This window comes from Prochlorococcus marinus str. MIT 9401, from assembly GCF_000760095.1.
GTDB lineage: Bacteria > Cyanobacteriota > Cyanobacteriia > PCC-6307 > Cyanobiaceae > Prochlorococcus_A > Prochlorococcus_A marinus_I.
This window is the reverse complement of the sequence record NZ_JNAR01000013.1, coordinates 1-106,188: the sequence shown is the minus strand read 5'-3', so window position 1 is coordinate 106,188 and position 106,188 is coordinate 1. Positions and strand designations below refer to the sequence as shown.

Sequence of the window (106,188 nt, the reverse complement as noted above, 5' to 3'; positions counted from 1 at the left end):
AGTCGATCTAAACTGAGAGGGATAATACCCTCTTTTTTATGTCACCTAATAAAGGACCAAAGGTCATCAAATACTGTGTAATAACATCTACAACTGCGATAGTTCTCATTTTTATCTCCTTGATACCTATCTCAAAAAAGGCATTTTACTGGAATCAATGTTTTAAAAAAACTTTTAAATGGATTGATAAATATGAGATGGAACTAAAAAATTGGGATAAAGCATCAAAAGAAAGTATTGCAGTAGCAGTTTGCAATGGTGCTGTGTACGAACCTGAACTTAAAACAAAGTAATTTGATTGACAGTCGATCTAACATAGAGGGATAAAACCCTCTTTTTTTAATTTTTTGATGGAAGAAGAAGCTCATCAGATAAAAGATTACTTTCATGATGAGGCAGTAGCTTTTGCTGGAGCGATGAATCCCAAAGGTAGCCTGGCTCACAATTCAGATGAGATGTATTCATCTGACCGATATAAGTTAGAGAGTTGGAACCCTAAAGATACAATTCCAGTGGCAACTTTTTTTATGAAAAGGTCTCCCCAAAAAAAGCATATTTTTATGTCGCATCTTTTACAGAAAAACAATGGAAAGAGTCTCATATGGAAGTTTATTCACTCTTTTCTATCTGGCGGAATAAAGAATGGAGTCACTGGAAAAAAAATACCTGAGTACTGTTGTTCCGTAATATCTGAAAAACCTCAACCAGCTTTATATAAAGAAGCAGCAAATTGGATGTTGAAAAGAATTACTACCAAAGGCTCTGGTTTCGCAGAGGTAGATTATTTTATAAAAGGAAAACTAGAGATATTAATTTGAATTAAAAGTCATGATAGATCTTAAAAGAAATAGTAAAAAAGAACCCGTAAAAGCAACTGGATTAAGGACAAGAGCATCTTCGTCTTATTCTCCTAATCAGATAGAGGATTTCAAAATAAGTAGAGGAAGGTTTTCCAATTTTTTAACCTGCAAGAGATGTTTTTACTTGGATAGGGTAAAAGGACTTGACCCGCCAGGAACACCTGGATGGACTTTAAACGAGACAACTGATTTGCTCTTAAAAAAAGAATTTGATTATTGCCGAGAAAGGCAAATTCCTCATAGATTATTCATCGATAATGATTTGAGTCATCTAGTTCCTTTTGATCATCCCGATATGGATGATTGGCGTGATTCTCTGCATAAAGGATTGATACTTCGTCATAAGGATACAAACATCATTTTGACTGGAGGAGTTGATGATATTTGGCAGCACAAGATTACAAAGGAATTAATAGTTGTTGATTACAAGTCACAGGCAAAACTTGGAAGAGTAGATAAACAGGATTATCTTGATGACCCATATCATGAGGGTTATAAAATCCAAATGGATTTCTACGCCTATCTTCTGAAGGGGATGGGATTTGATGTTCATAAAACATCCTATTTTTTAGTTTGTAATGCGAAAAGAGATGACGAGGAATTTAATAAAAGAATGAATTTCGACGAATATTTAGTTCCATATGATTGGAATATTGATTGGATTGAAAAAGAAATAGATGCAATGGTTTCTCTGATGAATAATGACCAGATTCCTGAACCAAATTTATCCTGTAAAAACTGCGCTTATTCCGAGCAATATGCCAAGTTGGTCTGTAATCCTGTGAAAGATGATAGTGAAGAAATTCAGGGAAATCTCTTTTAGAAAAATAAAGAAGTAAAAGTTAGAAAAACTCTTGAAAATGACATTTTATATTGGCTTTAAATAAATCTAAAAGTTTAAAAACTACATCATGTCATTTAACATTTTATTCCAATCAACAACGCCACCATCTTTTTTAGTTTCTTGATCAAGTTTGCGTAATTCTTTTCTTATTTGTTGCATTTCTTTGGAGTATTTATGATCATTTCTTGCGTACGGATCACTCGTGTAGTTACCGATAGTTTCTCTTGTAAATAATTCCATAGTCTTTCTTGTAGAGATTTTTTATTTTTAATTTTATGATTAGTTCTAAATAACTTTTCTCATAATACAAATATACTTCTTGCGGATAATTATTTCATTTGGCAAAATTAGTAACCGACTCCAAAATTGGCACATCAACATAAGATGTTTCCTTTAATGGCCAGATAGAACTGAAGGAATAAAAGTCAGGGATTTTTAATATTTTTCTTTCGGTTCAGCTGTTAAAAAGCTCCTACACACATACTGATAGACAATGAAAATTATTAAGAGACTCAGGTCGCTGCCAGGCGATTCTCTGGGCATTATACGCCGCACCCCGCCACTTGTTTTCGCAATGGCTGTCCTATCTCTCGGAGGGTTTATGGGCGCCTCCACGGTGCTTGTGAGAGGGTTCAAAACGGTTGAGAATACTATCACTGTTACAGGTGCAAGTACTGAAAGTTTTGAGAGTGATATTGCAAAATGGTCAGTCCAGGTAAAGACCTCAGGTAAAACTCAGATTGACTCATTTATCAAGCACAAGGAGTCTATTAATAAGACAATGGAATTCCTTAAAGCCAATGGAATTGAGGACAGCATAAAGCAGGATGTTTATCTTGGCCCTGCGAGTATCAGTGAATATAAAACCAGGAATCCCAAGACTAATGAAATTATTAGAACTGAATGGATTACTTATCAGAATATTGAGATTGAAAGTAGGGATGTTTATAAGATCCAGAAGACTCATAGTCAGATAACAGAATTGCTTGGGAAAGGAGTAAGGGTGAAACCAAGCCGTCCTGAATTCACCTATTCAAAGCTGGCTGATAAGCGCGTTGACATGCTTGCTAAGGCAGCAAAGGATGCTCGAATCAGAGCTGAAGCTATCGCTCTAGAGGCAGGCTCTGAAGTAGGTGGTTTAAAGAGAGTTAACACCGGTGTTTTTCAAATAACTGTTCCAAATTCCACCAAGGTAAGTAGTTGGGGTTCTTATGACACTACCACCATCAAGAAAGACATCACTGCGGTTATGGGAGTGACTTTCGCGGTTAAGTGATGACTTAGGGAGTCTTTTTTTTACCTTTAAGAATCATCAGCAAAGGCAGACCAATAAGCATCAGACTCCCATCAATTAATAAAAAAGTATTTAGGTTCATTTATCCATTCCTTCGGGGGTATCCCAATTTAGGGGTATCCCTTTTTTAACTGGTTCTTTTTTCATATCATCCATCTCTTTTCTGATTTTGTTGTAGTAGGCCAACTCCTCTGGATCATCAGAACCGAGACCATAATTCATGGTCGCTGCAAGATAAATTCTGTGCATCCGGTATGACGATAGTGACATTACTTAAGACAAGATATTTAAAATTATAAGATTGTTTTTATCCGCATTGCTTATCTTCACCATTAATACAGTATCTGGTGGCTTCTGTATTTAGTCTCATTTCACATGAAATTACCATTAGGGGTTTAACTGTTCCCTGCCCAAAATGTTTTGACTTGTAGTGATGACATATCCTGCGTCTTGCGCTCATCCAGTCTTTCCAAAGTTTATCATCATTCAATTCTTGCCTTAAATCCCAGTCTCTTTTATTTGCTTTCTCTGCGTAGCACCTTGTATATTCTGGTGTTGCTCCTGTTTCTACACATTCAAAAGGATAATCTTCCCATTGTTTAGCATTCCAGCTTTCAAATGTGTGATCATGAGCCCTTATAGGTATTTGTGAGAAGACTAATAAAAAGGGTATTAAGAAGAATTTTATCGACATTAACTAAAAATATAGGAATATTTATGGTACTTCAGATCCCAATGATTGCAAGCGATTACGTAACCCCTTCATAATACATGGGTAGAAGAGGTGAAAGACAAGAAATTGACTGGCTACTACTTACTGGATGTGTGTACATCATCATTGTAAGTACTGAAAATAAACCATTCTCAACTACAACTAAACTACTTATGTCTAGTACGTGGGTATGTGTTTAAACACATAATGCACGTAATGTATAAAAGTCTTTGAAAAAAAGTTGTGTATATATTGAATTAAATTTTTTAAGAATTAAATTAAAACTAATTATTTTTCATAATGAAGAGTTTTAAATTTGTAGATTTATTTTCTGGTTTAGGAGGGTTTCATTATGCTTTAAAAGAGTTGGGTGGTGAATGTGTTTTTGCAAGTGAAATTGATCCACAATTAAGAGCTTTGTATATAAAAAATCATAAGTTTAAAAAAGCATTAATGTACGGTGACATAGCTAAATCAATTGATAAAGTACCGCCCCATGATCTTCTAGTTGCAGGATTTCCATGTCAGCCATTTTCTAAAAGTGGAAAACAATTAGGTTTACAAGATAAGAATAGAGGAGACTGTATTTTTTATGTATTAGATATTCTTAAAAAATTAAAGCCAAAAAATTTTATTTTTGAAAATGTTAGTAATTTCCCAAGGCATGATGAAGGTAAAACTTGGAATGATATAAAAACAATTATTGAGAAATTAGGATATTGTGTAAGGTCAACAACTGATATCTCTTCATCTACTGATAAATCAAGTTTTCATCTTTCTCCTCATCACTTTGGTTATCCTCAAAAAAGAGAAAGATTTTTTGCGGTTGGTTCTCTTAATTACTTACCAAAAAACCCATTTCCAATTCCTAATGAAATAAAACCGTCCCTTAAAAAAATCATATTAACTAAAAAACAATTAGAGAAATTAAATGATCAACAAATTGTTTTAGATAATTGCAAAATCAGTAAGCAGGCTACTGATGCGATTAATTTATGGAATAAATTTATAGATTGTTTACCAAATAAAAATAAAGATCTTCCATCTTTTCCGTTATGGCTTGAGGAATATTATTCAGAATACCCCTATGCAATAAATACTCCTTATCAAGAAATGCTTGATAATGGAGATTCAAAAGAATTAATAAATCAAAAACTTAAAGATTTACCACCCTACGCTAGGGAAAAGGTGGCTCAATTTCCTTTATGGAAGATCAAGTTTTTAGATAATAATAGGACATGGTTTTTGGAATATAAACCTTTTATTGACAAGGAAATTGTCGATCAGATTAGGACTTTAGATTATACCTATAGAAAATTGGAGTGGTGTTTTAAGCCATCTAATTCTCCTAATATTTGGGACCATACCATACAACTAAGACCTAGTGGCATAAGAGTAAGTAATCCTGATTATGTTCCTACAATTGTATCTCTTACTACTTCTCAAAAGCCTATATATGGTCCAATAAAAAGGCATTTAACATCTAAAGAAATAGTAAGAGCTTTTGGTTTTCCAAATTCTACAAAGCTTTTAGGTTTTCATACTCTTGATACGAAAGCTTTAGGAAATACAGTTCATAAGGAACTTGTTAAATTAATTGCTGAAAAACTTTTAAATTATGATAGTTTATCTTTAATAAAAAATATAAGTACTGATAAAGAAAAACTTCCAGCATGACAGATTCTCAGTCACTTAACATAACTCCAGGTATGGGAGTTTATGGTTATTTTAAACATATAAACTACAAGTCTTGGTATGCCTTAGCCGAATTTATCGACAATGCTATTCAAAGTTTTGAAACTAAAAATGGCACTTTTGATACTAGAAATAAATGTCTAATAAATATAAAATATGATCCTAATAATTCTTATTTATCAGTTGAAGATAATGCTTATGGAATATCTGAAAAAGAACATGAAAGAGCATTTACAGCAGGAATTCCTCCAGCTGACAGGTCTGGTTTATCTGAATTTGGAATAGGAATGAAATCTGCTGGATTATGGTTTTCACCCGATTGGACTGTTGTAACTCAACCTATAGATTCTCATAAAATATTTAAATACAATCTTGTAGAAGAAAATCTAAAAGTAAGTGATGGATTTTTGTCACCAGAGATTCAAGAAAAGTCTTCTAAAAGTGGTTTTACAAGAATTGAATTGCGTAAATTACATTCCCAATTAAGAGGAAACACAATAAAAAAAATTAAGTCTCATTTGAGTTCTATCTATAGGTGTTTTTTAAAATCAAATTTATTAGAAATAGAATTTAATGGAGAAAAATTAGAGTATATTGATCCTGATATTTTAAACTCTCCTCCAGCATGGGATGAAAATGGCCAAAGTTTTGAATGGAAAAAGCCACTCTCATTTAATTTGAGTAATGGCGCTTCAATAAAGGGTTTTGTTGCTATAAGAGAAAAAGGCTCTACAACTCAGGCAGGATTTAGCTATTTCAGAAGAAAGAGATTAATAGAGGGATCAGATGATGAGAAAAGACGACCTATAGAAATTTTTGGAAGTTCAAATACCTTTCCCTATCAAAGAATTTTTGGGGAGATTCATATAGATGGATTTGATGTTTCGCATACAAAAGACAGTTTTAACTTTCTCGAATATGAAGATGAATTAAATGAAAAAATAAAGGAAATTATTAATTCTGATCCTTTAAAAATTATCAAACAAGCGAATGAATACAGAGCAAAAAAATTAGATGAAAAATCAAAAATTGAAATGTTTATTGCAACCAAAGGTATTACTGAAAAGTTGGGAAATGAAAATGGAATAATAAATACAACATTTAATAAAAATGTCCCAGAAAATAATTTAGTCAGTAGGTTATCAGATGCAATCAAAGGTAATAATCATCCATCAATAACTGGCATAAATCCTAATCAATCCGTCAATGAAAAAAATGATGAATCTTCAGAGCTTAATATTCAAGATCAAAAGTTTTTTAAGTACTCAATTGGTGGAGTTGAATGGAATATCTCAGTATCAATGAGTGAATTAAAAGATTCAAGTCTTTATTCAATTGAATATTTAGATAAAGACTCTGAGAATATTAATAGTAAAGTTAAAAATATAAGAATATTAATTAATAGTTCCCACAAGCTTATTCTTGATAATTGTAATAATGCGCCTGAGGCTATAAATGTCACTCAAATTTTGCTTCTGGCAATATCAACTTCTGAAATAATAATGACCGCTCAAGGTCATCGTTTTATCGGATTATTAAGGCAAAGAATAAACGAATTAGTTAATAATATTGTTAAAAATAATTAGAGATAATGAGTGAAATAATCCCTAAGCCTATTAATGATTTTTGGAATCCAGTTATCAATGGAGAAACATTTATTGATTTTCAGGATTATTGCAAGAAAGAGGAAAAATTATCTCCTGATGATATAGAAATAATTAAAGAAAATGCAAAAATGATTCTTCAAAGATGCATTCAGCCAAATTCAGTTAATACAAGCAAGAGGACAAATTTACATATAGGAGATGTTCAAAGTGGAAAGACTTTGACTATGGCCGCAGCCATAGCATTAGCTCATGACAATAACTTTCTGTTAACAAGTTTATTGACTGGTACAAAAACAATTTTAAAGGCACAAAATGAATCAAGAATAGAAGCAATTCTTCAATGGATAGATAAAGATCGTGATAAATTCTATTTTTATAAAGGCGACGACTCTCAGTTGAAAACGCAAGTTAAGCAATTGGATAGAAATGTGAGATCTGGATCTTATAAAACAATGATCGTCTCTATCATATTAAAAGAGACGAAGCATATTAAAGATTTAACAAATAAATTTCAAGAATTAAATCTCACAGAAAAGAATTTTGGCTCAATTATTTTGGATGACGAAGCTGATCAAGCAAGTTTGAATACGATGATAAGACAAAAAAAAGAAAGCCCAACATATAAGTTAATAAAAAATTTAATAGATTGCCATTCAAAATTTACAACGTTTATTCAAGTTACTGCTACTGCTAATGCACTTTTTTGTATTCCTAGTGATGATGAACTTTCTCCAACATATGTCTCAATTTCTAGAAGATCAGAAAAGTATATTGGGATTCATACTTATTTCAGAAATACAGATACTATAAATTTCTATGTAAATACAATTGAAGAGGATGATATTCCGGAAATTGATGATGGTCAAAAAGATCCACCAGAATCTCTTATAGAATCTTTAAATTATTTTATTATTTCCTGCGCTATTGCTAGAAAAAGAGGTTTAAAAGCTCCATTCACCTTCTTATGTCATCCAGATTCTTCAACAAAAGAGCATAAGAGATATAGAAAATGGATAGATGATTACTTCGACAAACTTATTGATTTGCTCGATGAAGAATATGGAGATTCAAAAGTTTTACAAGAAGTTAATTTTAATAATTTAATAAATGAAATCTCCCAAAATCTTGGTTTTCCAGATTTAAGTGATTGGAGTCAAATTCAAGTTGAAGTTATAAGAATAATTGAAAAAGTACCAAGAATTTCCATTATCAATAAAGATAATAAAATTGAAGATTTAAAAGCTTTTTGGGAGCAATCTAGAATTCATATAATAATCGGTGCAATGTCTATTGAAAGAGGATTTACAGTAGAAGGTTTAATGGTTACTTATCTCTCAAGAAATCCAGGAACTAATGCAGACAATATTCAACAGAGAGCCAGATTTTGTGGTTATAAATCAGAAGATCATTTGAATCTTAGTAGGCTTTGGCTAGATAACGGTAACTTAAATTTCTATAAAGCTGCTCTAGTTACTGAAAACTCTATAAGACATGGTTTAAAAGACCACTTATTTGATGAGAAACCATATCTTAAAGGAGGCTTCTCTATCCCTATAAAAAAGCCCTTTAGGCCTACTAGATCTAATATTCATGATGTTTTAAATACTGATGGAATTTTTGGTTGGTTTTTCCCAAAATATGCTCAATATTTAAGTTTTGAACAAAGAGAAAAAAATCTCGATTTGGGAATGGAAATTCTGGAAAAATATAACTTTTCATCGCAAGCATTTAAAAAATGGAGATGTTTAGCTTCAGAAGAAATGACGATAGGTGATTTGAAAGTTTTGTTAAATCAATATCAAACTTGCGAAGCAGACCTTAATCATCTTGCTATTTTGAATACTTCTATCCAAAATAATTTAACTCAATTTAAGGACTCTGATAAAATACTTACTTGCTTGAGGCTTGCCGTAATTAAAGGAACAGAAAGATTAGATGAAGAAAATTTTTCTTCAAATCCTTCAGAATATAAAATAAAGTATCCTACTAAAAAAAATGGAGAAAGAATTGAAGATTATGAACTGCCCATGATTAGAAACATGGACAGGGGTTATGATCCAAAGAAAAATTTAGGACCCAAAAAATGGTTAGAAGATAGAGACATGGTAAAAAAAGATATGGTTACTTTACATTTGAATTTAGTAAGATTTTCTATTCAAAATGAAGGGGCTTATGATGATAATTTCGAATCAGATAGGAGGGTAAAGAGTTATTTTTTGAATAATCAAAGTAAAACATTTACTATTCACGTAAAATTTCCTGATCTTGATAATTGGAGATTTTATAGTCAATAATGTTTTCAATTTTAGAGTATAAAAAATTTTACAATAGTTCTCTTGAGCATATTTTTGATGATAAAAAAGGAGTATTTATTTCTGATATCAAGCTTTCTAAAAACTCAATATTTGGATTTAATTCTTCAAAAAATTTAGTAATCATTTTCCCCTCAAATATTTACAGAACAAATGTAGGAATACAAAATGTATGCATGTTGAGCCCGCCAACTGAATATACATCTGTTATAGATAATTCATGTAAAGTCTTTGGTTGCCCACTAATTTATTTTTCTAATTCAATAGAAGAACAATATGAGATGTTGATGCATATCAACGATTTGCTTGAATCTGATGATTACGTAAATCAAATTAATAGATTTCTTAATGTAATTGAAACTTTTAATCTTGGGAATAAAAAATTTAGTAGTTCAGGCTTCTTCTCAGAAGTTTGTGTAGTTTTAAATTTAATTAATAACTATCCTTCTATAACTAATCATTGGATTTCAACCAGAAATGAAGCTTTTGATATTAAGTCCTCAGAAAATAATCCTGATATTGAAATTAAATCAACTTTAAATCCAGATATTAGAGAACATAAAATTAGTATTAATCAAATCCAGTCATTTAAAAAAATTAAAAATGCTGAAATTGCCTCAGTGATTTGTTTTAAAGATCCAAGTGGTATTTCTTGTAAAGATATTTGTAAAATTCTTCTCTCAAAATTAAATAAAAACGATTTGGGATATCAAAGAGTATTCAACATCATAATCTCTTTTGAAAACATTGCTGAATTTACTAATGATTTATTTGATATGAATAAAACGAGAAAAACCATAAGATTTTTAAAGCCTGATTTCTCTTCTTTAGTTTTGGAACCTCAGCCCATATGGCTTCGAAGGGGTATTTTGACAATTGATTTTGATCGATTAAATAATTTTGGATCTAATGTAATAAATGAATACTAATATCAAAAGATTATCTAATAAAAAAAATTTCTTATATCAGGTTTGCCAGAAATATAAAATAGAGGTTAATCCTATTTAGATCTCATGCGAGAATTTTTCCCGCAAAATTTTTAAGGAAAAATATCCTAAGGCAGATGATATTTATGTAATACAGAATTTATTCAAAAAATCTTAAATTTTTATCTAAAGTTATCTTTCGTTTATACGTCCAATCACTTTGAAATCCCCCCAGGGGTGAAAGTTATTAATTTAAAAACTTAATTGATAGTGACTGTATCTCATCAACATTTTAATATCTCTGTGTCCACTGCATTCACTTATCTCCAAAGCATTCATTCCTGAACTCCACATTCTGCTTATGGCTATATGCCTAAGATCATGAAATCTGAGAGTGTTAAGCTCGGCCCTTTTTCTTGCCTTATCAAATCCATTTCTTGCAGATCCTTTTGTAATAGGGAGCACCTTGCCTTCTTTACCTTCAAAACTTCTTAGTAGCTTTTTTACATTTGATGGCAATGGAACAATTCGCATTGAATTTGAACCTCCTCTTGCTGCACATTCTTTTCTTTGGATATAGATTCTGTTGTTTTTTATATCAATATTTCTCCAGGTCAGGCTCAGAAGTTCGGAGCGGCGAAATCCAGTTGCCAGTGCAAGCTTTGTGAGTCTCAGATGATTTTTATTGGACATCTGAGACAGTTCATATAGAAGTCTTTTCTCGTCTTGATCAGTGAAAAATGTAGCTCTTGCATCTCCAGTGCCTCTCACTCTCAGATGCCTTGCGGGGTTATCTTTTATTTCTGCTCCTCTTTCATCTCTTGCCCAGTCGATCAGTACTCTTAATATCCTCAGTTCCCGCATCACTGTATTTGGTTTCACCTTCAGTAATCGTTCATCTCGCCAGACCGCAAAGTGCTTTATCTGCAGATCACTTAGTGGAATGTCTCAAAGCCAGCTTTCTGCTGTCACTCTTAGAGGATATTTTTCATTTTCCGCACTGCGGTGCAGCAGAAGAGGACCATTTATATATTCATTGATTGCCTCTCCCAGGGTTATTGGGACATCTCTGAAAACCTTTTTTGTTCTCTCTTCGACTGCATCTGCCCATGATTGGGCCAGATCTCTGGAAAGAAAAGTTCTTGACCTGGGCCCTACATAATTCTTCCTTCTGATAAGGACCTGCCAGCCTCTGCCGCTTCTTCTGATTGTTGCCATTTCGGTGTCATCGTTTGTGTGATGCACCTCCAGATATCTACCTTTAAAACAGAAAAGTGGAGCCGAATACGGACGTCCACTTCTGAATAATTTCTTTGTGCGGTAGTGGTTATCTCACTGAAACCAAGCTATCCCGCGAGTGCCCTCGTCGGGACTTGAACCCGAGACCTCTCCCTTACCAAGGGAGTGCTCTACCGCTGAGCTACAAGGGCAATTTTAAAGTGGGCCGGGTTGGATTTGAACCAACGTAGGCAGAGCCAGCGGATTTACAGTCCGCCCCCTTTAACCACTCGGGCACCGACCCCCACTATTTGAACTTATCAGTTAATGGACACTTTGTGTTAAATTGTTTTGGTTTTTTTGTTTCTTTCTAGATAGCATTTGTAAAGAAAAGACTTTATTGATGATGAATATTTTATTGATAAATGGACCAAATCTAAATCTTTTGGGGACTAGAGAACCTGAAATATATGGTAATAAAACATTGAGTGATATAGAAAAAGATTTAACTAAAATTGCTAAAGAAAAAAGTATTAATCTTGAATGTTTTCAAAGTAATCACGAAGGAGAAATAGTAGATAAAATTCAGGAATCTGTAAAAAGTATCCAAGGTATCCTAATAAATGCTGGCGCTTTTACTCATACCTCGATTTCTATTCGTGATGCTTTAATTGGATCAAAAATTCCTTTTGTAGAGTTACATATTTCAAATATTTTCAGTAGAGAAGATTTTCGCAAAGAATCTTTTCTTACAGATAAAGCTATAGGAATTATTAGTGGATTCGGCATATCAAGTTATTCCCTAGCTCTTGAAGGAATCATTGGGTATTTGAGTATTAAAGATTAAATGCTAGTCGATTTTAAAAGGCCCACTTCTCATATTAAATATTTATCGTCATCCACCTCAGATGAGTGGATCAAACTTGCACTATCTAATCCAATACATATTCTTATTGACCATGCTCATTGTGAAAGAAAAGCAGCAGGAGTAGCTATTCAGTTGATGTTTAGATATCCATCAGAACCAAATCTGGCAGAGGTTCTAAGTCCAATAGCGAGAGAGGAATTAGAGCATTTTGAAAAAATACTTTATTTTTTAAAAGATCTTGGACATTCTCTTGAGTCGTTAAAACCACCTCCATATGGAGCTGAATTGTCTAAGAATATAAGAAAGGAAGAGCCCAATAGAATGCTTGATAGTTTCTTAATAGCAGGACTTATTGAAGCAAGAAGTCATGAAAGATTAAGCTTGCTTGCGCTGAATTCTGAAGATAAATCGTTTAAATCTCTTTATGAGTCTCTGCTAGAGAGTGAGGCAAGACATTTTGGAGTTTACTGGAAACTAGCCCAAACTAAATTTTACAAAAATCAAACTTTCAAAAGGTTAAAGGAATTGTCTGAAATTGAGTCAGCAATCCTAGCTGAAACTTTTATATTGCCAAGGGTACATAGCTAAAGTTAATAAAATAAAAATGATAATAAACAAGTTCCTGATTTTACTTAATCGATATAAAAATGATTTACCAACATTCACCATCGTTGGTGTAGGTCCTGGAGATCCATCGCTTTTAACAATTGCTGCTGTGGAAGCAATAAAAAAAGCGAAAGTTATAGTTTTTCCAATATCAGACGATAATAAAAAGAGTTTCGCTGCGGAAATAGTCAAGAAATACACCAAATTTAAAAAAAATATCCCTATTATCTTCCCAATGGCTAGGAAGGATTTTGATCCAGATCAAATATGGTCTAATGCTGTAGAAAAAATTGTGAAATTTATACAAAATGGCGAATCAGTTGTTTTACTTTGCCTTGGAGATACTTCACTATTTGCAAGTTCTTCTAATATTTTGAGGTTAATAAAAAATAATCATGCTGAAATTATCACCAAAACTATACCTGGTATTTCCTCTATTTCAGCAGCAGCAGCTTTGAATGATTTTGATTTGGTAAAAAAAGGCGAGACATTAATCATAAAAGAATGCCCTTCTTCAGAATCTGAATTAACAACCCTAATTAGGGAAAGTAAGGAAACCAAAACGGTGTTGGCCATTATGAAAGTTGGTAAAAGATGGAATTTAGTCAGGGAAATTTTAAAAAAAGAGGATATCATCAATACAACATTAATAGCTTTAAGTATTGGGATGCCTGATCAAATTATTCAATATGCATCACAATATAAAAAGGAATTTATGCCTTATTTTTCTTTGATTTTGATAAGGTTTGATTAATGTATAAAAAAGAAAAATTAGTTGAAAATCAATTTACATGGCCAATATGTAAAGATCTATTATTTCTTGTTCTCGAAGATAGGGTTAGTGATGTTTTTGTTTGTGAATTGGTTTGGGAAAGACTTTTTTATACTAGAGAAACAACTTTAAATAATTGGGTTTCTAGCGCATTAACTCCTTCTTATTGGTCAGAAAAATTTGAAGAAGCTCCTCAAATCATTTCAGAGCGACCAGCCTCAGTACATTTGACTCGATCAATTCCAAAAGACTATAAACAGGGATTGAAAAATTTTCTTAATTTTAAAGGTTATAAGATTAATGAACTTTATCCAAGAAGAACTAGAAGAGCGACGGCAGTAAATTGGTTGATTTATTGGGCGATTAAAAATGATTGTTTTTCAAAAGATAATGGATTAATGCCGAGTCTTAGTTCACCACCTTTTAATCCAGTTAAAGGACATTTTGGCGATCCAGAAATCAAATAAGTTTTTTTGAAAAGGGTAAATGATTCTATTAAAGGTATAGTTGTAATGGATACTACTTTCTTTGGAGAGAAGAATTGATTCTTCCTACAATAGCAATTATCGGAAGACCTAATGTTGGGAAATCCACCTTAGTTAATCGTCTTTGCCAAAGTAACGATGCAATAGTATTTGATAAACCTGGTGTTACGAGAGATAGAACTTATCAAAATGCTTCATGGGGAGGTAAGGAATTTCAAATAGTTGATACTGGAGGTTTAGTTTTTGATGATGATAGTGAATTTCTCCCAGAGATAAGGACACAAGTTTTCTTGGCTCTTGAAGAGGCTTCACTAGCGTTACTGGTGGTAGATGGGAATCAAGGAGTTACTGATGGTGATTTATCAATAGCAAAATGGTTAAGAAACTCAAGCTGTAAAACAATTGTTGCTGTTAATAAATGCGAATCGACTACTCTAGGAATATCCCAAGCTTCAGAATTCTGGAAATTAGGATTGGGGGAACCTAACCCTGTTTCGGCTATTCACGGTTCAGGTACTGGAGATCTTTTAGATCTCGTTATTGGCGAACTCCCTGAAAATAATATCCAGGATGATGAAGAAAAGATAATGATGTCAATTATTGGTAGGCCTAATGTTGGTAAATCTAGTTTGTTAAATTCAATCTGTGGAGAAAAAAGAGCAATAGTTAGTGATATTAGTGGTACGACAACTGATTCAATAGATACGCTTATTAAAAAAGGTGATAATCATTGGAAAATAATTGATACTGCAGGGATTAGAAGAAAGAAGAATGTAAAATATGGTACTGAATTCTTTGGTATTAATAGGGCTTTTAAATCTATAGATAGAAGTGATGTTTGTGTGTTAGTTGTAGATGCGGTTGACGGAGTAACAGATCAAGACCAGAAGCTGGCTGGGCGTATAGAAGAACAAGGCAGAGCTTGCATAATTGTTGTTAATAAATGGGATCTTGTAGAAAAAAATAGTTCAACAATTTATCAAGTTGAAAAAGAACTTAGATCTAAGCTTTATTTTTTACACTGGTCAAAAATGATTTTTATATCTGCCCTAACTGGTCAAAGAGTTGATAATATTTTTGGGCATGCTCTTAATGCTGTAAATCAACACAGAAGACGAGTTACAACATCAGTAGTTAATGAAGTACTTAAAGAAGCAATCAGTTGGAAAAGTCCTCCAACGAAGAGAAGCGGCAAGCAAGGTAGGCTTTATTATGGTACTCAAGTAAAGAACAAACCTCCCACTTTTACTCTTTTTGTAAATGACCCTAAATTATTCGGAATAACTTATAGAAGATATATTGAAAAACAAATTAGAGTAAATTTAGGCTTTGAAGGCACACCCCTTATTTTACTTTGGAGAGGAAAACAGCAAAGAGCTTTAAATAAAGAAGTCGAAAGAGAAAATATTGAGTTAATTCAAAAAGATTAATGAATTTGCTAACCAAATTTTCTGTTGGTCAATATGTTCATGGTAATAGTAGTTGGCTAAGAATTATAGATAGTAGATTAAAAATAATTATGGTAATGATATTTTTAATCACTCCAATTTGGGCAGGTCCAATATGGAGATTGAGTTTAGTTGGTTTTTTACTATTAATTACTTTTTTAAGTTTATTGCCATCTAGAGTATGGTGGCGATCATTATTTTTTCTCTCATGTTTGTCATTATTAATTGGATGTATATCAATACTTGCCTCATCTGATATTCAATCTCTTGATGGCTACTTAAGAAATCCCAATGAGTTACAAGTAGTACTGGAAAGCCAAAAAGAATGGAATGTTTTGCAAATTCCTTCGCAGAAGATATGGTTTATTAATTTTGGTCCAGTTAACTTATCAAGAAAAGCTTTGGAACTGGGAATAAAAACCTCCACTTTGATATTTACCGTTATTCATAGTGTGAATTTGATGCTTTTAACCACATTGCAGGAAGACATTGTATGGGGATTAAGTTGGTTTATGTATCCATTAAGAAAGATTGGATTGCCAACTAGTAAGTGGCTTTTTCAGTTGTTAATTGCATTACGTTTTATTCCTCTAGTGCAGGAAGAACTTCAAAATATCATTAAATCAGTGTCAGTTAGATCAATAAATTTTCGAAATTTAGGACTAAAGAAATCCTTTAATGTTTTATTAATCTTAGTGGAAAGGTTATTTCAAAATATATTTTTGAGAATTGACCAAGGAGCAGAGTCATTGCTCTCAAAAAAAGAAATTCTTATAAAAACTAATAGATTTAGGACACTTTATCCCTCAAAATCTCTTAATGTAATTGTTAATACATTGTCGATTTGTTTTATTTGCATAGCAATTTTTCTTAGAAAACTGTATGGTGCATTATAAATAACACAATTTTTAGGTTTGAGTTCTGAGCGTTATTTAAACCATCCAACATTTGGTATGTTGTACCAAGTCTCTCCTGGAAATGATGGGAGAGATATTTATGCGACTTTGTATGCTCAAAAAATGTTTTTTTTGGTAGAAGTTAAACAGAGAGAAGTTTTTTTTGAAGTTATACCTTACCTAGATGCCCGTAATCAAGCAGAATTAAATCTTCAAAAAGCTAGAAGAAATGGATCTGAAGAGCTATCTAAATGGGAAAATTTATTCACGCAAACTTTCTTATAAAAGGTGAACCCTGCAAATTATTTAAAAATAAAAAATAAAATCCCATCAAATGTAAATATTCTTGCCGTAAGTAAAGGATTTAAAAGTCAAGAAATCAAAACTATTCAGAATATAGGCCAGAATGATTTTGGGGAGAGTAAGTTTCAAGAGGCTTTCGAAAAACAATTAATTTTAAAAGACATGAAACAAATAAATTGGCACTTTATTGGAAGAATACAAAGTAATAAAATAAGAAAGATAGTACAAAATTTCAAATATATTCATTCAGTAGATTCTTTTGAAAAGTTGCAAAAGATTTCTAATATTTCATCCGAAGAGAAGAAATATCCATCAATAATGTTGCAGGTTAAGTTGAGTGATGATCCTACAAAAGGCGGTTTTGATCCTGAATTTTTAATATTAAAATGGAGAGAAATTCAAGAGTTGAAAAATATCTCAATAAACGGTTTAATGACTATCAATCCTAAAGGACTTAACTCTAAAGAAAATTTAGAATTGTTCAAAAAATGTCGTGACCTTGCTGATTCATTGCAACTCCCAGATTGTTCTATGGGTATGTCAGGTGATTGGGAGGAAGCTGTTGACGCTGGATCAACTTGGTTAAGAATAGGATCATTGATTTTTGGAGGTAGATCCTAATTAGTTATTTTTTTATAAAAATCTTATCTATAAACTTGCAGTAAAGTACAACTAACGTTATTTAAGTATAGGTAGTTTATTCATTTAAAAAATGAATTTATTGCTTAAGGTTCCTAAACCTTAGTAATCAATTTCAAGAGGATTTAAAAGGTGTCACTTCTTTCTAGATTAAAGGCAGTTGTTGCAGGAGATGAGTATCTCGATGATGATTTTGATGAGCTTGACTATGCATCAGAGGATGAATTAGATGATATTAATGATTTCAAACAAAATCCAAGAAATGCAGGTGCTCTAGCAAATTCAAATCCTTTCGATTTTATGAATAACAATAGATCATCAAAAGTAGTTGGAATGCCTGGGATCTCTAATTCATCTTCAGAAGTAAGTTTGATGGAACCAAGAAGTTTTGATGAAATGCCTCAAGCTATACAAGCACTAAGAGAGAGAAAAACTGTAATTCTTAATTTAACAATGATGGATCCTGATCAAGCTCAAAGAGCGGTTGATTTTATCGCTGGAGGTACATATGCAATTGATGGGCATCAAGAGAGAGTCGGTGAAAGTATTTTCCTCTTTGCACCAAGTTGTGTAAATGTAACTAGTTCTTCCCCTGAAGAAGCTTCTCCTTCTTCTGTTCCTGCAGAAAATACACCACAATATGGTTTGGGCAAAAATACTGCTCCTGAACCAGCATGGGGCAATTCAAAATTAAGTGCTTATTCATGATTTATCAGTGACTGGTAAACTCGCGATTATTGGTTTTGGAAATATTGCAAGTGCTATACTTACCCCTCTATTAGATAACAAATTAATTCAGCCAGAGAATGTTTTTTGTGTTGTAAATACAGAAAAAAGTTTAGAAAATATAAAAAAAAATTATAAACATAATATAAATGTTTATAAATCAGGTTCTATAGAGTCAAAAATAATTTGGGATTGTCAATATAAACTTCTTTCTATAAAGCCCCAACAGTTGAATGATATAAGTGAGGCCCATGATATAAAAAATAAGGACAATTTAATAGTTTCAATTCTTGCAGGGGTTTCAATAAATAGACTTACCCAAAAGTTTCCTAATCATAAATGTGTGAGGGTGGTTACAAATATTCCAATAACTATTGGAAAAGGTTTAACAGGGATTTCTTGGGGAGAGGAAATTACAGAAGATCAGAAACAATTTACAAAAAAATTATTTGAAAATACTAGTAAAATTTATGAATTTACTGAAGATTATCTTGATATATTTTTAGCTTTAACTTCATCAGGTCCTGCAATTATTGCTTTAATTATAGAAGCATTAAGTGATGGAGGATTAAGCGGGGGATTACCAAAAATAATTTCAGAGGAACTTGTTATGGAAATGATACTAGGGACTATTTGTCTAATAAAGGAAAATAAACTTACTACTTCTGAGCTTAAAAATTTAGTAACCTCTCCAGGCGGAACAACTATTTCTGCTTTAAGGGTTTTAGAAAAAAAGAGTGTAAGATCAGCACTGATGGAATCAATACTTTCAGCTAGTAATCGAAGTAAAGAGTTTCGTTAAGTTTTTCAATTATCTTTTAAGCTTATATAAACTTTTTCAAGTGAATTTATATTTTTAGCAATTGTGTATCTCTCAAGTATACGCTCTCTAGCTTTTTCTCCAAGATCTTTTGTAAATGAAGGGTGTTCTACAAGAATTGGGATTATGGTTTTTAATTGTGCTGCCACATTATCAGTTGAAATTACTATTCCTGCTCCGTGCTCTAAAACTTCACCATCAGCTCCGGCATCTGTAGCTACACAAGCAGTTCCAGCAGACATTGCCTCCAAAAGTGATAATGATAAACCTTCTACTAAGCTTGGTAAGAAAAATACTTCTGCTATTTGCATTATTGCTATCCTAGTTTCTAAATCTAATTCCGCACCCCACCAAATTAATTTCTCATTACCAAGGTTAGAAAAACTATTTTCAAGTGTTGGCTTCATTGGCCCATCCCCAACAATAACTAATTTGCAATTTTGAGTTTTTGTTTGGCGCCAAGAACGTAAAAGTGCCTCGATATTTTTCTCATTTGCAATCCTTCCCATATATAAAAAGATTCTTTCATTTCCAAGTTTGTTTTTTACCTGATCATATTTTTTACTTTTTTTGCAAAAAGGTCTCCAAATATTTTCATCAACGCCGTTTGGAATAATAATTTGTTTTTCTTTAGGTACTCCTAATTTCTCAAGAACATTTTTTTGAAGTTCAGAAAAAATAATTATTTTATCGAACTTTGCTAAAGAGGGAGCATAGAGCTGATATGTTAATTGTTGAGTACTCGCAGTTAGATTTCTATTTTTTGCATCAAATGGTGGATGAAATGTTCCTATTAGAGGAACATTAATTTCATTGCAAAGCTCTGGGAGTCTAAAGTCTAAAGGAGATAAAGTTAGGCTTGCATGTACTATGTCAGGTTTTAATCTTTCCAATGATAGCCTTAGCTCTTTTTCTGCCCTTGGCGAGGGTATTGTATAGACTTGAGATTTAATTAAATATGGGAGACTTACATCAGGATCATTTGCAAGAAATAATGGTGTTGATGAATTTGAACTAGAGGGATTATCGAAATGAATAAAACTAATTTTATGCCCTCTGGCCTTTAATTCCTGAGTAGTTGAATTACCGTAAGTTACATTTCCACAAAAAGGGGATTTTTTTCCCAACCAGGCAATATGAACCACATTAATTGAATTAACTATTTATTAAGTTAACAGGCAAAGGCGTCATGATCATATTTTTTAAAACTTTTAATGCTTCATGAAAAAGCTAACTATATATTTCTCTCAACATTTTTAGTGAAGATAGCTCCTTCTCTAATTGAGTAGAGATCCATGTCTCAATAATGAATAATATTTTAAGCCAGACTTTTTTGGGACCTAACAACTCTCCATTAGATTTTATTGGTAATTCTGGGAAAAGAAGTCTCTGTAATAGTGCAACTTCAGATGCATTTATTTTTAGATTACTTTGAGGATCTTCTATGGATGAAAACCCTTCATTTGATAAAAAATAACAACTCCATTCCCAATTTCCTAAAGGTGGAATAATAGGTTCTCCAGTTTTACAACAATGATGAATTGGTAAATTAATACCCCCGATGGCTAATAAATGGATTAAAGATTGAATACTCATTGAAAGGATTTTAATATCTTCTTCTTGAGACTCTTTATATAAATAAATCCTATCAAGATGTGCAAGAACGCAAGATAAATAGTCTTGTTGCTTGTCATTATTACCTACTAATAAAAATGTTAATTCAGTTATTGCTTGCGCGGCTGCAAGACATTCAATATTTTTTCCTAGACCAGAATAGCTTTTTAATATTTTAATTTGACGTACAGATTTAAGATTTCTTTTCCCAAAAATCTGCAGACTTAAATATGTTAAAGGAGTAGCTGCGGCAAGACTACTTTTAGGACGCCTAGCACCAGGTACCGCTAATCTAACAATCCCTTGCTCATCACTAAGGATAGTTATTAACCTATCATTCTCGCCTAATGGAGAAGCTTTTATACAGAGACCTTTTAGTCTGCACTCGCCAGAACCAGACATTTAAATTACTTTAACTTCTTCAAAAATTTCATAAAAATTGGAAGTTCCCACGCAACTAATTCCAATATCAAACAAATCAATTACTTGCGTCAGTTTTTTTATGCCACCTACAACTTTGATTTGATTTTGAGAGCCTGTTATTTTTAGTATTTCGGGGACATCATTAGATGTAAGAGGAGATCCAAACCCGTCCCCGAATTGAAAATTTTTTATTCCTAATTCCAAACATATTTCTATCGCATTAATAAAAACTTCTTCTTGTAGTTTTGATTTATTTATGATTATTGAAACTGGTAATCCAGATAATTTAACTTGCTCAATTTCAGCAGCGAAAGTTTCTAAATTTCTTTTGGATAAATTGATAAAGTTTGGGATATATTCAATTCCTTTTGCACCCTTATCTTTTGCAAAACAAACTAATTCTTCGATAAATGAAACTGGTAAATCTGCTAAAGGGTAAGAAATGAGTGCGTTTATATCCGCACTGTAATTACCCAAACAGTTCTTAAGATCAGTTAAATAATTTAGTGAAGTAGAAATATTTTTGATCTTGTATTCTCTTATTAAATCGCAATTCACACAGAAATCTTCCCATGATAAATAAGGGTTAATAATAATCGCATGAATTTTCTCGTTTAATTCATATTCAATATTGGGCATTTAAAACTTATTTAGATTGAATCAATCCATAACCTCCATGATTCCTTTTATATATAACTTGAAGTTCATTATTTTTCTTGTTTCGAAAAACATAAAAATCATGATCAATTAGATCTAGTTGTTTTCTTGCTTCGTCTGATGAAATTGGAGTCATTTCAAAGTATTTATTTTTTATAGATGGCTCAGGCAGGCTTGCTTCAGTTCCTTCTTTAAATAAAGTTTTATCTAAAAAATTTGATTCCATACTTTCAATTTGCAAAGAATCTTTATTTTTAAATTGTTTATTATGAATTGTTTTATTGTTTCTTTCTTTGTATTTGCGTAATTTTCTACAAAGTTTATTTGAAACTAAATCAATGCTTGAGTATAGATTTTCAGTTTTCTCTTCGGCTCTAATTACAGTCCCATTTGCAAAAATAGTAACTTCTGCAGTCTGGAAAGAGACTCTTGGATTTTTTTCTATTGAAAGGTGTATGTCGGCTTCTTTAACGATATCCTTATAGTGATGTGTTGCTTTTTCTATCTTTGCTTCAGTATATTCTTTTAATGCTCCAGTGAGCTCAAGATTTTTTCCATGGATTAAAATTTTCATAACAAATCTAAAAATATTTACTTACTTTCTAAATCTACTTAAATATGGTGAATAGAACAGCAATAATTAAACAACCTGATAATATTTCTTTTTTCAATGATGTTTATAAATTACAAAAAGAATATCAGGAGGCGTTGATTTTAGATAACTCTATCCCTGATTTTATTTGGATAGGTGAGCATCAACTCTGTTATACGTTGGGTAGAGGATCTAATTATGATAATTTATTATTTTCTTTGAATGATACTAATTATGATGTTTTTAAGATTGATAGAGGCGGTGAGGTTACTTGTCATATGCCAGGACAATTAATAACTTACTTGGTGTTAGATTTGAAAAATTTTAATAAAGATTTAAATTGGTATTTAAGAAAAATTGAAGAAATTATTATAAAAATTCTTGGAACTTTTAATATAGATTGTCATTCAAGAGAGGGCTTCACTGGTGTCTGGATAGGAAATAAGAAAATTGCCTCAATAGGAATTGGTTGTAAAAGATGGATTACAATAAATGGATTTTCAATCAATATTGACTGCGAATTAGAAAACTTTAATAAAATTGTTCCTTGCGGAATAGAAAATTGTCTTATGGCAAATATGATTGATTACAATAAAAATTTAAATATTCAAGAAGTCAAGAAAATTGTTAAAAAAATCATTCAGGAAGAATTTAATTTTGATTTTGTATCAAAATAGAAATTAAAATTTCAAAATCAATTTAATATGCGTGATTTAGCATACTGGCCTTCAGCTAAACCTCTTTCTAAAAAAGATAAATTTGCTAATAATAGAGATTTTATTAAGAACCTTCATCACATAGATCAAATTTGGGAAAAATTAAAATTTAAATGTGGTGATACTTTAGCTGTTTGCGATTTGAGAGGGAAATACAAAGAAAAATTTTCTTATTCTGAGCTGGCTGATTTAATAACAAAAGTCTCTTTGTCTTTTAAAAATTATGGTTTAGTAAAGGGGGATGTAGTTACTGTAATATCTGAAAATTCTGCAAGATGGCTATTAGTTGATCAAGGCTTAATGCGTTTAGGAGCTATAAATGCAGTGAGAGGTATTAATTCTCCTTCAGTAGAATTAGATTATATTATTGAGCACTCAAATTCAGTAGGTCTAATAGTTCAATCTAAGGAGATTTGGCTAAAGTTAAACAACAAAGAAGAATTAAAAAAAAGACTGAAATTTATCATCAATTTAGAAGATGAACAATTTGAAAGTTTAATAAGTTGGAATCAATTTATAAGAAAAGCAGAAAAAGAAAATTCACAAACTAATAATATTGAAAAATTTAATCCAAAAATTGATGATGTTGCTACTATCCTTTACACTTCTGGGACAACAGGAAAACCTAAAGGTGTCCCTTTGACTCATGCAAATTTTTTGCATCAAATAATCAATTTAGCCGATATTGCTGATCCAGAACCTGGGACCTCTGTATTAAGTGTGTTGCCTATCTGGCATTCTTATGAGAGGAGTGCTGAATACTTCTTTTTTTCATGTGGTTGTTCTCAATACTATACAATTCCTAAATTCTTGAAAGATGATATTAAACAAATAAAACCTGTTGTCATGGCTACTGTACCAAGACTATGGGAGGCAATACATGATGGTTTTTTTCAGGCGTTGAAAAAAATGCCTTCCAAAAAGCAAAAACTTATTAAGTTTTTGATAAGTAATAGTTCTGTTTTTAAAAGAAGTTTAAGAAAGATAAGAAATTTAGATATCAATCAAATAACATTCAAATCAAAAATCCCCTTACTGGCTGCTGTTATTGGCCGATATCCTTTACATAAATTATCTACTATTTTTTTATGGCCAAATATTCTTAGACAATTATGCGGAGAAAAACTGAAATTTCCCATTAATGGCGGAGGTGCATTGCCAGAACATGTGGATCTTTTTTTTGAATCTTTAGGTGTAGATGTTTTGGTGGGATATGGACTCACAGAAACAAGTCCAGTATTAACTTGTAGGAGAAGAGAATTAAATGTTAGAGGATCATCCGGTCAGCCTCTAGCATTTACCGAAATCAAAATAGTAAATGATGATAAAAGAAAGATTCTGAAGTTCAGAGAAGTAGGAAAAATTCTTGTTAAGGGACCACAAGTAATGAAAGGTTATCTTAATAATGAATTAGCTACAAAAGATGTTTTATCCAAGGATGGTTGGTTTGATACTGGTGATTTAGGTTTTCTAATACCAAACGGTTCCCTTTTTATAACAGGAAGAGCCAAGGATACAATAGTGCTATCAAGCGGTGAAAATATAGAACCAAATCCGCTAGAGACCGAAATCCTTAGTTCTGAATTTATCAATCAAATTCAACTAGTAGGACAAGATAAGAAATGTTTAACGGCCCTTGTAGTGCCTAATGTCGAATTAGTTAAAAACAAGTTTTTGGAAGAAGACCTTTCAAAGTTAAACCTTGATAAGAATATTGGTACATTTTTTAAATCACAAATTAATAATTTGCTGAAAAGTCGATTAGGAGCAAGATCAGAAGAACAAATATTAGATTGTTATTTCGTTGATGCCTTTACTTTAGAAAATGGGTTATTAACGCAAACTCTTAAACAAAAAAGAAAAGAAATAGAAAGAAAGTATTCATTACAAATAGAAAATATGTATGAACAGAAATTTAGTAAGAAAAATTGATTTGTTCTTTCTATATTGAAAAGGTAATTTAATTTTTTATGGAAACAAAAAACTCAATATCTATAAAGCGCTCAATAGCTATTAAAGCTGTAGTTACTCCAACTTGGAAGGAAGATGCTGAAAAAGAACTAAGTAAAGCAATTTCAAACATTGATCAGCAATTATCTCAACTTGAGCAGGAGGGGCAGCAAATAGTAAATAACATTAGATCCCAATCGGTTAATCCCCTAGATCCGAGGGTTCAAGAACAGGTTAGTCAGGTGCAACAACAAGTAGCAGCAAAACGAAATGAAATTGAAGAACAAAAAAGAAATCTACTGCAACAACAGAGTCAAGTTCGCGAATTGAAAATGGACGAAATTGTTGATCAAGGGCAAGTTGATAGTTTCTGTGATGTCACTGTGGGCGACAATCTTATTGAAAAAATGCAAGTCTCAATTACTGTTAAAGACGGCGTTATTCAGTCTATAGATAATAATTAAATCAAGAGATTTAGTATTTTTGATAAAGTAAGTAAATCTTAACTGTGAAAAGTTTTTAAATTCTTATCGATCTAAATTATTACTTTCTTAAGTTTTAAGAGTTCCCACTGTGAACATGATTTCGTATAATTAGAACAAGAGTTAAAAGGGTTCTTAATCATAAAAACTTTTGAAAGTTTGGTAAAAATCCCTTAAAACTTATGCAATAACAATTTTCTTATGTCTCACGAAATATTCATGCCTGCCTTGAGTTCTACTATGACAGAGGGCAAGATTGTGGAATGGTTGAAAAATCCGGGAGATAAGGTTGAGAGAGGCGAATCTGTCTTGGTTGTTGAATCTGACAAGGCAGATATGGATGTTGAGTCTTTTCAAGATGGATATCTTGCAGCAGTTTTAATGCCTGCTGGCAGCACTGCACCTGTTGGAGAAACTATTGGTCTCATTGTAGAAAATGAGGATGAGATAGCTTCAGTTCAAGAAAAAAACAAAGGGAATCAACCCGAAGTATCTTCTTCAGACCAACTTGAATTGGTAAGCAATAAAACTGAAGAAAAACCAGTAGTCCAGACTGAAAATATTAATAAAGAAGCGGAAGTCGTCTTAAAGCTTGAAAAGCCTGTCCCATCTTTTAAAACCGATCAAATTAATGCCGCTACAAGTAATGTTTCTTCGAGGATAATTGCATCTCCAAGAGCTAAAAAACTAGCATCTCAAATGGGTGTTGATTTAGCAAAGGTTCATGGATCTGGCCCCCATGGAAGGATTCAAGCCGATGATATTTTAAAAGCTAATGGCCAACCTGTCTCAATACCATGGATAGGGGAAGGTGATTCTCCTGCAAGTATTCCTGGTGTAAATTTGGGAGTTAAAAGTAAACCAGAAACTTCTGGCAATAGTTTTGGTAATCCTGGAGAAACAGTTCAATTTAATACTCTTCAAAAAGCGGTAAATAAAAATATGGAATCTAGTTTAGAGGTTCCATGTTTTAGGGTTGGATACTCTATCAATACAGATAAATTAGATAATTTCTACAAAAAGGTAAAACAGAATGGAGTGACTATGACTGCTTTACTTGTAAAGGCAGTTGCAAAGACACTAAAGAAACATCCTCAAGTTAACTCAAGCTTTTCAGAAAATGGAATTTCTTATCCAGAAAATATAAATATTGCAGTTGCTGTTGCGATGGAAGATGGGGGACTAATAACTCCAGTACTAAAAGAACCATGCAATACTGATTTGTTTGAATTATCTAGGGAATGGAAAGATCTCGTAAAAAGATCGAGATCAAAACAATTAGAACCAGATGAATACTCAACGGGAACATTTACGTTATCTAACCTTGGTATGTTTGGTGTAGATAGATTTGACGCAATACTACCCCCAGGGACCGGTGCGATCTTAGCGATAGCATCATCTAAACCAACTGTTATAGCTAATAATGATGGTTCAATATCTGTTAAAAAAATAATGCAAGTAAATCTTACAGCTGATCACAGAGTGATCTATGGAGCTGATGGTGCTTCATTCTTGAAAGACTTGGCTTACCTGATTGAAAATGAGCCAGAGACACTTGTATCTTAAATTTAATTGATTGAAAAAATTCATAGTGAAGGAACAGATTATAAGCTTGAAGCTTATGATTACTTTCTAGATCCTTCATTAATTGCTAGTAAACCTTCTGCAATAAGGCATGAATCACGATTGATGATAGTTAGAAATAGTGCTTTAGAAGAGAATTGCTTAATTAATAAATTTACCAAGAATCTTTTAGATGAATTTAGAAAAGGCGATCTTGTGGTTGTAAATAATACTAAAGTAATGAAGGCAAGATTAAAGGTTCAATTAGAAAATAGGACTTTAGTCGAATTATTAGTCTTAGAAAGATCTCATGAATGTGTTTGGTTATGTTTGGCAAAGCCAGCGAAAAAGTTAAAAATAAATAGAGAAATAATATTAAAATCTCCTTCTGCACAAGATATTAATTTGATGGTTGATGGGGTAGATGAAGAAACTGGAGGAAGATTTATTAAATTTCCTGAAAATATAACTGATCTCAATTCAATGAATGACCTTCTTGATAAATACGGGGAAATCCCTCTCCCTCCTTATATAAAGAATTCCGAAGAAGAATCATCTTTTCATGAGAATAGTTATCAAACTGAGTATGCAACTAATCCAGGGGCAGTTGCCGCGCCAACTGCTGGTTTACACTTAAGCAAAAGTCTTATTTCCAATCTTAAAAAAAAAGGAGTAATAATTTTACCGATAACTTTGCACGTGGGCTATGGAACATTCAAACCAATTGATCAAGAAGATCTAAGCAACTTAAAACTTCATAAAGAATGGGTAAGTGTTAATGAGGAAGTAGTGGAGGAAATAAAAAAAATAAAGAAAACAGATAGAAGAATAATTGCTATTGGGACAACTAGCGTGAGAGCTCTTGAAAGTTGTTATTCTAACGAAATTAATGACTTTATTCCCATAGCGAAATACGTAGATTTAGTAATTAAGCCAGGTTATAAATTTAAGGTAGTTGACGGATTATTAACTAATTTTCATCTTCCTAAAAGTTCATTATTACTATTAGTAAGTGCAATGATTGGGAGAGAAAGATTATTAGATTTGTATAAAAAAGCCATAAGAGAAAAATTTAGATTTTTCTCTTATGGCGATGCTATGTATATTTCACCAGATTCATTACTGGAGAAAAAATAGCTTTAGGCTTGGACTGGTTCTTGAATGATTCCGCTTGGAACTTCAGTAAACATAATTGATGATAAATATCTCTCTGCTAAATCTGGTAGGACAACTACAATAGTTTTACCCGCATACTCATCTTGTTCAGCTAATCTAACAGCAGCAGCAGCAGCAGCACCACAAGATATTCCAACTAATAGACCTTCTTCTTTTGCTAATCTAAGAGCCATTTCGATTGACTCGTCATTTGTTACCTGTTCAACCTTATCAACAATTGACAAGTCAAGGTTCTTAGGAATAAATCCTGCTCCAATTCCTTGAATTTTATGTGGTCCAGATTTAACCTCTTCTCCATTCATTGTCTGGGTAATAACAGGACTATGTGAGGGCTCTACAGCTACAGAAGTGATATTTTTACCCTTCTCTTGTTTAATGTATCTTGAAACTCCTGTTATTGTGCCGCCAGTTCCAACTCCTGCAACTAAAACATCAATTTCACCATCGCAATCATCCCAGATTTCTGGTCCAGTAGTTTTGAAATGAATTTCAGGGTTTGCTGGATTATCAAATTGACCTGGCATGAAATATTGAGAAGGATTACTTTCTGCAATTTCTTTAGCCTTAGCTATTGCTCCAGGCATACCTTTAGATGCCTCTGTTAAAACAATTTCAGCACCTAATACTGCCATAACCCTTCTTCTTTCAATTGACATTGATTCTGGCATTGTGAGGATCAGTTTATAACCTCTTGCTGAAGCAGTAAAAGCTAGAGCAATTCCTGTATTTCCGGAAGTTGGCTCAACAATAGTTTTGTCTTTTGTAAGCTTCCCACTTTTCTCTGCATCCCAGATCATGTTTGCGCCAATCCTACATTTGACACTGTAAGCGGGGTTTCTACCTTCAATTTTTGCAAGTACTGTAGCTTTCGCGTTTTTAGTTACTGATTTTAATTTTACTAATGGAGTGTTTCCAATAGCAAAACTGTTGTCCTCATAAATTTTTGCCATTTATATATTGAGAAAATATATATTAATACTAACTATTATTCAGAAAAAGAGTATATAAGTTTCTATACGGTAAATACTAGGAATTTAGAAATTATTTAGTGCTTCAGAAAAGATTTTCCATAATTGATTTTGGTCTTCTAATCCAACTGATACTCTAATAAGGTGCGAAGGTATACCAAAACTTTCAGCCCATTCCAACTCGTTATAATGAGCTAGTAAAACATAAGGACAAACTAAGGTAAATTTTGTACCTAAACTAGGTCCTTTAGATACTTGTAGAGAATCATAAAATTTTTTAGCTTTGTTCAATCCTCCATTTAATTCAAACGATAATAAGCAGCCGTATCCTCCATCAGAAGTGAGTAAAGAATTAAAATTTGGACAATTTTCAGGATGGAAAATATTTTTAATCTCGCTATGGGTCTCTAATCTTTTTTTTAATTCTAAACATGCTTTATTTTGTTTAAAAACTCTTTGATTTACATCTCTACTAACTTTCTCTAGATAAACTGTATCTCCATCGGAAAGTGTTGGAAGATGAATCTCGTTTAATGCATTTCTTAATTGATCAATCCATTTGCTTTTTGGATTTAGTATTAATGATCCGGCAAGAATATCACCACTTCCTGAAAAAATTTTTGTAAGTGAAGTAAAAACTATATCTGCATGTTCTAAGGAATTTATATTTAAATTTGAACCAATTGTATCGTCAACAATTAAGGGAATATGTAACTTTTTTGCTATTTTTGAAATTTTTTTAATGTTTACACATTTGAGCATTGGATTACTCGGTAGTTCAATAATTAATGCTGATGGATTTATTCTTTTGATTTCAAATTCAATATCTTTGCAATTTTCTTCTGTAATTAATTTGGCTCCATGAAAGATATTCATTGGTAATTTAAGTACATCCACATATGGAAAACCAATTTGGAGTGTTGGTCTAGCTGGAAATAATTTATATATGATTTCTAATGATGTATACAATGCAGACATTCCAGATGAAGTTAAGTGAATATCATTAGAGTTAATTTTTGTAGATTTAGAAATTCTATTTTTTATTCTTTGAGAACATTCAATTACGTAAGATTTTGGAGGGCAATCTTCAAGACCTAGTTCTATAGCAGCAGCCCTCGAAGAGATACCAAGACCAGTATGTTGCCAAAAAGATTTTGCATAAATACTTCCTTCTTTTTCAGTTATTAAGAAAGCTACATTATCTCTTTTTTCTATTAATGAGAATTGTTTAGAAGTATTTCTATCAATGTATTTTTTTGCTTTAAAAGCTATGCTTGCATTCGGATATGGCCAGACACTTTTATTGTTGTAGTAATTTTCCTTTTTTACTTTTTCGCATAATCTTTTCACAATGGGGTTTAGCCCGAATCTTGGGTAAATGGACTTCAATAAACGCATGCATTCTTGATTTTTTTCCTCGTAATTTATTACATCATTCCAAGTTGGTAATGCTACAGAAACAGCATGAATACTATCAGGAATAGAATATCCCAACTCTAAATTTTTCCATATAGGGTTTTTAAGTAAATCTCTCAATTTTCAGAATTTATTTAAAGCAGATAATATGTCTGAAATTAAATCGTTTGTTTCTTCACATCCAATCGATAATCTGACAAGAGAATCATCTATCCCTAAAAGATTTTTTGTTTCATTATCAACAGAAGCATGAGTCATTGTTGCTGGGTGACAAATTAAACTTTCAACTCCTCCAAGGCTTTCTGCTAACGAGAAATATTTGAGAGATTTGCAAAATTTAAAAGTATCCTCTTTATTTAAATTTAATTTTATGGTGATCATCGAACCTCCAGATCTCATTTGCGATTTTGCTAAATTAAATTGTGGATGTTTTTGATTAAAAGGATAAATAACTTTACTAATTATTTTATGATTGTCTAATTCTTCAGAAATCAATTTTGCACTTTGCGTTTGTTGTTCGATTCTTAAAGGAAGAGTTTTTACTCCTCTCGTAATGAGCCAACTATCAAAAGGAGATGGTTGAAGCCCTAGAGCTTTTTGAGAGAAAAGCATCTTATTATTCCATATCTCATTATTTGTCAGTACTGCTCCACCAAGTGCATCACTATGTCCATTAATGAATTTTGTTGTGCTTACGAGTGATAGTGTTGCACCAAGGTCCAATGGTTTTTGAATAAGTGCGGTTGAAAAGGTATTGTCCACAACTACTGGGACTTGTAGTTTATTCGCTTCATCACAAATCGCCTTAATATCAAGTACCTTCAGAAGTGGATTAGTTGGACTTTCTAGCCATATTAAGGTTGGCTCGAAGTATGAAATCTTTTTGATATTATTTTCTTTTGTAAAATCTGTGTATAAAACTTCTAGTCCAAATTTCTTGAAAACTTTTTCGAACATCCTCACTGTACAACCATAGAGATTTGCCTCGCAGAGTATCTTGTCACCTGATTTTAGTGTTGATGAAATTGCAGTTACCGCGCTAATTCCAGATCCAAAAACTGTACAGTATTTTGAATCTTCTATTGATTTAAGGACGCTTTCTAGAATTCTAAAGTTTGGATTACCTGATCTTGTGTAGTCGAAATTATCTTTATTACCATGTTTGAAAGTAGATGTAGAAAAAATAGGAGGCATAACGCATCCGGTTTTTTCTGCAAATGTTTCCCCATGGTGAATAGATAAGGTCTTAAAACCTGGTTTTTTTATATTATTTTCCTTATTACCCATTATTTTTAAAAAAAAGAATTAAATTAAATCTCTCATTTTTTTTAATGAGAGATTTAATAATCCAAAGAAAAGTAGTATTAAACTTTTCTTGAATAATATTCAACAACTAGTAGTTCGTTTATTTCAAGAGCCACCCACTCTCTATCGCATTTCCCATTTATTTTCCCCGTTAATTTAGGTTTGTCTAAATCAAGATGAGGTGGGACATTTGCTAAACCAGGGAATTCTATATTACCTTCTACAAGTTTTTTGCTTGCTTTGTTTTCTTTAATTCCGATTACATCGCCTGATTTGCATTGATAACCAGCAATATCAAGAACCTTTCCATTAACGGTTACATGGCCATGATTTACTAATTGTCTTGAGCCTGGAATGGTACCTCCAAAACCTAGTCTAAAACAAACATTATCAAGTCTGTTTTCTAAAAGTCTAAGTAGGTTAGTTCCTGTAGATCCTTCTTGAGCTCTAGCTTTTTTTACATAACGAACTAGTTGTTTTTCAGAGACTCCATAATTAAACCTAAGTTTCTGCTTTTCTTCTAGTCGAATAGCATATTCTGATCGCTTGCGACGGGCTTGGCCGTGCTGACCTGGAGGATTAGACTTCTTTGAAGCTTTCCTGGTGAGACCTGGTAGTTCTCCCAAGCGACGCGTAACCCTTAATCTGGGGCCGCGGTATCTTGACATAATTTTAAATTAAATAGAAATTTGCAATAAATTGGATAATTGATTAAATTCAATTAAACTATTTACTACTGAAGCATTATTTTACATCATTAAAGTGTTCAAAACTATTAATAAATCAATAACTTCTATACTTCTTTTTATGATTTCGTTCTATCAAAAGTGGTTTTCTCCTTTTTTCGGACCAAGATGTAGATTTATTCCAAGTTGTAGCTCTTATGGATATGAGGCAATTACTAGACATGGACCTTGGAAAGGAGTGTGGTTAACTTTAAGAAGATTAAGCAGATGTCATCCTTTAACTCCCTGCGGATGTGACCCTGTGCCAGACTAAATGAATGAAAATATTTATTTTTGTTAGGCAGGGATGTTGCCTTTGTGATTCATTAAAAAATAAACTGGCAAAAATAAATCTTAATGAGTTATTCCCTAATCTGGAGGAGCTTAAAGAAATTGATATTGATAGGGTTGATTTATATAAAGATAAATATAAAAAATATGATTATGAAGTACCTGTTATTGCTGTTGAAGGAATTAGCTCCAAAGAAATTATAGAATTGCCTCGCATTTCTCCAAGATTAAAAGATGATCAATTAAAGAATTGGTTTCAAAAAAATATTAGTACCATTCTGGAGAAATAGTTTTTCATATGAGATCTATAAAATTACATAAACTTTTAGATTTGGTAGGAATTATTCCTTCATTAGATTTAATCGATCATGAAATAAATAATATTTCTTTTAACTCTAAAGAAGTACAAAAAGGAACTTTATTTTTAGGTATGCCTGGTTTAAATGTTGATGGAGGAAAATATTGTATTGAGGCAATTGAAAATGGTGCAGAAGCAGCCATTATTGGGTCTGCTGCAAAAGAGAAAATTGGATCTATTGATCGAGAAAGGATTTTGGTTATAGAGGATAATTTAGATTATATTTTTGGTCAAATAATTGCTGAGTTTTGGAATAGGCCCTCAAGAAAACTTAAACTTATAGGTGTTACGGGTACAAATGGAAAAACGACAATTACTTTTTTATTGGAATATCTTTTAAAAAAATTAGGGAAAAAGACGGCATTATTTGGGACCTTGATCAATAGATGGCCTGGCTTTTCAGAAGTGGCTCTTCATACAACTGATTTCGCCGATAAACTCCAAAAGAAATTAAATGCTGCTGTTGAGGCAGAATCTGAATTCGCGATATTAGAGGTAAGTTCTCATTCTATTGCTCAAAACAGGATATCAGGATGCGAATTTGAGGGGGCTATTTTTACTAATTTAACTCAAGATCATCTTGATTATCACTCAGATATGGAATCATATTTTCAAACAAAAAGAAAATTATTTTTCCCACCTTACTTAAAAGACAAAGATGGGATTTGTGTATTAAATCTTGATGATCATTGGATATCTAAATTATCATCTGATCTTAAAAAAAGATCTTTATTAGTCTCTACAAAGATAACTGAAAGTGAATTTGAAAATGATTATTTTTTTTTCGTAACAGATAAAAAATTTACTGAAAGTGGTTCCACCTGTATTTTTCATACACCTAAGGAAAAAATTCAACTTTTTGTTCCACTTGTCGGTGAATTTAATTTAATGAATGCAATTCAAGCAATAACAATTTTGTATAAACTTAATTTTTCTTTAAAAGATCTATCAAAGTTAATACAGTCTTTCCCTGGTGCTCCTGGGAGAATGGAGAAAATACAAATTGATAATAATGACGTTTCAAGATCTCTTCCAACAGTAATTGTTGATTATGCCCACACTCCTGATGGATTAAAAAAAGTTTTGCAATCAATTAAAAAACTTTGTGAAGGGAAACTAATAACTGTTTTTGGCTGTGGAGGAGATCGTGATCGTAGTAAAAGGCCTTTGATGGGATCAATAGCTGAAGAGTTGTCTGATCAACTTTTTATAACTTCAGATAATCCAAGATCAGAAGAACCCCAAAAGATAGTAAATGATATTTTGATGGGTATAAAAAAAAGAGAAAAAATAACAATTGAAATTGATAGATTTAAAGCAATAAATGAATCTATTAAATTTGCCAATCAAAAAGATATTGTTTTAATTGCAGGAAAAGGACATGAAGACTACCAAATTCTCAATGATAAAGTTATTAATTTTGATGATAGAGAAATAGCTTATAAATTATTAAAAGAAAAAATTAAATCTCAATAAAATTTCCTAATCTAATAAGCAAAATCTTTACGCAAATCACAAGAAAAGTTTCTTAAAATCAATGGAGTTATTTTTAATAAAATGAAAGGCTTAGCCTTAATTGTAGGCGCAGGTGGAATTGGAACACAACTAGCTAAAGATCTGAATGAAAGTGAAAAAGATTTAGATGTTGTTTTGTGTGGAAGAATAAGTGAATTTAATCCTTTTTGGGATTTAGATATAGAGGATTCTCAATCTCTTTTGCAGTTGAAAAATAAAATATCAAATCATCCTTCAAAATTAAGGTTAGTTGTTAATGCTACAGGTAGACTTCATAGTGATTCTCTTCAACCAGAAAAAAGATTACAACATCTTGATAAAAAAAATATGATGGAAAGTTTTTCAATAAATGCCTTTTCTCCTATTTTGTTAGCTAAAGCTATTGAAGAATTCATACCAAAAGATTTTGATTTTAATTTTGCAAGTATAAGTGCAAGAGTTGGTAGCATTGGAGATAATCAAACTGGAGGTTGGTATTCATATAGAGCTGCAAAATCTGCGCAAAATCAGTTTTTTAAATCTTTAAGTATTGAATGGGCTAGACGTTTCCCAAAGGCTACTATCACATTGCTTCATCCAGGAACAGTAGATACTAATTTATCTAGACCTTTTCATAAATTTGTTCCAGAACATAAATTATTTAGTAAAGAAAAATCCTCCCAATTCTTGATCAATATTATTAAAAATCAATCACCAGAATCTTCGGGAAAATTTATTGCATGGGACAACTCGGAGATACCTTGGTAAACTAAATTTTTTTTATATTAATGGATCTTTAAGTCAATATTTTTTTTATTTCTCTAGCAAGTAAATCAATCTCAGCTTCTGTAGTCATTTGATGTACGCATGCTCTAAACCATTTTGGATCTTCTAAAACTCTAATCCAAATTTTCTTTTCTCCAAGTTTCTTTATAAATTTATCCTTATCTTTAATATTTTCGATATTAAAACTAACAATCCCATTTAAATATTTTTTTTCTAAAACTAATTCAACACCCTTTGATTGATTTAATTCATCCCAAAGTTTTTCACTTAATTTTTTGATATTTTTGTTTTTTTCTTTTTCATGGCAGTCTTTATCTAAAAGATCTAAGGAATTCCGAAGCCCAGCAAGTAAAGGAATACAAGAGGTAGCTATTTCAAATTTCCTTGCATCATCATGAAAAAGATTATCTGAAGGCTCATAAATGCCTTGTTCTTTTTTTAATGATTTCCAACCAATTATTGTTGGATCTGTTTCATGAATAAATCTATCTGAGACATAAATGGCTCCAAGTCCTTCTGGTCCACATGCCCATTTATGAGAGGTTATTGAATATAAATCAGAATAAAAAACTTCTTTTTCAATATTTATGTGCCCAAAGGTTTGAGCACCATCAACAAGTAAATAAGAATCTTCTCTATTATTTTTTAATTCGATAGAAATTTGTTTTAAAGGAATTTTATATCCAAAGTTCCATAAGATATGAGAAATAATTAGGATCTTAGTCTTACCATTTAGATTTTTCAAAATCTCTAAAATTATATTTTCGTCGTTTAGATTTTTAATTTTTTGGATGGGCAAAATTTTGAATATTAATTTATTTCTTCTGCAAAATTCTCGACTTGCAGCCACTACTCCAGGATGTTCACAGTCACTTATTAACAACTCTTCTCCCTCTTCTACTTTTATTCCCCAAAAGGGCAAAATCATACCGGAAGAGATGTTTTCGGTAAAAGCTACATTCTTTGAATTGACACCTAATTTTTGCGAAATAATTCTTTTTGTGGTCAATATTTCTTTGTAAATAAAAGGCCACATATCATTGGTAAATGGTCCTAAATCTTGGATAATTTCCCAAGTTTTAACTATTGCTTCTAGAGAAGATTTTGGTAAAGGTCCTTGACCGCCATAATTGAAATAATACTTATTTTTTAATGCGGGAATTTGATCTCTTAGATTATTTCTCATGGAAATTTATATTATATTTTCAACTCTTGGATTTTTTTAAATATTGCCAACTAAAGTTACTGTTCTAAATTCAATATCCTCAATTACTTTCCAAGGGTCAGTACTTCTTTCTGCAAATTTTAAATTTTTAAATCCTAGCTCTTTAAAATCACTTATAAACTCTGGCTCATACCATGCTCCACTAATACATCCTGTCCATAAATCATGATCATTTTGCAATCTTAAAGGAACTTTTTTGTTAGAGACGATATCGCTAATTGCAATTCTTCCATTATCATTTAAAACTCTTTTTATGTTATTAAGAAGGTTATTTCTCGATTCTGGACTTACCAAGTTTAAAACACAATTACTTAAAATAATATCAACTGATTTATCTGCGATTAATGGATTTAAATCTTTATCTAATTCATCAAGTTTTTCAATTGAACCTTCTAGAAATTCTGTATTGTTGAAACCTATATTTTTTGTAAATTCTTTAGAGGCTGATCTTGATAAAGAAAGCATATCAGCATTCTGATCAACTCCAATAACTCTCCCTTCTTTCCCAACAATTTGGGCACAAATGAAAGCATTTTTGCCGCTACCACTTCCAAGATCTAAGACTATATCATTTTTTTGAACATATTTTGTTGGATCACCACACCCATAGTCTCTTTCTATAACCTCTTGAGGAATTGCTTCAAGTAAAACGGGATTAAACCCAACTGGTGTACAAAGACAACTTTCTTTTTCTTGTGCGGCTGAGCCATATCTTTCTTGAATGGCATCTTTATGATCGAATTGATTTGATTCTTTATTCGATGTGTTTGTATTACAGCAACTTTCAGACATATTTTTAAAGGACTCTTGATAAATATAGCCAAAAAAAAAGCCCCTGAAAAAGGGGGCTTTTAATTTGTTTAATTAAATTATTTAGTGTAATTAACACCTCTGTAATTTAATTCTGCTTTTTCATTACTTGAAGAAGCGTCATCCATTCTGTTGGTGTATACGTTTCTTCTATAGGTAAGTTCAACGAGTTGCTTTTTAGCAGCTTCTTTGTTTTGAACGTAGTTTTTACCTCTGTAAGTTAAAGTAGTCATGTTTCGATGTGACAACACGGCCATCCCCCGTTCCATGGTATGACTCGAACTGCGCCCTCAAATGAGGGTGAACGAAAAAGTAGCTATTGCTACCAAATAATTATAAGCGTATTTTTCACTGCATGTCTAGCTTTTACAAATAGAAATGAAGATTTAATGTTTTTTTAATTATTATCTTAGGTAAATTTTTTTATAAATAGTCTCTAAAAAGGTTTATGTTTATATTTGGTTTAATATTAATTTAACTATTGATTTATGACAGGTTTTTTATATTTCTTGGGGAATACTTTAAGGTGGCCAGTGTTAAAGCCAAAAGAATTTTTTTCACTACATGCTTATTTTTCAATTATTTATTTGATAACTTTTACTTTGAGTAAATATGATGTAAGCCAATCAAATTTAGTTTTTACTTTAGGAATTCTTGCACCTCTTTTAATCGCTATTGGTCAAGGACTTCCAATTGATTGCCTTGATATGGAATCATCTTTGTTGAAGGAATTAAAAACTAAATAATATATATTTCAGCTAAAAATTTTTATAAAACCTGGACAACTTCGCTTATCTCGGGAATCATTTCTTTTAACTTTCTTTCAATACCCATTTTGAGAGTCATAGTGCTACTTGGGCAACTACCACAAGCTCCTTGAAGTCTGACTTTGACAATTGGACCATCTATCTCTGCAATCTCTACATTACCTCCGTCAGAAATCAAAAAAGGTCTTAGCTCGTCAAGGACTTTTTCTACATTTTCGTTTGTCAGCGAAAGTGTTTCAGTACTCATAATTTTGTATTAACTTTATAATAAGCCTAGAAAGAAATTTGATTAATTGCAAAAAAAATATAATTTTCTGTTGTGACTCCATCTAAAAATCCCACTAATGACAATAGCTACTTTGATGCGGTCTTAGTGGGAGCAGGGATAATGAGCAGTACTTTAGCCCTCCTAATTTCAGAAGTTTTACCAGATATAAAATTTCTTATTATAGAAAAATTAAATGCTCCAGGAAGTGAAAGTACTGGCGCTTTTAATAATGCAGGTACAGGTCATGCAGCTAATTGCGAATTAAACTATACCCCTTTAGATGAAAAAGGAAATCTAAAAATAGATAAAGCGCTCTCAATAAATCGTTCTTTTGAAACATCCATGTCTTTATGGGCCTCATTGTATGAAGCAGGGAAAATTGATATTAAGAAGTTTCTAAAATTTATTCCTCATATTAGCTTTGTGTCTGGTCAGGATAATATTTCTTTTTTAAAAAAAAGATTTCAGAAAATGATCGAAAATCCTGAATTTATCGATATGGAATTTTCTACATCTTTTGATGAAATTTCATCATGGGCTCCTCTAATAACAAAAGATAGAAATCCATCTACTCAAATTGCTGCTACCAGAATAGATAGAGGAACTGATATAAATTTTGAGGCTTTAACTAAAGAGTATTTGTCATTAGTTTCCTTAAACAAAAATGTTGAAATTAGATACAAAACAGAATTAGTAGATTTAAAGAAAATCGATAAAAAACAATGGGAACTAGAAATCAGTTCTGAAGGTAGAAAAACTTCAATTAGAACGGGCTACGTTTTTCTTGGTGCTGGTGGAAAAACAATTAATTATTTACAAAAATCAAAAATTCCAGAAGCAAAAAGTTATGGTGGATTTCCTGTTAGTGGGAAATGGCTTATTTGCGAGAAAAAAGATCTAACAGAAAAACATAACTCAAAAGTTTATGGTAAAGCTGATATTGGTTCGCCCCCAATGTCTGTGCCTCATTTAGACACTAGATGGATTGATAATAAAAAACTTCTTTTATATGGACCTTTTGCTGGATTTACAACGAAATTTCTAAAACAAAGTTCATACTTTGACTTATTTAGTTCAATTAAAAAGAATAATATTTTTTCTATGTTAGACGTTGGTTTCAAGAACAACGATTTAATTAATTACCTAATATCACAATCATTAAAGAACCATAACTCAAGAGTTGAGAATTTAAAGAATATGATGCCATCAGCTAATCCTTCTGATTGGTATTTAAAGAATGCTGGTCAAAGAGTCCAAATAATTAAAAAAACTGAAAGTGGTGGTTCTTTGAAATTTGGAACTGAGATTGTAAATTCATCTGATGGATCATTATCTGCTTTGTTGGGAGCCTCTCCGGGAGCAAGTACTGCGGTTTCAATTATGGTTGAGGTTCTAGAAAAATCTGTTTTATTTTTTAATGATAAGCATAATCTTCAGAAAAAAATAAATGACTTAATTTATCCAGAACTATCAGTCTCTGAAAATTACAGTGCCTTCATAAAAGAAATTAAAAAAAGAAATAATTCCATTTTTGGTTTCCATCCATAATTCTAATTAGCTAATATTAATCAAGATGTAACAATAGGAGAATTTTTCTTTCTATATGACTGATATATCGGTTTCAAAAATTAGAAATTTCTGCATAATTGCTCATATTGACCATGGCAAATCTACCCTTGCAGATAGGTTGCTTCAAGATACTGGTACTGTGCAGCAAAGGGATATGCAAGAACAATTTTTGGACAGTATGGATCTTGAGAGAGAGAGAGGAATTACTATCAAGTTACAGGCCGCTAGGATGAAATATAAAGCTGACGATTCCCAAGAATATGTTTTGAACTTAATAGATACTCCAGGACATGTTGATTTTTCTTATGAGGTTAGTAGATCTCTTCAAGCTTGTGAAGGTGCCTTACTTGTTGTTGATGCAAGTCAAGGAGTAGAAGCTCAAACCTTAGCTAATGTTTATCTTGCCTTAGAAAATAATCTTGAGATAATTCCTGTTTTAAATAAAGTCGATTTACCAGGGGCTGATGCTGAAAAAATAAAACAAGAAATAGAAGAAATTATTGGACTTGATACCTCTAATGCAATAAATTGTTCAGCAAAAACTGGAGTTGGTATTAAAGATATATTGGAAGCAATCGTAAAAAGAGTACCTCCTCCTCAAGATGAAATTAAACTCCCTACAAAGGCACTGATTTTTGATTCTTATTATGATCCGTACAGGGGAGTTATTGTTTATTTCAGGGTAATATCTGGGTCTCTAAATAAGAGAGAAAAAATATTATTAATGGCAAGTAAGAAAAATTATGAACTAGATGAGATAGGAATAATGGCGCCTGATCAGCAGCAAGTTGATGAATTACATGCAGGAGAAGTTGGTTATTTAGCTGCCTCTATAAAATCAGTTGCTGATGCGAGAGTGGGAGATACTATTACCCTTTTAAATTCACCTGCCAATGATCCTTTGCCTGGATATAAGACAGCAAATCCTATGGTTTTTTGTGGGTTATTCCCGACTGATGCTGATCAATTCCCAGATTTAAGAGTATCACTTGAAAAATTACAATTATCTGACGCGGCTTTAAAATATGAGCCCGAAACCAGTAGCGCTATGGGCTTCGGATTTAGGTGCGGATTCCTAGGACTTCTTCATATGGAGATTGTTCAAGAAAGATTAGAAAGAGAATATGACTTGGATCTAATCGTAACGGCACCATCAGTTATTTATAAAGTTAATTTAAATCAGCAGGAACATATCTTTATTGATAATCCTTCTACAATTCCTGATCCACAACTTAGAGAATCAATAGAAGAGCCTTACGTGAAAATGGAAATTTATGCTCCTAATGAATTTAATGGAACATTAATGGGTTTATGTCAGGAAAGAAGGGGAGTATTTATAGATATGAAATACATAACAACAGATCGAGTTACCTTGATTTATGAAATTCCATTAGCAGAAGTTGTTACAGATTTCTTTGATCAAATGAAAAGTAGAACTCAAGGTTATGCATCAATGGAATATCATTTGATTGGCTACAGAAAAAATGACCTTGTTAGATTAGATGTTCTAATAAATTCAGAAAGAGCAGATCCATTAACTTCTATTGTTCATAAAGATAAGGCTTATGGAATTGGAAGAAGTTTAGTTGAGAAATTAAAGGAACTTATTCCAAAACAACAATTTAAAATACCTATTCAAGCATCAATCGGAAGCAGGATTATTGCAAGTGAAAGCATAAGTGCTTTGCGAAAAGATGTTTTATCTAAATGCTATGGAGGGGATATTTCTAGGAAAAAGAAACTTTTAAAGAAACAAGCCAAAGGTAAAAAGAGGATGAAGGCAATGGGTAAAGTTGAAGTCCCTCAAGAAGCTTTTATGGCAGTCTTGAAATTAAACCAGTAATTTTTTTTAATTTAAAATTCATAGCTATTTATTTTTAAAAGAATTGGGTATATTTCATTTATATCTTTAAAAAAAGATTTTGGATATTAACTCATTTAATCGTGTCGGCGCAAACATCAGAAAAGCTGGATTTTTAATTGTACTTTTTTATCTTCTTGTTGTTTTAATAATGAAATTTTTAGAGGCCAATAATTTTTTTGGCTATTCATTTTCAATGTTAAGCAATGACATCTTTGCCCCTCCTTCTCTTAATCATTTTTGTGGCACAGATAGATTAGGAAGAGATGTTTGCTTAAGAACTTTGCAAGGATCATCATTAGCTATAGAAGTTGTATTCTTAGCTATTCTTTTTTCATTAAGTTTGGGTTTGCCGTTGGGATTATTAAGTGGATATTTTGGTGGTTTTTTTGATAAATGCTTATCACTAATAATGGATACTATTTTTTCAATACCTGTAATTTTGCTTTCAGTTGTTGTGGCTTTTGTATTGGGTAAGGGTATCCTTAACGCGGCTTTGGCATTGTGTATTGTTTACTCTCCTCAATACTTTAGATTAATCAGAAATCAGACAATATTGGTTAAATCCGAAACTTATGTGGAGGCAGCTCAAGTTGCAGGAGCTGATGTTAAAAAAATTATTTTCAAATATATTCTCCCAAATGTAATAACACCATTGCCTATTCTGCTTACCCTAAATGCTGCAGATGCTGTTTTGGTATTAGGAAGTTTAGGATTTTTAGGCCTTGGCGTTCCTGCAGATGTCCCAGAGTGGGGAAGTGATTTAAATCTGGCTCTTGCCGCTTTACCTACAGGTATCTGGTGGACGGCTTTGTTCCCAGGTTTGGCAATGTTTTTTTTAGTTTTAGGTCTTTCTTTTATAGGAGAGGACCTTGAAGAAATTTTTGATAGTCAAAATTCTGAATAAATTTAGTTATCTGTAATAGGATCAAGTTCTCCTTGATCATTCAACTTTGGATATTCTTTAGCTGATTTTTTATAGATTGCTGCTAATTCTGGGTAACACCATTCAAAAAGTGTTTTTTGATATTCATCCATATTTAACCCTTCTCCATTAGCGGGCAATATACCTTTATTTTTTCTTTGGCGAACAGCTTCAAATAATAATATAGAGGCAGCAACTGAAACATTCAGAGATTGAACCATACCTCTCATAGGTATAAAGATTGATTGATCAACCATTGATATAATTTCATTACTTAGTCCCCATTTTTCTGCTCCTAAAACAAAACATGTATTTTGAGAATAATCAAAATTTCTATAATCTACTGATTCACTATTAAGAGTCGTTCCATATAATTTAAAACCCTTATTCTTTAAATCAGATATTGCCGTGATAATGTTTTCATGATTATTCAGTTTTACCCATTTTTGGCTTCCTTGAGCAGTACTATTAAAAGTCTTAACGGCATTAGTTTTGCTAATAAAATTTGCTTCGAAAACTCCTGCCGCATCACATGACCTTAATATCGCAGATAAATTATGTGGTTTATTGACATCCTCAACTAAAACAGTCAAGTTTTTCATTCTGCAATCTAAAACACTTTTGATTCGTTCAAATCTTCTTGGCAAAATTGACATTTATAATTTTTTCACACTTTTAAATTATATTCAAAAAATATTGATTACCTATTAGATCTCTTGGTTTATAATGTTTTGGTAGTTTAAATTAACTTAATGGCATACATAGAATGGGACTATACAATAATAACAAGTATGGTAGAAAAGCAAGGGTGGGATTTACCTGATCGTGAATCGGAGGAATGGAATAAATTTAACGATGAATTAGGAGAAAAAATGAGGGGTGTTGGACTTATTTTTGAAAAATATTGTAAATTTACTCCTGATGTAGGAGAAGGAGTTCATCTTCTAGATGACTGATCATAAATAGTTTTAAACCATTGATGTATCCCTTAATCAATGGCTTATTAATTAATAAGATAATATAATTTCACTAAATTAGAACTGGCAATTATTAAGGCTTTATAAAGCTTGTACCCTAAAAAAAATTTTTTATTCCACAAAAAAGTTATTTAATATCTATATTTGAATAAAAATATGAAAAATAAATTAATCTTTTTATTCGATGGTGGTTGCCCACTTTGTTTGAGAGAAACAAATTTTCTTAAAAAAAGAGATACCTTAAATCGAATTGCATTTATAGATATTAATACTAAGGATTATGATCAAAGTCTTTTTAATGACATCTCATATTCAGAAGCCATGTCAAACCTGCATGGGATTATTGAAAATGGAGAAATTATTAGGGGACTAGATGTACTTGCGTATTCTTATGAATTAGTTGGTTTAGGTTGGGTTTATTATCCCTTGAAGATTAAGATCTTATCTCCATTATTGAGATTGGTTTACAGATATTGGGCAAAATATAGACTTCAAATTACAGGTAGATCCGATATTGAAAAACTTTGTACCTCACAATGTGAACAATAAATATGGAAAGTATCGATATAGACAGAATAATAGAAATGTGTTGGGAAGATAGAACACCCTTTGAAGCTATCGAGTATCAATTTGGTTTAAAAGAGGAAGATGCGATAAAAATTATGCGTCAAAATCTAAAACCCAAATCTTTCAAAGTCTGGAGAAAGAGAGTTTCGGGAAGAAATACAAAACATATGGCCCTTAAAGATTCAACTAGATTTAAATCTACTCATAAAAGAAAATTATAAATTTTGAAAAATCTTTCTACTAAAACTTGTCCTGTTTGCAATAGGCCGTTTGAGTGGCGTAAAAAATGGAAAAACTGCTGGGATGATGTTATCTACTGTTCAAAAAGATGCAGTAACAGGAAGTCGCAAAGATGAAACAAGTATCAATTATTTTCCCGAATCAACTTTTTAGAGAAAGCCCAATCTTAAAAATAAATTGTGAAGTTTTGATTTTGGAAGACTCATTATTTTTTGGAAATGATAAATTTCATAAATTAATTAACCATAAAAATAAGTTAGTTTTTCATAAAGCATCTATGCTCGCTTATAAAAATTATTTAGAAATATCTGGCTTCAAAGTTTTATATATCGAAAACAAGAATAATGTTTCTACAGTTGATTTCTTATCGGAATTTATTAAAAATAAATATCAGAAAATAAATCTCATTGAACCTCATGATTTTTTAATAATGAAGAGGATTAATAATTTTGTTAAGAGTAATAATTTAGCTTTAAATATTTTGCCATCTCCTATGTTTATGAGCAGTGAAGATTTAAAAGATTTATTTGCATCAAATGCAAAAAAACCACTCATGGGGAGATTTTATGAGAATCAAAGAAAGAGCCAAAAGATATTAGTTAATCCTGATGATACTCCTGAAGGTGGCAAATGGAGTTTCGATGAAATGAACAGAAAAAAATTACCAAAAAAAATAAATATACCCTATACACCTAAATTACAAAAAAATAAATTTGTAGTTAATGCAGAAAGGTCATTAGCCAATTTTGATATTGAGTTTATTGGAGAAAGTAATAACTTTTTATATCCAACTAATTTTGAAGAGGCAGATGAATGGTTAAATGATTTTTTTAAACATAGATTTTTCTTATTTGGAGATTATGAGGATGCTATTTCTAAAGAAAACTCTTTTTTATGGCATAGTTTACTTTCTCCTCTTTTAAATAGCGGCTTATTAACCCCAGACGTAGTAGTAAATAAAGCATTACTTTTTGCAAAAAATAATAATGTTCCCATTAACTCTTTAGAGGGTTTTATTCGTCAAATTATTGGATGGAGAGAATTTATTTGCCTCGTCTATAAAAAGTACGGAACAAAGATGCGAAATAGTAATTTTTGGAATTTTGAAGACAAGCCAATTCCAAAATCTTTTTATCAAGGAAATACAGGAATTGAACCAGTAGACGTTGTTATAAAAAATATTATTAAATATGGTTATTGTCATCATATTGAGCGGCTAATGATTATTGGTAACTTCATGCTTCTATGTAGAATTCACCCTAACCAAGTTTATAAGTGGTTTATGGAAATGTTTATTGATTCCTATGATTGGGTTATGGTCCCAAATGTTTACGGAATGAGTCAGTTTAGTGATGGTGGTATCTTTTCAACAAAGCCATATATATCCAGCTCTAATTATGTAAAAAAAATGTCTAATTTTAAAAGTGGCCCATGGTGTGAAATATGGGATGGGTTATTTTGGAAATTTATTAAAGATAATGAAAGCTTTTTTAGAAAGCAATATCGTCTGGCAATGTTAACGAGAAATCTCGATAAAATGTCAGAGGAAAAATTAAATAATCACTTAAAAACGGCCGATAAATTTTTAAGAGATATTCAATAAATTAAGAGTAATAACCTACAGTTGTCTTTGAAAAATTAAAAGAATATTATGTTACGAAGAAATATTAAGTACGGATGTTAGTTTAGGTAAAATTGGATTTATCTAATGGAAATTGGAACACTTTTTTTAAAAAGTAATTCGACGGGAATTATCACTTTTTCTGAATTAGATTGGATAACTACCCATCAATCAAATTTCACTAGGTTGGAGGAATCCATAGCTATTAAATTAGGCAGAATGCTTGATGCAGGATCTATCAATATTGGTTGCCGTTTGAAATCCTGAATAAGTTTTTATTTTAATAATGAAGTATCAAAAAGAGAATAAAACATTTTTTCGGGAAAGAATCCATTCTTTAAATATCTTTCTTTTTTTAGGATTTAATCTTTCACTTATCTCTATCTTAGGTTTTATCTGGTTGAATTCTGCAATTGAAAAAGTAGTTTAAATTTTTGAATTTTTTGTATATTAAAGTTATCTTGTAAAAATTAATTAAATTTTGAACATAGGATATTTACAAAGAAAGGCAGCTTGGGAAATTTTATTAAAAGTTAGTTCTGGTGATTTTTCTGATCATGCTCTTGAAAAGGTTTTAAAAAATTATCAATTTAATCCTCTTGATATAGCTTTTATTACGGAATTATCTTTTGGATGCATAAGGTATAGAAAATTTCTTGATCTGTGGACGGATCATACATCAAAAATTACTCATAAAAAGCAGCCTCCAAAGTTAAGATGGCTTCTACATATAGGTTTATATCAACTATTGAAAATGGATAAAATCCCATTTCCTGCTGCTATTTCTACCACTGTAGAAGTAGCTAAAAAAACAGATTTAAATGGTTTAGCGGGAACTGTAAATGCGATATTGAGAAATGCATCAAGAAAATTAGAACAAAAAATCTTTCCGGAATTATCTTCTGATAGAAAAGAAAGAATTTCATATCTTGAATCATTTCCATTATGGCTTGTTAAGGATCTTTATAAATGGGTCGGGAATAGTGAAGGTGAAAATATCATTAAGGCATTTAATAAGAAACCATCAATTGATTTGAGAATTAACCAATTAAAAACTAATTCAGATAACTTTTTGAAAGTACTTCATGAAAATAAAATTGATGCTGAAATTATTAATGATTTACATAATGGAATTACTTTAAAATCTAATCCAAGATCCATAAAAAATTTACCAGGATATAGTGATGGACTTTGGACAATTCAAGATAGATCTTCTCAGTGGATAGCACCTCTCTTAAATCCAAAAGAAGGCGAAAAGATTTTAGATGCTTGTGCTGCTCCAGGAAGTAAGTCTACCCACCTTGCAGAATTGACAAATGATAGTGCTGAAATCATTGCCGTAGATAGATCAGCAAAAAGATTGAAAATACTGCAATCAAATTTAGAAAGGTTAAATTTGAAATCTGTTAATACCCTTAAGGCTGATGCTACGAGTTTGATTGAATTAAATCCTAAGTTTATATCTTATTTTGATAAGATTTTATTAGATGCTCCATGTTCAGGCATTGGAACTCTTTCCAGGAATCCAGATTCTAGATGGTCTTTAAGTAAAGAAAAAATAAAATCTTTAACTTTAATACAGGAAAAACTTTTGGAAAGTATTTTCCCTCTTTTGAAAAAAGATGGCACTTTAGTTTATTCAACTTGTACTATTTGTCCTGATGAAAATAATCTATTAATTGAGCGATTTATTGAAAAAAACAAAACTTTAAAATTGGTCAGCCAAAAGCAAATTTTACCTAGCTTGGATTATCCTGGTGATGGATTTTATTCTGCAATAATTTCTTATAAATCTTAAAAATATAATTTATTTTTTAATTGGAATTTTATAAATTTCAGATATGTACTTCTTCCATAAATAAGCTGCATTCCCACTAGATAATTCAGATTCCTTGTTATCGTCGTAACCTATCCAGATCCCTGTTGTAAGGTTGTCAATGGAACCTATAAACCAGAGATCTTTATTTCCATCAGATGTTCCTGTTTTCCCATAAATTTTCTTTCCTTTTATAGAGGCTGCTTTTGAAGTGCCTTCTTTTACAGATTTTTCAAGAAGTTTATTTATGTTCTTGTTTATTTTTAAATCTAATATTTTCTTGGAAATAGATTTATTTTCCCAAACAGGTTTTGTTTTAAATGATTCTATTTTTTCTATGATTTCAGGGCTTTGAATCTTCCCATTATTGTTTATTGCAGAATATGCATTTGTGATGTTTAAAAGATTATCCCCGTAAGCGCCAATAGCTAATGATGGGAATTCCTCAAACTCTTGCTCGAAACCTAGTCCAAATGAATTCGCTAAATTAATAATATTTTTCAAGCCAATTTTTTTTGTTATTGATATTGGAACGATATTTGATGAACTTTTAAATGATTCAATCAAAGATATTGAACCTCTATAGTCTTCTGAAAAATTTTTTGGGCAATAACTTTCCCAGCATATTGGTAAGTCTTCAAATTTATCGCTTAATTTTATTCCTTCTATTAATGCAGCAGCATAAGGGATTATTTTAAAAGTAGAACCTAAAGGTCTTACAGATGAAATCACTCTATTGTATTCATTAATTGATGGATTTTTGCTGGTTATCATTGCCCTGATTAGTCCTGTGTTTGATTCGATAGATAACAGACCAAATTCAAGTTCTTTAGGCCCTGCGTAACTTGATATTTTTTGACCTTTTTCTTGCCAATCTTTGTTGATAGAGGATTTAATTCTTAAAAACTTATAATCATTTTTACTTCCAATTTTTTTATTTGTTTCCTGAAGAATAAAGTTTATTAACAATTTATCATCTAAAAAATTATCAACTGTTTGATAATTTAACTTTACTTTTTCTTTAATGGCCTTATTCTTATTTACAAGAGATATATATCCATCAACATACATTGATTCAAGAACTTTATTTCTATTTTTAATAGCTAGTTCTAAATTTTGATAGGGTGAATAAATTGATGGAGCTGGAGCTAATCCTGCAATTAATGCGATCTCTGATAATGTCAATTCTTCTATAAATTTTCCAAAATAAACTTGGGCAGCCTCGTGTACTCCGTATGCTCCTGAACCTAGATAAATATTATTTAAATATAATTTTAAAATTTGATTTTTGTTATATCTAAATTCAAGTATGAGTGATATAAATATTTCTTTGATTTTTCTTTGAAAACTTAAATCATTATTTAGAAAAAGTAATCTAGCAACTTGTTGTGTAATCGTACTTCCTCCCTCTTTAACATAACCACTTCTAATATTTTGAATAAGGGCACGTGAAATACTTTTTAAATCTATTCCATTATGTTTATAAAATCTTTTATCCTCAGAAGAAATAAAAGAATGTTTAAGAAAAAATGGGATTTTATGATAACTATTATCTATTTCAAATTTGCGGCTTAATTTGCTTAATATCTTATTATCAGAGGATGATATTACGTAAGAATATTTGGTTTCCCGAAACTTTTTATTTTTAGAAATATCAAATTTTAAGGTACTAAAAATTAGACTAAAAAAATAAAAAGATATTCCAGAAAAAATTAATATTGGAATTATTAAAACAAAAGATTTGAATTTTACCTTTTGCACCTTAAGCAACTAAAAAACTATGTCCTATCGCTAAAGCTGTAACTAACATTCCAGTTATAAGAAACGGTTGGGCACTTGCTTGATATTTGACATCAAACTTTAGAGGATCTCGTAGTAACCACATATCTTGAAATGTAATTTGTGGAATTATCAATAAAACCAAAATTACAGAGGCTAAATGTTGACCAATAATGACTAATACTACAACCATTGCTAATTGAAAAATATCAATCAGACCTGCACTTATTCTACTTGCATTTTTAATTCCAAATACTACTGGTAGAGAATTCAAGCCTAGCTTTGAGTCTCCTTCAACACTTTTGAAATCATTAATAACAGCAATTCCAAGTCCTGAAAGGCTATAAGCAAGTGTTAGTATCGCCGTCACGATTGTTAATTTCCCAAACAAAGCTTGTCCTGCCCACCAAGGTAAAGCTATATAAGATGCTCCTAATGCATAATTTCCAAGCCAACCATTCTGTTTTAATTTGAGTGGTGGAGCAGAATATATATAACTAACAAAGGAACCTCCTAATGCCAAAAGTAAGACGGAGGGGAAGCTGTGCTTAGCATATAAATCTAATAGAAAAGCAACTATTAAACCCGCTATTAGTAATACCCAGATTTGTATTTTTACATCTTTAATTGAAATTTTCCCAGAAGGAATTGGTCTATTTGGTTCATTAATTGCATCAATTTCTTTATCAAAAAAATCATTTATGGTTTGGGTATAACCAGCCAGAAGCGGTCCACTCATCAACATACATGCTAATGAAGCTAGAACATTACTAAATGTCCATTCAAAATTCCCACTTGCAGCTGCTCCACAAATAACTCCCCATATCAAAGGGATCCACGTTATGGGCTTCATTAACTGTATACGGAGTTTCCATATACTTGATGTTTCAGAGGCACCCTTAATTCCTAATAGTTGTTTTGGATCATTCACTTTATTCTTTAACCTTTCTCAATTTCTTCTGGGAAAAACCAATTTTGCTCACCATTCTGAAATTTTGCGGTGATTCCAATACTTCTGCCGTCTGTCATTTTATAGCCTGTTATTACGGCTTTAGGACTCGAGGATATTTGATCGATTAATTTAGCTGGTAGTCTATCTTTTACTTTGTTAATGTTAATTTTGATTTTACTACCGATTTTGGGTAATAATTTTGTTTCAGCCATAAGAGGTAAAATGGAAGCTATTATGCAAGATTAACAGCATTTGGACAATTTTTACTAAAATGGTAGCTCTTCGTTTAATTCCTTGTTTAGATGTCGCCCATGGCAGAGTAGTTAAAGGTGTAAATTTTGTTAACTTGAGAGACTCAGGCGATCCTGTTGAATTGGCTTGTAGGTATTCTGATGAGGGCGCAGATGAATTAGTATTTTTAGATATTAGAGCTAGTGTAGAAAATAGAAATACGTTAGTTGACCTTGTCTCTAGAACCGCAAAATCAGTAAAAATTCCATTTACAGTAGGTGGAGGAATAGATTCTGTTTCATCAATTAATGATCTTTTAAGAGCTGGAGCGGATAAAGTAAGTTTGAATTCTTCTGCAGTTAGAAATCCAGATCTAATTTCTAAAAGTTCTAGAGAATTTGGTAATCAATGTATCGTGATAGCAATTGATGCTAAAAGAAAAGTTAATAAGACTGATGAATGGGAGGTATATGTAAAAGGAGGGAGAGAAAATACTGGAATTGATGTATTAAGTTGGGCAAAGAAAGTTGAGGAGTTAGGCGCAGGGGAAATTTTGCTTACTTCAATGGATGGTGATGGCACGCAGAATGGATATGATTTACATCTGACTGAATCTGTTGCCAATATTGTTAATATTCCAGTGATTGCTTCTGGAGGAGCAGGTTGTTTAGAAGATATCTATGATGTTTTCAATGAAGGCAGGGCATCTGCCGCACTTCTAGCATCATTACTTCATGATAAGAAACTTTCTTTAAGAGAAATAAAGACTTTCCTCCTCGAAAAAAAACTTCCAATTAGACCATATGGATAAAAAATTTAATTTAATACCAATAAGAAATAAGTTAAAAATTTAAAATGAAATTCACAAAAACTATCGAAGTCAAAAATATATTTAATAAGATTTCCTATAAATATGACTTTTTAAATAATCTATTAAGTTTTGGACTGCACAGATTATGGAAAAGGAAATTAGTTAATTTATTGGCACCTTTAAATGGTGAAGATTGGGCTGATTTATGCTGTGGAACTGGAGATTTAGCATTCTTAATTTCAGAGAGAGTTAGTCCAAGGGGTTCAATTACTGGGATTGACAGTGCAGAGGATATTTTAAAGATTGCAAAGAAAAAATCAGCACTTAAAAAAAATAAATTTATTAAGTGGGAAATTAAAGATGTATTAGAAATTAATGATTATTCAAAAAATTTTGATGGGATTTGTATGTCATATGGACTAAGAAACTTGAAAAACGTTGAAGAAGGAATAAAAAAAGTTTTTTATCTTTTGAACGATAAAGGAAGGGCAGGATTTTTAGATTTTAATCACTCAACAAGAAATTCTTTATCCAATATTTTTCAGAAAATTTATTTGAGATTAGTTGTAGTAACTATTTCGCGGCTTTTTAATTTAGGTTCAGAGTACGCATATATTGAAAAAAGTATTAGTAATTTTCCAAAGAAAAATGAGCTTATAAATATTGCTAAGGAAGTTGGATTTAAAAAAGCTGAATATAGGACTATTTTTGGGGGGCAAATGGGAATACTAATTTTAACTAAATAAAGAATTTATTTTTTTATTTTTCTCCAACAAAAAGAACACTTTCCCCATCTTTTGATTTCGCCCTCAGGAGTAGGGGAATTACAGAGAGTACAAATGCACATATTATTTTGATTGATTCTGCTTGGATGCTTTGCCCAAACTATCTTTGCATTATTAGCTTTGATATTTTTATTTTTAATTTCATAATTTTGTATTATTTTAATTTCATTCAAAGTTATTCCAATTTTTTCGATTCTCTCTTTTAATTTATGCTTGTTGTAGATTAGGGCCTGGCGCCACTGTGGATGATTTACTGCAATAGTAAGTATTTTTTTTTCAATATTTAATGGTTTGCATTCTTGAAATAGTTCCAAACCAATTAATTCCTTCCAGTTTTCGTTGATTTTAGAAAGTTTATCTAAATCTCCCCATGACTTTTTAAAATTATCAAGACAATTTTTTAATGGATGCGGATTCCTTTTCTTCTCTATTGAAAAATACTTTTTTTCCAATTTGTAAAATTTACTTAATAAGACTAAAGTTAATCTAATCTTCAAAAAGATGCTCGTTGTTTTTACAAAGAATTTGTGAAATTTATTGGATCTGCAGCTAAAACAGTTTTTTATTTAAAAAAAATTCAGGGTCAATATCCAAGTTGGAGGCTTCAGTACAAAATAAAATGTAAAAGTACCGAAATTGAGCTAACAAATTTGATCAGAAATTCTCAAATTAAGAGAAACCAGCCAGTAGCGATAATAGCAAGAGAACAGTTATCAGGGTTTGGCCAAAACTCAAAAACTTGGGTTTCCCCAGAAGGTGGGATTTGGTTAAGTGCAGCTTACCCAATATTTTCAAAAGAATTTATAAGTCAAATATTTAATTTGTCTATAGGAATCAAGATATGTGAAATGCTTAGACAGGAGAATATAAATGTTTCTTTGAAATGGCCAAATGATATCTTTTTTGGATCAAAAAAGTTGATTGGATTTTTACCAAGGGTTATTACAAGAGGTAAGGAAATTATTTATGTAAGAATAGGTCTTGGCATGAATATTTTAAATTATACTCCATCAGAGGGGATTTCATTATCAAAAGTACTTCAAACTAAAAATATTAATCAGCATTATTGGACGGCCAAAGTTCTTAAAGCTTTTCATGATTCAATTGAATGTAATAATAAAAAAGAATATGTGATCAAATCTGCAAATAAGTTCCTAACTAAAAGCTTTTTGCCTAATGGTTATTGTCCTCATACATGGAAAATTAAAGATATTGATTCGAATGGAAATTTAAGAATTCAAAATGAAACTCAGCTGAAGGTAATTGGACGGTTCTGAATTTAATTAACTTTTAATTCAACTATTCTTCCATCTTTAAATCTGGCTATTTTTTTTGCGCGATTTGCAACTTCATCTTCGTGCGTAACTAAAACTATAGTTATTCCAGACTCATGCAATTTATCAAAGAGATCTAATACATCTTCAGTGGTTTTTGAATCTAATGCTCCAGTAGGTTCGTCTGCTAACAATATTGCAGGGTTATTGATAATAGCCCTAGCAATAGCCACTCGCTGTTGTTGACCTCCGGATAATTGGTTCGGGCGATTATTCATTCTTTCTGAAAGGCCAACTTTTTCTAATGCATTCTTACCTCGTTCTAATCTTTGATCATGCTCAATACCAGCGTAAATCATCGGCAAAATAACATTTTCAAGTGCAGTTGCATCCGAAAGAAGATGAAATTGTTGAAAAACAAAACCTAATTTTTGGTTACGTATTTCTGCTAGCTCATCATCAGATAGATTTTCAACAGGAATACCATTTAATTTATAAATACCCTCAGATGGTCTATCTAGACATCCAATAATATTCATAGCTGTACTTTTGCCTGAGCCACTAGCTCCCATTACAGCCAAATAATCACCTTTATAAATTTCTAAGTTTATGCTATCTAAAGCATTAACAGTTAGATCCTCTTTGCCATATGTTTTAGATATATTTTCTAAACTTGCGACTTTCTTAGGCATTTATCGAAAAAATCTTCTAGGAAATATTGTTTGCTGTAGCAATAATATCTTGTAAGAAAGGAGTTTCTGAAACTGCTGTGTTGGCTAATTTAAAAAGAGGATTAGAAAGGATACCTCCAAGAGCAGTTACCGCCACGCAAGTATATAGTGCAACCCTCAAGGGAGGCAATCCTACAATTCCCCAATTGATTTCGGGATATGATTTGACTATTTCTGAAGCCTCTTGTGGTTCTTTAACTACCATCATTTTTATCACTGAAATGTAGTAATAAATAGATATAACTGAAGTTACTAATCCAACTATTACTAATAGATATTGATGATTTGCCCAACCTGCAAAGAACAAATAGATCTTTCCAAAAAATCCCAACATTGGAGGTAAACCTCCAAGCGATAGAAGACAAAGGCTTAATCCTAATGTAATAAGGGGATCTTTTTGGTAAAGTCCTGAGTAATCAAGAATTCTGTCAGAACCTGTTCTTAGTGAGAAAAGTATTACACATGAGAATGCTCCCAAATTCATAAATAAATATGCAGCCAAATATAAAACAGCAGCTGATAAACCATCTTGAGTACCAGACACTATTCCAATCATTACAAACCCTGCTTGTCCAATAGAACTGTAAGCAAGCATCCGTTTCATTGAGGTTTGAGCTAGAGCTACAACATTTCCTAGAGCCATGCTCAAGATGGCCAAAATAGTAAATAAAAGTTTCCATTCCTCATCGAACGAAGAGAAAGTAGTGCTTAATATTCTTATCGCAAATGCAAAACCTGCTGTCTTTGAGCCAACAGATAAAAAAGCAACTACAGGTGTAGGTGATCCTTCATACACATCAGGAGTCCATTGATGAAATGGAACTGCAGCGATTTTAAAAGCAACAGTTGATAAGACAAATACGAGAGCTAAAGAAGTAATGAATGAGGGTTTATTTATAATCTCTAAACCAATTGTTGCTAAGTTTGTTGAACCACTTAATCCATAAAGAAAAGAGGAGCCATACAAATAGACTGCAGCAGCTGCTGATCCAACAAGTAAGTATTTTAAAGCTGCTTCTGAACTCCTTGGATCTCTCTTGAGATAACCAGAAAGTAGATAGCTTGCTACCGATAGAGTCTCAAGAGATATAAATACACTAATAAGGTCAGTAGATCCACACAAAAGCATTGCCCCAAGAGTTGCCGAAAGAACTATCGCTGCGAACTCCCCAATAGGACTCCCACTTTGTTCTGTATAACGCCAGCTTATGAGTAAAGAAACTAAAGTTGATAAAGCTATTATTGCTCTAAATGCGATTGCCAAATTATCTGAGTTAAATGAACCAAGAAATGCACTATTTACAGGATTAGTCCATTGCAAGGCTAAACTCAAAAGAGAGCTGCCAATTGATAAATAGCAAATAATGGGTGCCCACTTTGAAGCAGTTTTTTCTCCTGCTAAATCTACAAGAAGAGTCCCAACAATACCTAATAAGATAAAAGCCTCTGGAATAATGGCTTGAGCATTTAAATTAATTGTAAAGATTTCGTTGGGCACTTTATTAAATAGGATTAAATTAGATGATTGATTGTAATGGTCAAAGAGTTAATCTTAACTTGATTATAATTTGTGGGTATGATTTTTGAAATTTTCTGAAGAAATTACTTGAAAAAGTTTCAAATAATCATAATATGCCCTAACCGAGCAAAAAAACCAATTTTTGAAATAAACCTTGGATCACACACTTGTTATTGTTGAAAGTCCCACCAAAGCAAAAACTATAAGAAAGTTTTTGCCTTCTAATTATGAAGTTCTTGCCTCAATGGGACATGTAAGAGATCTTCCAAAAGGGGCGGCTGAAATCCCTGCCGCAGTCAAAAAGGAAAAATGGTCTAGGATAGGAGTTAATACTACTGAAGATTTTGAACCATTATATATAGTCCCAAAAGACAAGAAAAAGGTTGTTAAAGAGCTTAAAGATGCATTGAAAGGTGCTACTCAACTATTGTTGGCGACTGATGAAGATAGAGAAGGAGAGAGTATTAGCTGGCATCTTTTGCAAATACTTAAGCCTAAAATTCCAACTAAGAGAATGGTTTTTCATGAAATCACAAAAAAGGCAATTAATAAAGCTTTAGATCAAACAAGAGAAATTGATATGGAGCTTGTTCAGGCTCAAGAAACCAGAAGAATCTTGGATAGACTTTTTGGATATGAATTATCTCCTTTACTTTGGAAGAAGGTAGCCCCCCGATTATCTGCTGGTCGTGTTCAATCAGTTTCTGTCCGACTACTTGTTAGAAGAGAGAGAGAAAGAAGATCCTTTAAAAAAGCCAGTTACTGGGGGATTAAAGCTTCCCTGATAAAAGATAATGTTAGTTTCGACACTAAATTATTTAGTTTAAACGGTCAAAGAATTTCTAATGGTTCCGATTTCGATGAACAGACCGGCAAATTAAAACAAGGAAATAAATCCTTAATAATTGGAGAAGATAAAGTAAAGGAATTATTGAAAACTTTCTCCTCTGAAAATTGGGTTGTCTCAAAAATCGAAAAAAAACCATCAACTCGTAAGCCAGTTCCTCCTTTTACAACTAGTACATTGCAACAAGAAGCAAACAGGAAGCTTCGTTTGTCTGCAAGAGAAACTATGAGATGTGCACAAGGGCTATATGAGAGAGGCTTCATAACGTACATGAGGACTGATTCAGTTCATCTGTCCGACCAAGCCACAAACGCTGCTAGAGAATGTGTAAGTTCTATGTATGGGAAAGAATATTTATCTAACTCACCAAGACAATTTACTTCTAGTGCAAGAAATGCTCAAGAAGCACACGAAGCTATTAGGCCTGCAGGTGAGGTATTTAAAACACCAAAGGAAACTAATCTAATTGGCAGAGACTTATCTCTTTACGATTTAATTTGGAAAAGAACTGTAGCTAGTCAAATGGCGGAAGCTAGGCTAACAATGATTAATGCTGAAATTAGTGTTGGGGATGGATTATTTAAATCGAGCGGAAAAAGTATCGATTTCGCAGGATTCTTCAGAGCATATGTCGAGGGAAGTGATGACCCAAGTTCATCCATTGAACAACAAGAAATTATTCTCCCAAACTTAACAACTGGAATATGCTTAAAGGTTATTGATAAAGAACCTACTTTTCATGAAACAAAACCACCTGCAAGATATACAGAGGCTGCACTAGTTAAAGTCCTTGAAAAAGAGGGGATTGGAAGACCCTCTACCTATGCCAGCATTATTGGAACAATCGTAGATAGAGGTTATGCGAATATATCTTCAAATACTTTGGCTCCAACTTTTACAGCTTTTGCTGTTACGGCTCTATTAGAAGAACATTTCCCTGATCTAGTTGATACTACTTTTACTGCAAAAATGGAATCTTCGTTGGATGAAATATCCTCAGGTAACCTTGAGTGGCTACCATATCTCGAGACTTTCTATAAAGGTAAAAATGGGTTAGAGGTGAAAGTACAGAAAACAGAGGGTGATATTGATGGTAAAGCTTATAGACAAGTTGATTTCGATGACCTCCCTTGTGTAGTAAGAATAGGCTCTAATGGACCTTGGCTAGAGGGTGTAAAAATTGATGAGTCCGGTAATGAAATTCAGGCAAAAGGTAATCTTCCAATGGATATTACTCCAGGAGATTTAGACAAAAAGAAAGTTGATCAAATTTTAAGTGGTCCATCAGATCTTGGAACTGATCCAAAAACTGGGGAAAAAGTTTTTTTGAGATTTGGACCTTATGGACCTTACGTCCAACTTGGGAATAATGATCAGGATAAAGCTAAACCAAGAAGAGCTTCATTACCTAAAGAGTTGAAAACTGATGATCTAACTTTAGATGAGGCGCTAGAACTTTTAAGCTTGCCAAAATTATTAGGAGTTCATCCTCAAGGTGGTTTTGTTGAGGCTGATAGAGGTAGATTTGGACCTTATATTAAATGGATTAAAAATGAAAATGAGTCTGAAAATAGATCACTAAAAAAAGAGGATAATGTTTTTACAGTTGATCTTAAAAGGGCATTAGAAATTCTTGCGATGCCAAAAATGGGTAGAGGTGGTCAAGAAGTATTGAAAGACTTTGGAAAACCAAAAGAATTTAAAGAGAAAATTCAAATATTAAATGGAAGATATGGGGTCTATTTAAAATGTGGCAAAACAAATGTTTCGATTGCTAAAGATACTGATTTAGAAAAATTTTCGATTGATGATGCTGTAATTCTTTTGGAAGAAAAACTAAAAGATAAAAAAGGATCTATTTCAAAAAAAACAAAAACAATTAATAAAAAAAATTCAAGCAAAAAGAAAAGTTAGAAAAAATATGATTTTTAAAAAAAAAGAATTTTTTTTATTAATTTTTTTAATTTTATTGCAATCATGCTCTGGAGGGAGGATTGGAAATTTTCTTGAAAGTAGTTTTAATGATTTAGAAAAAAGTAAAGAGGAAGATTTACAAAAGAATTTATTAAATAAAAAAATCTTAGTAGAGGAAAACAAAGAAATTGATGACAAAAAAAATAACAAAATTAAAAAGTTAGAAAAGCCAAAAAATGTTTTGAAAAACAAAAAGGATATAAATTTAAAAATAGAAAAGAAAGAAATTGATTACAAAAAAAATAACAAAATTAAAAAAGTAGAAAATTCAAAAAATGTTTTAGAAAATAAAAAGGATATAAATTTAGAAAAAATCCCAAAACAAAAAAATAATAAAATCAAGAATTCTTCCAAAAAGAGAAAAAACGAGCTTCAATCTTACAAAATAATCTTCATTCTCAAAGATGTAGATCCAAAAGATCCTACGGAAGAGTTAAGTTCCATATTGAGTAAATCTGAGGTAAATTTCGAAATAGAAAAGATTGAACGCATATTAGATTCAAAAAATAAAAGTATGAAAAAAATTAACTAAAAATATTCAAAAAAAAATGAAAATAAAAACAAAAACTGAAGCATTAAATATTGTAGAGACCTCATATCTAGCATCTCTTTCTTCTTTATTATGGGTTGCATTATATTATTTGCCAATTGGGGGAGCTTTATTAAGGTTGATTTTACCCCTCCCAATGATCCTGTTGCACTTGAGAAGAGGAACTAAAATTGCATTGGAAGGACTCATAATACAACTTTTACTTTTATTTATAATTATGGGTCCCGTTAGAGGAACTTTATTTTTATTTCCCTATGGGATCCTGGCTTTTTGGCTGGGTTGGTTTTGGCTTAAAGAAAAAAGTTGGAGAATAAGTTTAACTGTAGGAGTTATTATTGGAACTCTTGGTTTCTTCCTAAGAGTAGTAGCATTATCTACCTTGGTGGGTGATAATCTTTGGGTGTTAATTACTAGAGCAAGTTATAGCCTACTAGAAAAGTTAATTGGATTATTCAATTTACCTTTTTCTCCCTCAATTTTTAGTATCCAATTAGGTGCAGTTATATTAATAATTTTTCAAGAAATAGTTTATGTTTTAACTCTACACGTAGTTGCATATTCTCTGTTTCCAAGATTTAAATTAACTATCCCAGATCCTCCAAGATTACTAAATAGCTTGGTAGATTTAAATAATTGAAAAAAAATAAGAATGAATAGTACAGATTTAGGGATAAAGTTTTTTGGTAATGAATCCAATAAAAAAAGACAATTTAATAAGATAGAAATGTTGAGAAAGAATATAAATAACTTTAAAATATTTCTTATAATTGCAGGTACTAATACATCTCAGATTCCAGGTATTTCCGCAGCAGGTATTAATCCAAGATCAAGGCGAGTAACTGCGCTCGCAGATGCTGAATTTTTGCTTAAAGGTGCTTCAAAAGAACATAAATATAAATTGCCACTACTGAATGCAGGAGTAACCCCGGCCCTAATAAGTCATGTTTGTTCGAAGCTTATAAATATTTATCCAGTTATCGTTCCTTTGGGAATCACATCAAAGCCTTATTTTAAGCATTTGGTTGTAGAAAATAGAGATTTAGGCCCATCAAATTGTCTTACTACTGGAAAATCTATGTCCAAAGATAGAGTAATAAATCTATATGAAAAAGGTCTTGCTATAGGAAAATCCTCAAAACAACCCATCTTTATTTCTGAATCTGTACCAGGGGGTACCACAACTGCTCAGGCAGTAATGGAAGCTTTTGGTTTGCCGGTGTCTAATTTGGTAGGGAGTAGTTTATTCAGAGCCCCAAGAGAACTAAGAGGCAAAGTAGTTCAAAAAGGACTTTTCAATGCAAATCTCAAGACTAATCCTGACTCTTTTGATGTTGTCGCGGCGGTAGGTGATCCTTTCCAAGCTTTTTCAATGGGTCTATTAATGGGTGCCAGGTTAGCAAAACAACCTGTCATATTGTCTGGAGGAAGTCAGATGTTAGCGGTAATTTTGCTTGTATTAGAATTTTTAGATGAAAAAAATAAAGATGAATTTATTGAAGATGTTTTTATTGCGACAACTGGGTGGCTTGTGAAAGATAATTCTCTAAATAATTTAGTAAATCTAATTAATAAAAAATATGATGTCAAATTATTAGGTTTAGCCAGTCCTTTAAATTTCAAATCTTCAAAATACAAAGAATTGAGGGATTATGAATTAGGTCATGTAAAAGAAGGTGTAGGTGCTGGTGGAATATCATTGCTTGCTTTCTTAGATGGATTTAAAAATGAAGAAATCGTTTCATTGTGTCAACTAAATCTGGAAATGATGAAGGGCCTAGGTCAAATTTCTTTAGATAAGGATTGTTGAATGTTCTCAAAATTTGCAACCAGAAGAGAATTTTTAAATTGTGGTAAGCTTTCGCTTTTATTTTTCTTAAACTCTTGCAGTAACCTACCTAATAAAGTAAAAATTGCATTGCAAAATTCTTTTTATCCACAATCTTTTAAAGATACGATTCCAAAAGATTGGAAGCAGGAAAAAATTAATTTTGAAAATATTCGGCTACAAAAAAATAGAAACACAATTTCCAGTTCTGACTTTACTTTAATAAATGATGGATGGATTTCTAGTATAGATTTTTCAGAATTTGAAAATATAAATCAATATGCATTGTTCGAAAATTTGGATAAGAGATCGATAGATTTGTTGGGAAGCTTTAATCAAAATCAGAGGAGTAAATTATTTCCTATTGGCGTAGTACCCTATACAATTATCATTAAAAATAATAAAGAATTAATAAATTCAGCAAGAACATCTTGGGATTTTCTTCTTTCTAAAAAATTAACTGGGAAAATTATTTTTCCACAAAGTCCCAGAATAATATTGTCAATTGCTCAAAAAATTAATTCATCTAATTCTTTAAAAAAAATCAAAAGCCAAGCAATGTTATTTGATGATAAAAATATGCTCAATTGGTTGATTAATTCTGATGCTATTGTCGCAATAGTTCCTTATAGTCTTTGTTCAAAATATTTAAAAATAGATCCAAGGCTTTCTTTAGTTTTCCCAAGTCAAGGAGTACCTTTGATGTGGCATTTTCTACTAAGTCGATCAAATCTAAATATTGGAATATTAATTAAATGGATTAAATCTTTAGAAAATAAATCAATAGTAGATAAATTAGTAAGCCAGGGTTGGTATCTTCCATTCAATAGTGATTATTTGCAAAATAAATATAAATCTGAAAATCTCCCCATCTCAGGACCTTCTGAGAAATGTTGGGAAAATAGTTGGTCTTTCCCTGTCTTAACAAATGAACAAAAAATTAATCTTAAAAATATCTGGAATGAGTCCTCATCCCCATAATCTTTTTGTAGGATTTTCAATTAATAAGTTATGAGTTTCCTTTAATAAATTTGGTATATCTAATTTACTAGGACATTTAGGAACACATTCATTACATTCTTGACAAAATGAGGAATTTTTTTCTTCCCACCAATGCCCAGCTTTGCCTATTAAATTGTATCTTTCTTTTGAAAATTCTAATTGGCCATAACCAATAGATATATTTCGTAAACGAAGTATTTCTGGAATAGGCACTTCATTTGGACATGGAAGACAAGATCTACATTGTTCACATTTGGTTGAGTTTAATCTTTCATTTGAAACTTCCTCAATTTTATTCAGGGCGCTTTTTTCAAGTTTTGTAAGCTTCTCGAATGAATTTCTAAGTTTATGCGCAAATTCAAAATCTTTTTTGCTTGTCGCCCCCAAGGATAAAGTTGTAATCCCTTTTGCCAGCAGAAATCGATACGCTAATTCTAATGGATGAAAAGGCTTAGAGGACTCTATCAAAATATCACTTGGAGAATACAATCTACCGCCTTTATCTGCAGGTGATATTGCTAAAACGCCCATACCTTTTTTTAAAGCTTCCTCTGCTAAAGCAATCTTAGATTGATCTAAATAATGTAAATGAAGACTACAAAAAGTAAACACTTCACAGTTAATTGCATCTTTAATTAGGGAATAACTTCCGTGAGAACTAAAACCAACTTGATCAACTAGTTCCTTCTCAAGAATCCAAGATATGAATTTCTTACCCTCTCCAGCAAGAACCCAATCTAGATGTTGTTTTAAGTTAAGTCCGTGAATTGCAAGATTATTAATTTTTTCGCGATTTAAATTTTTAAGAGACTTTTTAAAATTATTTTTTAAAAAGTCAAAATCACCCTTTGGTAAAACTTTGGAAGTAATCACCCAATTTTTTTCTTTTATATTCTCTTCTATTGCTAATTTTTTTATTGAATTTCCAATAAGTGATTCAGCATCACCATAAGAGGGTGCTGTTTCTATATGGTTAATTCCCACATAATATGCATTTTTTATTATGCTATACATTTTTTCGAGACTTTCAGTTGCTCTCATTGTCCCTAAAGTGAATAAGCTCACTTTCGCCCCTATACCAAATGATCTTTTATGTGAATTAATAATCATCTAAATATTATCAATTTCTTTTTATTTACTCTTTAATTTATTTATAGTTGAAAATGGTTTAAAGTAAATATAAAATTTTGCAAAAATATTTTTCTTAAATCTATGTTCACAGGAATAATTCAATCAATTGGAAAATTAAAAAAAGGAAAAAATATTTTAGAAATTGAAATTCTAGATAACTTATTTGATATGACAATCGGTGACAGTATTGCTGTAGATGGAATTTGTTTGACAGTTAAAGAGATTTTTCAAAATAAATTTACTGTTGATGTTAGTGAGGAAACATTAAACAAAACAACTTTGGGAGTAAAGTCAAACCTGAATCAGATTGTTAATTTGGAGCCCGCTCTTAGGGTGTCTGACCGTCTAGGAGGACATATTGTCAGTGGACATGTTGATGGCCTTGGAATTGTTGAGAGTATAGAAAAATTAGATAAATCCTGGCTTTTATCTATAAAGTGGAAAAATAATAATTTTTCGAAATATGTAGTTAATAAAGGTAGTATTTGTGTAAATGGTATAAGTCTTACAATTGCAAAATATAAGCAGGAAGGAGAAATATTTACTATTGCGATAATTCCTCATACTTGGCATAACACAAATCTGAATAAATTAAATATCGGTGACAGCGTAAACCTGGAGGCAGATGCACTAATTAAATATGTAGAGAAATTACTTTTATTTAATAAAAATAGTAATCAAGATTTATCTTCAAATAATATTTCTTCCGAGTGGCTTAAAGAAAACGGTTGGTAAAATTTATTTTTTAATTTAATGGAATCAGACAAATTGTTTTTGACTCTTTTTTAAGATCGATTTTAAATTCCTGACCAGGCTCTAGACCTAATTTTTTTGTGTAGGCATGACCAATTAATAGGTTCCCATTCCCATGAACTTTAGTCTTGAATTCTGTCTGTCTGCCTCTTGAAGTTCTATTACCATTTTTCCCCAAACGACCCTTTCCTATTTTGTAACCCTTAGCTTCGATAAGCGCCCTATAAAAACTTTTTCTCAAGATTCTGCCTCCAGGACCTACATAACCACAACCTTTTGCTATCTCATCTTCAGATTTTTTACTTAATAATTTTGCTTTTTCAAGAAGTTCTTTTCCTTCTAGCATTATCTGACAAATTTCTAATTATATATTCTTACTAAAAAGGAGAACTGTGGCAATATAAATTAATAAAAAATATATTTAATATTTTTAAATTTAGTTTTTATAAAAGATATAAAATAATAAATAAAATAACCCAAATTCCATCTACAAAATGCCAGTACAATTCAACAGCTTCCAATGGGAACATATTTTGACTATTTAATCTTCCTCCATTGATTCTCGATTGCCAAGCAATAATTAAGATCATCAAAGTGCCTAAAGTGACATGTAATCCATGAAAACCAGTAAGAGCATAAAAAGTACTTGCAAATAAATTATCGGTTAATCCAAAAGGCAAATGAAAATATTCAAATAATTGACATGTTAAAAATATAATTCCGAGAAAAGCAGTAAAAAATAACCATTTTTGGGAATCAGAGTTTTTATCTTTTAAAAGTGCTTTGCCTGCTTTATGGAAAGTCGCACTACTAACTAGTAACAAAATTGTATTGAGTGTAGGTATTGGTAGTTCTAATTCATAAATAGCACCATCCGGTAATGGATTTACTGCTTTATAAGTTAAATAAGCAGCAAAGAATCCAGCAAAAGTCATTCCGTCCGCAATTAGGAAGGTTATAAGACCAAACATTCTGAAGTCTTCATGTGTTTCATTAACTTCAGAATTATTTTTTTGAATTTCTTTTGAGCTATCTAGTGTTGTCATATGTTTTTATTTTTGTTCAGAAAGTTTTTTACCATATCCATAAGGTTCTTCAACTAGTGGAGCTTCTCCTTCCCAATTTTCAACTGGAGGTGGAGAAGATGTTAACCATTCAGGTGTAAGAGCATTCCAAGGATTATCTCCAGCCTTTTTACCATTTCTCACACTTAGGAATACGTTAATTAAGAAAGGAATTGTACTTATAGCCATCAAAAGAGCTCCAAGGCTACTAATTTGATTAACGAACTGGAATTGAGGATCATATTCTGCAACTCTTCTGGGCATTCCATTTAAACCAAGCCAATGTTGAGGAGCAAAGCACAAGTTAAATCCAATAAAAGTAATAATAAAGTGAAAAATTCCTAATTTTTCATTGAGCATTTTCCCAGTTACTTTGGGGAACCAATGATAAATTGAAGAGAAAATAATAAAAACAGTTCCACCATAAACTATGTAATGAAAATGGGCTACAACGAAATAGGTATCATGCACGTGAATATCGAAAGGTACCTGTGCCAAAGCAACTCCTGTAATACCTCCAAAAACAAAATTTATAATAAATCCGCAAGAGAATAACATTGCACTATTGATGGAAATTTTACCTCCCCATAATGTTGCAACCCAATTGAAAAATTTTATACCCGTCGGAACAGCAATAAATGCTGTGGCGATAGTAAAAAATAATCTCATCCAAGGAGGTGTTCCACTCGTAAACATGTGATGCGCCCAAACAACTAAACCTAAAACTACTATCCCCATTATTGAAAAAACCATTGTTGTATATCCAAAAAGTGGTTTTCTAGCATGTACGGGAAGTATTTCACTAACTAAACCAAAGGCAGGAAGGACCATAATGTATACAGCTGGATGAGAATAAAACCAAAATAAATGCTGATAAACTACTACATTGCCACCTAAAACAGGATTAAAAAAACCTGTATTAGCGATGATATCGAAGCTAAGTAGAATTAAAGTGCCTGCTAAAACAGGAGTTGACAAAACAACTAATAGACTTGTCCCTAGCATTGCCCAACAATACATTGGCAATTGCATAAGTTTTAATCCTGGCCTTCTTAATTTGATAATGGTCGCGATAAAGTTTATTCCACCAAATATAGAACTGCCTCCAAGTAATAGAACGCTCAGAATCCAAATAATTTGTCCTGATTGAGGAGTCGTTATGCTCAAAGGAGGATAAGCCGTCCATCCAGCCTGAGCAGCACCCTCAACAAAATAGCTTGCCACCAGCATCAAACCTGAAGGAGGAATTAACCAAAAAGCTACAGCATTCAATCTTGGGAATGCCATATCTCTAGCACCTACATAAAATGGAATTAAATAATTTCCAAAAGCACCATTAACTACAGGCACTATCCATAGGAAAATCATTATTGTTCCATGTAGGGTTAAAACTTGGTTATATACATCTCTCGGCATAAAGTCAGACATCGGACTAGCTAGTTCAATTCTTATAGCGCTAGCTAAGGTTCCTCCAATTAAATAGAAAAGAAAACCGCAGACTAAGTATTGAATCCCAATAACTTTATGATCAAGGCTAAAACTAAAGTATCTAAGCCAGCCTTTAGGTTGAAGACTTTCATTATTAGTTTTTTGTGGATCAATTGATATTGTCATAAATTTACCTCTTGTTTTTTATTTTTGTTAAACCATTCGTTGTAATCAGATTCTTCTTCAACAATTATGGAGGCTCTCATTCCTCCATGATATGGACCACATAATTCTGCGCAAATTATCGGATATTTTCCTACTTTTGTTGGAGTGAAATTTAGAATAGTCGGCTGTCCAGGAATAATATCCTGTTTAATTCTGAATTCTGGTACCCAAAAAGCATGAATCACATCTTTGGATTCCATTTTCATTGATACTTTTTGATCAACAGGAACGTGTAGTTCTCCTGATATGAAATTGCCCTTGGGATAATTGAATAGAAATGCAAATTGCATAGCTGAAACTTCAATTGATAAATTATTTATTGATATTTCATTATCAGAGGTTTGACTTATCCCAGCCCAAATTTTTTCAGTATTAGAACTCATCATTTCGTGGTTATGATTTAGTTCTTTCATCCCTCCCATTCGATCGTAGATGTTGTAGCTGTATAAACCTATTAATAAAACAATTATTGAAGGGATAATTGTCCATACAATTTCTAAGCTTAAATTTCCCTCTAAAGCTATGCCATCGCCTATCTGATCATTTCTTTTTCTAAACTTAAATAAGCTATATATAACAGCTATTGTCATTCCTATAAAAATGATTAATCCAATGATGAAAAGAATTTTAAAGAGTTCATCGTAAATTGGTGCATTAATACTTGCTTCAGCTGGGAGCAAATTTACATTAAAACCAATCCAAAAAGATATAGCAAAAACTAGGGAAATAATTAGTATTAAATAAAAGTTTTTATTTAACAATTGATCTCTAAAAAAATTTGTATTTATATCCTCAAGATATTCAATTTTTTTAATCCTGCATCCTTTATTAAAAGAAAAACATTTAAATTCACAACTTCTTAAGATTTATGAAATAAAAGCCGTATTATTAATAACTTTTTAGAGTTAATTGTCAGGGAAAAAAGATTAAATTAGTAAATTATTTTTTAAATTAAACATATTAATTTTTAATTAATGTTTGGTTTTTAAATCTAATTTATTATGCAAAATAATAGGTTTTATCCATTTGATTAATAACCAATTATATAAATCAAAATATCTGACAATTTTTAAGAGGTTGGGAAGTCACAGTGTACTCGCACTTATTACACTAATCGTGATTGGAGGCGCTACTAGAGTCATGGAGGCTGGACTTGCCTGTCCAGATTGGCCATTATGTTATGGATCTTTTTTGCCTTTTAATCATATGAACCTAAGAGTATTTCTAGAGTGGTTTCATCGTCTGGATGCTTTTCTGGTAGGAATATTAATTCTTTTTAAATTTGCCCTTTCAATTATTTGGAAAAATGAAATTCCAAATTGGTTACCTAAAACTTATTCACTATTACTTTTTCTAGTTATTGTCCAAGGATCTTTTGGAGCTTTAACAGTAATAAACTTGCTTGATTCATATACTGTTACTGGCCATCTTTTAATAGCTTTTCTACTTCTCATCACAACAATTTCAATAAATCAAAATTTAGAAAATGACGATATAGAAGAGCCATTAATTTGGTGGAGATTTTTATTGTTTTTTCCTCTTTTACTTACTCTTATTCAATCTTTTATTGGAGTAAGGCTTTCATCAACCTGGTCAGCACATATTTGTTTATCTTTTAATAAACAATGTCTAATTCTAAATACTCATAAATTATTTGCTTTTCCAATTGCTTTTTCAATTCTATTGATTATTGCTACTGCAATTTATAAGAGAAGTTTGCTAAATGAAAATTGGAAATATCTCTCAGCACTTATTTTTCTATTGTTTTCCCAAATTGCTTTGGGTGTTTTAAGTCTTAAAACAAATTTGAATGAACCTATTTTTATTATCGGTCATCAACTTAACGCCTCTTTATTTATTGCGATATTAACAACATTAATTTTTAGAAATCCTTTTACCAAAAAAGGTCTAAACCACTCCCTAAATTCTCAAATGGTTGGTATCAATTCATGAACAGTAGTAACTTAGAAAACTTGAACTATAAGTCTTCAATTAGAGATGAAGTTGTACCTTCAAGAAAAAAGATAACTTTGCCGCCTTGGCTTGAAGTAGCAAAACCTAGATTAATCCCACTTTTACTGGCAACAACTTTGGGAGGAATGGCTTTAACTGAAGAATGGCCTTTGTCGTCACCGAAACTTATCTGTACTTTAGGAGGTGGAGCTTTGGCGGCAGCAGCAGCAGGAGCTCTTAATTGTTTGTGGGAAATGGAATTAGATAAGAGGATGACAAGAACTAGCAAAAGAGCCTTGCCAGCTGGAAAGTTGTCATCTAAGACTGTATTTTTAGCTGCCGTATCATGTACTTTGGCAGCTTCGATGCTTTTAGTAAGTGGTGTAAATTATTTGGCTGCGGGATTAACTCTTCTTGGTTTATTTAGCTACGTAATTTTATATACAGTTATTTTGAAACCTCGCACAACAAAAAATATTGTCTTCGGAGGAGTTGCTGGTGCTATCCCACCTTTAGTTGGAGCTTCAGCTGCTACAGGGCATGTAGGTCTTAGTGGGTGGTGGTTGTTTGGTTTAGTAATGTTATGGACCCCAGCTCATTTCTGGGCACTTGCAATTTTGTTGAAGGATGATTACGCATCTGTTGGTATTCCTATGCTCCCTTCTGTTAAAGGATCTGTTTTTACTGCTAAAGCGATTTCTCGTTATGGATGGGCCACAATTTTAATGAGTACTATGGGAGTTTTTGCCTTACCTGAAGGGGGGCTCTTATACGGAATTATGTTATTACCATTTAATGGAAGACTTTTGCAATTAATAAATGAATTAATGAAATCTCCCGATGATCTTTCAAGAGCAAAGTCTCTCTTTAGATGGTCTATTCTCTATATGTTTGGTATTTGTCTTTTGTTATTAATTTCCAGAACCCAACTATCTGTAGAATTTGAGCAGCAATCTATGCAAATATTTTTATCTATATTATCCCTGCTTAGTAATTAAATTAGATGTAAAATGTTTTTTAAGTAAATTGTAAGTTTGATGGATTATATAAAAGTAAAAGGGCTTTCAAAATCTTATTCAGATATCAAGGCATTAAAAAATTTATCGATAGAAATTGAAGCTGGCACATTATTCGGAATACTAGGCCCAAATGGTGCTGGCAAATCAACACTAATAAAAATCCTTGCTACTTTAATAGAGCCTGATAGTGGAGAAGTTTTTATAAATAATATTAATCTGATAAAAAATTCAAGGAAAATTAGAGAATTAATTGGTTATGTTGCCCAAGATATTGCACTTGATAAAATATTAACTGGACGAGAGCTTTTGGATTTTCAATCAGATTTATATCACATTAACAAAAATAAAAAATTTGAAAGGATAAATAAATTAATAGATCAATTAAAAATGAATGATTGGATTGATCGTAAGTGCGGAACTTATTCAGGGGGAATGAAAAGAAGAATAGATCTGGCAGCTGGACTTTTACATTTGCCCCAAGTATTAATTTTGGATGAACCTACAGTTGGTTTAGATATCGAAAGTAGAAATATTATATGGCAACTTTTGAAAGATTTGAGAAATAATGGAATGACCATTATTTTAAGTAGTCACTATCTTGATGAAATAGATAAATTGGCAGACAGATTAGTGATAATTGATGATGGAAGAGTTATAGCAAAAGGGACTCCTTCAGAGCTGAAAAATAAATTAGGAGGGGATAGAGTAACTTTGAAAGTAAGAGAATTTAGTAATCAGGAAGAAGCAAATAATATATCTAAAATTTTATCTTCAATAGATGGAATTAGTCAGATTATCATAAATGAAGCTCAAGGTTTCTCGTTAAATTTCGTAGCAGATAAGCAAAAAGATTTACTTACGAAACTAAAAGTGGAATTGGCTTTCTCAAAGTTTGAAATTTTTTCTCTTACCCAAAGTCAGCCAAGCTTGGATGATGTATATCTTCAGGCAACTGGAAAAACATTATTGGATGCTGAAATTTCTATGGCAGGGAAAAGAGACCTAAAAAAAGAATCAAAGCAATCCATGCGATAAAAAAACTTTTAGTTAACTAACTATAATGAATACTAATTACTGCTAATTATGGAACTGCAACAGTATAATTTACTCTTTTTATATCAAGAAACATTTGCCTTAACAAAGAGATTATTTATTCAATTAAAAAGAAGGCCATCAACTCTTTTAGCAGGAATACTACAACCAATAATTTGGCTTTTTTTATTTGGGGCATTATTCTCCAAAGCTCCTGAAGGTTTTTTACCAGGAGTTGATTCTTATGGGAATTTTTTGGGAGCAGGACTTATTGTTTTTACTGCTTTTAGCGGAGCCTTAAACTCTGGTCTCCCTTTAATGTTTGATAGAGAGTTTGGATTTCTTAATAGATTACTTGTGGCTCCTTTAACCAGTAGATTATCCATAGTTTTATCTTCTTTTTTTTACATAACAATCTTGAGCTTTGTTCAGAGTATTGTAATAATGATTGTTTCATACATTTTGGGTTATGGATGGCCCAACTTATATGGTTTAGGAATTGTATTTACAACACTAATTTTATTAGTTCTTTTTGTGACATCAATAAGTTTATGTTTAGCGTTTGTTTTGCCGGGACATATTGAATTAATCGCTCTTATATTCGTAATAAATTTACCTCTTCTATTTGCGAGTACTGCTTTAGCGCCAATCTCTTTTATGCCAAATTGGTTGGGATGGTTAGCTTCATTAAATCCATTAACTTTTGCTATTGAACCTATTAGGACTGCCTATACACAAACTATGGATTTAGAATTAGTGGCTTTACATGCCCCATATGGTGATTTAACTTGTAAGAGTTGTATCTCAATTTTATTTTCTTTAACAGTTTTTTCCTTGATTATTATAAGGCCTCTGTTAAATAGAAAGTTAAATTAGAAATTTTATGCTTTTAAAAAATCATTTAATAGAAGTTTTTAAACAAGCCTCTTTAGAAAATAATTTCTTGCTTAAAGAAAATGTTGTTCTTAAGTGGGTCCATAGATTTGGGATTGATTCATTAAATGATTTATTAATCCATAGTTCACTACAAAAAGAAAATCAGCTTGAAGAAGAAAATCAAGAACATATATCCCTAATTGATGAAGTACATGAAGAAAATCAAGAACAAATTAAGCTTGAATTATCAAAAACTTTTAAAAATATTGAAGAAACAAGATTGGAATCAAATGGCTTAGAAACTGCTAGCAGCAATGAAATATCTAGTAAAAATCAAAATTCTAATAAAATAAATCAATTTACTGAAACCCCAAAATTACCCCTACCTTATATTAAAAATTTAAGAAAGTGGATTAATAACGATAAAAAAGCTAGTTAGCTTTTACATCATACCCGGCATTCCCATGCCACCCATTCCTGGCATTCCCATGCCACCCATTCCTGGCATTCCCATGCCTCCCATTCCTGGCATTCCCATGCCACCCATTCCTGGCATTCCCATGCCTCCCATTCCTCCCATTGGATCTCCGCCTGGTCCTCCAGGGGCTGCGGCTTCAGGTTCTGGGATGTCCGCCATCGCAACTTCTGTTGTGAGGAGCATAGCCGCAATAGATACTGAATCTTGAAGAGCCAATCTTATTACTTTGGTTGGATCTAATATTCCTGAATCTTTTAAATCCTCATATTTTCCTGAATTAGCATTAAAGCCTTTGTTAAGTCTTTTAATTTCAGCGACAATTACATCTCCATTAAAACCAGCATTTTTTGCTATTTGTTTGGTGGGTTCCAAAAGGGCTTCTTTGACTATATTTATCCCTGTTCTTAAATCATCTGAAGATGTTTCACTTAAATTTAGAAGGTCATCTGATATTTCAATTAAAGTTTGTCCTCCTCCAGAAACAACACCCTCTTCAATAGCAGCTTTCGTAGCATTAAGGGAATCTTCGATTCTCAACTTTTTATACTTCATCTCTGTTTCTGTAGCAGCTCCTACTTTGATAAGAGCTACTCCTCCAGCTAGTTTGGCTATCCTTTCATTAATTTTATCCTGATCATACTCAGATTCAGTTATATTGACTTCCCTCTTTAATTTCTCTACTCGCGCTTTAACTAAATCTTTAGTGTCTTCGAAGGCAACAATTGTAGTTTTATCTTTTGTGATAGTTATTTTTTTTGCTTTGCCTAAATCATTAATCGATACTTTATCAAGTGTCATCGATTTATCTTCGCTAATTAACTTAGCCCCTGTAAGAATTGCAATATCTTCAAGGGCAGCTTTTCTTCTCTCACCAAATAACGGAGCTCTCACTGAAGCTACATTTAAAACCCCACTATTCTTATTCAAAACCAGAGTGGTTAAAGCCTCTCCTTCAATATCTTCAGCAAGAATTAGAAAAGGTGAGCCTGCCTTTTGAATTTCTTCAAGTATTGGAACTAGATCAACTAAAGTTGAGATTTTTTGATCAGTTATTAATATTTTAGGGTTTTCAAGTTCACAAACTTGTCTTTCTTGATCTGTCACGAAATATGGAGAACTATAACCTCTATCAAAAGACATTCCTTCAGTTATATCTAATTCTGTTTCTAGTGATTGAGATTCTTCAACAGTTATTACACCATCTGAAGTAACAATATCCATTGCTTTCGAAATTATAGATCCAATTTCTTCATCACCTCCAGCACTAACTGTTGCAACTTTTTGGATGTCAGAACCACTTAATGAAATACTTTTGGAACTTAATTTTTCTAAGACAAAAGCTAGGCCTGCCTCCATACCTTTTTTTAACTCCATAGGGTTGGCGCCAGAAGCAATATTTTTCAATCCCTCCTGAACCATCTTCTGAGTCAAAATGGTTGCTGTTGTTGTTCCATCACCTGCGCTCTCTTTTGTCTTGGATGCAACTTGTTCTATTAATTTCGCACCTAAATTAGAAATAGGGTTTTCAATCTCGATCTCTTTAGCAACTGTAGATCCATCTCTTACTATGTCTGGGGAACCAAATTTCTTTTCTATGACAACGTTTTTTGCTTTTGGCCCAATAGTAACCTTTACTGCATTAGCTACGAAATTTACACCTTTTTCTAACGCTTCTCTTGATTCATTAGAAAAACTTAACTGTTTAGCCATGATTATTTGATCTTTATACTTATTCTAATCTCCCATAGAATCATTTTTAAGGGATATTTAATTAAGTGGGGAAAGCCGAATTTCTTTTAATGAGACATACAAATTAACTAAAATGAGAGTATCTTTAGATTATGGAAGAAACAAATAATCTTATTTTTACTCTTACTGCAATCCTCGCGATTGCTATGACACTAATATACTTTCCTTTAAGATTTTTCTTGACATTAACTGCTAGGAGTCGAAGACTAAAACTTTTACAAAAAATTAGAAGACTAAGAGATGAATTGGGCCAGCCTTATGAAAGTACATAATTAAATACTCATACCCCCGTCAATACTGATTGTTTGGCCTGTAATATACCTGCCTGCCTCACTTGAAACTAAGAATGATACTAAGTTTGCAATTTGAGTACAACTTCCTAATTTCCCTAGAGGAATAACTTTAAGAATCTCTTCAGTATTAAGTTTTTCAGTCATCTCTGTTTCTATGAAGCCTGGTGCTATCGAATTTACGTTTATACCTCTTGAAGCAAATTCTTTAGCGCAAGTTTTGGTAAATCCAATAACTCCAGCTTTGGCGGCAGAATAATTTGCTTGCCCAGGATTTCCAATTATTCCAACAACAGATGAAATATTTACGATGTTACCACTTCTTTTTTTCATCATAAATTTTGAAGCATATTTTGTACAAAGAAAAACGCCTTTTAAGTTTGTATTTAGTACGTCATCCCATTGTTCTGATTTCATTCTCATCAATAGTCCATCTCTTGTAATACCAGCATTGTTAATGAGGATATCGATGGTGCCATTGATTTTGATTATTTGTTCAAAAGCTAAACTGACAGAATCCTCTTTTGAAACGTCAAATTTTAATTTATGAGCTTTACCTCCCGAATTTTTTATTGAATTTACAACTTCTTCAGCCTTTTCATCAGAAGAAGAGTAATTAATAAAAACTTCTGCTCCTAAGCGGCTTAGTTCTAAAGCAATTTCTTTACCAATTCCTCTGCTTGCTCCAGTGATTAAAGCAACTTTGCCTGATAATGAATCTGTATTGGACATTATGAAATTTTATAATTTTCAATCGTAGTACTATTTGTGTAAAGATATTGCTTTTATTTATAATTGTCTAGAAAATATTAAGACCTTCTATTGTGCACTTTTTAATACCAGCTGCAGGAAGCGGTAGCAGAATGAAAGCTGGAAAAAATAAATTACTTATTGATTTAGAGGGAGAGTCTTTGATTTATTGGACACTTAAATCTGTATTTTCTGCAAGCTCAACAAATTGGGTTGGAATAATTGGGCAACCGAAAGATAAAAATTTATTATTAAATTCAGCAAAGGATTTTGCCCATAAAGTTCATTGGATTAATGGTGGTAACACCAGACAACAGTCAGTTTTTAATGGTTTAAAAGCTTTGCCAAAAGATGCTGAAAAAGTTTTGATTCATGATGGTGCTAGATGTCTAATTAATCCTGAATTGATAGACCGTTGTGCAAAGCAATTAGATGAAAATGAAGCTGTAATTTTGGCTACTAAGGTAACTGACACAATAAAGATTGTTGATAATGAAGGTTTTATTAAAAAAACACCAGATAGAAATTATTTATGGGCAGCGCAAACCCCTCAAGGCTTTTTAGTAGATAGATTAAAAAAAGCTCATAAGATGGCAATTGATAAAAACTGGAATGTCACAGATGATGCCTCACTTTTCGAAATGCTCAATTGGAAAGTGAAGATTATTGAAGGAACTTATTCCAATATAAAAATTACATCCCCTATAGATTTGAAAATAGCAAAACTTTTTGTGAAGAACCCTTAGTTAAAAAGGTTTATCGATACTAAGAATGCCATCATCACCATTTAGGGTTGCTTCGTATCCTAAAGGAATGCAAGCATTTCCCGATATGTGGCCTATTGGGAGTTCAAAAAGAATAGGAAAATCAAACTCTTTGAGTCTTTCAATAATGCAGTTTTTTAGTGAATCTTTCCATTCAAAGTCGCAGGAATCATGAGAAAAACTTCCGAATCCAATACCAGCAATTTCAGAAAGTGTTTTAGTCATTCTGAGGTAAGTCAACATGCGATCAATTTTATAAATATCTTCATTAATATCTTCAAAAATTATTATTTTTCCTTTGCAATTTGGAAAGTGATTAGTACCAATTAAAAAAGTAGCAATAGTTAAGTTAGAAACGATAATTTCTCCTTTTGCTTTTCCAGCTTTTAAAGGAATTCCTCTTATGTCCTCAACATATCCCTCAAAAAGTAAATTTCTTAATCTCTCAAGACTCCACTCTGGCTCTTTGAAAAGGCCAGTAACCATTGGGCCATGAATAGAACCTGTAAATCCTTGAGAATATTTAGATAGTAATAAAGAACATGTATCTGAGAATCCAAGCATTAAACCATGCTGCCAAGAAGGTTCTTTTTCTAGAAGTCTTGCTGAACCCCAGCCTCCTTTTGCAAAAATGATTAGCTTACTATTCTGTGCTTTTTCAAGTTCTTCAAATCTAGTTAGATCATCCCCTGCAAAATAACCAAATTTTTTTGATAGAGAATTATTTTCATTAATTTCCAAGCCCCAGTTTTTCAAGATTTCTATGCCTTTTTGAAAATTTTCGTCTCCATCAATAAAGGAGCCTGGAGCTAAAATATCTATTAGATCGCCTTTTTTTAATCTAAAAACCATATTTAGAATTTATGAGGCAATAATAATTCCTAATAAAAGTAATCCTCCATAAATTGATTGATTTTTGAAGTGATTCCCTATATTTTTTATTGATTGCTTTTCCTCAGGAAATACTTTTATTATATCTTTCTGCATTAAGATTGACGTTATAAGCCAAATTGGCCAAAAAGTAAAATCCATTTGATTAATAAATCCACATAATGCGAGAAAAATAGAAGTTAAAAGATAACAAATTTGAATAGTTATTCTTGTATTTTTCTGGAGGTTGATAGCGGAACTATTTATTCCAATTTTGATATCATATTTTTTATCTGCTAAAGCATAAATCGTGTCAAATCCAAAAGTCCAAAAAATGGTAGCTAGCCAGCAAAACAATAAAACAATACTATTTAAATTGCCTTCATTTGCAGCCCAGGGAATTAATACAGCAAAACCCCAGCATATGGATAAAATTAATTGAGGATATTTAAACCATCTTTTAGCAGAAGGATAAATTAAAATAATAGGTAAAGCTAAAAAAGCAAGCGAAATAGAAAGGATTCTTCCAGGTTGAGGTAGTGACAAAGTTAAAAAGAAGCTACATAAAATCAAAATGAAAAGAATTGAATAAGCTGTTTTAAGACCGATTTTATTTGCAGCTAGAGGTCTATTTTTTGTCCTAGAAACTCTTTGATCAATTTTTTTGTCCCAAATATCATTAACCACGCAGCCTAATCCACTTACTAGTAGTCCTCCCAGAATTATTTTTAGCAACATTAAAAATGTTGGATTAGCATCTGGAGTTAAATATAAACTCCATCCAGCAGGGATAAGTAAGATCATTCTTCCAGTCGGCTTATTCCACCTTAATAATTCAAAAAAAGTACTAATCCTAAATTGTCGATCTTTATTTTGCATATAACCTATTGTATATTTCATAACTTTAAATAATCTTACTAGGATTAAATGATTTCTATTATTTAATAATCAATCTTGGGTATATTTATTAATGGATTAAAGATATCTGCATCTTATAAAAAGAAATGATACAGAAACAAGATTTAAGATATTCTCAAGAAAAGCAAATTTTAGTAGCTTCTATAGATATTGGAACTAACTCTACACATCTATTGGTAGCAGAAATTAATCTAGAATTAAAATCATTTTCAATAAAATTCACTGATAAATCTACCACTCGTCTTGGAGAAAGAGATGAGGAGGGAAATCTTACTGAAGAATCAATCCAAAGAGCATTAGTTACTCTAAAGCGATTTAAGGAATATTGTAAAAGTAATGGAGTAAAACAAATAGTAACAGCAGCAACAAGTGCAGTTAGGGAAGCTCCAAACGGTCAAGATTTTATTAGAAGAGTTCTTGATGAAACTGGTATTCAAATAGAAATGATAAGTGGTTCTGAGGAAGCCAGATTAATTTACCTTGGTGTTCTTTCTGGTATGTCTTTTGAAGATCAGTCTTTTGTAATCATAGATATTGGAGGAGGGTCTACAGAGTTAATACTTGCAGATAAAAAAGATGCTATAGCTCTTACCAGTTCGAGAATTGGTGCGGTAAGACTTAAAAATGATTTTTTAAATGAAGGATCTATAACTTCAGAAAGATCGAGTTTCTTAACAACTTTTATTAAAGGATCTTTAGAACCATCTGTTCGAAAAATAAAGATTAGATCTAAGGTAAATAAGCCTTTATCTATGATTGCAACCAGTGGCACTGCAACCTCATTAGGAAATTTGATTTCAGATGATTTGGGAGAATCTAAACAAAAGTTACATGGTTATAAATTTAAAAGGGAAAATTTACAAAATGTATTGGAAAAACTAGTTAAATTGCCAGTTTCGGAAATTAAGAAAATACCTTCATTAAGTGAGAGAAGAGCAGAAATAATTATTCCAGGAGCATTGATATTAAACACCGCAATGGAAATGTTGAACTTTAATGAATTAATAATAAGTGAGCGAGCGCTTCGAGAGGGTTTGGTTGTGGATTGGATGCTTCGTAAAGGGATAATTAAAAATGAGTTGAATATTCAAGGCAATATTAGAAAAACAACTATAGTTCATCAGGCCAGAAAGTTTGGAGTAGATAATACAAGAGCTGAGAAAGTTATTGATATTGCCTTTCAAATCTATGATCAGACTAAAAATATCTTTCATAGCGATAATGACCCTAAAGCTAAAGAACTTCTTTGGGCAGCTTCTAATCTTTATAATTGTGGGAAATATGTGAATGTTGGTTCATATCACAAACACTCTTGGTACTTAATAAAAAATTGTGAGTTGTTGGGATATTCTGAAGCAGAAACAAATATTATTGCTTCAATTGCTAGGTACCATAGAAAGACTTTACCCAAGAAAAGACATGACTCTTGGCAAAATTTAATATCCAAAGAAGATAAAACATTAGTTCTTGAAATGTCATTAATCCTTAGACTAGCTGCAGCTCTTGATCAAAGACCTGACAAGGTGATCTCCTCAGTTCAAATAAAATTGGAGGAAAATAATCTTACATTTCAACTTTTACCTTTAGATAGTAACCATGATCTTCTTCTTGAAAAATGGAACCTAGGATTATGCCGTAATGTAATAAAAGAACTTAAGAATTTGGAATTAAAAGTTATTTAGTTTTCTTTAAAAGTTCTTGTTTTGGAGTTTGATTCTGAGAGGGATCTGAAAATAAATTGAAAATTAAGGACGAGGCAATTAATCCGAGAAAGCCTGAAATTAAAATAAATATTAGGAATCCTAGTGGATTAAAATTATTAGATTGCCTAGATTTATAATTTTTTTTGGAAACTTCTTCAACTATTTCTTCAATTTTTACTTCTTTCCTCTCTGTCTTGAGTTCATCCATTAAAAATTCTGTATCAAGTTTTAGCTTCTGTGAAATCCGTCTAATCATTGCTTTGATAAATACTTTCTCAGGTAGTTTTTCTTCATTACCTTCCTCTATGGCTTCAAGTTGATGAGCTCCAATTTTTAAATCACAAGCCAATTCTTCAATTGATTGATTTTTACTTAACCTAGCCTCTTTAATGAAATTTCCTATTTTCTTTAAAGAGGAATCTTCTCCTTTATTGTTGATTCCCGAAACAGATTTTATTTCTTTCAAAGTAAATAAATTTTTACTAATTATAGTAATTAATATTTTTCTATCAACTTTAAGATTATTTATTCCTAAAGAGATGCTTATAAGATGGATTATAAAGATTAGATTTTTTTTGAGAAATACTTATTGCTGGGCTAATTATGTAAATGGTTGTTCTAATTAGTTTTTTCTCAATAGAAAATTTTTCCATATCTTTTAATTCTATTAATGATGTCCAACCATCATCCCAAGACACTCTAAATCCAACAATCACTTTAGTCTCTGGAGGGTAAAACTCTAGTAAAGTTTCTTGAGACCTTTTCACATGCCTAGCACTTAGATATAGACATATAGAGGAATTGTGTTTCGCAAGATCTTTCAGAGATTCTTTCTCCGGCATCCCTGTTCGCCCTCCTGCTCTAGTTAAAATTATAGTTTGGGTTACGTCAGGGATTGTTAACTCAGCTTCATGATATGCTGCAGCCACTTGAAAAGCACTTACTCCAGGAACAACCTCGATTTCAATTTTTTCGTTTTTTAAAATTTCGATTTGCTCTCTAATGGCTCCAAAAAGGCAAGGGTCTCCATCATGCAACCTTACAACAGTTTTCCCTGCCTGAAATTTTTCTATCATAATTGAGGTGATTTGCTCTAAGTTGAGTGAACTCGTTTTTATTTTTTCAGAACTTTCTTTAGCAGAATCTAAAATCTTTTCAGGAATTAGAGAATCAGTCCAAATAATGACATCTGCAATTTTTATCTTTTTTAATGCTTTTAAAGTTAATAATTCTGGATCGCCTGGACCAACACCAATGAAGGATATTTTGTTATCCATTCTTTCTGCTTTTCCCAATATATGTTCTTAATCTTAAAAAAAATATTCCAATTAATCCAGAAGAAAATAGAAAAATACTTATAAATTGAGCTATTCTTATACCGCCATCACAGAAAGGTGGAAGTCCGCCAATGCATAATGGGTCAGTTCTTAAACCTTCAATCCAGAATCTTCCAAAGCTATAACCTATTAAATAGATACAGCTAATAAAGCCAGGCCTGAAAAAAGCTGTTTTATTTTGTTTATTAAAGGTAATAATAAGGACGATGAAAATTAAAAGATTCCACAATGACTCATAGAGAAATGTAGGATGAAAAAATTCATAATTAATAAATTCTAAAGGCCTATTTTGGATGGGTATAAATAATTTCCAAGGTAAATTAGTAGGAACTCCAAAGGCTTCATTATTGAAAAAATTTCCCCATCTTCCTATGGATTGTCCAAGAATAATTGAGGGTATTAATATATCTATAAAAGTTTTTAAATTAATTTTTTTCGACTTACAGAAATAGATAATAGATATTAATGCTCCAATTAAACCTCCATGGATTGCTATGCCTCCTTCCCAAACTGCAAGAAATGAAGGTATCTGAATGATGTTATTGAATAGTTGAAAAGAAGTAAAAAAGTTCTCTCCGCTATATTGCCTCCACTCAAAAATTACGTAATAAGCTCTAGCTCCAATTATTGAAGAGATTATTAATGATGGAAGTATTTCACTAATATACTCTGGGTTAATATTTCTTGCCTTTGCTAGTTTTTTAGAGATAAATAGGCCTATTAAAACTGAAAACGAAATAAGAAGTCCGTACCATCTAATATTTATAAATCCTAAATTTAAAAAAGTTTCTCCTGGAGATTGTATAAAAGCTTGAAGTATGAGCATTTAGAGAAAGTTAGATACCCTCTGCTGCTTGCACTTTTTCTACTTGTTTTTTCTTTAATACTAAAAGTATTTGTGTTAAGCCTACACCAATGAAGAATGCAATCAATCCAATAACTCTATAAGGGCTCTGAAGTACAACCTCAGCATCTAATTGTCCAAATCCACCAACGTTGGGATCATTAGTAAGAGGGTCACCTACATTAATTTTGTCTTGCGCTTTTACGATAAGTTGAGGACCAACAGGCACTGCTTCAGTAGTTATTTCACCATTATCGTTTTCTATATTGACTTGATAACTACCATCTTCAATTGTTTCTATTGAATTTATAGTTCCTGCGGTGGAAGAAGTGAATACTACATTATTGCTCTTGTCTCCAGTTGGGTATACCTGACCTCTCCCTCTATTGCCTCCAATATGTAACGAGTATTTTCCATAGTGATATTCTTTATTAGTGGATGGGTCAGGGGAAAGTACAGGGAAAACGATTTCTTTATTGGTATCACCAGGTAAAGGTCCGACAATAATGATGTTATCTTTCTCTTCACTGTAATTAGTGAAATAAACCCCTTCTGTCTCCTCTTTTATTTCTTCGGTCCATCTTTCTTGAGGAGCAAGTTTAAAGCCATCAGGCAGCATTACAACAGCACCAACTTGTAATGGGACTTCCGAACCATCAGCCCCTATTTCTTTTAAGTCATTTTTGTAGGGTATTTTGACTACAGCTTTGAAAACACTGTCTGCTCCAACAGATTGTGGAACCTCTGCAATTGTAGGCATCTGAGCTAGATGACAATTTGCACAAACTATCTTACCCGTGGCTTCTCTTGGGGATTCGTAGTTTTGCTGAGCCCAAAATGGATAAGCAAAACTGGTCTTTGGATAAAATACAATGCTTGAAATGAAAAGCAGAGTACAGATAAATAAACTTGTTTTTTTCATGATTTGATTTTTAAGACCTTTCATTTTTTTATGCCCACCATGGATTTTCATTAGTTCTAAAGTCTGTTTCTGACCATTGTTTGACGAGTACAGCATCATTTTCAATGTCGACATGAGCTAGAGCTAAAGATAAAGGTGCAGGCCCTCTTACTACCTTCCCGTTAGTATCGTACTGACTGCCATGACAAGGACATATGAATTTATTAGCTCCACTATCCCATGGGACAACGCAACCTAAATGAGTACAAATTGCATTTAAACCAAATTCTCCTATTTCCCCACCCTCATTAACTATTAAATAAGTTGGATCTCCCTTTAGCCCCTGCACTAGACTTCTGTCTCCTGCTTGGTGGGAAGCTAACCAACCTGTCTTAGTTATTGGATTCCCTAATTCATCTTTAGCAGAAGTCCCACCTCCACCGCCGCCTGCCCTTAAAGGCATGAAATAATTCGCTACAGGGTAAAGGGCTCCTAAAGCTACACCAGTTGCAGTACCAAATGTAAGAAGATTCATAAATTGCCTTCGACCCATTGAAGGGACATCATTGGAACTTAATTGAGTCATTCGCTACTTGGTTCTGTTATTTATTAGTTATTATGGAGCAAATTGTTCAATTTCTGTTGCAAATAGATAGGACTTTTAATAATTTAAAGTAAAAGTTTAGGAAGTCTTAATTAATCGAGTTAAATGAACCCATTGCTAGTAGATGAAGTTATACATTATTTGATTCATCGCTGGGGGAAAAAATATGATTTTAGACTCTTTAGAAGAGGAAAATTTGTTTATTTTCAAATGATGTGGGGATTTCTTGGACAGGAATCATTCCCTTTAAGTGAAGATGAATATAAAAAATCGATAGCTGATAAAATCGAGATTTTAAATAGATGTGGATATTCAGAAGAAGTAAGGGAATGGCTTAAGAAAGTCAATGCGAAGCCAAGGTTAGGTAGAGCTGTTAGCTTGCAATTAGATCTTAATGAGAAGATGAAAGAGTTTTTGACTTAAGATTTTCTGATAAGTAAGTTAATCCAGTACCCACAAAAAATAAAAACACAATCGATATAGATAGCAATGACATAGTCAATGGGTCAGTTGAAGGGGTAATCACTGCAGATAATATTGCAGAGGAAATTACGACTATCTTCCAATTCGAAATCATTTTTTCTGTTGTGATTATTCCAAGAGAACCAAGAATAAATTGTAATACTGGCAATTGAAAAGCTATTGCAGTACTAGACATTAATAAGAGAACAAAATCAAAATATCTTTCTATAGACCAAGTTGGTTCAACAATATCAGCACCGAAACTAATGAAGAAATTTATTGCTGCAGGGACTAATATCCACCATGAAAAAATTAATCCTAAAAAAAACAGAAGACCCGAACCAAAAACTGCAGGTAAGATAAGGCTTTTTTCTTGTTTTGTTAAACCAGGAGAAATGAATAATATTATTTGATAAAAAATATAGGGCATAGAAACTATTAATCCGCTGTAACCTGCAACTTTAATAGCGACAAATAAAAACTCTCCTGGAGCAAGTTGTAGTAAATGAATATCACCAGCTGGAATTTCTAAAAAAGATATTAATGGCTTTATGATGAGAAAACTAAAGAATATTGAAATAAGTATTGAGTAAATTGAGTTTAGTATCCTTTGACGAAGCTCCTCTAAATGATCACTAAAAGTCATCGAATCTGATAATTTATTTTTCCCTTGACCTGTAGCTCTCATTATTATTTGATAAAAATTGTGTAAGAAAAAGTTTTAAAACTACTATTGTCAAAGTCCAATTTATTTTTCGATAAACTTAATTATTTGCTCAATTTAGGATTAGTTGGATCTGGTAATAAGAAAGGAGGGGCATCATTTAAAGATGATTCACCATAAGTTTCATATTCTCTATATCCACCCATTTTCCCATTTGTTTTCATTAAAGCGCTTACGAAGGCAAGTAATAAGAAAACAGTAGGAGCTCCAATTATTAATGCAGCACCAAATAGATATCCAACAATAAATTCTGGAAAACTATGATTTCCTAAAAATTCATGAGTGCCTAAAAGAAAATCAAACATTTAGATTTAAAAATTTTTTTTATTATAAACTAAATTACTGTTTTAAGATTTTTTTTAATGTAATCTTCTCCTCTTGTAGGATTTCCCCAAATAATTTCTCCATTTTTAAAGGAAACGCAACCAGGCCCTCCGTTTTTGATTTTTTGCAAATCTTTAATCTTTACTAAACTAATTGGAACTTTAATGTTTCTTTTTGCCTTACTAAATAAAGCAGCTAAATCTGCTGCTATTTGAAGATCTTGTTCAGATGCTACTTGAGATGAAGACTTCAAAACTACATGACTGCCTGGTGATTCCTGTGCATGAAACCATAAATCGCCTTTTTTTGAGAACTTAAAACTTATTAAGTCATTTTGCCTCATATTTCGCCCTACCTGAAGCTTCAATCCTGTGGGAGTCTCAACTTGAATTGGTGAAGACTCTATCTCATGTGTACTTTTCTGATCATCTCTTTGCTTCTTGATATTGATATTAAACTCGTTACAAATTTCTTCCATAATTTCTTCAAGTAGTTTGATTCTCATAAAAAGTTTTTCATTATTTAAAGAATTTAAATTTTCTAGAAGCGTAGTGAATTCGTCTAACCTCTCTATATTTGTTTTGTAAATATTTAACCTTTCTTTTATTAATTCTCTAGATCTCTTTAGTTTTTTTGATTTTTTATATAGTTTTTGTCCTTTTATAATGTCTTGTTTTTTAATTTCGTGTGAGGAAAATATGTTATCAGCTTTTTCTTTATATAACTCGTAGTTTTCTGATTTTGTCAGAAGATCATATTGAATATTTAAATTTTTTTTCTCAGTATTGGTCTGTTTAAAAATTATCCCTTCAATTTTCTTTTCCAATAATTCAAGTTTTTTTTGTTTCAGATGGTAATCATAATAATTCTCTAAACTTGTGCATAAATCTATTTTATTTTCGCAATTAATTTCTTTATCAAAAAACCAAACGCAATAAAAATCTTTGTTGAATGCAGAAAAGTTAAAGTTATTGTTTTTAAACCTGTTTATCCAAATCTTCCAATTTTTAAATATCTCCTTTAAGTCTGAGTTGCTAACTAAATCAATATTTTTTTCCATTATTTCTGAATTAACGGTTGCGCTAACAACCTCTAATTGTTTTGTGAGGATAGGGCTTACTCCTTGATAGGTATTTATTAAACAGTATTTCAAAGACTCAGGTACTATTGAAATTGAGTCTTTCCATGATTGAAAAGACTCATCTTCTCTTGGTTGTTTTTTGAGATTGACTGGAGGGCCAGAATAAATTGATCCTGTTGAAATTGTTCTAAAACTAGATTGACTTGATTTAATTTGTTTACCAACGGCAATTATTTTATATTTATTATCCAGATAAAAAATATTACTATGTTTTCCCATTAATTCAAAAACTAAATACTTATTAATTTCATCTCCAGGTTTTTTCGCAAAACTAAATTTTATAACTCTCTCGAAATCATCTTGATCAATCGAAATTAAAGCCATATACTTTAATCCGTATCTTATTTGTTTAGAAAGTGTGCTTTCTCTCCCAATCTTTTCTGGCTTGTTTATCTTTAGTATTCTTGGAGAGTCTCCATTCCATGAAACTTCTAACCATGTTTGAGAATCAACTCCTCTGAAACATAATTGAATTGTATTAGGCTCTGGTTGTTGGGCAGTCTCAAACTTTGTAGGTAAGATGTTCTTTGTCAAATAATGCAAGACAGACCTAATAGATGTAATATCCATTATCTGTGGAACACCTTTTTGCATTATTCCTTATTTAATTCACAAGATGTTTATTTTACTGTAAAAAATTTAATATGAAAAATCAAAAAAAACTTATTATCCTTACTGGACCAAGCGGGGTAGGCAAAGGAACAGTTGTTAAAGAGATATTAGGTAAAGAAAAAGATTTTTGGCTTTCAATATCTGCAACTACTAGAGAACCTAGAGAGGGAGAGAAGGACGGAGAAAATTATTATTTCTTAAATCAAGAAAAGTTTAAGGAAATGATTGAACAAAACCTTTTCCTTGAATGGGCTCAATTTGCTGGAAACTACTATGGAACGCCTTTGTCTTCTGTTAATGAGAAAATAAAAAAGGGATTTACTGTACTACTTGAAATTGAAGTAGAGGGTGCAAGGCAAATAAAAAATAAGTTTCCTAATTCACTATCAATATTTTTACTTCCTCCGGATAAAGAAGAGCTAGAGAAAAGAATAAGAAATAGAGGTACAGAAAAAGAAGAGGCAATTAAAAAAAGACTCTCAAGGGCTAATTATGAGATTTCTGTATCAAATCAATTTGATTTTGAATTAATAAATCACAATGTTGATGAAACAGCAAAAAAAATAATCAAGTTAATAAAAACTTGATTATTTTTTCTTAATCAACTCATTGGATGGAATAATAAATCTGGGAAAAACCTATTAAATTCAATAATTATTCCAGCTGTAAGGCTTAGCCAAATTGCTGCTACCACTGGAGCAGATCTGACAAATTTTGTGTTTAGAATTTTGAACATTTTTTTTATGAAAATTTTTTAAGGATGTTTAGCGAGGACCATTAAGTGTAATGTTGTTATCTTTCTCTCTTAAATCTCCATTTCTACCTTGTTTATTTGCAAGAAGAGGCCATTGAGCTCCTTTGATAAGACATTTTCTGGCTAAGTCTAGGTCAATAATGATTTCAAGATCTGCTGGGTTCTTAGTCTTTTTTGATTCAATGAGATACTCTCTTCCTGACCAACCTATAATTCCAGCAATGTAAATGAACAATACTCCGGGTATAAGTAAATCTCCTTCATGACCTCTATTTAAAAGGGCTCCCCATGGCTCAAGAGGAGGTCCAATTATTAAATGTGGAAGGCCATCATCTCCGCATGATGCTTTTCCATATCTTTCAAATCTTGCGATGTCTTTTTGGGTAGTCGCAGAATTTGCTCTCTCGATGAATTTAGGATTTTCAGAGCATTTTGTTAGGGCTGATGCGGTATATTCTGTGCTAGCTCTGTCAGCGTTTAGAGCAGGTCCATTAGCAGCTAAAGCAATTGGAGTAATTCCTAGGAACAGAAAAACCGAGGTTATTATTGAAAAAAAGAATTTCATAAGTTGCAATCTTTAATTCCTTAGAGTGTGTTAAGTAAGAAATTAATATTAAAATAGAACAAGTTGAATCAAATATGCGCAAAGTTTTAGCTATTGAAACAAGTTGTGATGAGACATCTGTCTCAATAGTTTCTAATATTGGTGATACTTTTAAAATACACTCAAATATAATTGCATCTCAAATTGAAGATCATTCAAAATGGGGAGGAGTTGTTCCTGAACTTGCAGCTAGAAAGCACTTAGAGTTATTACCTTTTGTTTTAGAAAAGGCTTTAACAGAATCAAAAATCACGATTGAGGAAATTGACTATATTGCATCAACTGTGGCTCCAGGATTAGTTGGATGTTTACGAGTTGGCTCTATAACTGCCAGAACACTTTGCATTTTACATTCAAAGCCATTTCTGGGAATTCATCATTTGGAGGGACATTTATCTTCAATTTTATTTTCTGAAAATTATCCAAAGAAATCCTTTCTTACATTACTTGTTAGCGGCGGACATACTGAATTAATAAAGGTTGATGATAGAAGGGGAATGGAGAGACTTGGTAAAAGTTTTGATGATGCAGCTGGGGAAGCTTTCGATAAAGTTGGAAGATTATTAGGCTTGAGTTATCCAGGAGGACCTGCAATTGAAAAGATTGCAAAAAATGGGGACCCTATGAAGTTTAATTTACCAAAATGTAGGATTTCTGATAAAAAGGGGGGATTTCTTAAATATGATTTTTCCTTTAGTGGGCTAAAAACTGCTGTATTGAGACTAGTTGAAAAAATAAATTTAGATGAGAAAACCATCCCTATTGATGATATCGCAGCAAGTTTTGAGAGAGTAGTGGCAGAAGTTTTGGTAGAGAGAACTATAAAATGTGCAGAAGATCATGGCTTGGATAATGTTGTTGTGGTTGGGGGAGTGGCTGCTAACAATACATTAAGAAAAATGATGATTAGTGAAGCTTGTAAAAAATCTATTAAAGTTCATTTAGCTCCCCTTAATCTTTGTACAGATAATGCGGCGATGATTGGAGCAGCGGCGTTGTTCAGGATCAAATTTAAGGATCATTTAAGTTCCCTAAATTTAGGTGTCTCTGGGAGACTATCAATTGAACAAGCAAATACCCTTTATAAAGAAAATCCTCCTTTCTAACTCCAATGAAAAAACAACCTAAAATTGAGATTAAAGAGAAAAAAAACTTTGTTGATAAAAATGAACTAAATCTATGGAAAAGGGGTTTTACCCCTCAAGCTGAAATATGGAATGGAAGAATGGCAACTATAGGTATAGGAATAATTTTTATTATTTTTGCTTTAATAAGCCAAGTTTCTTAATAGAAATCAAATTCATTTGACTTGAAAGTAATTTTAAGAAATTTAATTAAATTAAGTTTTGTTCAGCTTATTAATTAAATTAAAAAGTATTGTATTTAATGGACTTGCGATAAGATTATTGATTTAATCAAAATAATAAATATTTTTATTATTTATAAATTTGTATGACGCCTGAAAGGCTCGGATTACTTTGGGGAATAACTGTATTCGCAGGAGCTTCTGCTCGATTATTTTCTTCTTTGACGGGATTCCCCAGTGTCGTTATTTTATTGCTTTCTGGATTATTTGTTGGAAGATCAGGTTTGGGATTGGTTGAACCTTTAGACCTAGGACAAGGACTTGAAACAATTGTAGGGCTATTAGTCTGCTTAGTTCTATTTGAAGGAGGATTAAATTTAAAACTCCCTGAAGGGAATATAAGAAATACTGTTTTGAAAATTTCATTTGTAAGACTTTTTATTTCATTATCTGCTGGAATTTTTATTGCTCATTGGCTGGCTGGCCTTTCATGGCAAGTTGCAGGAATTTATAGTGCCATAGTTCTTGCTACTGGGCCAACAGTTGTCTCGCCATTAGTTGAACAAATAAAATTAGCTTCTCCTCTCTCGGAAGTTTTAAAAGCTGAAGGGTTGTTACTTGAACCAATAGGTGCAGTACTAGCATTATTACTGTTAGAGCTAACCTTAGGGGATCTACGTGGGATTAACGATGTATTTATTGCATTAATGCAAAGATTAGGGGGCGGAGTTGGAATTGGATTAAGTGCAGGATGGTTACTATCAGAAATTTTAAAAAAAATAAAAAATGAAGCCTCATTTGGTATCGAGCTTCAAGTTACCCTTGGATTTATTTTTCTTGTGTATGGGATTTGTGAATATTTTTTGCCAGAATCAGGTTTGCCTGCATCAGTTGCGGCAGGTTTTATTGTTGGCAAAAGAGAAGTAATAGATAAAGAGAGATTGGATAATCTTATAGGCGAATTAGCTCAATTAGCAATTACAGTTCTTTTCCCTCTTTTAGCAGCTGATGTTTCTTGGAGTGAATTAAGTCCGCTGGGTTTGGGAGGAGTTATTTGCGTTTTAATGTTAATGGTAATTATTCGTCCCATCTCTATCTGGATAGCAACTATGGGAAGAGAATTAGAATTTAAAGAAAAAGTATTTTTAGCGTGGTTAGCTCCAAGAGGGATTGTTACTGCGGCGGTAGCCTCTCTTTTTTCTATCAGATTAGAGCAGGCTGGTATCCTTGGAGCCGGACGCCTTCAAGGTTTAGTGTTCCTTACTATATTGATGACAGTAGGAATCCAAGGCCTTACAGCTAAACCTTTGGCTAATCGGCTTGAATTAGGCCAAAAAAAAAATTAGATTGATTTAAGACATCTTTCAATTCTGGTCATATCACTTCTAGTCTCCGAGAGAAGTTCCCAACTTTGAATTAAATCTGGTCCACTGAGAGAGCCAAAAAAGGCCACTCTTAAAGATTTCATTAAAATCCCCTTTTTAATATTATTCATTTTTGAGATTTCGTTTACTATTTCTTTTGCTTTCTTTTGATCTAGTTTTGTTGTATTTTGCTCAGTTAAATAGTTTAAGATTAGTTGAAGAGACACTTTACTATCATTTTGTTCAAGAAAATCTTGTCCTTCTTTTTGAATTTGAGGTAACAAGAAAAATGGTTTTGATTGATCGATTGAGTCATTTAAAAGGATCATCGAGTCTTTAATCAAAATTGTTAGTTTAGTAGCCCATTCTTGAGATGGAGATTTCCAACCCATACTATCCCAGTATTTCATTAATATCTCACTTAACTTTACTGACTCCATGTTTTTAATATATTGAGAATTAATCCAGTTTAGTTTTTCCCAACTGAATTTTGCTCCAGCTTTGTTTACATCTGATAAGTCAAAAATTTTAGATATCTCATTAAGTGAAAGTATTTCACTCTGGGGAGATTTTGGAGACCAACCCAAAAAGGCCATGTAGTTCGCTAAGGCCTCAGGTAAATATCCCATATCTCTAAATTCATCGATTGAAGTAACGCAATCTCTCTTGGATAATTTTTTCCCTTCAGTATTAAGTATTAACGGTGTATGTGAAAAAGTTGGTATTTTGAAATCTAAAGCTTCATAAATCAATATTTGTTTTGCTGTATTAGATATATGGTCTTCACCCCTCACTACATGTGTGATATTCATGAAATTATCATCAACTACAACTGCAAGATTATAAAGAGGATCTCCAATTTCATATCCCTTAGCCCTTCGTGATAAAACTAAATCACCACCCAAGTCCTTCCCTTGCCATTTGATTTCACCTCTTATCAGATCTACCCATTTTATTTGTATTTTTTCATCGATTTTGAATCTTATTACGGAAGTCCTTCCTTGGGATATGAATGTCTCAATTTCTTCTTTTGAAAGATTTCTGTGCCTATTATCATGCTTTGGAGGCAATCCTTTCTTTTTTTGTTCTTCCCTTAATTCATAAATTTCATCTTCTGTAGTAAAGCATCTATATGCCGCACCTGTTCCTAATAGCTTTTTAATATATTTTTTGTGAATTGAAATTCGGTTACTTTGCTTTACAGGTTCTTCATCCCATTTAAGTCCAAGCCATTTCAACCCCTCTAATATATTTATTGTGTATTCAGATTTAGATCTAAGAAAATCTGTATCTTCTATTCTGATGAGGAACTTTCCGCCTATGTTTTTTGCAAACAACCAGTTAAATAATGCTGTTCGAGCTGTACCAATATGAAATAAACCCGTTGGACTTGGGGCTAATCTTAAACGTTTTTCCAAATTATTTTTTAGAAAAAACGGGACCGACGGGATTCGAACCCGCAACTTCCGCCGTGACAGGGCGGTGCTCTAACCAGTTGAACTACGGTCCCAGAGTTTGTTCTAAACTTTTTAGAACGTTATTCTTAAAATTATCAGATCATAATACTTTATTAGTGTTGTTGTAATAAAAAAATTTTTAATTTGAGGATTTAAAGAAATTGTTAGTTTTTTAAGCTTCCTTAAGAAAAAGGGATATTTATTTTTGCGGTCTAAATCCGGCAGGTTCTATTAACCTCACTTGGTTACCTCTGGCGGTAAATTCTCTGCCTTGGTCACTTTGTACGACAACTCTTCCACCAGACTTAACTCTAATGACTCTGGCACGAACCCATCCTAAAGCCGCTGATTCGAGGACTTTAACTACGTCCCCAGGTTGAAGATCTAACTCCATCTGATAAAAAATGATTTACTATATGTTGATCAAACGCGTCGTGGAGGACTTGAACCCCCGACATCAGGTTTTGGAGACCTGCGTTCTACCAACTGAACTAACGACGCATTTGTACGATTATAAGCGCCTTTGTGACCAATAAGTTGATTAATTTACAACTTTATCGATCAAAGCGTTGTTTTACGCGAGTAGCTTTTCCTACTCTATCCCTTAGATAGAATAATTTAGCTCTTCTTACTTTACCTCTACGTTCAACTTTTAGAGAAGCAACTTGTGGACTATGTAGCATAAATACTCTTTCAACACCTATGCCTTGGAAAATTCTTCTAACTGTAATTGTCTCGTTGAGGCCTCCATGTCTTTTTGCTATTACAACACCTTCATAGGGTTGGACTCTTTCTTTGTTACCTTCAGTAATTTTCACTCCAACTTTAACAGTGTCTCCAACATAAATTTCAGGTAATTCTTTTTTTAATTGTTCATTTTCAAATACCTCAATAATTTCGGAAACACTTATGGTTTTTGTACCTTCAGAAACCAATTTTTTTTCCTCTTTTTTAGCTGCCACATCGATTGACTCGTCAGCTTGCGTACCGGTTTCTAATTCAATTTCTTGATTCTCTTTAGCCATTTTGGTCTAATTTGTCCTACAAGTGTTATATCTTAACCTTTTGTCTCGCCTTTAGTAACCTTTTTAGTAAATGAAATTGTTTTTGAAAACATTTGGAATCCTGTGATAAGCATCCACAAAACTCCCAGGGAATTCAAAATTACATATATTAATTCTCCATTATCTCCAAGCCATTCGCCCTCATGTAGGGACATTAACCAATGAACTTGATCTCTAGAGTAACCTAATAAATCTTTTGAAACCCTATAGAGGAGGCCGGTAATTGAAGATATAAATAATGGAAGAAATACCCAAGGCGCCAAAGTTTTATGAAATTGCCTAGAATTAGAGAATAATTTCATTCCTGTTTCCAATTGTTATTGATAGATTTAAGGTAGCCAAGATCATAATGGCTATTTTGATGATGTTTAACTATTACTATTATTTATTCCAATGAGACATTTTGCAGATCTTTTATTAAATAAGAACAATTTTAAAAGTAATGATCAAGTTCCTTTTATACAAAGGAGAAGAGGGATTGAAATAAAATCTGCACGTGAAATAAATTTGATGAAACAATCTAGCAGGATAGTTGCAACAGTTTTGAGGGAAATTAGTGACTTAATTAAACCTGGAATGAGCACTAAGGATTTAGATGATTTCGCAGAAAAGAGGATAAAAAGTTTCGGAGCTGTGCCAAGCTTTAAGGGCTACCATGGTTTCCCTTCTAGTATTTGTTCAAGTATTAATAATGAGGTTGTCCACGGGATACCAAATAAAAATAAAATAATCAAAAAAGGTGATTTAGTAAAGATTGATACAGGGGCTTATTTACACGGCTTCCATGGAGATAGTTGCATATCTATCTGTGTTGGAGAAGTTAGTTCAAAGGCCCAACATCTTAGTGACGTAGCATTTAAGGCTTTATATGCGGGGCTTTCAAAAATTAAAGCAGGTAATACACTTCTCGATGTTGCTGGGGAAATTGAAGATGTGGTGATAAAAAATGGTTTTAGCGTCGTTGAAGATTACACAGGCCATGGTGTTGGAAGAAATCTTCATGAAGAACCATCTGTATTTAATTTTCGGACTAAAGAATTACCTAATGTAGTCCTTAGGGAAGGAATGACATTGGCTGTGGAACCTATCGTTAATGAAGGAACTAAATTTTGCAAGACATTGAATGATGGATGGACTGTTATCACAAAAGATGGAAAATTATCAGCGCAATGGGAGCATACAATAGTCGTTTTAAAAGATGGTATTGAAATATTGACGGATAGAGATTTCTAAACACTATTAAGTGTATTTATAGATTATTTTGCAATACAAAAAATTAAAGAATTCTTTGAACGGGAAAAGTATGTAGGTTAAAGGATTTGGACTAATTATTATCAAATAATTATTTGAATTAGCTAAATCATAAATTTTTTTAGAGACAAATTTGGGACTCATAATTCCAATAGGGTTTAATTTTGATTTAAAAGGCCCTAGGATTATTTTTCTGATAATAAATTTTTTCTTACTATCTTTTCCCAAAAGATTTTTCTTGAAAGAGACCAATTTCCCAATAAGTGACTTACTGATCTCATATGATGGATTAAGTGCTGGTAATATTTCTGCTTCAGATGTGTTTATCCAAATCTCTTTTTTTGTTGAAGATTCATTTTTTAGAGCAATATCTTCAAATAAATTTAAAAATTTGAATTTGCTTAATGCATTTATTTTTATTGAATTTTCGTAATTGATGTTTTCTCTACTCAGATTATAAATTCCGTGGTTCAAAATTAAAATATCTATCTTTTTTAGATGCTTTTTTAATTTCGATTCTTTCCCACATTCCCATTTTATCCATTCATTAGGAGATTCAAGATTCATTTCAGAATCAGTATTCCTATGAGTAAATCCGATCACTTTATACCCTTTCTGACGAAACACTTTTATGAGTTCTTTACCTAACGCGCCAGAAGCCCCAGTAATTCCAATAGTTTTTTCTTTTTCCAATGAATTTATCATTTTGTTTGAATTTGATGAAACAATAAAGAACTTAAATAAATTTACCTAATAAAACATTTATTTATTTGATTAAAACTCATAAATAAATATTTGTTTAGTTATGAAAAAAATATTATCTTGAATCTATTGATAAATAATTTACTAAATTATGAGCGATATATTATTAATTGGGTCATGTGAGCCATTTAGTGGTAAGTCTGCATTGGTTCTCGGAATGGCTAAAAGACTCTTACTGGAGAAAAAAAAAGTACGAATTGGTAAACCGTTAGCAACATGTATCGAACTTACAAATTTACCTTCAATGTCTTATGAAGGATTAATAGATGATGATGTAAGGTTCATCGGTTCTACATTAAATATTAAAGACAATAATTTAATTTCTTCAGTCGGATTATTGGATAATATATCTGCTGAAAAAAGAATCTTTAATAAAGATTTACTTCCAGGAATAGGTTATGAGAAGGTTAAGGGATTAGTTAATGATGATTTTGAAGGATTAAATATTTTAGAAGCGGCTGGAAGTCTTTATGAAGGAATGATTTATGGTTTAAGTCTCCCACAACTTGCCGAGAGTTTAAAAGCGAAAGTCTTAATAGTAAATTTATGGGAAGATTGTAAAAGCGTAGATGCATTACTTGATGCAAAAAAACAATTAGGAGATCATTTGGCAGGAGTTGTATTAAATGGAGCTTTACCTCAAGAAATTGAAAAAATTAAAAATGAAATAATACCCTCTCTTAAAGATATAGATATTGAAGTTTTTGGGGTGATGCCTAAATCACCACTTCTTAGAAGTGTCACCGTCGGTGAGCTAGTAAGAAGATTAGATGCCCAAATAATTTGTTGTCCAGAGAAAGATCAATTACTTGTTGAGACACTTAGTATTGGGGCGATGGGTGTGAATTCTGCAATGGAATTTTTTAGAAGAAGACGAAATATGGCTGTAGTTACTGGTGCTGACAGAACTGATATCCAACTTGCTGCCTTGGAAGCTTCAACTCAGTGCCTTATCTTAACTGGTTTGGGAGATCCTTTATCACAATTGATACATAGAGCAGAGGAATTGGAGGTACCAATTTTAAAAGTGGAATTAGACACTCTAGCTGCAGTAGAAATTATTGAACAAGCTTTTGGTCATGTCAGAATACATGAATCAATTAAAGCTTCTTATGCTATTCAATTAGTTCAGGACCATGTGAATCTAAAAAGAATTCTCGAAAAGATTGATTTTCCCTGCAATTTTTCAGATAAATGCTAATTTCAAATATAGGAACCATTTTATTTTGAGTCGCTCTTTAGATCTACCAGCAACCGAAGGCGTTGATGCCTTAGCTCAAGAACTCGCAAAACTCCAGGATAAAGGGAAAAGGAGAATTGCTTTTTTGGGAACTAGACATGTACCAGTTGTTGATATCCATTTGATTGAGTTAATAGCAAGGTCCTTAGCAGAGGAGGGACATAACATTGTTACATCAGGATCTCAAGGTGTAAATGCTACTGTTATTCGAGCGGTTTTAGATATTAATCCGTCATTATTGACCGTATTATTGCCTCAAAGCCTAGATAGACAAGTGCCCGAAATTAAGGATCAACTTGAGAGGGTTATTCATTTGGTTGAAAAAAGTGAAAATGATGAATTGCCATTGCCACTCGCAAGCAGTCTTTGTAATCAAGAAATTATTACAAGGTGTGATCAATTAATATGTTTTGCCTTTCACGATAGTGAAACCTTACTTAATAGTTGTAGATGCGCTGAAGAAATGGGAAAAGTGGTTAGTTTGTTATTTTTTGATTAGATTAATCTATTTTTTCTTATTGAAACCTAATTTATGATAAAAATAATCTTGAGTTTAAAAATTTCCAATGGCAGAAAGTTTTTCATTTGATGTGGTTTCTGATTTTGAGAGACAGGAATTAGTTAATACTTTGGATCAAGTAAAAAGGGAAATTTCTCAACGTTACGATCTAAAAGGAACCGAGACGACAGTTGATTTAGATAAAGAAAATATTTTTTTAACTACTAATAGTGAATTAACCCTAAATGCTGTTACTGACATCATTAGACAAAAGGCAATAAAAAGAAACTTATCTTTAAAAATTTTCGACTATGGTCAAATTGAGATAGTAAGTGGTAATAAAATAAAACAAACAATTTTATTAAAGCAGGGTATTAAACAAGAAATAGCAAAAAAAATTAGTAAAAATATAAGAGATCAAATTAAAAAGATTAATGTAACCATAAATGGAGAAACTCTTAGAGTCTCGAGTAAGAGCAAAAATGATCTTCAATTAGCAATTAAACTTGTTGGAGACTTAGAAGAGTCTTTGAATATACCTCTAAAGGTTAATAACTTTAGATAAAATATTGAATAAGACTATTTTGAATATGGCAGATTTTCCAGCATCCCTTATTAAAGATCTTTTTATGAGGGTAAAAGAATATCCTCGCTTTTCAAATGAAGAAATAGAGAAATTTTGTTGGATGGCAGTGCATGAGCATAAGCATGGAGTTTTGCCTTCTGAATATGATATTAGGGAGATAGATGAGGAACTTTATTTACAACTTTTGCAGGAATTTAAATCCCAAAATCAATTACAGTAAATTTTATTTTTCTTTGAATTATTAAAAAAATATTTTAATTAAATGTCTTACTAATGCACTAATTAATTTATTAAATATGATTAATTAAAAGAAAAAATTTAATGTCAACATCCTTTAAGAATGTAACGCCAACAGGCCCTGGTGGGACAGCCACGTTATTGATTGTACTATCTTTTACTGGCTTTCTTTTACTCACCCAGTCTCTTTTCGTTGTTCCATCAGGACAGGTTGCTGTTGTAACAACATTAGGGAAAGTAAGTGGCCCCTCAAGAAGAGCTGGTTTAAACTTTAAGATCCCATTTATTCAGTCTGTTTATCCATTTGATATTAAAACTCAAGTTCAACCAGAAAAATTTGAAACTTTAACAAAAGATCTCCAGGTTATTAGAGCTACAGCTACTGTGAAGTACTCTGTAAAACCTAATGAAGCAGGAAGGATTTTTGCCACAATTGCGAGCAGAAATAGTGATGTTTATCAAAAAATTGTTCAGCCTTCTCTATTAAAAGCTCTTAAATCAGTCTTTTCTCAATATGAGCTTGAGACAATTGCTACAGAATTTGCAGTCATTTCTGAAAAAGTTGGTGATACAGTTGCTCAGGAACTAAATTCATTTGATTATGTAGATGTTAAAAGTTTAGATCTTACAGGGTTAGAAATTGCTGAAGAATATAGAGCTGCTATCGAACAAAAGCAAATAGCTGGACAACAATTATTAAGAGCAAAAACAGAAGTGGAAATTGCAGAACAAGAAGCTCTTAGATATGAAACTTTAAATAGAAGTCTTGACGATCAAGTACTTTTCAAATTGTTTCTCGACAAATGGGATGGTAGTACTCAAGTTGTTCCGGGCTTACCTGGCTCAGAAGGAGGATCTCCTCCAGTAATAGTTGGAGGCAGAAGATAGTTAACTAATTTACTTCTTCTATTACTCCTAAATTAAATTAATTACTTTTTTAGAAAAAAAATTATTTTTTAATAGCGTTAAAAGATTGATCGAATGCCTCAATAGTTTTATCAATTTCTTCTTCGCTATGTGCTAATGATGTGAAACCAGCTTCAAATGGACTTGGGGCTAGATAAATTCCCCTTTGAAGCATCTCTTTATGCAACTTGCCAAAAAGTTCTGCATTATTAGTTTTTGCCTCATCAAAGTTTCTAACTGGTCCATCACATAAGAAGAATCCAAACATGGCGCTTACACTTCCCCCGTTAATAGCGATACCATTATTTTCTGCTGATTGCATTATCCCTTCAATTAATCTAGAAGTTGTTGTTTCTAACTTCTCATATGTAGCCTCTTGTTTGAGTAGCTCAAGAGTTTTTATTCCAGCGGTCATTGCAAGCGGATTTCCGCTTAATGTACCTGCCTGGTAGACAGGTCCGGAGGGAGCTATCATCGACATTATTTCTTTTTTCCCTCCATACGCACCAACAGGTAGGCCTCCACCAATTACTTTCCCAAGTGTGGTTAAATCAGGAGTAACACCAAATTTTTCTTGGGCACCTCCATAACTTATTCTGAACCCAGTCATCACTTCATCAAAAACTAATAAGGATCCATTTTCAGTCGTTAATTCTCTTAAGCCTTCTAAGAATCCAGGTTCAGGCTTAATAAAGCCAGCATTCCCAACAATAGGTTCAAGAATTACTCCCGAAATAGCATCAGGATTTTCGGAGAATAGTTTTTTAACAGCTTCAAGATCATTGTAGGGAGCAGTAAGTGTGTTGGAAGTTGTTGTTCTTGGAACCCCTGGAGAATCTGGTAATCCTAAAGTAGCCACACCTGATCCTGCTTTCACCAGAAACATATCTGCATGTCCGTGATAGCAACCGTCAAATTTAATAACCTTATCTCTTCCTGTATATGCTCTCATTAGCCTTAAAACAGCCATACAAGCTTCAGTTCCACTATTAACAAACCTAACCATTTCCACAGATGGAACAGCATCTATTACCATTTCTGCAAGTTTATTCTCTAAAACGCATGGAGCTCCAAAGCTGGTACCTTTCTCAATCGCTTCTTGTAAAGCCATCGTCACTTCAGGATGGGCATGTCCACATATAGCTGGTCCCCAACTTCCTATATAGTCAATATATCTATTACCATCAATATCCCAAGCAAAGGGACCTTTGACTCTATCAAAAACAATTGGCTGTCCGCCTACAGACTTAAAAGCTCTTACTGGAGAGCTTACTCCTCCGGGCATTAATTCTTGAGCAGCGGAGAAAATTTCTTCTGATCGGGTGCAATTTAATATGTCAGTCACAATTTAATTAAAAAAAACTTTGAGAAAAATTTTGTCATGTCCTATACAAAGAAATAAGTAAAAATTTTTGTCTATCAGATTGAAATTCTACATTATGATATTTTTATTGCGATATTTTGGAATGTAAATTATTAATTTTTAGGAAATCATCATAGAATCCTACCAAAATTAGTAAAAACTCTTTATTGATGAGGAATCTCAGGGATTAGAGGTACTTTTTTTTTTTTTTTTATATTTCGAGAAAGTTATCCTCCTCCTCATAAAAATGTTCATTTGGGTCATCAAAATTAAGATCAATCATTACTGGTGCATGATCACTTGGACGTGGATTAGTTCTGGGTGAGCTGTCTATCACACAACTTTTGAGTTTTGATGAAAGTTGTTTACTGATGTAGATATGGTCTATTCTCCATCCTTTATTTAATTCATATGCGTTATTACGGTAATCCCACCAACTCCAATGGCCAGTACTTTTTTCAAAAATCCTAAAACAATCTATTAATCTTCCTTTCAGAACATTGTTAAGTGCATTTCTCTCCACTTCAGATGCCATTATTCCTCCTTCATATTTTTCTGGATCATGGATATCTAAGTAAGATGGAGCAACATTAAAATCACCCATAAGACAAATTAATGATCCTTTTTTTTCTTGCTCATCTAAAAAAGAGGCTAAACAATTTAACCAGTTAATTTTGTATTCAAACTTATTAGATTCTAGTGAAGATCCATTAGGCACATAGACGTTGATGATTTTAATACCATTAAAATCAGCAGATATTAATCTTTTTTGATCATGCAGAATTGCGATTTCTTGATCAGAATATATATTACCGTAGAATCCTTTTTTAACATTTTCGGCTTTTTTCTTAGAAATAATAGCAACTCCATTGTATGACTTTTGTCCATAAATCTCTACTGAGTATCCTAATTTTTTGAAAGGTTCAACAGGAAAACTATCATCAATCACTTTTGTCTCCTGCAAACATAGAATGTCTGGATTAACCTGATTAATCCAATTTATTATTTGTGAGAGTCTGGTCCTGATAGAGTTAACATTCCAAGTTGCTATTAACAAATTTCTCCTGAATTATGTAAAATTAAACTAGCAAATAATTTTAGTGTTAAAGAATTTTGAAATTAAATAAAATGAAAAATTATCTTTTTAGTGATCTTTCTAAATCTATTTCTTTGTTAATTTTTTTAATATCTTTAAGTTCCTTTAAAGGTGATTTTCTAAAGGCTGAATATTTATTTGATGAATTGGAAATTAATTCCTCAACCAAAGCAGATAATAGCAGTTCAGCTATTCCAACTAATCCATTTGAAATTGTTGAAATGATTAGGAGACAAAATAGTATGAATGATGCGACTAATCCTTCTGATGCCCTAGACGATGCATTAGAGTCTTTCAAAAATTTGCAGCAAAAATAAGAGATCTCACACGATCAATTATTATTTTTAATTTTTAATATGTTAAAAAATCCTATCCCTCAAGTTACTAATCAATTGCAGTACAGAGCAATTGGTATTATTAATGGAAAATTTACTCCTCACGATGTTGATCAATTAAATAGAGGCTTTTTAACTGATGATAAAGGTGAAAAAATTGAAACAGTGGTACTTGGAAAAGCATTATCACTTTTGAAAAAGTATATCGATCTAAATAAAAATTATTACTGGATTGTTTATCCAAAAAATAAAAATACTCAAAACTTGCATTTACAAGTTGCGGGTATTTGGGATCCTTACCAACTTAATGATTTTCCAAATGATTCTTCAAAAACTAACTTTTCTGAATTGTTAGATGAATTAGATTTAAAAGATAATTATTTTTCTATTAGAGGAGAATTAGTTTTTGTTAACACTAAAAACAAAGAGGTTGTTATTAAAATCTGCTCTTCTTCAAAGTTAAAGAATAAAAAAAATAAAAATTTTAAATTAGTTATAAAAGGGGAGCTTTCTCTTGAACTTTTAAACGATTTTGTAAGTTTAGATGTCAGAAGAGATGGAAATTCTTTGCAATTACTTAAATACGAAGTTATTGAAAAAAAAATCTCAAAAAAATAATTAGAATATAAAGTTGATCTTGATCTCAATCTCTACCAATCAAGAAATCTAAGATTTATGGAAGATGTTTTTATTGAATGTTCTCCTGGCATCTCTGGAGATATGTTGTTAGCGGCTTTTTACGATTTGGGTGTTCCTAAAGAAGTCATTGAACAACCACTTATTGATCTTGGATTAAAGGCTCTATATAAACTAGAGTTTAAAGAATCAAAAAGTTGTTCAATCCGAGGGATTAAGGCGAAAGTTGAGAATATTGATTACAGCCCTATGAAAAGAACTTGGAGAAGTATTAAAGAGCTTATCTCAAATGGTCAAATAGAAGACAAATTAAAGCAAAACATTTATGAAGTATTTGAATGTTTAGCAATTGCGGAAGGAAAAGTTCATGGCATCAAATCTGAGGATGTTCATTTTCATGAAATTGGAGCTATTGATTCATTAGTGGATGTAATAGGGGTATGTGCAGCGTTAAATTATTTAAATCCTAAAAAGGTGTATTGCAATGAACCAACGTTGGGAAAAGGTTTTATTTGGACAGAACACGGAAAATTATCTGTACCAACTCCTGCAGTAATAGAATTAATAAGAAAGAAAAATATTAAAGTCATATCAAGCTTTGAAGACATAGAGGGGGAACTCTCAACACCAACTGGCATTGCTCTACTTGCTAATTTAGTCGACTATCTAGAAACTCCCTCAAAATATTCTATTAACTCATATGGAGTAGGTATTGGTAACCTGAAATTCTCATTCCCTAATTTGGTAAGAGTTTATAAAATTACTTCATTTGAGGATTCCTCTTTTAGCGATAATGAACAAATTAGTCCAAAGTGTGAAGAGATATCTATTCAAGAAGCATGGATTGATGACCAAACACCCGAAGATATATCTAATTTTGTGGAGAAACTAAGAATTGAAGGAGCTTACGATGTTTCTTATCAAGCTATCAATATGAAAAAAAATAGAATTGGATTTTCTATTCAAGCAATCTTGCCCATAGAAAAAAAAGAATTTTTTAGGCGATTATGGTTTGATTATTCCAATACTATTGGGGTTCGTGAAAGGACCCAATCCAGGTGGTTATTACTTAGACGTCGAGGAGAATGTTCAACGACTTTTGGAAATATAAAAGTTAAACAGACTTTGAAACCAGATGGATCAATAACTACGAAGCCTGAAAATGACGAAGTTTTAAGATTGACACTAGAGCAAAAAATATCAGCTGACGAAATAAGAAAAATAATAAACGAGTCAAGCGACAAATTTAAGTCATTTGAAAACTGGAAATGAGATTCAAATTAAGTAATCAATCATATTGGAAATTTCTAAAAAAATTTAAATTTGAAGTTTTAAAGAGTACTTTCTTTATTTCAAGCTTGTTATATTTTTTCATCTATTTTTTTTATAATATTGATCAAATTTCTTTTGATATTAATTTAGAAAAAAATGGAATTAATTTATTTTTATCATTTTTATTTTGTATTATAAGTATTTATCTTAATGCTTTTGCATGGAAATATATTGTTAAATGGTTCGGGAAAGAATTTAAAAATAATAACCTAGTTTCTTTTTATGTTTTAACTAATATTCTTAAATACGTTCCAGGAGGAATTTGGCATTTTGTTGAAAGATTTAATTTTATAAAAAAAATAAGTAATAATCAGATTGCTTTATATTCGACACTTATAGAGCCTTACTTTATGTTGAGTGGCTCTTTTCTGTTGGCATCACTGGGAGTAATTTTTTCACCACTTTACTTTTTTTTAATTTTCCCTTTAGGATTTTTGAATAGGAAATTAGTTTATCTTGTATTAAAAAGATTAGGGTCTATTAAGGGGAAAGTATTTGAAGTTTTGAGACTTGTAAATTCAAAAGACGAATTTGAAAAAAAAATAAATATAGTTTCCTTTTTCCCTGCCAGAGCATTATTACTTGAAATTTGTTTTGTTTTATCTAAATTTATTGGATTTTATATTTGCCTAAATTCTTTTTATACAAGTAATACTCTCAATGTCATTTTTTTATTAGTAATCTTTTCTTTATCATGGGCTATGGGTTTAGTAGTCCCAGCAGCCCCAGGTGGAGTTGGTGTTTTTGAGGCTTGCCTCCTTTTTTTTGTTGGCAAAAGTATTCCTCAAAATATAATCCTCATTACCCTGATTTATTTTAGGATTATATCAACCTCTGCAGATTTGTTGTTAAGCTTACCTTTCTTAATAAGAAAAGTGTCTAAAAGAATTTAGTTTTTTTTCTCTAAACTTGGTATCAATGTCATTGATGCAATAAGGCCTAAAGTCATGATAAGAATGGCCGGTAATATTGCCTCTACCATTCTTTCATCTCCAGCATATTGATATATTCTCACAGATAATGTATCGAAATCGAACGGTCTTAAAATAAAAGTTATAGGTAATTCTTTTATCGTATCAACAAAAACTAAAAGTGATCCTACGAATATTGGCCCTTGGAGAAGAGGTAGATGAATTCTTTTGATGATCCCCAGCCAATTCTCTCCTAGTCCAAGTGCTGCCTCATCAAGACTAGGAGAAATTCTCTCAAGACTTGAATCAATAGAACCTTTAGAGATAGTTAGAAATCGGACAACATAACCCCAAATTAGTAGGCAAATAGCAATAAAATTAAATTTTGAAGAAGAAATGCTTATTAAAGATAAAGCTAATACAGTCCCTGGTATCGCGTAACCTATTCCCGCAAGATTTGTTATTAGTCCTAGTAAAAAGCTTTTATTTGGGCGTCTAGCTAAAGAAATTATTAAGGAGAATAGCATCGCAATTAATGCAGTTAAAAGTCCTAGACTTATGGTCCTTAATGATAGGCTAAGTAATTCTATAGATAACCCTTTTTGAATTAAATCTATATTGAGTAGAACCCAAAAACATGGAATCCCAAAAGAGAAAATTGGAGGAAATAAAGATATAATTATTGCCAAAAAAGCTCTAGTTTTGTTTAATTCCCATCCTTGAGAATCTTTTGATGCAGGATTTTCACTCCACCTCTTTGATTTTTTCCTTGATAACTTTTCGAAAATAATTAAAGTGAAAATCATTAATAAGGCTACCAAAGATAATCCAATAGCACTTTTTGGATTTCCCTCAATTATCCAATTTTCAGCTATACCAGTAGAAATACTTGGTATGTTTAATAATGCAAATGTACCTAACTCATTCATTACTTCCATACACATTAAACTTATTCCTGTTATTAGTGCTGGTAACGCCATTGGGAAAGCGATTTTAAAGAAGCTGCTCCAAGGCCCTACTCCTAATCCTCTACTAGCATTGATTTGATTAACTCCAAATTTATTGAAACTTTCGTTAGCAAGAATGAATACGTATGGATAAGTAGAAATTGAAAGTATTAATACCCCCCACCATAAACCAGTTACTTGATACCCAAAAATACTTCCTAAATCCTGCAAAATAGCTGTTATTAAATATGCTGGGGCAGCTAGTGGAACTAGCTGACAAATACGGAGAACTTTTCTGAACTTAAAATCACAATTTGAAAGTAACCATCCATTCAAAGTTCCTAACCCGCCACCAAAAAAACTTGTAAGTATTAGAACTTTTAAAGTGCCTAATACCTCTTCTCCCCCAGCAATACCTAATGAAAAATTTCCACTAATAATGTAATCAATCCCCTCTAGAAGAAAATTGGAAATTGGAATGATTACTAAGAGTGAAACAATAAACGCAGTGAAATAAAGAAAATTTAATTCTGTTAATGTTTTTTTTAACTCTTTAATGCGTATTTTCAAAAATTAATTAAATCCTAATATGAACTCTAATCTGAATTAAATCTACATGATGATAGTTGATTTTTAATAGTTTGGTGATCTAAGTTTTTTCCAATTAATACTATCTTGTTAGATTTTTCTTTCGTCCATTCCTCATCATCTAGAGAAAAACGCTTTCCAGATAGGTGAAAAATGTGTTTTCTTTCACTTTCCATAAACCATAATATTCCTTTTGCCCTAAATACATTTTGTGAGATTTGATTATCTAAGAAATATTGAAATTTCCTTAAAGAAAATGGTTCAAATGTCTCATATGAAACTGAGGTAAAACCTTCGATATTATTGATCAAATCGTGGGAATGAGAAGAGTGATCGTGTGAATGAGAAGAGTGATCGTGTGAATGAGAAGAGTGATCGTGTGAATGAGAAGAGTGATCGTGTGAATGAGAAGAGTGATCGTGGGAATGAGAAGAGTGATCGTGTGAATGAGAAGAGTGATCGTGTGAATGAGAAGAGTGATCGTGGGAATGAGAAGAGTGATCGTTTGAATTTTGTTCTATATTT

122 protein-coding genes, 4 tRNA genes and 1 pseudogene are annotated in these 106,188 nt (G+C 31.9%); 71 read left to right on the top strand and 56 right to left on the bottom strand.

All coding sequences use genetic code 11. From position 1 onward, the window contains the following. Nucleotides 1-38 precede the first annotated feature (38 nt). From EV01_RS03950 to EV01_RS03955, 3 genes are read left to right on the top strand one after another with little or no spacing between them, the layout of a single operon-like run. Nucleotides 39-293, top strand: coding sequence for a hypothetical protein (locus EV01_RS03950; protein WP_025967683.1), 255 nt, complete (start codon nt 39-41; stop codon nt 291-293). A 57-nt stretch (nt 294-350) separates the two neighbouring features. Then, nucleotides 351-818, top strand: coding sequence for a hypothetical protein (locus tag EV01_RS0108925; RefSeq protein WP_032517505.1), 468 nt, complete (start codon nt 351-353; stop codon nt 816-818). A 10-nt stretch (nt 819-828) separates the two neighbouring features. After that, nucleotides 829-1,683, top strand: coding sequence for a PD-(D/E)XK nuclease family protein (locus tag EV01_RS03955; protein WP_032517506.1), 855 nt, complete (start codon nt 829-831; stop codon nt 1,681-1,683). Nucleotides 1,684-1,764: 81 nt separating this feature from the next. Here EV01_RS03955 and EV01_RS03960 read toward each other — a convergent pair whose 3' ends face one another. Then, nucleotides 1,765-1,944 (bottom strand): hypothetical protein, encoded by a 180-nt coding sequence (locus tag EV01_RS03960; RefSeq protein WP_032517508.1) that lies wholly within the window; start codon nt 1,942-1,944, stop codon nt 1,765-1,767. A gap of 253 nt (nt 1,945-2,197) precedes the next feature. Here EV01_RS03960 and EV01_RS03965 point away from each other — a divergent pair, with 253 nt between their 5' ends. Then, the gene (locus EV01_RS03965) at nt 2,198-2,980 is read left to right on the top strand and encodes an SIMPL domain-containing protein (RefSeq protein ID WP_032517509.1); all 783 of its coding nucleotides are present in this window, start codon (nt 2,198-2,200) and stop codon (nt 2,978-2,980) included. A gap of 96 nt (nt 2,981-3,076) precedes the next feature. On the opposite strand, the gene EV01_RS0108920 is transcribed toward EV01_RS03965, so the two are convergent. Further along, nucleotides 3,077-3,268: a hypothetical protein gene (locus tag EV01_RS0108920; RefSeq protein ID WP_012007190.1), complete on the bottom strand. Its 192-nt coding sequence runs from the start codon at nt 3,266-3,268 to the stop codon at nt 3,077-3,079. A gap of 37 nt (nt 3,269-3,305) precedes the next feature. Beyond that, the gene (locus tag EV01_RS03970) at nt 3,306-3,692 is read right to left on the bottom strand and encodes a hypothetical protein (RefSeq protein ID WP_032517511.1); all 387 of its coding nucleotides are present in this window, start codon (nt 3,690-3,692) and stop codon (nt 3,306-3,308) included. Between the two features lie 77 nt (nt 3,693-3,769). Here EV01_RS03970 and EV01_RS09755 point away from each other — a divergent pair, with 77 nt between their 5' ends. From EV01_RS09755 to EV01_RS03985, 5 genes are all read left to right on the top strand, one after another. Then, the gene (locus tag EV01_RS09755; RefSeq protein ID WP_193741459.1) at nt 3,770-3,910 is read left to right on the top strand and encodes a hypothetical protein; all 141 of its coding nucleotides are present in this window, start codon (nt 3,770-3,772) and stop codon (nt 3,908-3,910) included. Between the two features lie 100 nt (nt 3,911-4,010). After that, on the top strand, nt 4,011-5,387 hold the full coding sequence (locus EV01_RS03975) for a DNA cytosine methyltransferase (protein ID WP_032517513.1): 1,377 nt from the start codon (nt 4,011-4,013) through the stop codon (nt 5,385-5,387). Continuing rightward, nucleotides 5,384-6,991 carry an ATP-binding protein gene (locus tag EV01_RS09275; RefSeq protein ID WP_050496406.1) on the top strand — a complete coding sequence of 536 codons (1,608 nt, stop codon included), beginning with the start codon at nt 5,384-5,386 and terminating at the stop codon, nt 6,989-6,991. Before EV01_RS03975 ends, EV01_RS09275 begins: the two co-directional genes overlap by 4 nt. Nucleotides 6,992-6,996: 5 nt before the next feature. Continuing rightward, a complete protein-coding gene (locus EV01_RS03980) occupies nt 6,997-9,306 on the top strand; it encodes a Z1 domain-containing protein (RefSeq protein WP_032518610.1) in 2,310 nt (769 codons plus the stop codon). Continuing rightward, nucleotides 9,306-10,253, top strand: coding sequence for a hypothetical protein (locus EV01_RS03985; RefSeq protein ID WP_032517515.1), 948 nt, complete (start codon nt 9,306-9,308; stop codon nt 10,251-10,253). The genes EV01_RS03980 and EV01_RS03985 overlap by 1 nt, the downstream gene beginning before the upstream one ends. 249 nt (nt 10,254-10,502) lie before the next feature. Here EV01_RS03985 and EV01_RS0108910 read toward each other — a convergent pair whose 3' ends face one another. From EV01_RS0108910 to EV01_RS03995, 4 genes are all read right to left on the bottom strand, one after another. Continuing rightward, complete coding sequence (locus EV01_RS0108910; RefSeq protein ID WP_241433429.1) at nt 10,503-11,132, bottom strand: tyrosine-type recombinase/integrase; 630 nt, start codon at nt 11,130-11,132, stop codon at nt 10,503-10,505. A 66-nt stretch (nt 11,133-11,198) separates the two neighbouring features. Further along, the gene (locus EV01_RS09980) at nt 11,199-11,495 is read right to left on the bottom strand and encodes a hypothetical protein (protein ID WP_241433428.1); all 297 of its coding nucleotides are present in this window, start codon (nt 11,493-11,495) and stop codon (nt 11,199-11,201) included. Nucleotides 11,496-11,608: 113 nt separating this feature from the next. Continuing rightward, nucleotides 11,609-11,680, bottom strand: a tRNA-Thr gene (locus tag EV01_RS03990). Nucleotides 11,681-11,690: 10 nt separating this feature from the next. Further along, nucleotides 11,691-11,772 (bottom strand) — tRNA-Tyr (locus EV01_RS03995). A 102-nt stretch (nt 11,773-11,874) separates the two neighbouring features. Between EV01_RS03995 and aroQ the strand changes: the two genes are divergently transcribed. The 10 genes from aroQ (at nt 11,875) to proC (ending at nt 19,013) form a co-directional block, all read left to right on the top strand. Then, the gene (gene aroQ / locus EV01_RS04000) at nt 11,875-12,315 is read left to right on the top strand and encodes a type II 3-dehydroquinate dehydratase (protein WP_032517516.1); all 441 of its coding nucleotides are present in this window, start codon (nt 11,875-11,877) and stop codon (nt 12,313-12,315) included. Further along, a complete protein-coding gene (locus tag EV01_RS04005; RefSeq protein WP_032517517.1) occupies nt 12,316-12,924 on the top strand; it encodes a tRNA-(ms[2]io[6]A)-hydroxylase in 609 nt (202 codons plus the stop codon). It begins immediately after the preceding gene. Nucleotides 12,925-12,940: 16 nt separating this feature from the next. Further along, the gene (cobI, locus tag EV01_RS04010; RefSeq protein ID WP_032517518.1) at nt 12,941-13,696 is read left to right on the top strand and encodes a precorrin-2 C(20)-methyltransferase; all 756 of its coding nucleotides are present in this window, start codon (nt 12,941-12,943) and stop codon (nt 13,694-13,696) included. Continuing rightward, nucleotides 13,696-14,181 (top strand): DUF1823 family protein, encoded by a 486-nt coding sequence (locus EV01_RS04015; RefSeq protein ID WP_032517520.1) that lies wholly within the window; start codon nt 13,696-13,698, stop codon nt 14,179-14,181. Before cobI ends, EV01_RS04015 begins: the two co-directional genes overlap by 1 nt. Nucleotides 14,182-14,255: 74 nt before the next feature. Continuing rightward, nucleotides 14,256-15,629: a ribosome biogenesis GTPase Der gene (gene der / locus EV01_RS04020; RefSeq protein ID WP_032517522.1), complete on the top strand. Its 1,374-nt coding sequence runs from the start codon at nt 14,256-14,258 to the stop codon at nt 15,627-15,629. Continuing rightward, the gene (locus EV01_RS04025) at nt 15,629-16,543 is read left to right on the top strand and encodes an energy-coupling factor transporter transmembrane component T family protein (RefSeq protein ID WP_032517523.1); all 915 of its coding nucleotides are present in this window, start codon (nt 15,629-15,631) and stop codon (nt 16,541-16,543) included. The genes der and EV01_RS04025 overlap by 1 nt, the downstream gene beginning before the upstream one ends. Nucleotides 16,544-16,561: 18 nt before the next feature. After that, a complete protein-coding gene (locus EV01_RS04030) occupies nt 16,562-16,828 on the top strand; it encodes a PII-interacting protein PipX family protein (protein WP_032517524.1) in 267 nt (88 codons plus the stop codon). 3 nt (nt 16,829-16,831) lie between these two features. After that, nucleotides 16,832-17,467, top strand: a complete 636-nt coding sequence (locus EV01_RS04035; RefSeq protein WP_032517525.1) for a YggS family pyridoxal phosphate-dependent enzyme — start codon at nt 16,832-16,834, stop codon at nt 17,465-17,467. A 150-nt stretch (nt 17,468-17,617) separates the two neighbouring features. Next, the gene (locus tag EV01_RS04040) at nt 17,618-18,193 is read left to right on the top strand and encodes a cell division protein SepF (protein WP_032517526.1); all 576 of its coding nucleotides are present in this window, start codon (nt 17,618-17,620) and stop codon (nt 18,191-18,193) included. Between the two features lie 7 nt (nt 18,194-18,200). Further along, on the top strand, nt 18,201-19,013 hold the full coding sequence (proC, locus tag EV01_RS04045) for a pyrroline-5-carboxylate reductase (protein WP_032517618.1): 813 nt from the start codon (nt 18,201-18,203) through the stop codon (nt 19,011-19,013). Between the two features lie 5 nt (nt 19,014-19,018). On the opposite strand, the gene EV01_RS04050 is transcribed toward proC, so the two are convergent. The 4 genes from EV01_RS04050 to hpf all read right to left on the bottom strand — a co-directional run bounded on the left by EV01_RS04050 (nt 19,019) and on the right by hpf (nt 22,299). Further along, the gene (locus EV01_RS04050; protein WP_032517527.1) at nt 19,019-20,176 is read right to left on the bottom strand and encodes a glycosyltransferase family 4 protein; all 1,158 of its coding nucleotides are present in this window, start codon (nt 20,174-20,176) and stop codon (nt 19,019-19,021) included. Between the two features lie 85 nt (nt 20,177-20,261). Beyond that, nucleotides 20,262-21,047 carry a DNA repair protein RecO gene (gene recO / locus EV01_RS04055; protein WP_032517528.1) on the bottom strand — a complete coding sequence of 262 codons (786 nt, stop codon included), beginning with the start codon at nt 21,045-21,047 and terminating at the stop codon, nt 20,262-20,264. Then, nucleotides 21,048-21,707, bottom strand: coding sequence for a deoxyribose-phosphate aldolase (locus EV01_RS04060; protein WP_032517529.1), 660 nt, complete (start codon nt 21,705-21,707; stop codon nt 21,048-21,050). It lies immediately after the preceding gene. A gap of 7 nt (nt 21,708-21,714) precedes the next feature. Next, on the bottom strand, nt 21,715-22,299 hold the full coding sequence (hpf, locus tag EV01_RS04065) for a ribosome hibernation-promoting factor, HPF/YfiA family (RefSeq protein ID WP_032517530.1): 585 nt from the start codon (nt 22,297-22,299) through the stop codon (nt 21,715-21,717). A gap of 44 nt (nt 22,300-22,343) precedes the next feature. Between hpf and lipB the strand changes: the two genes are divergently transcribed. The 5 genes from lipB to queA all read left to right on the top strand — a co-directional run bounded on the left by lipB (nt 22,344) and on the right by queA (nt 28,165). Then, nucleotides 22,344-22,994 carry a lipoyl(octanoyl) transferase LipB gene (gene lipB, locus EV01_RS04070; RefSeq protein ID WP_032517531.1) on the top strand — a complete coding sequence of 217 codons (651 nt, stop codon included), beginning with the start codon at nt 22,344-22,346 and terminating at the stop codon, nt 22,992-22,994. A 27-nt stretch (nt 22,995-23,021) separates the two neighbouring features. After that, complete coding sequence (locus EV01_RS04075; protein WP_032517532.1) at nt 23,022-24,965, top strand: AMP-binding protein; 1,944 nt, start codon at nt 23,022-23,024, stop codon at nt 24,963-24,965. A gap of 38 nt (nt 24,966-25,003) precedes the next feature. After that, complete coding sequence (locus EV01_RS04080) at nt 25,004-25,447, top strand: YlqD family protein (protein ID WP_025880659.1); 444 nt, start codon at nt 25,004-25,006, stop codon at nt 25,445-25,447. Between the two features lie 219 nt (nt 25,448-25,666). After that, nucleotides 25,667-27,031, top strand: coding sequence for a dihydrolipoamide acetyltransferase family protein (locus tag EV01_RS04085; protein ID WP_032517533.1), 1,365 nt, complete (start codon nt 25,667-25,669; stop codon nt 27,029-27,031). Nucleotides 27,032-27,037: 6 nt separating this feature from the next. Further along, the gene (gene queA / locus EV01_RS04090) at nt 27,038-28,165 is read left to right on the top strand and encodes a tRNA preQ1(34) S-adenosylmethionine ribosyltransferase-isomerase QueA (protein WP_032517535.1); all 1,128 of its coding nucleotides are present in this window, start codon (nt 27,038-27,040) and stop codon (nt 28,163-28,165) included. A 2-nt stretch (nt 28,166-28,167) separates the two neighbouring features. Here the strand turns inward: queA and cysK are convergent, their stop codons facing one another. The 4 genes from cysK to rpsD form a co-directional block, all read right to left on the bottom strand. Further along, nucleotides 28,168-29,154, bottom strand: a complete 987-nt coding sequence (cysK, locus tag EV01_RS04095; RefSeq protein WP_032517536.1) for a cysteine synthase A — start codon at nt 29,152-29,154, stop codon at nt 28,168-28,170. An 84-nt stretch (nt 29,155-29,238) separates the two neighbouring features. Continuing rightward, nucleotides 29,239-30,708: a PLP-dependent transferase gene (locus EV01_RS04100; RefSeq protein WP_032517538.1), complete on the bottom strand. Its 1,470-nt coding sequence runs from the start codon at nt 30,706-30,708 to the stop codon at nt 29,239-29,241. 3 nt (nt 30,709-30,711) lie between these two features. After that, nucleotides 30,712-31,875: a trans-sulfuration enzyme family protein gene (locus EV01_RS04105; protein WP_032517539.1), complete on the bottom strand. Its 1,164-nt coding sequence runs from the start codon at nt 31,873-31,875 to the stop codon at nt 30,712-30,714. Nucleotides 31,876-31,952: 77 nt separating this feature from the next. Continuing rightward, nucleotides 31,953-32,561, bottom strand: a complete 609-nt coding sequence (rpsD, locus tag EV01_RS04110; protein ID WP_011817920.1) for a 30S ribosomal protein S4 — start codon at nt 32,559-32,561, stop codon at nt 31,953-31,955. Between the two features lie 94 nt (nt 32,562-32,655). Between rpsD and yidD the strand changes: the two genes are divergently transcribed. From yidD to EV01_RS04130, 4 genes are all read left to right on the top strand, one after another. Beyond that, nucleotides 32,656-32,892, top strand: coding sequence for a membrane protein insertion efficiency factor YidD (yidD, locus tag EV01_RS04115; RefSeq protein WP_032517540.1), 237 nt, complete (start codon nt 32,656-32,658; stop codon nt 32,890-32,892). Nucleotides 32,893-32,896: 4 nt separating this feature from the next. Beyond that, nucleotides 32,897-33,199, top strand: a complete 303-nt coding sequence (locus EV01_RS04120; RefSeq protein ID WP_032517541.1) for a glutaredoxin family protein — start codon at nt 32,897-32,899, stop codon at nt 33,197-33,199. An 8-nt stretch (nt 33,200-33,207) separates the two neighbouring features. Next, complete coding sequence (locus EV01_RS04125; protein ID WP_032518609.1) at nt 33,208-34,743, top strand: UDP-N-acetylmuramoyl-L-alanyl-D-glutamate--2,6-diaminopimelate ligase; 1,536 nt, start codon at nt 33,208-33,210, stop codon at nt 34,741-34,743. Nucleotides 34,744-34,824: 81 nt separating this feature from the next. Next, the gene (locus tag EV01_RS04130) at nt 34,825-35,529 is read left to right on the top strand and encodes an SDR family NAD(P)-dependent oxidoreductase (protein WP_032517543.1); all 705 of its coding nucleotides are present in this window, start codon (nt 34,825-34,827) and stop codon (nt 35,527-35,529) included. Nucleotides 35,530-35,557: 28 nt separating this feature from the next. On the opposite strand, the gene EV01_RS04135 is transcribed toward EV01_RS04130, so the two are convergent. From EV01_RS04135 to EV01_RS09365, 3 genes are all read right to left on the bottom strand, one after another. Next, nucleotides 35,558-36,733 carry an aminotransferase class V-fold PLP-dependent enzyme gene (locus EV01_RS04135; RefSeq protein WP_032517544.1) on the bottom strand — a complete coding sequence of 392 codons (1,176 nt, stop codon included), beginning with the start codon at nt 36,731-36,733 and terminating at the stop codon, nt 35,558-35,560. A gap of 36 nt (nt 36,734-36,769) precedes the next feature. Continuing rightward, nucleotides 36,770-37,564: a methyltransferase domain-containing protein gene (locus tag EV01_RS04140; protein ID WP_032518608.1), complete on the bottom strand. Its 795-nt coding sequence runs from the start codon at nt 37,562-37,564 to the stop codon at nt 36,770-36,772. Between the two features lie 77 nt (nt 37,565-37,641). Next, complete coding sequence (locus EV01_RS09365) at nt 37,642-37,815, bottom strand: DUF4278 domain-containing protein (protein ID WP_071813219.1); 174 nt, start codon at nt 37,813-37,815, stop codon at nt 37,642-37,644. Between the two features lie 255 nt (nt 37,816-38,070). Between EV01_RS09365 and EV01_RS04145 the strand changes: the two genes are divergently transcribed. Beyond that, nucleotides 38,071-38,328 (top strand): hypothetical protein, encoded by a 258-nt coding sequence (locus EV01_RS04145; protein ID WP_011375974.1) that lies wholly within the window; start codon nt 38,071-38,073, stop codon nt 38,326-38,328. Nucleotides 38,329-38,350: 22 nt separating this feature from the next. On the opposite strand, the gene EV01_RS04150 is transcribed toward EV01_RS04145, so the two are convergent. Continuing rightward, nucleotides 38,351-38,596 (bottom strand): NifU family protein, encoded by a 246-nt coding sequence (locus EV01_RS04150; protein WP_002805305.1) that lies wholly within the window; start codon nt 38,594-38,596, stop codon nt 38,351-38,353. 72 nt (nt 38,597-38,668) lie between these two features. Here EV01_RS04150 and EV01_RS04155 point away from each other — a divergent pair, with 72 nt between their 5' ends. From EV01_RS04155 to EV01_RS04165, 3 genes are all read left to right on the top strand, one after another. Then, entirely contained in the window at nt 38,669-40,165 is a 1,497-nt protein-coding gene (locus EV01_RS04155; RefSeq protein ID WP_032517546.1) for a malate:quinone oxidoreductase, read from the top strand. A 55-nt stretch (nt 40,166-40,220) separates the two neighbouring features. Next, the gene (gene lepA / locus EV01_RS04160; RefSeq protein ID WP_032517547.1) at nt 40,221-42,029 is read left to right on the top strand and encodes a translation elongation factor 4; all 1,809 of its coding nucleotides are present in this window, start codon (nt 40,221-40,223) and stop codon (nt 42,027-42,029) included. Between the two features lie 169 nt (nt 42,030-42,198). Further along, the gene (locus EV01_RS04165; RefSeq protein ID WP_012007248.1) at nt 42,199-42,954 is read left to right on the top strand and encodes an ABC transporter permease; all 756 of its coding nucleotides are present in this window, start codon (nt 42,199-42,201) and stop codon (nt 42,952-42,954) included. 2 nt (nt 42,955-42,956) lie between these two features. On the opposite strand, the gene trmH is transcribed toward EV01_RS04165, so the two are convergent. Then, nucleotides 42,957-43,628 carry a tRNA (guanosine(18)-2'-O)-methyltransferase TrmH gene (gene trmH / locus EV01_RS04170; RefSeq protein WP_032518607.1) on the bottom strand — a complete coding sequence of 224 codons (672 nt, stop codon included), beginning with the start codon at nt 43,626-43,628 and terminating at the stop codon, nt 42,957-42,959. Nucleotides 43,629-43,724: 96 nt separating this feature from the next. Between trmH and EV01_RS04175 the strand changes: the two genes are divergently transcribed. The 7 genes from EV01_RS04175 to EV01_RS04200 all read left to right on the top strand — a co-directional run bounded on the left by EV01_RS04175 (nt 43,725) and on the right by EV01_RS04200 (nt 48,175). Next, nucleotides 43,725-43,928 carry a hypothetical protein gene (locus tag EV01_RS04175; RefSeq protein ID WP_032517549.1) on the top strand — a complete coding sequence of 68 codons (204 nt, stop codon included), beginning with the start codon at nt 43,725-43,727 and terminating at the stop codon, nt 43,926-43,928. Nucleotides 43,929-44,105: 177 nt separating this feature from the next. Next, nucleotides 44,106-44,498, top strand: a complete 393-nt coding sequence (locus EV01_RS04180; protein WP_032517552.1) for a thiol-disulfide oxidoreductase DCC family protein — start codon at nt 44,106-44,108, stop codon at nt 44,496-44,498. A 2-nt stretch (nt 44,499-44,500) separates the two neighbouring features. Beyond that, nucleotides 44,501-44,737, top strand: a complete 237-nt coding sequence (locus EV01_RS04185) for a TIGR03643 family protein (RefSeq protein WP_002806923.1) — start codon at nt 44,501-44,503, stop codon at nt 44,735-44,737. A 3-nt stretch (nt 44,738-44,740) separates the two neighbouring features. After that, entirely contained in the window at nt 44,741-44,872 is a 132-nt protein-coding gene (locus EV01_RS09360) for a DUF2256 domain-containing protein (protein WP_071813202.1), read from the top strand. Further along, nucleotides 44,869-46,359, top strand: coding sequence for a cryptochrome/photolyase family protein (locus EV01_RS04190; protein ID WP_032518606.1), 1,491 nt, complete (start codon nt 44,869-44,871; stop codon nt 46,357-46,359). The genes EV01_RS09360 and EV01_RS04190 overlap by 4 nt, the downstream gene beginning before the upstream one ends. A gap of 105 nt (nt 46,360-46,464) precedes the next feature. Further along, nucleotides 46,465-46,644: a hypothetical protein gene (locus tag EV01_RS04195; protein WP_025887585.1), complete on the top strand. Its 180-nt coding sequence runs from the start codon at nt 46,465-46,467 to the stop codon at nt 46,642-46,644. A gap of 214 nt (nt 46,645-46,858) precedes the next feature. Beyond that, nucleotides 46,859-48,175 (top strand): 16S rRNA (cytosine(967)-C(5))-methyltransferase, encoded by a 1,317-nt coding sequence (locus EV01_RS04200; RefSeq protein ID WP_032517554.1) that lies wholly within the window; start codon nt 46,859-46,861, stop codon nt 48,173-48,175. A 9-nt stretch (nt 48,176-48,184) separates the two neighbouring features. On the opposite strand, the gene EV01_RS04205 is transcribed toward EV01_RS04200, so the two are convergent. Genes EV01_RS04205 through petP form a run of 3 tightly spaced genes read right to left on the bottom strand, consistent with a single transcriptional unit; the run spans nt 48,185 to nt 51,136 of the window. Continuing rightward, nucleotides 48,185-49,954, bottom strand: a complete 1,770-nt coding sequence (locus tag EV01_RS04205) for a transglycosylase domain-containing protein (protein WP_032517619.1) — start codon at nt 49,952-49,954, stop codon at nt 48,185-48,187. A 1-nt stretch (nt 49,955) separates the two neighbouring features. After that, on the bottom strand, nt 49,956-50,903 hold the full coding sequence (gene chlG, locus EV01_RS04210) for a chlorophyll synthase ChlG (RefSeq protein ID WP_032517555.1): 948 nt from the start codon (nt 50,901-50,903) through the stop codon (nt 49,956-49,958). 8 nt (nt 50,904-50,911) lie between these two features. After that, nucleotides 50,912-51,136, bottom strand: a complete 225-nt coding sequence (petP, locus tag EV01_RS04215) for a cytochrome b6f subunit PetP (protein ID WP_011817940.1) — start codon at nt 51,134-51,136, stop codon at nt 50,912-50,914. Between the two features lie 59 nt (nt 51,137-51,195). Here petP and hisF point away from each other — a divergent pair, with 59 nt between their 5' ends. Together hisF and ubiE are read left to right on the top strand one after the other, a co-directional pair. Then, nucleotides 51,196-51,966, top strand: coding sequence for an imidazole glycerol phosphate synthase subunit HisF (gene hisF, locus EV01_RS04220; protein WP_032517556.1), 771 nt, complete (start codon nt 51,196-51,198; stop codon nt 51,964-51,966). 44 nt (nt 51,967-52,010) lie between these two features. Then, complete coding sequence (ubiE, locus tag EV01_RS04225) at nt 52,011-52,712, top strand: bifunctional demethylmenaquinone methyltransferase/2-methoxy-6-polyprenyl-1,4-benzoquinol methylase UbiE (RefSeq protein WP_032517557.1); 702 nt, start codon at nt 52,011-52,013, stop codon at nt 52,710-52,712. Between the two features lie 5 nt (nt 52,713-52,717). Here ubiE and EV01_RS04230 read toward each other — a convergent pair whose 3' ends face one another. Beyond that, nucleotides 52,718-53,203 carry a DUF721 domain-containing protein gene (locus tag EV01_RS04230; RefSeq protein WP_032517620.1) on the bottom strand — a complete coding sequence of 162 codons (486 nt, stop codon included), beginning with the start codon at nt 53,201-53,203 and terminating at the stop codon, nt 52,718-52,720. 75 nt (nt 53,204-53,278) lie between these two features. On the opposite strand from EV01_RS04230, the gene EV01_RS04235 reads away from it, so the two are divergent. Further along, nucleotides 53,279-54,028, top strand: coding sequence for a biotin--[acetyl-CoA-carboxylase] ligase (locus EV01_RS04235; RefSeq protein WP_032517558.1), 750 nt, complete (start codon nt 53,279-53,281; stop codon nt 54,026-54,028). Between the two features lie 2 nt (nt 54,029-54,030). Here EV01_RS04235 and EV01_RS04240 read toward each other — a convergent pair whose 3' ends face one another. Continuing rightward, entirely contained in the window at nt 54,031-54,717 is a 687-nt protein-coding gene (locus EV01_RS04240; RefSeq protein WP_032517559.1) for an ABC transporter ATP-binding protein, read from the bottom strand. A 16-nt stretch (nt 54,718-54,733) separates the two neighbouring features. Further along, nucleotides 54,734-56,254 carry an NAD(P)H-quinone oxidoreductase subunit N gene (locus EV01_RS04245; protein ID WP_032517560.1) on the bottom strand — a complete coding sequence of 507 codons (1,521 nt, stop codon included), beginning with the start codon at nt 56,252-56,254 and terminating at the stop codon, nt 54,734-54,736. A gap of 175 nt (nt 56,255-56,429) precedes the next feature. Here EV01_RS04245 and topA point away from each other — a divergent pair, with 175 nt between their 5' ends. Genes topA through EV01_RS04270 form a run of 5 tightly spaced genes read left to right on the top strand, consistent with a single transcriptional unit; the run spans nt 56,430 to nt 62,452 of the window. Beyond that, nucleotides 56,430-59,036, top strand: a complete 2,607-nt coding sequence (gene topA / locus EV01_RS04250) for a type I DNA topoisomerase (RefSeq protein ID WP_032518605.1) — start codon at nt 56,430-56,432, stop codon at nt 59,034-59,036. Between the two features lie 7 nt (nt 59,037-59,043). Beyond that, complete coding sequence (locus EV01_RS04255) at nt 59,044-59,628, top strand: hypothetical protein (RefSeq protein WP_032517562.1); 585 nt, start codon at nt 59,044-59,046, stop codon at nt 59,626-59,628. 16 nt (nt 59,629-59,644) lie between these two features. Continuing rightward, nucleotides 59,645-60,283, top strand: a complete 639-nt coding sequence (locus EV01_RS04260; protein WP_032517563.1) for a DUF2232 domain-containing protein — start codon at nt 59,645-59,647, stop codon at nt 60,281-60,283. 12 nt (nt 60,284-60,295) lie between these two features. Next, a complete protein-coding gene (locus tag EV01_RS04265; RefSeq protein WP_032518604.1) occupies nt 60,296-61,453 on the top strand; it encodes a nicotinate-nucleotide--dimethylbenzimidazole phosphoribosyltransferase in 1,158 nt (385 codons plus the stop codon). Next, the gene (locus tag EV01_RS04270) at nt 61,454-62,452 is read left to right on the top strand and encodes a hypothetical protein (RefSeq protein ID WP_032517566.1); all 999 of its coding nucleotides are present in this window, start codon (nt 61,454-61,456) and stop codon (nt 62,450-62,452) included. Here the strand turns inward: EV01_RS04270 and EV01_RS04275 are convergent. Then, entirely contained in the window at nt 62,441-63,583 is a 1,143-nt protein-coding gene (locus EV01_RS04275) for an aldo/keto reductase (protein WP_032517568.1), read from the bottom strand. The genes EV01_RS04270 and EV01_RS04275 overlap by 12 nt on opposite strands. Nucleotides 63,584-63,685: 102 nt before the next feature. Here EV01_RS04275 and EV01_RS04280 point away from each other — a divergent pair, with 102 nt between their 5' ends. Continuing rightward, nucleotides 63,686-64,339 (top strand): riboflavin synthase, encoded by a 654-nt coding sequence (locus EV01_RS04280; RefSeq protein ID WP_032517570.1) that lies wholly within the window; start codon nt 63,686-63,688, stop codon nt 64,337-64,339. A 10-nt stretch (nt 64,340-64,349) separates the two neighbouring features. Here the strand turns inward: EV01_RS04280 and EV01_RS04285 are convergent, their stop codons facing one another. The 4 genes from EV01_RS04285 to coxB form a co-directional block, all read right to left on the bottom strand. Further along, nucleotides 64,350-64,703, bottom strand: a complete 354-nt coding sequence (locus EV01_RS04285; protein ID WP_032517573.1) for an AbrB family transcriptional regulator — start codon at nt 64,701-64,703, stop codon at nt 64,350-64,352. A gap of 97 nt (nt 64,704-64,800) precedes the next feature. Beyond that, nucleotides 64,801-65,403 carry a cytochrome c oxidase subunit 3 gene (locus EV01_RS04290; RefSeq protein ID WP_032517575.1) on the bottom strand — a complete coding sequence of 201 codons (603 nt, stop codon included), beginning with the start codon at nt 65,401-65,403 and terminating at the stop codon, nt 64,801-64,803. A 6-nt stretch (nt 65,404-65,409) separates the two neighbouring features. Beyond that, on the bottom strand, nt 65,410-67,035 hold the full coding sequence (gene ctaD, locus EV01_RS04295; protein WP_032517577.1) for a cytochrome c oxidase subunit I: 1,626 nt from the start codon (nt 67,033-67,035) through the stop codon (nt 65,410-65,412). Then, nucleotides 67,032-67,835: a cytochrome c oxidase subunit II gene (gene coxB, locus EV01_RS04300; protein ID WP_032517579.1), complete on the bottom strand. Its 804-nt coding sequence runs from the start codon at nt 67,833-67,835 to the stop codon at nt 67,032-67,034. Before coxB ends, ctaD begins: the two co-directional genes overlap by 4 nt. 265 nt (nt 67,836-68,100) lie before the next feature. Here coxB and EV01_RS04305 point away from each other — a divergent pair, with 265 nt between their 5' ends. From EV01_RS04305 to EV01_RS04325, 5 genes are read left to right on the top strand one after another with little or no spacing between them, the layout of a single operon-like run. Beyond that, a complete protein-coding gene (locus tag EV01_RS04305; RefSeq protein WP_032517622.1) occupies nt 68,101-69,027 on the top strand; it encodes a COX15/CtaA family protein in 927 nt (308 codons plus the stop codon). Continuing rightward, nucleotides 69,024-70,025, top strand: a complete 1,002-nt coding sequence (locus EV01_RS04310; RefSeq protein WP_032517580.1) for a heme o synthase — start codon at nt 69,024-69,026, stop codon at nt 70,023-70,025. The genes EV01_RS04305 and EV01_RS04310 overlap by 4 nt, the downstream gene beginning before the upstream one ends. 39 nt (nt 70,026-70,064) lie before the next feature. Beyond that, nucleotides 70,065-71,081, top strand: a complete 1,017-nt coding sequence (locus tag EV01_RS04315) for an ABC transporter ATP-binding protein (protein ID WP_032517581.1) — start codon at nt 70,065-70,067, stop codon at nt 71,079-71,081. A 48-nt stretch (nt 71,082-71,129) separates the two neighbouring features. Beyond that, nucleotides 71,130-71,954 (top strand): ABC transporter permease, encoded by an 825-nt coding sequence (locus EV01_RS04320; RefSeq protein WP_032517582.1) that lies wholly within the window; start codon nt 71,130-71,132, stop codon nt 71,952-71,954. A gap of 7 nt (nt 71,955-71,961) precedes the next feature. Next, complete coding sequence (locus tag EV01_RS04325; protein ID WP_032517583.1) at nt 71,962-72,393, top strand: hypothetical protein; 432 nt, start codon at nt 71,962-71,964, stop codon at nt 72,391-72,393. Between the two features lie 3 nt (nt 72,394-72,396). On the opposite strand, the gene groL is transcribed toward EV01_RS04325, so the two are convergent. Then, the gene (gene groL, locus EV01_RS04330; RefSeq protein WP_032518603.1) at nt 72,397-74,142 is read right to left on the bottom strand and encodes a chaperonin GroEL; all 1,746 of its coding nucleotides are present in this window, start codon (nt 74,140-74,142) and stop codon (nt 72,397-72,399) included. A gap of 131 nt (nt 74,143-74,273) precedes the next feature. Here groL and EV01_RS04335 point away from each other — a divergent pair, with 131 nt between their 5' ends. Beyond that, nucleotides 74,274-74,453 carry a hypothetical protein gene (locus EV01_RS04335; RefSeq protein WP_011862475.1) on the top strand — a complete coding sequence of 60 codons (180 nt, stop codon included), beginning with the start codon at nt 74,274-74,276 and terminating at the stop codon, nt 74,451-74,453. Here the strand turns inward: EV01_RS04335 and fabG are convergent, their stop codons facing one another. Next, the gene (gene fabG, locus EV01_RS04340) at nt 74,454-75,203 is read right to left on the bottom strand and encodes a 3-oxoacyl-[acyl-carrier-protein] reductase (RefSeq protein WP_032517584.1); all 750 of its coding nucleotides are present in this window, start codon (nt 75,201-75,203) and stop codon (nt 74,454-74,456) included. A 92-nt stretch (nt 75,204-75,295) separates the two neighbouring features. On the opposite strand from fabG, the gene ispD reads away from it, so the two are divergent. Continuing rightward, nucleotides 75,296-75,967 carry a 2-C-methyl-D-erythritol 4-phosphate cytidylyltransferase gene (gene ispD / locus EV01_RS04345; protein WP_032517585.1) on the top strand — a complete coding sequence of 224 codons (672 nt, stop codon included), beginning with the start codon at nt 75,296-75,298 and terminating at the stop codon, nt 75,965-75,967. Here ispD and EV01_RS04350 read toward each other — a convergent pair whose 3' ends face one another. Together EV01_RS04350 and EV01_RS04355 are read right to left on the bottom strand one after the other, a co-directional pair. Continuing rightward, nucleotides 75,968-76,837, bottom strand: coding sequence for an LD-carboxypeptidase (locus EV01_RS04350; protein WP_032517586.1), 870 nt, complete (start codon nt 76,835-76,837; stop codon nt 75,968-75,970). Between the two features lie 9 nt (nt 76,838-76,846). Beyond that, nucleotides 76,847-77,755, bottom strand: a complete 909-nt coding sequence (locus tag EV01_RS04355) for a 4-hydroxybenzoate polyprenyltransferase (protein ID WP_032517587.1) — start codon at nt 77,753-77,755, stop codon at nt 76,847-76,849. 104 nt (nt 77,756-77,859) lie between these two features. Here EV01_RS04355 and EV01_RS04360 point away from each other — a divergent pair, with 104 nt between their 5' ends. After that, nucleotides 77,860-79,455 (top strand): Ppx/GppA phosphatase family protein, encoded by a 1,596-nt coding sequence (locus EV01_RS04360; protein WP_032517588.1) that lies wholly within the window; start codon nt 77,860-77,862, stop codon nt 79,453-79,455. On the opposite strand, the gene EV01_RS04365 is transcribed toward EV01_RS04360, so the two are convergent. The 5 genes from EV01_RS04365 to petC are packed head-to-tail and all read right to left on the bottom strand — an operon-like array spanning nt 79,448 to nt 83,144. After that, nucleotides 79,448-79,942: a helix-turn-helix domain-containing protein gene (locus EV01_RS04365; protein WP_032517589.1), complete on the bottom strand. Its 495-nt coding sequence runs from the start codon at nt 79,940-79,942 to the stop codon at nt 79,448-79,450. The two genes, EV01_RS04360 and EV01_RS04365, sit on opposite strands and share 8 nt — an antisense overlap. A gap of 55 nt (nt 79,943-79,997) precedes the next feature. After that, the gene (gene cobM, locus EV01_RS04370; RefSeq protein WP_032517623.1) at nt 79,998-80,753 is read right to left on the bottom strand and encodes a precorrin-4 C(11)-methyltransferase; all 756 of its coding nucleotides are present in this window, start codon (nt 80,751-80,753) and stop codon (nt 79,998-80,000) included. After that, nucleotides 80,746-81,639, bottom strand: coding sequence for a prolipoprotein diacylglyceryl transferase (gene lgt, locus EV01_RS04375; RefSeq protein WP_032517590.1), 894 nt, complete (start codon nt 81,637-81,639; stop codon nt 80,746-80,748). Before lgt ends, cobM begins: the two co-directional genes overlap by 8 nt. 10 nt (nt 81,640-81,649) lie before the next feature. Further along, complete coding sequence (gene petA / locus EV01_RS04380) at nt 81,650-82,582, bottom strand: cytochrome f (RefSeq protein WP_413680950.1); 933 nt, start codon at nt 82,580-82,582, stop codon at nt 81,650-81,652. A gap of 25 nt (nt 82,583-82,607) precedes the next feature. Further along, nucleotides 82,608-83,144 carry a cytochrome b6-f complex iron-sulfur subunit gene (gene petC / locus EV01_RS04385; protein ID WP_032517591.1) on the bottom strand — a complete coding sequence of 179 codons (537 nt, stop codon included), beginning with the start codon at nt 83,142-83,144 and terminating at the stop codon, nt 82,608-82,610. 123 nt (nt 83,145-83,267) lie between these two features. Here petC and EV01_RS04390 point away from each other — a divergent pair, with 123 nt between their 5' ends. Continuing rightward, nucleotides 83,268-83,585 carry a DUF3067 family protein gene (locus tag EV01_RS04390; RefSeq protein ID WP_025890486.1) on the top strand — a complete coding sequence of 106 codons (318 nt, stop codon included), beginning with the start codon at nt 83,268-83,270 and terminating at the stop codon, nt 83,583-83,585. Here EV01_RS04390 and tatC read toward each other — a convergent pair. The 3 genes from tatC to EV01_RS04405 all read right to left on the bottom strand — a co-directional run bounded on the left by tatC (nt 83,554) and on the right by EV01_RS04405 (nt 86,383). Then, nucleotides 83,554-84,312, bottom strand: a complete 759-nt coding sequence (tatC, locus tag EV01_RS04395; RefSeq protein ID WP_032517592.1) for a twin-arginine translocase subunit TatC — start codon at nt 84,310-84,312, stop codon at nt 83,554-83,556. The genes EV01_RS04390 and tatC overlap by 32 nt on opposite strands. An 80-nt stretch (nt 84,313-84,392) precedes the next feature. Continuing rightward, a complete protein-coding gene (locus EV01_RS04400; protein ID WP_011376025.1) occupies nt 84,393-84,653 on the bottom strand; it encodes a hypothetical protein in 261 nt (86 codons plus the stop codon). A 29-nt stretch (nt 84,654-84,682) separates the two neighbouring features. Then, entirely contained in the window at nt 84,683-86,383 is a 1,701-nt protein-coding gene (locus EV01_RS04405) for an NFACT RNA binding domain-containing protein (RefSeq protein WP_032517625.1), read from the bottom strand. A 74-nt stretch (nt 86,384-86,457) separates the two neighbouring features. Here EV01_RS04405 and gmk point away from each other — a divergent pair, with 74 nt between their 5' ends. Next, nucleotides 86,458-87,012 (top strand): guanylate kinase, encoded by a 555-nt coding sequence (gmk, locus tag EV01_RS04410; RefSeq protein ID WP_032517593.1) that lies wholly within the window; start codon nt 86,458-86,460, stop codon nt 87,010-87,012. Nucleotides 87,013-87,026: 14 nt separating this feature from the next. Here the strand turns inward: gmk and psaJ are convergent, their stop codons facing one another. Beyond that, nucleotides 87,027-87,161, bottom strand: a complete 135-nt coding sequence (psaJ, locus tag EV01_RS0108905) for a photosystem I reaction center subunit IX (RefSeq protein WP_011862490.1) — start codon at nt 87,159-87,161, stop codon at nt 87,027-87,029. Between the two features lie 28 nt (nt 87,162-87,189). After that, nucleotides 87,190-87,744, bottom strand: a complete 555-nt coding sequence (locus EV01_RS04415) for a photosystem I reaction center subunit III (RefSeq protein WP_025955313.1) — start codon at nt 87,742-87,744, stop codon at nt 87,190-87,192. Nucleotides 87,745-87,818: 74 nt separating this feature from the next. Between EV01_RS04415 and tsaD the strand changes: the two genes are divergently transcribed. The 3 genes from tsaD (at nt 87,819) to EV01_RS04430 (ending at nt 90,435) form a co-directional block, all read left to right on the top strand. Next, the gene (gene tsaD, locus EV01_RS04420) at nt 87,819-88,889 is read left to right on the top strand and encodes a tRNA (adenosine(37)-N6)-threonylcarbamoyltransferase complex transferase subunit TsaD (protein ID WP_032517594.1); all 1,071 of its coding nucleotides are present in this window, start codon (nt 87,819-87,821) and stop codon (nt 88,887-88,889) included. 5 nt (nt 88,890-88,894) lie between these two features. After that, the gene (locus EV01_RS04425) at nt 88,895-89,071 is read left to right on the top strand and encodes a hypothetical protein (protein ID WP_032517595.1); all 177 of its coding nucleotides are present in this window, start codon (nt 88,895-88,897) and stop codon (nt 89,069-89,071) included. 164 nt (nt 89,072-89,235) lie between these two features. Continuing rightward, complete coding sequence (locus EV01_RS04430; protein WP_032517596.1) at nt 89,236-90,435, top strand: cation:proton antiporter; 1,200 nt, start codon at nt 89,236-89,238, stop codon at nt 90,433-90,435. Here the strand turns inward: EV01_RS04430 and gltX are convergent. The 6 genes and pseudogenes from gltX to EV01_RS04460 form a co-directional block, all read right to left on the bottom strand. Further along, a complete protein-coding gene (gene gltX / locus EV01_RS04435) occupies nt 90,432-91,871 on the bottom strand; it encodes a glutamate--tRNA ligase (protein ID WP_032517626.1) in 1,440 nt (479 codons plus the stop codon). The two genes, EV01_RS04430 and gltX, sit on opposite strands and share 4 nt — an antisense overlap. A gap of 18 nt (nt 91,872-91,889) precedes the next feature. Next, a tRNA-Asp gene (locus tag EV01_RS04440) sits at nt 91,890-91,963 on the bottom strand. A gap of 146 nt (nt 91,964-92,109) precedes the next feature. Further along, nucleotides 92,110-92,304, bottom strand: coding sequence for a hypothetical protein (locus EV01_RS04445; RefSeq protein WP_002807701.1), 195 nt, complete (start codon nt 92,302-92,304; stop codon nt 92,110-92,112). A 34-nt stretch (nt 92,305-92,338) separates the two neighbouring features. Beyond that, nucleotides 92,339-92,411: transfer RNA gene (locus EV01_RS04450), tRNA-Trp, on the bottom strand. A 53-nt stretch (nt 92,412-92,464) separates the two neighbouring features. Continuing rightward, nucleotides 92,465-92,818, bottom strand: a pseudogene (rplS, locus tag EV01_RS04455) (50S ribosomal protein L19); the annotation flags it as partial. A gap of 149 nt (nt 92,819-92,967) precedes the next feature. Next, the gene (locus EV01_RS04460) at nt 92,968-93,276 is read right to left on the bottom strand and encodes a PepSY domain-containing protein (protein WP_032517627.1); all 309 of its coding nucleotides are present in this window, start codon (nt 93,274-93,276) and stop codon (nt 92,968-92,970) included. Nucleotides 93,277-93,367: 91 nt separating this feature from the next. Between EV01_RS04460 and map the strand changes: the two genes are divergently transcribed. Then, nucleotides 93,368-94,207, top strand: a complete 840-nt coding sequence (gene map / locus EV01_RS04465) for a type I methionyl aminopeptidase (protein WP_032517598.1) — start codon at nt 93,368-93,370, stop codon at nt 94,205-94,207. A 6-nt stretch (nt 94,208-94,213) separates the two neighbouring features. Here map and EV01_RS04470 read toward each other — a convergent pair whose 3' ends face one another. After that, nucleotides 94,214-94,930: an SDR family oxidoreductase gene (locus EV01_RS04470; protein ID WP_032517599.1), complete on the bottom strand. Its 717-nt coding sequence runs from the start codon at nt 94,928-94,930 to the stop codon at nt 94,214-94,216. 148 nt (nt 94,931-95,078) lie between these two features. On the opposite strand from EV01_RS04470, the gene EV01_RS04475 reads away from it, so the two are divergent. The 5 genes from EV01_RS04475 (at nt 95,079) to EV01_RS04495 (ending at nt 98,437) form a co-directional block, all read left to right on the top strand. Continuing rightward, complete coding sequence (locus EV01_RS04475; RefSeq protein ID WP_032517600.1) at nt 95,079-96,188, top strand: phosphotransacetylase family protein; 1,110 nt, start codon at nt 95,079-95,081, stop codon at nt 96,186-96,188. A 25-nt stretch (nt 96,189-96,213) separates the two neighbouring features. Beyond that, complete coding sequence (locus tag EV01_RS04480; RefSeq protein ID WP_032517628.1) at nt 96,214-96,726, top strand: DNA recombination-mediator protein A; 513 nt, start codon at nt 96,214-96,216, stop codon at nt 96,724-96,726. Nucleotides 96,727-96,793: 67 nt separating this feature from the next. Beyond that, complete coding sequence (locus EV01_RS04485) at nt 96,794-97,291, top strand: YajQ family cyclic di-GMP-binding protein (protein WP_032517602.1); 498 nt, start codon at nt 96,794-96,796, stop codon at nt 97,289-97,291. A 25-nt stretch (nt 97,292-97,316) separates the two neighbouring features. Then, nucleotides 97,317-97,532: a hypothetical protein gene (locus EV01_RS04490; protein ID WP_032517603.1), complete on the top strand. Its 216-nt coding sequence runs from the start codon at nt 97,317-97,319 to the stop codon at nt 97,530-97,532. Between the two features lie 101 nt (nt 97,533-97,633). Then, nucleotides 97,634-98,437: a prohibitin family protein gene (locus tag EV01_RS04495; RefSeq protein WP_032517604.1), complete on the top strand. Its 804-nt coding sequence runs from the start codon at nt 97,634-97,636 to the stop codon at nt 98,435-98,437. Between the two features lie 61 nt (nt 98,438-98,498). Here the strand turns inward: EV01_RS04495 and hemL are convergent, their stop codons facing one another. Together hemL and xth are read right to left on the bottom strand one after the other, a co-directional pair. Continuing rightward, the gene (hemL, locus tag EV01_RS04500) at nt 98,499-99,800 is read right to left on the bottom strand and encodes a glutamate-1-semialdehyde 2,1-aminomutase (RefSeq protein ID WP_032517605.1); all 1,302 of its coding nucleotides are present in this window, start codon (nt 99,798-99,800) and stop codon (nt 98,499-98,501) included. 229 nt (nt 99,801-100,029) lie between these two features. Beyond that, complete coding sequence (gene xth / locus EV01_RS04505) at nt 100,030-100,875, bottom strand: exodeoxyribonuclease III (RefSeq protein WP_032517817.1); 846 nt, start codon at nt 100,873-100,875, stop codon at nt 100,030-100,032. Between the two features lie 71 nt (nt 100,876-100,946). On the opposite strand from xth, the gene EV01_RS04510 reads away from it, so the two are divergent. Genes EV01_RS04510 through EV01_RS04525 form a run of 4 tightly spaced genes read left to right on the top strand, consistent with a single transcriptional unit; the run spans nt 100,947 to nt 104,110 of the window. Next, nucleotides 100,947-101,231, top strand: coding sequence for a hypothetical protein (locus EV01_RS04510; protein WP_032517815.1), 285 nt, complete (start codon nt 100,947-100,949; stop codon nt 101,229-101,231). A 39-nt stretch (nt 101,232-101,270) separates the two neighbouring features. Beyond that, nucleotides 101,271-101,867 (top strand): hypothetical protein, encoded by a 597-nt coding sequence (locus EV01_RS04515; RefSeq protein ID WP_032517814.1) that lies wholly within the window; start codon nt 101,271-101,273, stop codon nt 101,865-101,867. Between the two features lie 57 nt (nt 101,868-101,924). After that, the gene (gene larC / locus EV01_RS04520) at nt 101,925-103,157 is read left to right on the top strand and encodes a nickel pincer cofactor biosynthesis protein LarC (protein WP_032517813.1); all 1,233 of its coding nucleotides are present in this window, start codon (nt 101,925-101,927) and stop codon (nt 103,155-103,157) included. Next, nucleotides 103,154-104,110, top strand: a complete 957-nt coding sequence (locus EV01_RS04525; RefSeq protein WP_032517812.1) for a hypothetical protein — start codon at nt 103,154-103,156, stop codon at nt 104,108-104,110. The genes larC and EV01_RS04525 overlap by 4 nt, the downstream gene beginning before the upstream one ends. On the opposite strand, the gene EV01_RS04530 is transcribed toward EV01_RS04525, so the two are convergent. Both EV01_RS04530 and EV01_RS0108900 read right to left on the bottom strand, forming a co-directional pair. Further along, nucleotides 104,107-105,645: an ABC transporter permease gene (locus tag EV01_RS04530; protein WP_032517811.1), complete on the bottom strand. Its 1,539-nt coding sequence runs from the start codon at nt 105,643-105,645 to the stop codon at nt 104,107-104,109. The genes EV01_RS04525 and EV01_RS04530 overlap by 4 nt on opposite strands. Before the next feature lie 26 nt (nt 105,646-105,671). Further along, a partial coding sequence (locus EV01_RS0108900) for a GTP-binding protein (RefSeq protein ID WP_241433449.1) occupies nt 105,672-106,188 on the bottom strand: 517 nt, incomplete at its 5' end.

What these genes read in the sequence shown, in the direction of transcription:
- EV01_RS03950 (WP_025967683.1), top strand. Translation starts at nt 39, where the DNA reads ATGTCACCTAATAAAGGACCAAAGGTCATCAAATACTGTGTAATAACA.
- EV01_RS0108925 (WP_032517505.1), top strand. Translation starts at nt 351, where the DNA reads ATGGAAGAAGAAGCTCATCAGATAAAAGATTACTTTCATGATGAGGCA.
- EV01_RS03955 (WP_032517506.1), top strand. Translation starts at nt 829, where the DNA reads ATGATAGATCTTAAAAGAAATAGTAAAAAAGAACCCGTAAAAGCAACT.
- EV01_RS03960 (WP_032517508.1), bottom strand. Translation starts at nt 1,944, where the DNA reads ATGGAATTATTTACAAGAGAAACTATCGGTAACTACACGAGTGATCCG.
- EV01_RS03965 (WP_032517509.1), top strand. Translation starts at nt 2,198, where the DNA reads ATGAAAATTATTAAGAGACTCAGGTCGCTGCCAGGCGATTCTCTGGGC.
- EV01_RS0108920 (WP_012007190.1), bottom strand. Translation starts at nt 3,268, where the DNA reads ATGTCACTATCGTCATACCGGATGCACAGAATTTATCTTGCAGCGACC.
- EV01_RS03970 (WP_032517511.1), bottom strand. Translation starts at nt 3,692, where the DNA reads ATGTCGATAAAATTCTTCTTAATACCCTTTTTATTAGTCTTCTCACAA.
- EV01_RS09755 (WP_193741459.1), top strand. Translation starts at nt 3,770, where the DNA reads ATGGGTAGAAGAGGTGAAAGACAAGAAATTGACTGGCTACTACTTACT.
- EV01_RS03975 (WP_032517513.1), top strand. Translation starts at nt 4,011, where the DNA reads ATGAAGAGTTTTAAATTTGTAGATTTATTTTCTGGTTTAGGAGGGTTT.
- EV01_RS09275 (WP_050496406.1), top strand. Translation starts at nt 5,384, where the DNA reads ATGACAGATTCTCAGTCACTTAACATAACTCCAGGTATGGGAGTTTAT.
- EV01_RS03980 (WP_032518610.1), top strand. Translation starts at nt 6,997, where the DNA reads ATGAGTGAAATAATCCCTAAGCCTATTAATGATTTTTGGAATCCAGTT.
- EV01_RS03985 (WP_032517515.1), top strand. Translation starts at nt 9,306, where the DNA reads ATGTTTTCAATTTTAGAGTATAAAAAATTTTACAATAGTTCTCTTGAG.
- aroQ (WP_032517516.1), top strand. Translation starts at nt 11,875, where the DNA reads ATGAATATTTTATTGATAAATGGACCAAATCTAAATCTTTTGGGGACT.
- EV01_RS04005 (WP_032517517.1), top strand. Translation starts at nt 12,316, where the DNA reads ATGCTAGTCGATTTTAAAAGGCCCACTTCTCATATTAAATATTTATCG.
- cobI (WP_032517518.1), top strand. Translation starts at nt 12,941, where the DNA reads ATGATAATAAACAAGTTCCTGATTTTACTTAATCGATATAAAAATGAT.
- EV01_RS04015 (WP_032517520.1), top strand. Translation starts at nt 13,696, where the DNA reads ATGTATAAAAAAGAAAAATTAGTTGAAAATCAATTTACATGGCCAATA.
- EV01_RS04025 (WP_032517523.1), top strand. Translation starts at nt 15,629, where the DNA reads ATGAATTTGCTAACCAAATTTTCTGTTGGTCAATATGTTCATGGTAAT.
- recO (WP_032517528.1), bottom strand. Translation starts at nt 21,047, where the DNA reads ATGTCTGGTTCTGGCGAGTGCAGACTAAAAGGTCTCTGTATAAAAGCT.
- EV01_RS04060 (WP_032517529.1), bottom strand. Translation starts at nt 21,707, where the DNA reads ATGCCCAATATTGAATATGAATTAAACGAGAAAATTCATGCGATTATT.
- hpf (WP_032517530.1), bottom strand. Translation starts at nt 22,299, where the DNA reads ATGAAAATTTTAATCCATGGAAAAAATCTTGAGCTCACTGGAGCATTA.
- lipB (WP_032517531.1), top strand. Translation starts at nt 22,344, where the DNA reads ATGGTGAATAGAACAGCAATAATTAAACAACCTGATAATATTTCTTTT.
- EV01_RS04075 (WP_032517532.1), top strand. Translation starts at nt 23,022, where the DNA reads ATGCGTGATTTAGCATACTGGCCTTCAGCTAAACCTCTTTCTAAAAAA.
- EV01_RS04080 (WP_025880659.1), top strand. Translation starts at nt 25,004, where the DNA reads ATGGAAACAAAAAACTCAATATCTATAAAGCGCTCAATAGCTATTAAA.
- EV01_RS04085 (WP_032517533.1), top strand. Translation starts at nt 25,667, where the DNA reads ATGTCTCACGAAATATTCATGCCTGCCTTGAGTTCTACTATGACAGAG.
- cysK (WP_032517536.1), bottom strand. Translation starts at nt 29,154, where the DNA reads ATGGCAAAAATTTATGAGGACAACAGTTTTGCTATTGGAAACACTCCA.
- EV01_RS04105 (WP_032517539.1), bottom strand. Translation starts at nt 31,875, where the DNA reads ATGGGTAATAAGGAAAATAATATAAAAAAACCAGGTTTTAAGACCTTA.
- rpsD (WP_011817920.1), bottom strand. Translation starts at nt 32,561, where the DNA reads ATGTCAAGATACCGCGGCCCCAGATTAAGGGTTACGCGTCGCTTGGGA.
- EV01_RS04120 (WP_032517541.1), top strand. Translation starts at nt 32,897, where the DNA reads ATGAAAATATTTATTTTTGTTAGGCAGGGATGTTGCCTTTGTGATTCA.
- EV01_RS04125 (WP_032518609.1), top strand. Translation starts at nt 33,208, where the DNA reads ATGAGATCTATAAAATTACATAAACTTTTAGATTTGGTAGGAATTATT.
- EV01_RS04130 (WP_032517543.1), top strand. Translation starts at nt 34,825, where the DNA reads ATGAAAGGCTTAGCCTTAATTGTAGGCGCAGGTGGAATTGGAACACAA.
- EV01_RS04135 (WP_032517544.1), bottom strand. Translation starts at nt 36,733, where the DNA reads ATGAGAAATAATCTAAGAGATCAAATTCCCGCATTAAAAAATAAGTAT.
- EV01_RS04140 (WP_032518608.1), bottom strand. Translation starts at nt 37,564, where the DNA reads ATGTCTGAAAGTTGCTGTAATACAAACACATCGAATAAAGAATCAAAT.
- EV01_RS09365 (WP_071813219.1), bottom strand. Translation starts at nt 37,815, where the DNA reads ATGACTACTTTAACTTACAGAGGTAAAAACTACGTTCAAAACAAAGAA.
- EV01_RS04145 (WP_011375974.1), top strand. Translation starts at nt 38,071, where the DNA reads ATGACAGGTTTTTTATATTTCTTGGGGAATACTTTAAGGTGGCCAGTG.
- EV01_RS04150 (WP_002805305.1), bottom strand. Translation starts at nt 38,596, where the DNA reads ATGAGTACTGAAACACTTTCGCTGACAAACGAAAATGTAGAAAAAGTC.
- lepA (WP_032517547.1), top strand. Translation starts at nt 40,221, where the DNA reads ATGACTGATATATCGGTTTCAAAAATTAGAAATTTCTGCATAATTGCT.
- EV01_RS04165 (WP_012007248.1), top strand. Translation starts at nt 42,199, where the DNA reads ATGAAATTTTTAGAGGCCAATAATTTTTTTGGCTATTCATTTTCAATG.
- trmH (WP_032518607.1), bottom strand. Translation starts at nt 43,628, where the DNA reads ATGTCAATTTTGCCAAGAAGATTTGAACGAATCAAAAGTGTTTTAGAT.
- EV01_RS04175 (WP_032517549.1), top strand. Translation starts at nt 43,725, where the DNA reads ATGGCATACATAGAATGGGACTATACAATAATAACAAGTATGGTAGAA.
- EV01_RS04180 (WP_032517552.1), top strand. Translation starts at nt 44,106, where the DNA reads ATGAAAAATAAATTAATCTTTTTATTCGATGGTGGTTGCCCACTTTGT.
- EV01_RS04185 (WP_002806923.1), top strand. Translation starts at nt 44,501, where the DNA reads ATGGAAAGTATCGATATAGACAGAATAATAGAAATGTGTTGGGAAGAT.
- EV01_RS04190 (WP_032518606.1), top strand. Translation starts at nt 44,869, where the DNA reads ATGAAACAAGTATCAATTATTTTCCCGAATCAACTTTTTAGAGAAAGC.
- EV01_RS04195 (WP_025887585.1), top strand. Translation starts at nt 46,465, where the DNA reads ATGGAAATTGGAACACTTTTTTTAAAAAGTAATTCGACGGGAATTATC.
- petP (WP_011817940.1), bottom strand. Translation starts at nt 51,136, where the DNA reads ATGGCTGAAACAAAATTATTACCCAAAATCGGTAGTAAAATCAAAATT.
- hisF (WP_032517556.1), top strand. Translation starts at nt 51,196, where the DNA reads ATGGTAGCTCTTCGTTTAATTCCTTGTTTAGATGTCGCCCATGGCAGA.
- ubiE (WP_032517557.1), top strand. Translation starts at nt 52,011, where the DNA reads ATGAAATTCACAAAAACTATCGAAGTCAAAAATATATTTAATAAGATT.
- EV01_RS04240 (WP_032517559.1), bottom strand. Translation starts at nt 54,717, where the DNA reads ATGCCTAAGAAAGTCGCAAGTTTAGAAAATATATCTAAAACATATGGC.
- EV01_RS04255 (WP_032517562.1), top strand. Translation starts at nt 59,044, where the DNA reads ATGATTTTTAAAAAAAAAGAATTTTTTTTATTAATTTTTTTAATTTTA.
- EV01_RS04260 (WP_032517563.1), top strand. Translation starts at nt 59,645, where the DNA reads ATGAAAATAAAAACAAAAACTGAAGCATTAAATATTGTAGAGACCTCA.
- EV01_RS04265 (WP_032518604.1), top strand. Translation starts at nt 60,296, where the DNA reads ATGAATAGTACAGATTTAGGGATAAAGTTTTTTGGTAATGAATCCAAT.
- EV01_RS04270 (WP_032517566.1), top strand. Translation starts at nt 61,454, where the DNA reads ATGTTCTCAAAATTTGCAACCAGAAGAGAATTTTTAAATTGTGGTAAG.
- EV01_RS04275 (WP_032517568.1), bottom strand. Translation starts at nt 63,583, where the DNA reads ATGATTATTAATTCACATAAAAGATCATTTGGTATAGGGGCGAAAGTG.
- EV01_RS04280 (WP_032517570.1), top strand. Translation starts at nt 63,686, where the DNA reads ATGTTCACAGGAATAATTCAATCAATTGGAAAATTAAAAAAAGGAAAA.
- EV01_RS04285 (WP_032517573.1), bottom strand. Translation starts at nt 64,703, where the DNA reads ATGCTAGAAGGAAAAGAACTTCTTGAAAAAGCAAAATTATTAAGTAAA.
- EV01_RS04290 (WP_032517575.1), bottom strand. Translation starts at nt 65,403, where the DNA reads ATGACAACACTAGATAGCTCAAAAGAAATTCAAAAAAATAATTCTGAA.
- ctaD (WP_032517577.1), bottom strand. Translation starts at nt 67,035, where the DNA reads ATGACAATATCAATTGATCCACAAAAAACTAATAATGAAAGTCTTCAA.
- EV01_RS04310 (WP_032517580.1), top strand. Translation starts at nt 69,024, where the DNA reads ATGAACAGTAGTAACTTAGAAAACTTGAACTATAAGTCTTCAATTAGA.
- EV01_RS04315 (WP_032517581.1), top strand. Translation starts at nt 70,065, where the DNA reads ATGGATTATATAAAAGTAAAAGGGCTTTCAAAATCTTATTCAGATATC.
- EV01_RS04320 (WP_032517582.1), top strand. Translation starts at nt 71,130, where the DNA reads ATGGAACTGCAACAGTATAATTTACTCTTTTTATATCAAGAAACATTT.
- EV01_RS04325 (WP_032517583.1), top strand. Translation starts at nt 71,962, where the DNA reads ATGCTTTTAAAAAATCATTTAATAGAAGTTTTTAAACAAGCCTCTTTA.
- groL (WP_032518603.1), bottom strand. Translation starts at nt 74,142, where the DNA reads ATGGCTAAACAGTTAAGTTTTTCTAATGAATCAAGAGAAGCGTTAGAA.
- EV01_RS04335 (WP_011862475.1), top strand. Translation starts at nt 74,274, where the DNA reads ATGGAAGAAACAAATAATCTTATTTTTACTCTTACTGCAATCCTCGCG.
- fabG (WP_032517584.1), bottom strand. Translation starts at nt 75,203, where the DNA reads ATGTCCAATACAGATTCATTATCAGGCAAAGTTGCTTTAATCACTGGA.
- EV01_RS04350 (WP_032517586.1), bottom strand. Translation starts at nt 76,837, where the DNA reads ATGGTTTTTAGATTAAAAAAAGGCGATCTAATAGATATTTTAGCTCCA.
- EV01_RS04355 (WP_032517587.1), bottom strand. Translation starts at nt 77,755, where the DNA reads ATGAAATATACAATAGGTTATATGCAAAATAAAGATCGACAATTTAGG.
- EV01_RS04360 (WP_032517588.1), top strand. Translation starts at nt 77,860, where the DNA reads ATGATACAGAAACAAGATTTAAGATATTCTCAAGAAAAGCAAATTTTA.
- cobM (WP_032517623.1), bottom strand. Translation starts at nt 80,753, where the DNA reads ATGGATAACAAAATATCCTTCATTGGTGTTGGTCCAGGCGATCCAGAA.
- lgt (WP_032517590.1), bottom strand. Translation starts at nt 81,639, where the DNA reads ATGCTCATACTTCAAGCTTTTATACAATCTCCAGGAGAAACTTTTTTA.
- petC (WP_032517591.1), bottom strand. Translation starts at nt 83,144, where the DNA reads ATGACTCAATTAAGTTCCAATGATGTCCCTTCAATGGGTCGAAGGCAA.
- EV01_RS04390 (WP_025890486.1), top strand. Translation starts at nt 83,268, where the DNA reads ATGAACCCATTGCTAGTAGATGAAGTTATACATTATTTGATTCATCGC.
- tatC (WP_032517592.1), bottom strand. Translation starts at nt 84,312, where the DNA reads ATGAGAGCTACAGGTCAAGGGAAAAATAAATTATCAGATTCGATGACT.
- EV01_RS04400 (WP_011376025.1), bottom strand. Translation starts at nt 84,653, where the DNA reads ATGTTTGATTTTCTTTTAGGCACTCATGAATTTTTAGGAAATCATAGT.
- EV01_RS04405 (WP_032517625.1), bottom strand. Translation starts at nt 86,383, where the DNA reads ATGGATATTACATCTATTAGGTCTGTCTTGCATTATTTGACAAAGAAC.
- gmk (WP_032517593.1), top strand. Translation starts at nt 86,458, where the DNA reads ATGAAAAATCAAAAAAAACTTATTATCCTTACTGGACCAAGCGGGGTA.
- psaJ (WP_011862490.1), bottom strand. Translation starts at nt 87,161, where the DNA reads ATGTTCAAAATTCTAAACACAAAATTTGTCAGATCTGCTCCAGTGGTA.
- EV01_RS04415 (WP_025955313.1), bottom strand. Translation starts at nt 87,744, where the DNA reads ATGAAATTCTTTTTTTCAATAATAACCTCGGTTTTTCTGTTCCTAGGA.
- tsaD (WP_032517594.1), top strand. Translation starts at nt 87,819, where the DNA reads ATGCGCAAAGTTTTAGCTATTGAAACAAGTTGTGATGAGACATCTGTC.
- EV01_RS04425 (WP_032517595.1), top strand. Translation starts at nt 88,895, where the DNA reads ATGAAAAAACAACCTAAAATTGAGATTAAAGAGAAAAAAAACTTTGTT.
- EV01_RS04430 (WP_032517596.1), top strand. Translation starts at nt 89,236, where the DNA reads ATGACGCCTGAAAGGCTCGGATTACTTTGGGGAATAACTGTATTCGCA.
- EV01_RS04445 (WP_002807701.1), bottom strand. Translation starts at nt 92,304, where the DNA reads ATGGAGTTAGATCTTCAACCTGGGGACGTAGTTAAAGTCCTCGAATCA.
- EV01_RS04460 (WP_032517627.1), bottom strand. Translation starts at nt 93,276, where the DNA reads ATGAAATTATTCTCTAATTCTAGGCAATTTCATAAAACTTTGGCGCCT.
- map (WP_032517598.1), top strand. Translation starts at nt 93,368, where the DNA reads ATGAGACATTTTGCAGATCTTTTATTAAATAAGAACAATTTTAAAAGT.
- EV01_RS04470 (WP_032517599.1), bottom strand. Translation starts at nt 94,930, where the DNA reads ATGATAAATTCATTGGAAAAAGAAAAAACTATTGGAATTACTGGGGCT.
- EV01_RS04475 (WP_032517600.1), top strand. Translation starts at nt 95,079, where the DNA reads ATGAGCGATATATTATTAATTGGGTCATGTGAGCCATTTAGTGGTAAG.
- EV01_RS04485 (WP_032517602.1), top strand. Translation starts at nt 96,794, where the DNA reads ATGGCAGAAAGTTTTTCATTTGATGTGGTTTCTGATTTTGAGAGACAG.
- EV01_RS04490 (WP_032517603.1), top strand. Translation starts at nt 97,317, where the DNA reads ATGGCAGATTTTCCAGCATCCCTTATTAAAGATCTTTTTATGAGGGTA.
- EV01_RS04495 (WP_032517604.1), top strand. Translation starts at nt 97,634, where the DNA reads ATGTCAACATCCTTTAAGAATGTAACGCCAACAGGCCCTGGTGGGACA.
- EV01_RS04510 (WP_032517815.1), top strand. Translation starts at nt 100,947, where the DNA reads ATGAAAAATTATCTTTTTAGTGATCTTTCTAAATCTATTTCTTTGTTA.
- EV01_RS04515 (WP_032517814.1), top strand. Translation starts at nt 101,271, where the DNA reads ATGTTAAAAAATCCTATCCCTCAAGTTACTAATCAATTGCAGTACAGA.
- larC (WP_032517813.1), top strand. Translation starts at nt 101,925, where the DNA reads ATGGAAGATGTTTTTATTGAATGTTCTCCTGGCATCTCTGGAGATATG.
- EV01_RS04525 (WP_032517812.1), top strand. Translation starts at nt 103,154, where the DNA reads ATGAGATTCAAATTAAGTAATCAATCATATTGGAAATTTCTAAAAAAA.